Genomic DNA, 113524 nt, shown 5'->3' with positions numbered 1-113524 from the left:
GCGGCCTCGGCGCAGATCCGCAACATGGCGACAATCGGCGGCAATCTCCTGCAGCGCACGCGATGTGCCTATTTCCGCGACCCGGCAAGCTTTCCCGCCTGCAACAAACGCGTTCCGGGCAGCGGCTGCTCCGCCATGGAAGGCGTCAATCGCGGCCATGCGGTTCTCGGCACCAGCAATGCCTGCATTGCAACCTATCCGGGTGATCTCGCCGCTGCGCTCATCGCCTTCGATGCCGTCGTGCATCTTGGCGAGCGCAAGGTTCCCATCGATGATTTCTTCCTCTTGCCCGGCGAAACACCGCACAAGGAACACGCAATGCAGCCCGGCGAGATGATCACTGCGATCACCATCCCGGCCTCGGCTGCCGCGCGGCACTCCACCTATTTGAAGGTGCGTGACCGCCAGTCCTATGAGTTCGCCGCCGCAAGCGCTGCAGTCGGCATCGAGTTCGAGGCGGATCAGGAAACCATTCGCGACATCCGGATCGGTCTCGGCGGCGTGGCGACGAAACCCTGGCGGGCCCGCTCGGTCGAAGACGCCCTTCGCGGCAGGGTCCTTGAGCCGGACACGATCAAGAGTGCCAGCCGTCTCGCTGTCGAGGGCGCCGTTGCCCATGGCGGCAATCACTACAAGATCGAGCTCGCCCCCCGCGTCGTTGAACGCGCCATCCTGAAATCGGGAGCTTTGGCATGACCATTGTCGACACCAGAATAAAACACGGCGACGCCTCAGACGGATTGCTCGGCGGGCGTCTTGCCCGCATCGACGGCCCGGCGAAGATCACCGGCGCTGCCGATTATGCGATGGAACACGCACCGGAGGGCATGGTCTACGCAGTCATCGTGGACAGCACGATCGCTTCCGGCCGCGTCGTCGCTATCGATACGAGCGCAGCCGAGGCCTATCCCGGCGTTCTCATGGTCCTGACACCCGACAACGCCTTGACGATCAAGACCGCCACCGACTGGACCGGAGCACCGCCGCCGGCCGTTCCCTACGAGCCGCTGGCGCGCGAGATCACCTTCGCCGGCCAGCACATCGCTGCTGTCATTGCCGAGACCTTCGAGCAGGCGACCGCTGCCGCAGCGCTCGTCAAGGTTACCTATGAAGAGACCGCACCGATTTCGAGTTTCGATGATCCGCGATCCGGCGAGGGCTATCCGATCGATATGATGACGAAGGAATGGGGCGATGCTGAAGCTGCGCTAGCCATTGCTCCCGTCCGCATAGAGCAGGAATACAAGACACCGCGCGAATACAACGTGCCCATCGAGCCGCACGGCCTGATTGCTCATTGGGAAGGCGATATGCTGACCCTTTGGGAGCCGAGCCAGTGGATCGACGGCATGTCCCGCACCTATGCGGAATGGTTCAGCATTCCATTCGAGAATGTGCGCATGCTGTCGCCCTACATCGGCGGCGGCTTCGGTTCCAAGGCGCTGCCAACGCGCTACGGAGCGGTTGCGGCCATTGCAGCGAGAATGCTCGACCGTCCCGTCAAGCTTGCCATCACGCGGCCGCAGACATTCACCGCTTTCGGCGGTCGGCCCGCGACACGGCAGACCATCGCACTCGGTGCAACCCGCGAAGGCAAATTGCTGTCGATCGTGCACCGCAGTGCCAATGAGACGTCGATGGACGACGTCGCCGTCGAACCATTGGGCTCGGTCACCTCGATCATGTATGCGGTTCCGAACTTTTCGTCGCGCCAGAACATCGTGCCGGTAAATACGGTCAAGCCGGGCGCCTTGCGCGCTCCCGGTGAAAACCCCAGCGCCTTCGGCATCGAATGCGCCATCGACGAACTGGCCTACGAAGTCGGCATCGATCCGCTCGATATCCGTCTGCTCAACTACGCCGAAGAGGATCCGCACGCCAAAAAGCCGTGGTCGACGCGCCGCTTGCGTGAAGCCTATGCCGCGGGCGCTGAAGCTTTCGGCTGGGCGAAACGCAGCCCAAGCGTCCGCTCCATGCGCGAAGGCAAGCAGCTGATCGGTTACGGCGTAGCGGCTGGCACATACCCGGTTCGCCGTACGCCCGGCGAAGCAATGGTCCGGATCCTCAGCAATGGCACCGTCGAGGTCGCCAGCAGCGGCATTGATATGGGTCAGGGCACCTATACGATCCTCGCGCAAACCGCGGCCGAGGCGATCGGCGTGCCGGTCGAGACAGTCGTCGTCAAGCTCGGCGACTCTGCATTGCCGCGCGCCCCGGTTGCCGGTGGTTCCCAGCTTGCCAATCTGATGACCGGCGCCGTGCACGTAGCAGCTCTCGCCGCGCGCGATGAACTGATTGGCCTTGCCATCAACGATCAGAATTCGCCGTTCCGCGACCTGCAGGCCAATACGCTCACCATCGAGGGCGGGCAGATGTCATCACCGCGCGATGCGGGTTCAAGCGTTGCCATCGCCGACGTGATGCGCCGCACAGGTCGAGATCGTATCGAGGCGCTGCGCAACACGCTGCCGGAAAGCTTGCGCAACAAGGATGACCATTTCCGCAACTTCACGACGATCTCGACCATGCTTTCACCCACCGAGGGCGACTACTCGATGCACAGCTGGTGCGTACATTTCGTCGAGGTGCGGGTCGATGTTGATTTCGGCACGGTTCGCGTTTCCCGCATGGTGTCGGCTCTGGATTCGGGCCGGCTCTACAATCCCAAGCTGGCCGAAAGTCAGTGGAAGGGCGGGATCATCATGGGCATCGGTCAGGCCCTTCTCGAGGAAGGCCTTGTCGATCAGCGCAACGGCCACGTGATGAACAACAACCTCGGCGACTACCTCGTTCCGACCAATGCGGATATTCCCGATCTGAAGGTGATTTCGGTCGGCGTCCCGGATACGAACGCTTCGATCCTCGGCGGCAAAGCCGTAGGCGAACTCGCCATTGTCGGTGTCGCGCCGGCCATTGCCAACGCGGTCTACCATGCCACCGGCATACGGGTCCGAGATTTGCCGATCACGCTCGAAAAGCTGATCTAGTATTCCGTCGGTGCTAACAGAAAACCCGGCACGAGTGCCGGGTTTATATCCTTCGAGAGAGACCATCTAAGAATCAGCCAGATGGCCATTTGGGTGGAGTGGCAGGGGTCCCTCAGGCGGCGTCCTGAATGGCCGCCAGCTTCCAGTCCGAGTTGGGCTTGCGCACGAACGTCCAGACCTCGGTCGTCTGTGACGGGTGCTCTTCATCGCCCTTGACCACGCGACCGGTCTGCCTGTCCACCATCGAATCGACGCTCTCGTAGCGCATGGCCGTTGTCGCGTATTGCGCGTCGCCTTCGGCCCAGGCTTCGGCGATATCGGCCTGCAGGAGCTTCACATCGGACACACTGTTGCGCAGCCCGTCCGTCGCATTCTGCCCGAGCTCTTCCGCGAGGTAGGACATGGCTTCCGGCGTGGTAAGATTGCGCAGCGTCGCGTAATCCTCTTTGCCATAGGCCGTCTGCACCTCGGTCAGAAGCTTCTCGAACGTGTCGAGATCATCCTGCTTGAGGCCGATTTCATCCGATGCCGCAGCAAGGCCCGCCGATGCATAGCCCCGACCGTTACCCGCAGGAGCCTGCCCCGCCATATTCTGGTTCGAGGCAGAGCCGATCGTCGGCACGCGCATCGGCGAGACGTTCGACGGCTCTTCATCGTAGGCGTTGCGTCCAAAACCTTGCGTCGGACCGGCTGCCGCCGGCGAAGACTGGCGCGAACGGAAGAAGCGCATGGCCAGCATGACCGCTCCGATCACTAATGCGATCTGCAAAAGCATGCCGAGCATGCCTGCCGCGCCGCCGAAGCCATATCCGAGGAAGGCGCCTAGCAGGCCGCCGAGCAGCAGGCCGCCCAGCAGCGAACGGCCCATGCCGCCGAACAATCCCGGACGTTGCTGCGCCGCCGTCGGCGCCGTAGCGCCCGGCTGGTTTTGCGGCCTCGGCGTCATCGAACGCTCGATCGGCGCAGCCGGTGCTGGTGCCGTGCGTGTTGGCGCAGGTGCCTGGAAGGTGCGTGAGCCGCGGCTGCCGAAACCACCGCCGCCAAAACCGCCGGCACGCCGGGCATCGGCCTCATAGACAGCGCTGAACGATACCGCCAATCCTATGACGAATATCGCGGCAATCCGGCCAAGGCGAGAAAGGTAAAGCGGCATGCAGATGAACTCCTCTATGCGTGTCCTGTGACACTTCGTCCACGCATATGGTGCAGGCCAGCCTTGATTTGAAGGATTAGCGCTAAAATTTCACGATAATGAGTATAACTGGCACGCGACGCGAAGACTTTTTGAAAGTTCTGCCTGAGTCGGCTGGTGTGGTTTTCGAGAACCGGAGCGCAGCACGCTTATTGGTCCGTGAGCATCGGACGCGCAGAAAACAGCGTCAGATGGCCATCGGTACGAAGAAATCGAAGGGTCTCAGATACCGGCGTACCACTCGTACCCTCGATCCTCCCAGAAGCCGCCTTTGCCTCCCGCCAGGTTCTTGAAACTGTCCACGAGCTCGATACCCATGACGTATTTGGCGTGCTTGTAGCCGAGCTGGCGTTCGACACGCAGCCGCAGCGGCGCACCGTGGGCGACTTCGAGGTCCTTGCCGTTCATACCATAAGCAAGGATCGTCTGCGGATGCCAGGCATCGACGAGATCGATGCTTTCATAATAGCGGCCGCTGCCATCGAGCGAAGGTTCGAGATCGTCGGCACAATGGAAAACCGCATAGCGGGCGCCAGGCGCAAGACCGGCCTTTTCCAGCACGAGGCCGAGCGGAACGCCGGTCCACTTGCCAATGGCGCTCCAGCCTTCGACGCAGTCGTGCCGGGTGATCTGGGTGCGTGACGGCATCGCCTTGAGGTCGGCGAGCGAGAGGTTCAGCGGCGTTTTCACCATGCCGTTCACAACGAGCTTCCAGTCGGCGAAATTGTTCTCCGTCATGCGGGCATAGTCCTCGCTGTCGGGCTGTGAGGTGCCATTTGCCTTGAAGACCGGTGACAGATCAGCCTCGGAAAATTCGCGTGCCAGCGTCTGCTGCGACATCAGCAGACGCTGCGCGCCCATGGACAGGGACTCAGCTTTTTGCAGGATGTCGTTGACGGTCGTGCTTTGCACCATCGCATCACAGCCTGTGAGCAGCCCTGTTGCCGCGACACTCGAGCCGATCAGGAAGCGGCGGCGGGTGAGATCGAAGCTCATTTCGACACCTCGTCTTTTTGTTCAAATTTCAGCGCGTAGTAGCCGGTGATCATCGATCGCAGATTGTTCCAGACGCCGGAAACCAGCACCATGACAATGTGGACGATAACGAAGATGACGATGAGCGATGCGCTGATGAAATGGAGGGTACGGGCCGACTGCCGGCCACCGAAGACGTCGAGCAGCCAGGGGAAAATCGCGTTGAAACCGGGCGACATGGTTAGGCCGGTCAGCACCATCAACGGCAGGACGATGAAGACAATGGCCATATAGGTCAGCTTCTGCAGCGAATTATAGTGTCGCGCTTTCTCGCCCTTGGGAAACTTCAGCCGCGCATGGTCCGCTATCTCCTGCACCAGATGGCTAGGCGTCAATTGGTCCTTGGTCGGTACCAGATCGCGGCGGAAATGCCGGCCGATCAGGCCATAGAGCAGATAAACTAGACCATTGATGACGAAGAACCAGGCGAAGAAGAAGTGCCAGCGACGGCCCGTTGCAAGATCCTGATAGCTCGGGATGGTGATCCAGGCAGGGAAAGCACGCGGGCTGAGCTCACCGTCTTCGGTCGAGGCGCCGAGCACACCGGTCGTATTCAGTGAAAGCGAACCGACGCGTGTCACACCCTTGATCGTGTCGCCATCCTCGACAGCGCCGATGGAAATGAACGAAGGATCGGGAAGCGCATCGGCGCCATATTGACCCCAATAGAGATTAGGATGGGCGTTGAAGATTTGCAGGCCGCTCATCAGCAGGAAGCTCAGGCACAAGACATTCAACCAGTGGGTGATGCGCACCGCCACGGAATGACGGTAGAACACAACCTTCTTCGGCTTGGCGGTGTCAGTGACACCTGATGTGACGCTTGCCATTCGGGCCTCCATGGTACTGAAAATTGGTTGAACGTGGTTCACCCTTGACGAGCTTACCGCTTGTAGAACGGCGAACCACGCACAACCCAATCAAATATTAGTTTGTCGTCTTTTTCTTCGGAGCCATTGTGCCCATGGCATCAGGCTTCATCGCATCCTTTTTCGTCATGGAACTTTTCTTCATTGTATCCTTTTTCATCGCCATTGTGTCGCATTCCTTCATCATGGAATCCTTCTTCATGGCGTCTTTTTCCATGCCGGCATGTTTCATGCAGTCAGCCTTGTTCATGGGCTTCATGGCGTCTTCGGCCTGGGCAATGCTGGCTCCAGCAAATGCCGTTGTCAAAGCGAAAGCCGAAAGCGCGATGGTGCGTGTGAGAATGTTCATGGATGTTCTCCTCGGTTTGAATGAGACACGAATGCAAGTGTCTTTGAGTTTCAGATGCCCTTTGACATCCGCGTGATCCTGGGAACACCAGGAATTCCTGATTTATTCGGTAGCGGCGGCGAGTATCGGTCCGCCATGCGGTGTCTGCACGAGAACGGCTGTCCGCAGCCCCGGCTTTGTCGCGGGAAAAGTCACCGTCTTTGGCTTGCCGGTCCAGCTTCCGACTTTGGTGAGGCTATGGACGACGTTTTTATGGGGGAGCGTGTGACCGCTATTCTCGCCGCTTCTGACCGGCACGTTGACGGTCTGGTCATTGTAGGTGACGAGCCAGATATCGGCGTTGCCGCCAGGCGCCTTGCCTTCGCCGATCGTCAAGGATCGGTCGGTTAAATCCAGCGACGGCGCGCCGAGAGTCCCTTGCGTCTTGATAAGCTGGTCCACTTCGGAAATTCTGTTGCCGACGACATCGGCACGGCCGTTGACCACCATTTGCGGCGTGAAAGGACCATTGCGGCCAAGCGGCGTCTCGTAGACTTCCTGGCGGTCCGTATATTCAGGCTTGGCAAAAATGTCCTTCCAGCCGAGACGGTCCCAATAGGTGACGCCAAAGCTCAGGGCTAGAATACCCGGGCGCTTGCTCAGCTCGATCAGATTGGCGTTTGCTGGCGGGCAGGAAGAACAACCCTGGCTGGTGAAGAGCTCGACGACTGTGAGCGGCCGCAAGGTACCGGCATGGGCTCCACCACCCGCACCGAGCACGACCGTTGCGGCGGTCAATGCGCTCAACAGCATAGGAGAGTGCTTTGGCTGAATTCCCATCTTCAACTCCTAAAAACGCGAATGAACGGCCATGTGCCGGTCACATCAGGGAATACGAAGGCTGCAGGAATTGGTTACAGCGATCACGGATTGGTGATCATTCTTTGGTGGAATCCCGTTTCATGGATTGACGTGCCGCCATGTTCCATCTCACTGTAACCTTTATCCCGCATCGCGCGAATAAGGAATGAAACGGAGTGAATCCGGTCGAAACGCGGTTGAAAGAACTGATGCTCGCGAGCCTCGATGGCGATGCGCGGAGCTACGGCATTCTCCTGAATGACCTTGCCAGGCATCTGCGCTTTTATTTCCTGCGCCGGTTGTCGGATGCCCATAAAGGCGACGCCGACGACCTCGTGCAGGAAACCCTGATGTCGTTGCATACACGGCGCGCGACATACGAGACCGACCGGCCCTTTACGGCTTGGCTGCATGCAATCGCGCGTTACAAGCTGATCGACCATTTCAGGCGAAACCGTATTCGCGCCACGGTTCCGCTCGACGATGCGGAGGATCTGTTCGCCGTTGATCAGTCCGGCGCCGCAGCCGATCGCATGGATGTGGAGCGGCTCCTGCAATCGGTGCCGGAAAAAGCGCGGGACCTGATCTACAGGACGAAGATCGAAGGCCAATCGATTGCCGAGGTGGCGCAGAGCACCGGACTTTCGGAGGCTTCCGTCAAGGTGGGGATACACAGAGGAATCAAGGCGATTGCAGCGAAGTTGAAAGGACGGGCAGATGACGACCGATGACCTGATCGCCCGCCTGACCGGCGAGTTGAAACCGGTATCCCGCCTGGCCGTTTTTTGGCGGGTCGCGATCGGGCTTGGCGTCAGCCTCTTTGTCTCGTCCGTTCTCATGTACTTCTGGCTCGGCATGCGGCCCGATATGATGACGGCCGCGGGAACCATGATGTTCTGGACCAAGTTCACCTATACGCTGATACTCGCTGTCGCTGGTACGTGGGCGGTCAAGCGCGTGGCTTATCCGCTCGGAAGCATCCGGGTCAGTCTCGCCGTGATGGCCGCGACGATCGTCGTGATGATCGTCCTTGCCACGGCGAAACTGGCGATGACACCGCCTGATCAACATATGGCGATGATGACGGGCCATACAATTGCCGTTTGTACCCGCAACATCGTCCTTCTATCGCTGCCCTTGCTGGTCGGCGCCTTCTGGGTGCTGCGCGGTCTGGCGCCGACGCGTTTGACCGTTGCGGGTGCTGCGGCAGGTCTTGCCGCCGGCGCTATTGCTTCATTCGTCTATTCGTTCCACTGCGACGAAAGCGCCATGCCGTTTATCGCGGTCTGGTACACGCTCGGCATTCTGATCCCTGGCCTGATCGGCGCGATTGCCGGGCGTTTCGTGCTGAGGTGGTAGCTCTGGCGGAGCTTATTTTGCTACCAGCCATTCATGCTCGACAGCATTATGAAATTTCCACGTACGCTTTGGCCCTGCCATGACGTTGAGATAATAGAGATCGTAGCCGTGGCAGGCAGCGCAGGGGTGATAGCCCTTGGGGACCATCACCACGTCGCCGTCCTCGATGGCCATGGCCTCGTCCAGCGAGCGGTCGTCCGTATAGACCCGCTGAAAGCCAAAGCCCTGGCGGGGGTTGAAGCGGTGATAGTAGGTTTCCTCCAGATAGGACTCTGCGGGAAGGTTGTCCTGATCGTGCTTGTGCGGCGGGTAACTGGATGTATGGCCACCCGGCGTGATCACCTCGACGACCAGGAGCGAATCCGCCGGCTCGTTCTCCGGCAGGATATTGGTGACGTAGCGCGTGTTGGTACCCTTGCCCCGTGTCTCCTGACTGAGACCTTCCGGCGAGATTATCCGCACCGGCAAGCCACCGCCAAGACCCGGCGCCGAACATACGGCGAGTTCGACGTCGGTCTCCGCAGATACCCACCAATCGGACCCCTGTGGCAGATACACCGACCACGGCTTGCCTTCGAAGGGCGACATGCGGTCTCCGAGTAGGCCGAGGTCCTCGCCATTGGCCGTGACTTTGCCCTTGCCCGTCACGAAGACCAGGCAGACTTCCCTGCCTTCCGTTTTTCCGCAAACCGACTGGCCTGCATCCAGCTTGTGCAAATCGAAACCGACATAGCTCCAGCCCGCTGTTTCAGGCGTCACATGAGCCACATGGCCCGGGCCTTGCATTGCCTTCAAAAGCAGTTTCGACATCATTTACTCCTTATCGGTGCCAGCGTCTTCCGGCTTGACAGTTTCCGCCGGCCGAATGGGTTCGGATGCATCGAAGATGATGAAGAATTGCCAGATCCCATAGGCGGCGAAAGCCAAAACGATGATGCCCCAGAACGGCGTACCGGTTGCGAACTCGAAGATCGACCACGCGATACAGAACGCCACCACTGCAACGCGCGTCCACAGCGGCCGAAACCAGGGGTGATTGCTGTCTTTGTTCATGGTGGACCCGCTTTTCAACCCTTGGGAAAACCCTGAGTCTCGACCGCGTAGCCGGCGGCAGTCATGACCCGCATCAGTTCCTTATACCCGACTTGCGCCATCTTGAGCGGTGGATTCTTCTTCGGATCCTGTTCGGCCTCGACCACGAACCAGCCTTCGTAGCCGTAATCGGCAAACTTTTGGACGATTGCACTGAAATTCAGCGAACCGTCACCTGGAACGGTGAAGGCGCCGAGGGCAACCGCGTCGAGGAAGGACTGTCTCGAGCGGTCCAGACCGTCGATCACCGGCATGCGCACATCCTTGACATGCACGTGGTTGATCCGCCGGTGATGATTGTCGATTGCGCGCAGTACATCGCCGCCGGCGAAGGCCAGATGGCCGGCATCCAAAAGGAGCGGAATACCCTCGCCGGAATATTTCATGAAGGCGTCGAGCTCCGGCTCGGTTTCGACGACCGCCGCCATGTGGTGATGATAGGAGAGCGGCATCCCCTGCTGTGCGCACCATTCACCAAACTCGGTGACCTTGCGAGCATAGGCCTTCATTTCCTCGTCGCCGAGTTTTGGTTTGGTAGCCAGGGGCTTGGACCGATCGCCCTGGATCGAGCGGCCGACCTCGCCGTAGACGATACAGGGCGCATTCACGGCCTTGAAGAGGTCGATCATCGGCTGGATGCGGTCCTTGTTCTTCGCCAGGTCCTCGTCAACCAGCGTGCCCGAGAACCAGCCGCCGCACAGCGTAACATCCGCCTCCCGCAGAATCGGCAGCATCACATCCGGATCGTTGGGAAACCGGCGGCCCATTTCCATGCCGGTAAAGCCTGCAGAACGTGATTGGCGGAGGCACTCCTCCAGCGAGACGTCGTCACTGAGCTCCGCGAGATCATCGTTCCACCATGCGATCGGGGACATGCCCAGTTTTGCCTTCACGTCATTCTCCAGTCATTTTGATGCTTGTGTGCGTATTGACATAATCGGTCCGGAGATTCGGATCAGGACGCGGCGAAAAAGGTAGTTTTCGAGAACCGGAGCGGAGCGTACTCAAAAGTACGTGGGTGCCGGATCGCGGAAAGTCCCATGGTGCAGCCCGTCCTCATCCGAACTAAGACCTCAGCTTGATCGCTTCCTCATATTCCTTGCGCTTGGCATTGACCTCGCTGCGCTGGCTGACCTCAGGCACAGCGACATCCCACCAGAATCCGCCCTCCTCGGTGGATATCAGGGGGTCGGTATCGATGACGATGACCGTCGTCCGGTCATTCCCTTTGGCTCGCTCCAAAGCGCTCTCCATGTCGGCAATGGAGCTGACCTTCTCGGATATCGCCCCAAGGCTGCGGGCGTGTGCAGCGAAGTCTATCTCCAGCAAGACCTCGTGCTTGGCGTCCTTCAGGAGATTATTGAAGTTCGCCCCGCCTGTGCCCATTTGCAGCCGGTTGATGCAGCCATAGCCGCGATTGTCGAGGAGCACGATATTGATCTTCTGGCCAAGCATCACCGATGTGGCGATCTCCGAATTCAGCATGAGATAGGAGCCGTCGCCAATCATGACCACGACCTCATCGTCGGGCTTCGCCATCTTGGCACCGAGGCCGCCCGCAATCTCATAACCCATGCAGGAGAACCCGTATTCCGCGTGGTAGGAGCCGGGTGCACCTGCCTGCCAGAGCTTGTGCATTTCACCCGGCAGACCGCCTGCCGCATGCAGGACAGTGGCTTCGCTGCCCATGGTTCGTTGAACGGCACCTATGACCTGCGCGTCGGAAGGCAGCGATACATTTGTCGGGCCTGTGACCTTTGCCGCAGCTCTCTGCCATTCCGCCCTGCCATTTTCGGCTTTCTCGGTCCAACGTTTCGGAGCGCGATAGTTCTTGAGCCCGGCAGCAAGTTCGATCAGGCCCTCCCGTGCGTCACCCACCAGCGGCAAGGCCCGGTGCTTGGCTGCATCGAACGGCTGGATGTTGAGGCCGATAAAGGTCTTCTCGGTATTCTGGAACAATGCCCACGAGCCGGTGGTGAAGTCCTGGAGCCGCGTTCCGACCGCAAGGATGACATCGGCCTCCTGCGCCAGCCTGTTGGCAGCTGACGTCCCGGTGACGCCGACAGCCGCCATGTTGAGAGGGTGCCTGTCGGGCAGCGAAGATTTGCCGCCCTGGGTCTCGCAAACCGGAATCCCGGCCGCCTCGACGAAATCGGCGAGTTCGCGGGAAGCTTCGGAATAGATGACACCGCCGCCGGCGATCACCAGAGGCTTTTCCGCCGAACGCAGCGCGCCGATTGCGGCGGCGAGTTCGCCGACGTCGGGCCGCGGACGTCTCGGGGCCCAAAGCCGCTCCTCGAAGAAACTTTCCGGATAATCATAGGCTTCAGCCTGGACATCCTGGCACAGGGCGAGCGTTACCGGTCCGCATTCGGCAGGGTCGGTGAGCACGGTCATCGTTCGTTGCAGCGCAGGGATGATCTGTTCGGGCCGCGTGATACGGTCGAAATAGCGCGAAACCGGACGGAAGCAGTCATTGGCCGAAACGGTACCATCGCCAAAAGATTCCACCTGCTGCAGCACAGGATCCGGAACACGATTGGCGAAGACATCGCCAGGCAAAAGCAAAAGCGGCAGGCGGTTGACGTGCGCCAGCGCGGCAGCGGTCACCATGTTTGTTGCGCCGGGCCCGACGGAACTCGTCACCGCCATCATGCGTCGGCGAAACGTCGCCTTGGCAAAGGCAATAGCGGCGTGCGCCATCGCCTGTTCGTTATGGGCGCGATAGGTCGGCAGTTCCTCGCGGACCTGATAAAGCGCCTCGCCGAGACCGGCGACATTGCCATGGCCGAAAATGGCCCAGACGCCCGCGAAGACCGGTACTTTCTTGCCGTCGATGACTGTCATCTGCTGGCTCAGAAACCGAGTAAGGGCCTGGGCCATGGTCAGGCGTATTGTCTTCGTCATGTCAGTCTCCTCCCAACGCCACTAAAAGGCTCCTATCCTGCCGCCGGTTACCATCCCGCTGGCGGAGGGGCATTGCCATCTTCCTATGCCGCTTGTTTGTTGCGGCTGGCAAGCCAGGCCTTGGTCAATTTTTCGAAACGATCGGCCATGTCGGCTATGGCAGCATCATCGGAAAGTTTGCCCGAAAGCCAGCCTTCCGCCGCACCCATGAACAATGTCCGGCCGACGGCAAAGCCTTTGACAATGGGCGTTTCTGCCGTTGCGACGAAGGATGCCTCCAGCTCGTCATGCGGCGCTTCCAGCCCAAGCAGCACGACACCGCGACACCAGGGATCATGCTTTTCGATCACAGCCTCGATGTTCTTCCAGGCCATCGCCGAGGCTTGCGGCTCAAGCTTCCACCAGTCCGGTTTGATACCCACCGTATAAAGTTCTTCCAGCGCTCGCGGAATGGTGTTGTCGTCGAGCTTGCCGTGTTTGCCGGCGATGATTTCGATCAGCAGTTCGCGTCCGACCTTGCGCGCCGCTTCGAAAAGCGTGCGCAACTTCTGCTGCTGTTCCAGCTTCAGATCGGCAGGATCGTCCGGATGGTAGAAGCACAGGCATTTGATGCAATGGTCCACCGGCCATTCCGCCAGCTGCGAGCCGATATCCTGCGAAAACTCGAAGCGCAGCGGACGTGACCCGGGTAGTTCCACCGGCCGTCCGAGCCAATTGAAATTATGACGCGCGAACTCGAACATCGCTTCGCGTCCAAACTTCTCGTCAAGCAGCATGCCATAACCGTCACGGCCATCGGCGACCTTCGCCGCCGCCTTCACTGCCAGTTCCTTGAATGCGCGGATCCTGGTTGCATCGGCACCGACCCTTTGCGCGAGATCCTCCAGCTGCACACGATGATCGATGGCAAAGGTCATCATAGACGGTATTTCGCGCCGCCGCGTCGTTGCCCAATGCACATGGTTGATTGCCTCGTCCTTGCGCAGGGCGTGAAATTGGCTGCCGTGCTTGAGGAAATATTGCAGTTCCTCAAAGGTCGGGATCTCGGGTGCGCATAGCAGGCGCGACACCGCAAAGGCACCGCACGCGTTGGCCCATGTCGCGGCTGTCGCCAGCGGTTCGCCGCCAAGCCAGCCGCGCAGGAAGCCTGACATGAAGGCGTCTCCCGCCCCGAGAACGTTGAACACTTCGATCGGGAAGCCCCTGCCGACAATGCCATCCTCGAGATTGTCGGAGATCGCTCCTTCGTAAACGATGCAGCCCATCGGCCCACGCTTCAGAACGATCGTCCCGCTTGAAAGCGCCCGAATGGTTTTCAACGCACTGAGAAGATCCTCCTCACCCGACGCAATCAGCACTTCTTCTTCCGTGCCGACGATCAGGTCGCAATCGGCAAGGACGGTTTTCAGGTGGTTCGATACGGCGTCGGAGGCGATGTAGCGGCTATCACCCTCGCCGTGTCCCGCGAGACCCCACAGATTGGGGCGGTAGTCGATATCGAACACAACCTTCCCGCCCGCTTCCTTCATCAAGCGAATGGCCTTGCGTTGCGCCGCATCGGGCTTTGGCTTGGAGAAATGCGTGCCGGTAACGACGACGGCGCGGGCTGATCGGATGAACTCTGGATCGACATCTCTCTCATCAAGCGCCATATCGGCGCAGTTCTCACGGTAGAATATCAGCGGAAAACTCTTGTCGTTCTCGACCGAGAGGATAACGAGGGCCGACAGTCGCTCCGCATCTGTGATGATTCCATCCGTCGCCACACCTTCGCGTACCATCTGCTCGCGGATATACCGGCCCATCTGTTCGTCGCCGACGCGGGACAACAACGCCGAGCGCAGACCGAGGCGCGCCGTACCGATCGCTATATTGGCAGGGCATCCACCGACCGACTTGGCAAAGGAAGTGATATCCTCGAGCCGGGAGCCTATCTGCTGGCCGTAAAGGTCGACGGACGAGCGGCCGATGGTAATGACATCGAGCGCGTGGCCCGTATCAGCTCTCTCCATGATATCCTCCCGATAGACTGATAAACTCCGGCACGCACAGGCCAGAAATTTTCCTATATGAAATAATAATTCTATCGAATCGTCAATATGGAATGTCTGTTCTTTTTGTCTTTCTCTGCTGCACACCAAACCACACGAAGCCAATCAACCACTTAGCCTATAGTTGAATTGTCACTGATCCGCGCGTGGCCTACTCTCATTCTCGTACATATTTGTACGAATTTCATTGTAGTTGGCACATGCCTGTGCGAATGTGTTTGGCGTAACAATCGAATGACGCGCGATCAATTGCTCCGAGAACTTCGAAAGATTGCGAAGGAACAAGGTATCGCATTCGAGATTTTCTTGGACAAGGGAAAGGGTTCTCACATGCGGGTAAGATTGGGCGAGAAGAAAACCACAATCAAAAGCGGTGAAATGAACCCCGGATATGTGAGGCTCATCCGGAAACAGCTAGGAATTTGAGTACGGCTATGCTCGCCCCAGGAGTATCCATGGACTTTGTCTATAAAGCAAAGCTCGAATCTGATCCGGATGATGGCTTCCTGGTAACATTTCCGGACGTGCCTGAAGCAATCACACACGGCAAGGATCGTAAGGAAGCTCTCGCCAGCGCTGCCGAGGCGTTGGGCCTCGCCCTGCGCGGCTATCTCGCCGATGGACTTCCACTGCCGCGCGCAAAAGCGAGAGGACTCGAGGATGTCGCAGTTCCTGCCGATGACGCGATGAAACTTGCGCTGATCGAAGCGTTCAACGCATCGGGTTTGTCAAAATCTGAACTTGCACGGCGTCTTGGCAAAAATGAAACCGAAGCCAGGCGACTGCTTGATCCTGATCATCCCAGTAAACTTGCGATCATGCAGGCAGCTCTGTCGGAGCTTGGAAAAATCATCGTGATATCGGTTCGCAACGCCGCCTAGAAACTTCGCCGCTTCTCGGCCACGCTGACCGTCAGCGCCATGGCGAGCGCCATTGTCCCGGACAACGAGCGGAAACCGGAGAAATCGCCTTCCGCCGCTTCGAACCATACTTTGGCCGACTGGGCGAGTGGCGAAAACGCACTGTCGGTAATGGCGACGACGGGCACATTGCGTGCTGCCAGCGCAGCCGCATGCTCGATTGTCGCCGAGGCATAGGGCGAAAAGCTGATGGCGATGGCGGCGTCGGTCGGCTTGGCAAAGGACAGGATTTCCGGATCGATGCCGGCTGTCGATTCGATCAACTGGTTACGGATTTTCAGCTTGCCGAAGGCATAGGCCATATAGGCGGTGATCGGATAGGAACGGCGCCGCGCCAGCAAATAGATCGTGTCCGCTCGCGCCAGGATATCTACGGCGCTGGCCAGTACATCCTCTTCGACATTGTGCGAAATCGTCTCGATCGAATGGCTGGCCGCTGTCAGGAATCCGTTGAGGATCACGCGGTTCTTGGAAAGGCCGTGCGTATCGCCGCGCAGCGCCGACAGCCGCTCCTCATAGGAAACCTGCCGCTCGCGCAACCGTTCCCGGAATACCGATTGCAGGCTTGTGAAACCGTCGAAACCAAGATGCTGGGCAAAGCGGATCAACGTCGAGGGCTGAACGCCCGCCGTCTGGGCAATGCTTGCCGCCGTGCCAAAGGCGATCTCGTCAGGATTGCTCAAGGCATAGGCGGCGATCTGCGCCAGGCGCTTCGGCAGCATCTCGCGGCGATCGAGGATCATCGTGCGTAGCGCATCGAAATCTCGCGGTAACGACACTTCATTGTCCATGTTTTCCACCCGCGGAGTTTCCTCGTTGCTGCTCCCGGTCCTGGCAAAATATTTATATCAGGACGGATCAGTTATTCCATTTCCTCCTGTTATAGATTATTTCAATCGACAACTGCAAGCGACGGCCCAAGCTGAATCGTCAGGAGCGAGAGCAATGTTAGGTGTAGGACTGATCGGAACGGGCTTTATGGGCAAATGCCATGCGCTGGCATGGAATTCAGTTCGCGCCGTCTTCGGGGATGTGCCGGCAGTGCGGCTCGTGCATCTCGGCGAAGCCAATACGGAGCTTGCCGTGCGCCGTGCCAACGAATTCGGTTTTCAGAAAGCCTCGGGCGATTGGCGCGCGGTCATCGACGACCCGGCGGTCGATGTGGTCTCCATCACCACCCCCAACCAGTTTCATCCGGAAATGGCGATCGCGGCGCTGAAGGCCGGCAAGCATGTCTGGTGCGAGAAGCCCATGGCGCCGGCATTCGGCGACGCGGAAGCCATGCTCGCCGCGGCGAAACAGTCGGGGAAGGTTGCCGCTCTCGGCTATAATTATATCCAGGGCCCGGCCATCCGGCACATCCGCAAGCTGCTTGCCGAAAAGATCATCGGCGACGTCAACCATCTGCGCATCGAGATGGATGAGGATTTCATGGCCGATCCCGATGCCCTCTTCAACTGGAAGCACGAGGCCACCTCCGGCTATGGCGCGCTCGACGATTTTGCGGTCCATCCCCTGTCCTTGCTGTTCACGCTGTTTGGCCGGGTTTCCCGCGTCATGTGCGATATGTCGAAGCCCTATGCCACCCGCAAGACGGCGAACGGCACGGACCGCGCGGTCGAAACCTATGACAGCGCCAGCGTTCTCATGCATATGGAAAACGGCGTTGCGGGCACCTTGCAGGCCAATCGCTCCGCCTGGGGCCGCAAGGGGCGCATTGCGTTACAGCTATTCGGCTCGAAGGGTTCGATCCTGTTCGATCAGGAACGCGCCAATGAATTCCAGCTTTACGTCACCGCCGACCGACCCACCGAACAGGGCTACCGCACCATTCTTACGGCGCCGCATCATGAGCCGTATGGCCAGTTTATCCCCGCCCCCGGTCATGGCCTCGGCTTCAACGACCTCAAGATCATCGAGTGCCGCGAGTTGATCAAGCGCATCAACGGTGAGCCCGCCCATCTGATCGAATTTGTAGACGGCCTCGAGATAGAACGGACCGTACATGCAATGGCGCGTTCCTATCAAGAACAGCGCTGGGTGGATGTGCGGTAATATGGGGGTAAGAGCGATGCTGCTCTGGCGGCGGCAGCGCTTCGGCTAAGCAGCCAACGTCAAACCCTGATCGTCTTGCCCTCTTTCACCGACCGCACCGCTGCGTCGGCAAGCGCCAGCGCTATCAGCCCGTCTTCGCCGCTCGGCGCCGCCTTCGCGCCCTTCGCAATCGCACTGATAAATGCGGCGATCTCGTTGGCGTAGGCTTCCGTATAGCGTGTCATGAAGAAGTCGTGCAGCGGCGGGCGCGTGTAGCCGCTGCCGTTGGCGATCTCGATCGACACCGGCCGCTGGTTTTCCGCCGCGACCATGCCCTTCGAGCCATGCACTTCGATGCGCTGATCATAGCCATAGGTGGCGCGGCGTGAATTGGAGATCAGACACTGCTTGCCGGACGCCGTCGACAGGATGACGCTGACGCTATCGTAGTCGCCAAGCTCGCCGATCTTTTTATCGACCAGCACCGACGCATGCGCGGTGACCGCAACCGGATCTTCCCCGAGTAGAAACCGCGCCATGTCGAAATCATGGATGGTCATGTCGCGGAATATGCCACCGGAGCGGCTGATATATTCCGCCGGCGGCGCACCCGGGTCGCGCGACGTGATCGTCACCATCTCCACGTCACCGATCTGACCGTCGTCGATTGCCTTGCGTACCGCAGCAAAATGCGGATCGAAGCGGCGATTGAAGCCGACCATCAGCGTCGCGCCGGTTTCCCTGACAACGGCAAGGCATTCTTCGACACGCTTCACATCGAGATCGATCGGCTTCTCGCAAAATATCGCCTTGCCGGCCCGGGCGAAGCGTTCGATCAGGTCCGCATGCGTATCGGTCGGCGTGCAGATGATGACCGCATCGATATCGGATGCCTTCTCGATCTCGTCGATGCTGCGTATCTCGCAGCCATGCGCAGCGGAAAGATCCTTTGCGGCCTGTTCAAAGGCATCGGCGACGGCAACGAGCTTTGCCTCCGGGTTCGATGTAACCGCTTTCGCGTGAACCTTGCCGATACGGCCTGCGCCGAGCAGACCAAAACGTACAGTCATTTCTTACCTCTTGAAAAGAAGCCCGGAAGTATCCCGGGCGTTACAATTTAGTCTTAAAGCTCCTGGAGGCTTTGTGAAAATACATCCGTGTGGTTTCGAGAACCGGAGCAGGTCCATGAGCACCGGAAGCGGAGCAAACCGCATCCGGTGCCCATCAGGGTGGATTTTAAAGCCTCCTAGACCTTGCGCTTCTTCTGGCGGTACACGTCCACGATAACTGCGGCCACGATGATCACGCCTTTGATGATTTCCTGGTAGTAGGCATCGACCCGCAGGAACGTGAAGCCGGAGATCATGATGCCAAGGATGATCGCGCCGATCACTGTGCCGGTAATGCGCCCGACGCCGCCCGCGAGCGAGGTGCCGCCGATGACGGCCGCCGCGATGGCGTCGAGTTCATAGTTGACGCCCATGCCGGCCTGCGCGGTCTGTGCCCGGGCAGCGGTAACGATGCCGGCAAGACCAGCCAGCAATCCGGCGATGGCGTACACTTTGATGAGATGTTTCTCGACATTGATGCCGGAAACCCGTGCCGCCTGCACATTGGCGCCGATGGCGTAGGTGAACTTGCCATAGCGCGTGTAACGCAAGGCGATGTGGAAAACGAGGGCCACGACGAGAAACACGACCACAGGCCAGATGCTCGTACCGATGAAATTGAACTGGTCGGTCAGGCCTGAAACCGGCGAGCCCTTGGTGTACCATTTTGCTATGCCGCGGGCCGAGACCATCATGCCGAGCGTGGCGATGAACGGCGGTATCTTCGTATAGGCGATCAGCCAGCCATTGATGATGCCGGCGAGAAGGCCGATGCCAAGTCCGATGCCGATGGGCACGAAAAACGGCAAGTCCGTCAAGGCGGGATAGACCGGCCGCGCCCAGGTGGAGGCCTGCGCGAAACTCGCAGCAATCATGGCGGTTGCGCCGACGACCGAGCCGGAGGAAAGGTCGATACCGCCGGTGATGATCACCTGCGTCACGCCCACGGCAATGATGCCGATGACGGAGACCTGCAGGATAATGATTCGCAGGCGCTGTACGTTCATCAGGAAACTCTGTCCGGCAAAAATCCAGCCGAGTATTTCGAAAACCAGCGCAATGCCGATCAGCACCAAAAGGATATTGACCTCGGGCGGCATACGCCGGCGGTGCCTGCGCCCGAGTGCCGGTGTTGTTGCCTTGGCCGTCACCTGCTCGCTTGTCATTATAAATTCCTCCAAATATCCCAGGCAGCGCTAAACAACTGTTATGAATTCAGCCTGACGAGTTGGCTGGTGCGGTTTGGAGGACCGGAGCGCAGCGGACGCTAGCACCCGAAGCGCAAAAAACCGCATCAGAGAACCGTCAGGGTGGATTATCAAATGGTTGTTCATTTCGATGCCAGCTCCATCACTTTGACCTGCGTGGCTTCGGCGCGATCGAGAAAACCGGTAACCCGGCCCTCATGCATCACCATGACCCGATCGCTCATGCCGAGTACTTCGGGCATTTCCGACGAGATCATGATTACCGCGACGCCTTGTTTGGCAAGCTGCGATACCAAGCGGTGAATTTCCGCCTTGGCGCCGACATCGATACCGCGTGTCGGTTCGTCGAGAATGAGGATCTTCGGATTGGTCAGAAGCCAACGGCCGATCAACACCTTCTGCTGGTTACCGCCGGAAAGGTTCTCGACCCTTTCCTCCATGTTCGGGGTCTTGACCCGCAACGTATCGCTCATCTTGGCGCATGCCGCCGTAATGCCCTTCTCCTGGACAAACCCGTACTTGACGAAACGGTCCTGCAGCACCGCGATCTGCATATTTTCAAGGACGTCGAGAATAAGCAGGCAGCCCGTTTCCTTGCGGTCTTCGGTAATGAAAGCCATGCCGTGGCTGATGGCCTGCGTCGGCGAAGTCATCCTGACTACCTCGCCTTTGATCTCGATGGTGCCGCTCGTCGCCGGTGTCACACCGAAAATCGTCTCCGCAACGTTCGAGCGGCCGGAACCGACCAGTCCGGCAACGCCGAGTATTTCGCCCGCGCGCACGTCGAACGACACATTGTGGAAAACGTTTTTCAGCGAGAGGTCCTTTACCGAAAGCACCACATCCCCGATCGGCACCTCTTCTTTCGGAAACATCTGCGTGATCTCGCGGCCGACCATCATCTTGATGATGTCGTCGCGCGTCACATCGGTGGAAAGATGCGTACCGATATAGCGCCCGTCGCGAAACACCGAGAACTCGTCGGCGATCTCGAAAAGCTCGTTCATCTTGTGGGTGATATAAACGATGCCGATGCCCTGTTCGCGCAGACTACGGATAATCTCGAACAGATGCGCCACCTCGCGCTCGGTCAGCGCCGACGTCGGCTCGTCCATGATCAGAACATCGGATTCGTACGAAACCGCCTTGGCGATTTCAACCATCTGCCGATTGGCGACGCTCAAGTCCCGAACCTGGCTTTCCGGATCGAGTTTGATGTTCAGCCTCTCAAACAGGTCTGCGGTCATGTCATACATCTTGCCGTGATCGACGAAGCCGAAGCCGTTCTTCGGTTCGCGCCGGATCCAGATATTCTCCGCCACCGTCATGAATGGCATCAGGTTGAGCTCCTGATGAATCATGGCGATACCATTTTCCAGCGCATCGAGGGGCGATTTCAGGCGGATCGGCAGGCCTTTCAGATGAACATCACCCTGATCTGGAATATATATTCCAGCGAGGATCTTCATCAGCGTGGATTTACCGGCGCCGTTCTCGCCCATCAGCGCGTGAACCGTACCGCGCTTGAGCCGGAACTGCACATTGTCGAGCGCCAGAACGCCGGGAAATTCCTTGCGGATGTTTTCGGCGTTCAAGAGATATTCCGATTGCGGTACAGCGCCACTGGCGCGCACCGCCGCCATGGTCGAGGGACTGACTGCCATGATCATCTCCTCCCAGAGGGGCTCGTTTCAATCATACGCCAAACGTTGACGCATTCCCTCCCCCTTGTGGGAGGGTCGGACCGCAGGTCCGGGGCGGGGTCTTTCTTGCAACCAAGAATGAAGGCTCAAAGGCCCCTCCCCGTCGCTCCGCTCAGACCCTCCCCGCGAGGGGAGGGTAAGCTCGGCGTGGTTTGAAACAGAAGTCTTAATTGGACTTCTGATACTTCGACAGGTTCTCCGGCGTCACCAGTTCGAACGGCACATAGACCTTGGTCTCGACCTTTTCGCCCTTGGAGAGCTTCAGCGCCGCATCGACAGCGCCCTTGCCCTGACCGGCAGCGTTCTGGAACACCGTCACGTCGAGGTCGCCGGCAGCCATGGCGGCAAGTGCGTCCTGCGTTGCATCGACACCGCCAACGACGACGCTGTCCATCGAACGTCCGGCAGCTTTCAAGGCCTGGATCGCGCCGATGGCCATTTCATCATTGTTGGAGACGACCGCATCGAATTCGAGACCGGCAGAAAGCCAGTTCGTCATCAGGTCTGACCCTTCGGTGCGTGACCAGTTGGCGGTCTGCTCCTCGACGATCTGCAGGCCTTTGCACTCGTCGGTTGCGATTACATCATGCACGTCCTTGGTGCGCTGGCGGGCTGCCTGGTTGGAGAGCTCGCCCATCATCACGACGATCTTGCCCTTGCCCTTCAGGAGCTTGCAGACTTCCTTGGTTTCCAGCGTGCCGGATTCCACTTCGTTGGAAGCAACGAAAGCCTGCTTCTCCGGCAAGCTGTCGACATTTGCCGGCTCGCGGTTGACATAGACCAAGGGGATGCCAGCATCTGCGGCGATCTTCGACATGGCCGCCGTCGCATCCGTGTCCACGGCGTTGACGATGATCGCGTCGACCTTGGACGCGATGAAATTCTGGATCTGGCTCTGCTGTTTGGCAACGTCGTTCTGCGCATCCTCGATCTGCAGGGTTACGCCATCCAATGTCTTGGCATAGTCCTGCATGCCATTGCGCAAGACGGTCAGGAAGTTATCGTCGAACTTCGCCATTGAGACGCCAATATTCGCGGCCGAAGCCGAACCAGCCATCAATGCTGAAACAGCCACTCCAAGCAAAAACTTTCTCATGTCTTCTCCTCCACAAATGGTGCCCCGGCTGCACCTGTTTTAATCCGGACCATTCATACCCCGATCCTGCCAACCCACCTTGTCCCTGGCTGGCAACATCTTGACATGAAGCGTGCGCGGCCTTTGCGCGCAAATCTTAATCTGAACACCCATTACGGAATATACGGACCGTTATGCCCAGTATCTGAAATATTTATTCCATTTTATGCAGGGAGCGTCAAGCGGGATTTGAGAGCTATAGACCAATTAATGAGTGGCTAAAGGTTGCACTGCTGTGCAGTCTGATCGCGGAACCTTTCGGGACGGCACGCGGTTTACTCCGTAACCGGAGACTGGCATGCGCGTTCAAACATGGATATCCACGGCTGTTATTATCGTCCTGGCGGTCGCTGCATTTCTTTGGTTATACCCGGCCGGGGATCAGACACCTCGCCAGCCTGCTCCGCATGCGCTGGATCAAACCAATTAGAGCAATTCCAGGGTGAGCGGTTTTCTGTCCGGAATTGCGTAAAAAATAAAGAACTCGAGCAATACCGTGATACGAGGAAAAAACGGAATCGCTCGAGTTCAACATACAAAGGATCAAATAGTGAATCGCAATGGCTTGTATCTGATTATTGGAGCGCTTCTCGTCGCTGTTATCGGTCTTGGTATCTACGCTTACCGGGAGGAGACAAAACCCGCGGGGGTCGAACTGAAAATCGGAGAGGGCGGCGTGTCCATCCAGGAGAACTGACCTCCAGGGGCAGGACCATCTGACGGGTTTTGGTCAAACCAATCCGGCTTTGATCGTATCCATGCTGGAGGCCAGCGCTTCGGAAGGGTTCTCCAACGCCTGTACTTCTCGGGCGAACGGCTCGAATGAAAACAGGCCTGTATAGCCCTGATCGATGAGTTCGCGCATCTGGCGGACATTGCCAAGCCGGTCATCCGCATCGACCAGCACCCGGTGTGGATCGCGCATTTCGCCAACCGCAAGATCGGGGTCGGCTACCCCTGAAATATGCACCATGCCCGTCATCGCCGGAAAGAACTCGGGTTCGCCAGCAAGGTGATGATGGAACGTGTCATGCACGAGTTTGAACCGCCCCTGCCCGCCGACTGCCTCGATCGCTTCCACCGCCTCGCGCTTTGAACGCAGCGAACAAATCTCAAAGCCGAGCGGTTCGACCAAGCCCATGAGACCGCGCAGTTCAAGGATAGGCTTCAGTGCCGTCAAGGCGGTGCGCAGGTTTGCCTGACGCTCGCCATCTGTCTGTCCGGAACCATCATTGACCGGGACAAGAACCAGCGCGCTTGCACCCACATCGCGTGCATAGTCGGCAAGCTCGATCGCCTCCCGTTCGCGCTCCGGCGTCCACTGGTTGAAGCGCTGCAGCGCATTGATCGTAGCGATACGAACGCCTGCCGATTCCGCCATTGCCCTGACCTCCGCCGCCGGCGTACCGTCGACGATGGCATTGCCGCCGAGATCGTTGCGGATCTCGACATCGCTAAGGCCGAGCGACTTCGCCATTTGGAAAAATTCGGCCGGTGTCATGTTCGGCGCGGCGATATGGTTGATCGCAAAGACAGGGTGAGAAATCGTGTCGCTCATCGAATGGTACTCCCGGTGGTACTTAATACGGTCTGCACCCGTGGGTCGCTAAGCCCGCAAATTTTGCGCAACCATCTGTCGAAGCCGTCATTCCGTCAATCACCGTTTGGATCAAAAAACTATCATTGCTGATAGATTCCGAGGCGCGAGAAAAAGAAAACGAAGTTTGGAGACCCGGCGGGGCTTTTGCGCAAGAATATCCAAATTGGCGCAAGAACAGGCGAAAATGGAACAAGAATCCTCGATTCCGGCGCAAGAATTTCAACCGGCGCGGGCAATATGGTTGTGGCCGCGTGTAGATGCCGCTCAGATATTCTCTGGAAGGTAGATATCGAATGGCAAAAAGGTCTGACCCGGAGCGTTGGCCGCGCCGCTTTCGATGGCGTGACCCATCAGCTCTGTGAGCTCCCGGCAGAGCCTTGGCAAGGGCGTCGCGATGGCCATGGTGACGATCTTGTCCGCCAGCGCTGCCCGCGATTCCGGGGTGATTTCATTGACGATCATCACCGGCAGCTGTTCCAATTGCGCCTCACGAATCGCGGTGATTGCGCCTTCCATTCCACCGCCTGCCACATAGCAACCGGCGAGATCCGGGTGGCGTCGCAGCAGCTCCGACATCGCCTCATTGGTTATCTGCCGCGTTTCCAGATTGACCATCGTGTCGAGCACGGTGAACTCAGGCGCCTCCTCACGGAAGAAAGCCCGAAAGCCGATCTCGCGCAATTCATGGCCGTGAAACCGATGACTTCCGACGAAAATCGCAACTTTTCCTGGCGCTTTCGCGGCTTTCGTGATCATCCAGGCCGCCGTGCGCCCTACCTTGCGGTTGTTGACGCCGACGTAGCCTTCGCGGATTCCGGCGGCAAAATCTGACAGCAGCGAAAAAACCGGAATATTGTTTGCCTTCAATTCATCGACAGCAGCTGTGATGGACGGGTGGTCCGGCGCGACCAGGCCGATGGAGCGGCAGCGCCCCGCCAGCGATTTCAGCTTGGCGACGATCTCGTCCGGTGCCTGTGATGCGCAAAACTCTATCGCAGGAACGCCGCGGAAATGCGAGGCTTGATTGACAGCATTCTCGATCTGCCGCGCAAACTCCTGGTAGAAATGATGTCCGGGTTTCTGCAAGAGAAAGCCCAGGCGGTATTCAGGCAGTTCCTGCCGCATACGCTGGCGTATCAATCCGGCCGCATGGTATCCGATGCTGTTGGCCGCCTCGTACACCCGCCGCGCCGTTTCCTCGCGCACCGGCAACCGTCCGTTCAGCACCCTGTCGACTGTCGCGACGCCCACCCCGGCCGCGCGCGCCAGATCCGAGATTGTCGGCCTGTTTGCCACCTCATACGCTCCCTGATAGAATCTATCAGAGATTTATACCAATCCCTGATTGAAAATGATAGATTTTTATCATTCCAGATTGAGGCAGGTTGTAGCAGCGCGTATCTTCTTCCGATTGATTGAGGGAGGTCTCACATGCAAGCAGCAGCGCTCACAGTTCCGACAAGGCGTGATTACAGCCTTATCGGCCGTGACTCGCAACTCGCCGTCGAGTCGGGTCTTGCTGCGGCCGAATGGTATCACACCGACATTCCCCGCAAGCAGATGAAAGAGCTGATGAAACGCTCTGATGCCCCGGCAATTCGCGACACGGCGATCTGGCTCGGCAGCATGCTGATTTTCGCCGGCCTTGGCGTTTATTTCTGGGGCAGCTGGCCTTGTGTACCGTTTTTCCTTGCCTATGGCGTTCTTTACGGTTCCGCCTCGGATAGCCGCTGGCATGAATGCGGCCACGGCACGGCGTTCAAGACACGCTGGATGAATGATGTCGTCTATCAGATCGCCTGCTTCATGATCATGCGCAATCCCGTCATTTGGCGCTGGAGCCATACGCGGCACCACACGGACACGGTCATCGTTGGCCGCGATCCTGAAATCGCGGTCATGCGACCGCCAGATTTGTTGCGTGTCGTATTGAATTTCTTCGGTATTCTGGACGTCTGGCACGCTATGAGCGACCTTGTGCGCAATGCGTACGGCACTGTCAGCACCGAGGAAAAGACCTTCATACCCGAGCAGGAACAGCCAAGGGTCGTCCGTATCGCCCGTATCTGGGCCGTGATTTATGTCGCCACGATCGGGCTTTCGGTGTATCTCGGATCGATCCTGCCACTGATGCTGATCGGCCTGCCGCGACTGTACGGAGCTTGGCATCATGTGCTCACTGGCCTTTTGCAGCATGGCGGGCTCGCCGACAATGTGACCGATCACCGTTTGAACAGCCGCACGGTCCTGATGAACCCGGTCAGCCGGTTCATCTACTGGAACATGAACTATCACGTCGAGCACCACATGTTCCCGATGGTGCCGTATCACGCGCTGCCGCAGCTGCACGCCATGATCAAGCATGACTTGCCGGCGGCGAATCCGTCCATCCTGCACGGCTATCGCGAAATGGTGCCGGCATTCCTGCGACAGTTGCGCAACGAAGACTATTTTCTCAAGCGGGAATTGCCGCCGACCGCAAAGCCCTATCGTGAGGAATTCCATAGCGAACCTTTCGCAGCGGCAGCGGAATAACAGTCCACAAATGACCGGGAGGATCGAACGATGAGCAACTGGGTGGAAGCCTGCGCTTCAAACGACATAGACGAAGAAGACGTCATGCGTTTCGACCACGATGGAAAGACCTTTGCAATCTACCGCAGTCCCGACGATGAGTTTTTTGCGACGGATGGTCTGTGCACTCACGAACACATCCACCTGGCAGATGGCCTTGTCATGGATGAGATCATCGAGTGCCCCAAGCACAATGGCCGTTTCAATTACAAGACCGGAGAAGCCAAAGGAGCGCCGGTATGCATCAACCTTAAAACCTACCCGGTCAAAGTCGAGGCAGGTAAAGTGTTGATCCAGATGGGATAATGGCAATGGAACGAGGAATGGTCATCATTGGCGCTGGCGAATGCGGCGTGCGCGCGGCTTTTGCCTTGCGGGAAAACGGCTATGACGGGTCCGTCATCCTGATCGGCACGGAAAAGCACCTCCCCTATGAGCGACCGCCTCTTTCCAAGGAAGCGATGATCTCGGAAGAGCATCCGGCACCGCGCACGATAGCCGCCGAATCCCTGTTTACCGAAAAGAACATCGACTTCGTAGGCAATTCAACGGCGACGTCGATCGACCGGGAGGAAAAGTGCGTGACGCTGGAGAATGGCCGCAGGGTTCCCTATGCGCGTCTTCTGTTTGCGACAGGCGCCGTTCCGCGCCCCCTGCCCCTCGCTGCGGGCAGCAGACATTGCACCACTCTGCGCAGTTTTGAGGATGCGCTTGCCATCCGGGCACGGTTTCAGCCTGGAGCACGCATCGTCATCGTCGGCGGGGGCTTCATCGGACTGGAACTTGCGGCCAGCGCCCGCAAGCGCGGCGCTTCGGTCACTGTGATTGAGGCGCAATGCCGCATCATGATGCGCGGCGTTCCCGAGGAAATCGCCAAGGTCATCGATGCACGCCATCGCGACGAAGGCGTGACCATTCTATGCGATACCGGAATCGTCTCCTTTGCTGACAATGCCGAAAACGTTGCGATCACGCTTTCGACAGGAAACGTCATCATGGCGGACCTCGCCATCATCGGAATCGGGGCGACGCCGGTGACTGCGCTAGCCGAAGCGTCCGCCCTCGAAGTGGCCAACGGCATCGTCGTCAATGATTGGCTGCAGACCAGCGATCCGGATATTTACGCGGCCGGTGACTGTTGTATCTTCCCGCTCGCTCTCTATGGCGGGCGCCGGGTGCGGCTCGAAGCATGGCGCAATGCCCAGGAGCAAGGTGCGCTGGCCGCGCGCAATATGCTCGGTGCACAGGAGCCACATCAATCGGTGCCCTGGTTCTGGTCGGATCAGTATGAACTCGGTCTGCAGGTCGCCGGCCTTTCGGACGAGGGCGTTCGAGTGATCCGGCGCGACCTCCGCGATGGTGCCTTCATTCTGTTCCACCTTGCTGCCGACGGCCGTCTTGTCGCGGCAAGCGGCATTGGACCGGGCAATACGGTAGCGAAGGACATAAGGCTCGCCGAGATGTTGATTGCCCGCGGCGCGACACCGGACTCGAGCCAGCTGGCTACGGCGGACGTCAAACTCAAATCCCTGCTTGCAGCCTAGAGCAAATTTTGGTCCGTTCAGAGTCGTTCTGCCGGAGGCAATTTGATTCAAGGTCGAGGGATTTGGCGAGGCCGATGTGGTTCCATCGGACGAAACAATTGGCTCTGAGCGGGCAAAACCTGCTCTTACTTCAGGCTTCGATCTCGACGTCACCAAGCGGTTTGGAACAGCATGCGAGCACATAGCCCTCGTCGATCTCGTCGTCGAGAATGCCGCCATTGTGATCCATGTCGACCTTGCCGGAAGTTTTCATGACCTTGCAGGTGCCACAGAGCCCTGATTCACACGCCGCAGCGATGCGTATCCCGGCACCGCGCGCGGCCTTCAGAATCGTTTCGCCCAGTGCGCACGGCACCTCCATACCCGACATCGAAAAATTGACCATCGCCGATCTTTCAACGGCCTCTGTCGATATCGCGTCCATCATCGGCAGCACCGGTTCGGCGGCCGGTCCGAAACTCTCCTGGTGATAGTGCGTCATGTCGAAGCCGGAGGCTTCGAGTATGGTGCGCACGTCCCGCATGAAGGGTTCAGGCCCGCAACAGAAGATTGTCCTGTCCTTGAAGTCTGGCGAAAGCAATGGCAACCGCGCCTCTTCAAAACGGCCGCGGATACCGGTCCACACCTGCCCCATCTCATGCTCCTTGATGAGGAAGGCAAGCTTCAGGTTCGGCATGCAGCTTGTCAGATATTCGAGCTCTCTGCGAAAAATGATGTCGCTCGGCCGGCGCGCGCAGGTCACGAAATTGATGTCGCTTTGCGGGGCGCAATCGTGCATCCAGCGCGTCATCGACATCATCGGCGTGATGCCCGACCCCGCCGAGATGAACAAATACTTGTCGCCCGGATGCTTGCGCATGGAGAAATCGCCAAGCGGTCCGAATGCCTTCAACCGCGCACCCGGCGTCAGATGGTCGAGCATCCACCGCGCACCAATACTTCCGACTTGGGCTTTCACCGTCACCGCGATGGTGAATGGCCGCGACGGGCTGGATGACAAGGTAAATGTGCGCAAGACCGATTCCGGCTGCACCGGCAATTCGAACGTCATGAACTGGCCGGGCTCATAGCGAAACCAGTTTTGATTGTCCGATTTGAACGTGAAAGTCTTTACATTGGGCGCTTCCTCGATGACCGACAGGCACTCCAGTAGATGCAGCCGATCATTCCATGGCTGCATCTGATCGAGGTGCGGATAGGTCTGAGGAAGCGTCATATTCATCATGCTACCTTGCTGAGCTTGTTATTGCCGGAAAGCCTTGTTTCCATGGAATTGCTGTACCATTCGAGGAACTGCAGCACGCCACCCTCATGTTCGACGGAGTATGGTCCCGGTTCATAGGCAGGCGAGCGGATGCCGAATGCATTTTCTTCAACGATACGGCGGTCCTGATTGTTGGTCTCAAGCCACACATGGGTCAGTTCTTCGAGATTGTAATCGACGCCCTCAACCGCATCCTTGTGGACGAGCCACTTCGTCGTGACCTCGGTCTCGTTCGGTCCGAGCGGGAGCACGCGGAAAGAAATCGCCTGGTCGCCGAGAACATGGTTCCACGTGGTCGGGTAATGATAGAGCAGCAGCGAGCCGATCTGCTGCGCGTTGACGTCATCACTCAGTTGCCTGCCGACCGCACGCTTGCCACTGATCGTGTAGCTCTCGGCACCGCTGAGCAGCGGCACGCGTGTGGCACGATACTGGCCATCTTCTGCGATACGGAACACGCTTGGGAGGCCAACTGCCTCGCACTTCTCCCAATGCGCGACCATTTCAGGATCCTCTTTGGAGCCCTGGATCCCGGTAGCGCTTGGCGCCTCAGGGAAGGTCTTGCACAGTTCCGGGTGGTTGGCGACGCAGTGGTAGCATTCACGATTGTTTTCCCAGACGAGCTTCCAGTTGCCTTTTTCGACAATCGAACTCTGGAATGCCACCTTGGTCTCGGTCAGGCGATGCGGCGCGAGATAGGGTTCAAGCAGAGCGCGTGTCGGGCCGAAATCGGGAGCAACGGGCGCGAGGCAAATGAAAATGTAGCCGCCGACACTCTCGCAATGCACCGTCTTGAGACTATGCTGGCTGGCGTCAAAATCGTCGCCCATCTGGCGGGCAAACAGCAAGCGGCCATCCAGTTCATAGGTCCATTGATGATATGGGCAGACGAGCTTCGCCGCGGTGCCCCTTTCGGCGGCGCAGACACGCGAGCCGCGATGGCGGCACGAATTGTGGAAAGCGCGGATTTGTTTCTGGCGGTCGCGTACGATGACGACCGGATAGTCGCCAACCTGAACCGTGAAATAGTTGCCCGGCTTGGCCACCTCGCAATCATGGCCGATGAACAGCCAATCGCGATAGAAAATATTCTCCATGTCGAGACGGTAATAATCCGGATCGGAATAGAAGGCCTGTTCGAGGCCGTATCCTGGTTTCCGGTTCCTGAGATTCCGGAGCACTTCGTTACGAATGTCCATGTCGTGTCCTCGCCCTAAAGCTGCAAAGAACTGACTGGTGGTGACGGAGAAGAACGTCCATACAGCCAACGGATGTTGACCGCACAAAAGCATGCTCCTTGATCGCCCACCGCGATCAGTCGGTTTTGTCACTCGAGGCTGGTTTCCGGGCTCTGGAGTTGCCTTGCCTGGCTTCGCGGCGCCTTCCCGGGGTGCACTCCCAGTGGCTGTTTTGCCGCGTTTTCCACTCCACTACCGTTGCGGGGGCAGCGCCGGGCTTTTTGACCGGCTTCCCAATTCTCCGCTTCCCCTAGAAAGCGGCACCTCAAGTGTCTCGATAAGAGCACTCGGCAGAACAAAAGAATAGGCGCGGAAACGACATCGCATTTACGCAAGACGACACGGAAGAAATACCCCCCGAGTCTAGGGGTCAGGACCTGTCACTCTGGTCCTGACCCTAGGCCTTGTACAAATACTGTTTGATCGATTCCGGCTTCATCTCGATTGAGAAACCCGGCAATGACGGCGGCATATAGGCGGCGTTCTGGATATCGCACGGGTCGACGAAATGTTCATGCAGATGGTCGACATATTCGATCACTCTGCCCTCTTTCGTGCCCGATACCGCGACATAGTCGATCATCGACAGATGCTGAACATATTCGCAAAGGCCTACACCGCCTGCATGCGGCCAGACCGGTAGATTATATTTCGCCGCGATCAGCAGTACAGCCAGCACCTCGTTGAGCCCGCCCATGCGGCACGAATCGATCTGCACAACGTCGATGGCACCCTCGGCGATGAACTGCTTGAACATGATGCGGTTCTGGCACATCTCGCCTGTGGCAACCTTTACCGGATGAATTGCCTGTCGGATCTTGCGATGCCCGGCAACATCGTCCGGGCTCGTCGGCTCCTCGATGAAAAACGGCTTGACGAAGGCGAGCCTGTTTACCCAGTCGATCGCCTCGTTGACCTCCCAGACCTGATTGGCATCGATCATGAGGATACGGTCGTCGCCGATCACCTCGCGGGCAATCGTCAAGCGGCGGATGTCATCGTCGAGATCGCGGCCAACCTTCATCTTGATGTGATTGAAACCAGCATCGACGGCCTCCTGGCAAAGGCGACGCAACTTGTCATCGGAATAGCCAAGCCAACCCGCGGAGGTTGTATAGCAAGGATAACCGGTCGCTTTCAGATCAGCGATCCGCTCCTGCTTGCCCTTCTCCGCCTTGCGCAGAATTTCTAGCGCCTCGTCCCGCGTCAGTACGTCGGTCAGATAGCGGAAATCGACGATGCTGACGATCTGTTCCGGAGTCATTTCGCCGACAAGTTGCCAGACGGGTTTCCCGGCTTCCTTGGCCAGAAGATCCCACACGGCATTGACGACAGCACCGGTGGCAAGGTGCATCGCGCCCTTGTCCGGTCCAATCCAGCGCAGCTGGCTGTCGCCTGTGACGAAATGCCAGAAGCGGCCCGGATTTTCCTTGACCCAGTCGAGTTCAAGGCCAATGACAAGGTGCTTCAGCGCCTCGATCGCCATACAGACGATTTCATTGCCGCGCCCGATGGTGAAGGTCAGGCCATGGCCGGCAAGTCCATCGGCATCCGTATCGAGCACAACATAGGCGGCCGAATAGTCCGGATCCGGGTTCATCGCATCCGACCCATCGAGACTTTGCGACGTGGGAAACCGGATATCGAAAACGCGAAGATCGGTAATGCGGGTCATAATACTACTCCCGTGGAGACTTCTAGACAGTCCAGCCACCATCGATGTTGTAAGCTTGACCCGTGGTGTAGGTCGCGCCGGCGAGATAGACGGCAAGGTCAGCGATCTCTTCCGGCAAGCCAAGACGGCCCATCGGCTGGCGCGCAATGAACGCTGCCCGCGTCGCGTCATAATCGCCGCCGGCACGCATGCGCTGTTCCAGCGACGGGCTTTCAACCGTACCCGGGCAGATGGCGTTGCAGCGAATGCCCTGTGTAATATAGTCGGCAGCCACCGCCTTGGTGAGACCGAGGACAGCCGCTTTGGTCACGCCATAGGCAAAACGATTCGGGACACCCTTAACGCTGCTGGCGACAGACGACATATTGACGATCGCGCCATCCTTGCGCTCGATCATACCCGGCAGAACAGCCCTGATCGTTCGGATCATGGCGCGGACATTGAGGTCCAGCGCGAAGTCCAGGTCTGCATCCGGCATTTCGAGAATAGAGCCACCGTGGACGAATCCGGCGCAATTGAACAGCACGTCGATCGCACCCAGTTCGCCGATCACCTGATTGACTTCTTCCGTCTTGAGCACGTCGAGCTTGCGCGGCTTGATCCCCGCCTCTTTCGGCAGCGCATCCAGTAGTTGCTGATTGATATCCGTCGCGTGCACGATTGCACCTTCGCGGGCAAACGCAAGCACCGAGGCGCGGCCAATGCCCTGCCCTGCGGCTGTGATCAAAACCCGCTTGCCTTCAAGCTTACCAGTCATTGCAAAATCTCCAATCGCTTTATGTCGCCTTGCTCTTGCGCTCGGCTATGAGAATATGGTCGGCAGCAAGCACGACCTCGTCACGTTGATTGATCACCTCGCAACGCTCGACGACGCGTCCGCTGCCGGACCGCTTCGGGTCATCATCCTTGGCGCTGATTGTTACGCGTGTGCGGATCGTATCGCCAATGAAAACCGGCCGGACGAAGCGCAGGCGATCATAGCCATAGGAAAACGCCACCGGATTGATCAGGCTTGCGGTGAGCCCGACGCCGATTGAAAAGATCATCGTGCCATGGGCAACGCGCTGACCAAAGGGGGTGGTCTTGGCAAACTCCGCATCCATGTGATGCGGAAAGAAATCGCCCGTATGGCCGGCGTGCACCACGAAATCAGTCTCCGTAATGGTGCGTCCCATCGTGACACGCACATGCCCGAGTTCATAGTCCTCGAAATAAATGGCTTGTTCGGACATTCAGGCCTCCGACTTCTGTGCGAGCGGGGTAGCTGGCGCCGCACTCGATTGATAGGCCGCTTCGACCAGCGCCATTGTATGCCACGCATCCTCGACGGAACTGACGAGTTCCTGGTCCTCGCCGCTGGCGTAGCGCTGGAGGTTGGCCATGCGCCCGACAAATGCGTCCGGAAACCAAGCGCCTTGCAAGGGGACGTTGATCCAGCCGGATCCGCCCTTCGGATAGATCATCAATTCGTCCGGCTCACCTCGCGGATAATCGAGATTGACGCCGAGCTTTACATAGGCTGCCCCTTCGGTCCCACTGACGCGGAATTCGCAGGCTTGGAACTTGCGTCCGAATTTGTGGTCGTGATTGACCGACAGCGAGCATCGGACCTTGTCGCCGTAGTCGAGGATGGCGCTCGTTCGTGTCTGCGCTACCTTGTGGTTGGGATGGCCCAGTGTCTTGGCATGGACACCAAGCGGGTTACCAAGGATCTGCCGGATCAGGTCGATATAGTGAATCGAATGCATGGCGATCTCGACACGCGGCAAGCCGTTCAAGAACGGCCACAGAGACCATGGCGTATCCAAGGCAAGCCATGCATCGAAATCGATCACGTCACCAAGCCAGCCTTGCCGGATCGCGTCCTTGAGTGCGAGCATCATCGGAGCGAAACGCAACTGGAAATTGACCGCTGCGGTGATATTGCGCTCGCGGCAGATGCGAAGGATTTCGGAAGCTTCCGCAAGATCGCTGCCCATCGGTTTCTGAATCAACGCAAAGGAACCCTCCGGCAGGGCCTTCAGTATACCGGCATGACGTGAAGGCGGCGTGGCGAGATCAAAGATCGCGTTTTCCACTGCGGCAGCCTCATCGACTGAGCCATAGGCTGTAACGCCCCATTCATTGGCCAGCTTTTTTGCCTTCGCCTGATCCGGGTCGAACAGCCCGGCGATCGGAAACCCGCCCTTCCTGTAAGCTGGATAGTGCGCATCGCCGACAATGCTGCCCGCGCCGAAGGTCACGATCGGGCGTGGCTTCGCCGGAAGCGGCCAGCTTTGCAGCAAGGTTGCAGGGTCAAAACTCATCATGCGGTCCTTCAATCGAGATGGAACACTTCTTCCATCATCGCCCACCACTCACCTTCAGCCCGCGTTGCGAGCGGTACCTGGCAGGGCATGCACACATCCCACCATTCCTTGTTCTTCGGATTGGCAGCCATTTTTTCCATATCCGCCGCGAAATCTGTTCCGTGATATTCCCACGTGCCGAACAGGATGTTCTCAGGTTCGCGCAGGAAGATCGTATAGTTGCGGATGTTGCAGCTGGAGATCAGCTCGAGGATTTCCGGCCACACTGCTGCATGCAGACGCCTGTACTCAGAAACCTTGCCCTCGTTCAGCCCGATCATCATACCCATGCGTTGCATCATGAGACCCTTATCTCGGTGGTGAATTCGTCGACGCTTCGACCTTTGACCGCATCCCAGTCCCAATCTATACCTATGCCAGGCTCGGATGGTGCAATCGCGTAGCCATTTTCGATGTGCATCTGTGTATGGGTAAGATCATCGAGCTGCGGAATATACTCGACATATTTGCCGTTTTGCACAGCGCAGGTCAGGCTTACATGCAACTCCATCAGGAAATGCGGGCAGACTGGCATGTCGAAGGTCTCTGCCGTATGCGCCACCTTGAGCCATGGCGTAATGCCACCAATGCGGCCGACATCAACCTGCACGATGGAGCAGGCGCGTTTCTGCATGTACTCGCGGAAATGCCGGATCGAGTAGAGCGATTCACCAACGGCAATCGGCGTTTGTGTCGCCGACGAAAGCCGCACGTGGCCGTCAATGTCATCAGCCGGCAGCGGCTCTTCAAGCCATGCAAGATCGATGTCGCGCAGGACCTGAGAGCGGCGAATGGCCTCATCGAGGGAAAACCCCTGATTGGCATCGGTCATGATCTCGAAACCGGAACCAACCGCATCGCGCACCGCCGACAGCCGGTCCAGATCTTCGGAACCATGCGGGCGGCCGATCTTGACCTTGGCGCCCTTGAAGCCCTTCGCTTGCGCTTGTAGTGCGTCGTCGACCAGCGCCTGCTTCTCGATATGCAGCCAGCCGCCTTCGGTAGTATAGAGCGGGCAGCGATCCTTCGCGCCACCTGCCAGCTTCCACAGAGGCAGGCCCTGCTTCTTCGCACGCAAATCCCAGAGCGCTATGTCGACGGCGGCAAGGGCAATCGCCGTGATGGCACCGATGGTCGTCGCATGGGTAGCAAACTCAAGCTCGCGCCAGATCGCTTCGATCTGATCGGCATCCTTGCCGAGGAGACGCGGTGCCAGATGATCGGTAAGCAGGCGCATAACAGAAGAGCCGCCGGTGCCGATCGTGTAGCTGTAACCAGTCCCTACTGCCCCGTCGGTATCGGTGATCGTAACGATGGGCGTTTCCTGACTGACAAAGCTCTGGATCGCATCGGTCCGCAGCACCTTTGGCGGCAAATCCACCATGCGCAATTCAACTTTTTCGATCTTGGCCATAGCACTATCCCCGCAAAGTTTTGCCGGTCTCAGGCGAGAACAGATGGGCCTGCGACAGGTCGAAACTGAATTTTACCACTTCACCAGCTTCGATGGTGCGAGGGTTAAGCATGCGCGACACCCATTCTCGCTCTGCCATGGTGATGAAGAGCAAAGTCTCATTGCCAAGCGGCTCCGTGATCGAAACCGGCAGTTCCATTTCGTGCACGTCTGTCGCCTCGCCGGAATTGATGCCATGCCCGGTCGGGTAGATATCATCAGGGCGCAGGCCGAAAATCACTTTGTCCCCAGCCGCAACCTTGTTGCGGAACTCGGCCGGCAGCGGCAGGGTCTGCCCGCCGGCAAAAATCAACTTTCCACTATCCACAGACGCCTCGTTGAGGTTCATCGGCGGAGAGCCGATAAACCCGGCAACGAACCGCGTCGCCGGCCGCTTGAACACTTCTTCGGGGGTACCGACCTGCTCGATATGACCGTCACGCATAATGACGATACGGTCGGATAGCGTCATCGCCTCAACTTGGTCATGTGTGACATAGATCATCGTCGCCTGCACCCTCGCGTGCAATCGCTTGATCTCGGTACGCACCTGGGTGCGCAATTTTGCATCGAGGTTGGAGAGGGGTTCGTCGAACAGGAATACATCCGGCTTGCGAACGATCGCCCTGCCCATTGCCACGCGCTGGCGCTGACCGCCGGAGAGTTGCGACGGGCGGCGGTCCATATACTTGTCCAGATCGAGGATTGCCGCAGCCTCGTTGACCCGCGTATCGATCTCTGCCTGCGCGACTTTGCCGATCTTGAGCGAGAAGCCCATGTTCTCGCGCACCGTCATATGCGGATAGAGCGCGTAGGACTGAAAGACCATCGAGATGTTGCGCGCACGCGGCGGGAGGTCGTTCACCGGCTTGCCGCCAATTTCAACGACGCCGCCACTGATGTCCTCGAGCCCGGCGATCATGCGCAGTGTCGTGGATTTTCCGCAGCCGGAGGGGCCAACCAGCGCAATGAATTCGCGGTCCTTGACCTCAAGGTCGATGCCATGGACCACATCGACATTGCCATAACTCTTGACGAGCTTTTTGAGTGTTACCGGAGCCATAACAAGTTAACCTTTCACCGCGCCGAACGTCAGTCCGGATACGAGATGTTTCTGAATGATGAACGTCAAAGTGAGCGCCGGGACGATCATCACCACCGCAAGCGCACACATGCCGCGCCAATCGATGGTGAACTCCGATGTATAGTCGAGAAGGCCGACGGGCAGTGTCTTCGAGTTCACTGACCGGGTGATTTGCGATGCCAGCGCATATTCATTCCACGAAGTGAGAAAGGCGAATATACCTGCCGAAGCGATACCAGGCCCGGCTAGTGGAAACTCGACCTGCCAGAACGCCTGCCAGCGCGTGCAGCCATCGATCTGCGCAGCTTCTGCCAGATCCTTCGGCACCTGCCGGAAGAAACCATCGATCAGCCAGATCGTGAATGGGACATTCAAGGCCACATAGATAAGGATCATTGCGAAATGCGTGTCGATGATGCCGACACGAGCGAAGATCATGAACAGCGGCAGCGACAATGCGATCCCTGGCACAGCCCGTGTCAACATGAAGCCGAGGAACACACCCGATTTTCCCTTGAACTTGTAACGGGCAAAAGCATATCCGCCCGCCATGCCGATGATCAGCGCAATGATTGTCGAGGTGATCGAAATGATCAACGAATTGCGGAAATACTCCCACACCGGAATGCCGCCCTGCCCGGCGCCGCCAAACATGGCACGATAGGCGTCGAGCGAGATGTCGCGCGGTATCCACACTGGCGGCTTTGCCATGATCTCGACTGTCGGTCGCAGTGAGCTCAAGACGATCCACAGGCCCGGCAAGCAGATGATCAGCATCGCCAGGAACAGGCCGATAAAATGCGCGACTTTGAGCCAGCGGCGTTTCAGACGATGAGAACTGTTCTTGTCCATCTTACCACTCCGCTCCGATTTGCTGGCGTGCGGCCGCGAGTTTTCGGAAGAAATATACGGTGAACAGGATCGAGAGCAGGATGGAAATATAGGCCATTGCATTGGCAAGACCCATGCGCGCATCGCTATAGGCCGTGCGTCCCACCAGCGTCCACAGGAGTTCCGTCCGCTTCGCCGGACCGCCATCTGTCATGATCTTCACGATGTCATAGGCGCGCGCCACGTCCAGCGAGCGGATCGTCATGGCGATAAAGGCAAAAGGCATCAGGTAGGGCCAGGTCACGTAGCGGAATGTCTGCCAGGGCGTGCAGCCGTCGACCCGCGCCGCCTCGACCGGCTCCTGCGGCATTGCGAGAAGTCCGGCGAGGATCAGGATGGCGAAGACGGAAGTCGAAGACCACACCTCGGCAATGATGATTGAAAACAGCGCCAGATTGCCGTCGATCAGCCAGGGGATGGCGTTCGTGGTCAGCCCCAGCGACTGCAGCGCATTGTTGACGAAACCGATATTGTCGTTGAACAGGAATTTGAACTGGAAGCCGACAAGCACCGGCGAAAACATCATCGGAAACATCATCAATGTGCGCAGGACGCGTTGGCCATGCGTCGCCTTGTTGACCAGCATGGCAAGGCCAAGGCCGAGGAACATCTCGGCATTGAGTGCGATGGTGAGGAGCAGGACCGTACGGCCGAATGCCGCCCAGAACTCGTAGTTGGTCAGGACGCTGACGTAGTTGCGAACGCCTATGAATACCCAGATCGATTCCGGCTTTGTCAGCCTGAATGGCGTGAAGCTCGAATAGAGCGAGAACAGCAATGGCAGCACGATAACGGCGGCAAGGACAATAATGGCAGGCAGCAGCAGAAGCGTTGGCGCCGAAAGTTTGGGAAATTTCATCTGAAATATTGGCCTTCTGGGACTCTGCATTTCCACTTTGGCCCTGCCCGTTGGGGAGGGGTGGCTGCAAAGCAGCCGGAGGGTCTTACCCATTTCTCACGTTATGCTGATCAAAAAGGGCCACAGGGACCTGCGGTGCGGTCCCTCCCCACAAGAGAGAGGGACCGCACCGCTTGCCTTTAAAGCTTGCCGGCATCCTGAAGGATTTCCGTTGCCTTTTTGGCCGCTGTGTCGAGTGCTTCCTTGGATGTCTTGTCACCAAGGATGGCCGATTGCAGTTCCGGATAGACGGCGTTGGAAATCTCGATCCATTCCGCCAACGGCGGAACCGGGAATGCGTTCTTGGCTTCTTCCTGGAAGGCGTTGAGCACCTCGGTCTTGTAAGGGTCGCCCTTGGCCTGCTCGATGTCCCATGCCCAGACCGCCGTGCGTGTCGGCAAAGGACCGGCCTTCGCTTCGAGCTTCTGGCTGTCCTCGTTGGTCAGCCACCAGACGAGCGAGGCCGCAGCGTCCTTATGAGCACAGGCCTCCGTCACCGAGAAACCATGATGACCCGACCAGCCGGTACGCTTGCCGGAGGAACCCGCAGGCGCCACCTTCACGCCGACATTGCCGGCAACCTTCGATGACTTTGGATCGTTGAAGAAACTGGCCCAGCCTGGCCAATCAAGATTGATAGCAATCGAGCCCGATGCAAAACCCTGGCCGAGATCGTCCCAAAGGTAGTTGGTCGTGCCTGCCGGAACAGCTTTCGCTTTATAGAGATTGACGAACCAGTCGAGCGCCTTGACACCGGCCTCGGAGTTGAAGGCCGGCTTGCCGTCCTTGTCGATATACTCACCGCCGTCGGCAATCAGCATTTCATAGAATCGGCCGTTGATCGCCTCTTCCTTGCCGGCGAACTGCGTGCCGTAGAAATCCGGCGCCTTCGTAAAGAAGATGGCCTGATCGCTGACCTGCTGCCATGTGTCAGGCGGTGTCAGATCGTAACCGTACTTTTCCTTGAAGGCCTTCTTGTTGGCCTCATCGGCGTAAATACTCTTCTGATAATACAGCGCGGAAACGTCGAACTGTGCGCGCGGCAGCATGACCAGTTTACCGTCCAGCGTCGACGACTTGATGTTCGTCGGAACGAAGGCAGCGATTTCTTCCGCAGGAAGCAGCTTGTTCAGGTCGGTATAAATATCGGGATATTGCGGAGCGAAGGACGAGTGGTTTGAGCCAACGCACCAGTTGAGGCTGCCTGAGGCAATATCCGACTTGATCTCCTTGTCGAGCTCGAAATGGTTCTTCTTCGACAGGATGTTAACCTTGGCGCCGGTCAGCTTTTCCCACTCGCCGATACGCTCGTAAAGCGGCTCATATTGCTGTCCGCCGATAAGCTTGGCGTCGATCGTTACGCCGTCGAACTTTCCCGGCAGATCTGCGCCAAGTGCAGCCTGCGCGCTGAAAATCGCGACAACGCCAGCCGAAACACTGGCCAACAGATTTTTCATGGTTTCCTCCCGTAATCGAGTGGCCGCTCCCCGGCTCCCGCAATTTGGCAACACCCACATATGAGCGTTTCATTCATATACAAACATTTATGCGCTTGACCGTCAAGCATCGAAACTGCTTTCCTACGAATATCGTCTTCGTATATGAGTAGGGAGCGAGGGGAGACTGGGTCATGATAGAGGACGACGACAGCGATCGTTATCGCGCGCCTGCGCTTGATAAGGGCCTGGACATACTTGAGCTTCTTTCCGGTATCGATGGTGGGCTCACGCAAGCGGAAATCGCCAAATTCCTCGGCCGCAGCCCCAATGAATTCTACCGCATGCTCGATCGCCTCGTGCGCCGCGGTTATGTGACCCGGCTTGAGGGTGATCGCTATTCGTTGACGTTGAAGCTGTTCGGACTTGCCCAGTTGCACGCGCCGGTCCGCCGCCTCGCTTCCTATGCGACACCCCTGATGCGCGAACTCGCGGTGATGTCCAAACAAGCCAATCAGCTCAGCGTTTTCGACCGCGGCGCAGCCGTTGTCGTCGCCCAGCAGGAGGCGCCGGACTATTGGGGCATTTCGATTCGGGTTGGTTCCCATATCAGCCTGTTCAACACAGGTTCCGGTCATGTGCTTCTGGCATTTCGCTCCAATGAAGAGCGCGCCTTGATGATCGCCGAGTACGAGCAGCATGCGGACGATATCGCCCAGCCGCCCGATTTCCGCGAGCGGCTCAACCAGATCCGCGAGCGCGGCTACGAGATCATGCCGAGCGCGCAGACGGCAGGGGTCTTCAACGTTTCAGCACCTGTGCTCGGCCCGGATGGAAGGGCGATTGCCGCGTTGACCTGTCCCTATATTCAGTTGCTGAATATCCCGGATGCACCGGACGTCGATGATGCCTGCAAAATGCTCGTAGCCACGGCCCATAAACTTTCGGAGCTTGCCGGGGCGGACGTCGTCCATTCGAGCGTATCGCGACAGGCGTAGTGGAGGAAAACCCATGACTGCCATGCCATTGATCGACACCCATCTGCACCTCATCGACCAATCGGTGCTGTCTTACCCCTGGTTGTCGGGCACCGAGGCGCTGAATCGCAATTTCCTCTATGAGAAATACGCTCTGCAGGCTCATCGCGTCGGCATCACCCATGCGTTGCACATGGAGGTCGATGTCGCTCCGGCAGACATACAGGCGGAGACGGATTATATTGCATCTCTCGCGAAGCGGAGCGGCAACCTGATTGCCGGTGCCATCTCTTCCTGCCGCCCGGAGGAACATGGCTTCAGGGTGTTCCTGGAGCGCCAACAGATAAATCCCTTGGTAAAGGGCTTCCGCCGCGTGCTGCATGTCATGTCCGACAACCTTTCGGAAGATCCACTTTTCCGCGAAAATATTCAAAAGCTCGGAGGCACGGGGCTTACCTTCGATCTGTGTGTCCTGCCGAGGCAAATCGACAAGGCGGTCGCCCTCGTCGATCTTGCTCCGGACGTGCAGTTCATCCTCGACCATTGCGGCGTCCCGGATATCAAAGCCGGGGCTCTCGACGAATGGCGCGGCAAGATCAGCGACATTGCGAAACGTCCGAATGTCACCGCCAAGATTTCGGGGGTAGTGGCTTATGCGGACGCTGAGACCTGGCGCGTCGAAACGCTGGCGCCCTACGTCAATCACGTCATAGAAAATTTCGGTTGGGATAGGCTCGTATGGGGCAGCGACTGGCCCGTTTGTACCCTAGGTGGAGGCCTCGCCACATGGGCCGCAGCAACCCATGCTCTGCTTTCAGGCTGCAGCAAGGAGGAAAAGACCAAGCTGTTTTCGGGAAATGCCCGCCGGATCTGGAATTTGAACTAGAGCAAATTTTGTCTATTCAAAGCCGTTCTGCCGGAGGGAATTTGGTTTAAGGTCAAGGGATTTGGCGAGGCCGATGCCTTTCCATGGACGAAGCCGAAGCCCGAAGGATTTGGAGCAAATTCGCCCGGCCCACTGGTCGAACCGCATTTCGTTCAAAATGCGGATAATTCGACCAGCGGGTTTGAAAGCTGGTTGGTTTGCAAAGCAAACCAACGGCCGGGTTTCCGGCTGGCGGACAACCACTTTGTCAGGCGGCGTCGGACGATGGAAACACGTCAACCTCGCCACCTTCCGCGTGGATTGTCTCGCCATCCGCGAAACAGAACTGGCTTTGAATAAACAAAACTTGCTCTGTATCCCGTCTGAATAAGCTTGCCTGTCGTATCCTCGCGCTTTACCTGTGAAATCCACGATCAAGCTTGAGATGCGGAGAACCAATGGCAGCGGAAATAGGCGGACCTGACCTGCTAAGTGTAGTTGTGCTGCTTGGGGCGGGCGTCATCGCTGTGCCGCTGTTCAAGCGGCTCGGGCTTGGTTCGGTTCTCGGCTACCTTGCCGCCGGTCTGGTTATAGGCCCGTTTGGCCTCAAGTTCTTCTCCGACCCGCAGACGATTCTGCATGTCGCGGAACTCGGCGTCGTCATGTTCCTCTTCCTGATCGGCCTCGAAATGCAGCCGTCCCGTTTATGGGGACTGCGCAAGAGCATTTTCGGCCTCGGCGCGCTCCAGGTCGGCGTTTGCGCATTGCTCCTGACCGGCCTCGGCATCGCGACAGGGTTTCCGGTTGCGCAGTCGTTCGTAGCGGGGGCCGGTTTCGTCCTGACCTCAACGGCAATCGTCATGCAATTGCTGGAAGAGCGCGGAGAAATCGCCACACCGCAGGGCCAGCGCATGGTTTCGATCCTGCTGTTTGAAGACCTCACCATCGTTCCGCTTCTGGCATTGGTCGCGTTCCTCGCGCCAATGAGCGGCGCAACGGCTGGAGGATTGCACTGGATCAACATTGGCATAGGCATCGGCGCTATTGCCGGCCTCATTCTCGCCGGCAAATACCTGCTCAATCCGTTGTTCGGATTCCTCGCGCAGTCGCGTGCCCGTGAAGTCATGACTGCAGCTGCTCTGCTGGTCGTTCTTGGCGCTGCCCTGATTATGCAGGTCAGCGGTCTTTCCATGGCCATGGGCGCATTTCTCGCTGGTGTACTTCTGTCCGAATCGACCTTCCGGCATCAGCTCGAAGCAGACATCGAACCGTTCCGTGGCATTCTGCTGGGATTGTTCTTTCTGGCCGTGGGCATGTCGCTTGATCTGAGCGTCGTTGCAGCCAACTGGAAGATGGTGCTGTTTTACGTTGTCGCGTTCAAGCTGGTTAAGGGCACCGGGATATATATCGTCGCCCGGCTGCTCAGCTCGTCCAATCGTGAAGCGCTGGAGCGCGCGGTCATCATGGCCCAGGGCGGTGAATTTGCCTTCGTGCTCTACGCCGCTGCCACGGCAGTCGGCATTCTCGACGGGGAAGCCAATGCCATTTTGACCGCGATCATCATCTTCTCGATGGTGCTGACACCGCTTCTCCTTGTTGCCTTGCGATATCTCATGCCCGAGGAAAAACAGGACCTTCAGGAGGTCGACATTGCGGAGGGCCTGACGGGGAATGCCCTCATCATCGGTTTTGGCCGGTTCGGACAGATTTCCTGTCAACCTCTCCTGATACGGGGCGTCGACATCTCCATCATCGACAATGACGTGGAGATGATCCAGGCTGCATCACAGTTCGGATTCAAGGTCTATTATGGTGACGGCACACGCCTCGATATTCTCCACGCGGCTGGCGCAGGCCGTGCTCAGGCCGTGCTGATCTGTGTGGACAAAGCCGAAACAATCCTCACAATCGCCAACCTGATCAAGGCGGAATTTCCGATGGTCCAGATCTATGCGCGGGCTTATGATCGCGGCAATACGATCGAACTCATCAAACTCGGCGTTGATTTCCAGATGCGCGAAACGTTCGAATCCGCATTGATCTTCGGCGAAAATACCTTGATCGGCCTCGGTGTAGACCGGCAGGAGGCCGCCGATATTACGGCAGATGTACGCCGGCGCGACGCCGAGCGTCTTGACCTGCAGCTTGCCGGCGGCATTCGCGCCGGCGCCGATCTAATGAGGGGCAACGCGCCGGTTCCTGGCCCGCTTATCAAGCCGCGGCAGACCGGCCGCGCGCTCAGCGAGGAAACTGCAAGTGTGCTGCCCACCGCCCAAAATGCCGACGCCAACTAGGTCGTGAACTCATAATCTGATGGAAATGCTATGAGGCCATCTTTTCAGATACAAGGAGCAAGGGCGATGGAAATGTTTATCCATTTTCAAGTCCCTTGCGACGCTGTTGCCGGGAAGATGGACCATATCCTCCGGACGCTGATCCGACGGCAAGCTGCAGTGTGGAACCGCTCGGCCGGGGGGAAGGCCCCGCCCTTCGCGCCGTTTCAGGCGCCACTTCTACCAGATTGATGAGTTTACGACCTAAGACGGGGAAACAGTCATGCCTGAGATCGAACAAACGACCATCACCGGCATCGTCAATTTCTGGCGTGAGGCGGGCGAAGACAAGTGGTACGTCAAAGACGAGGAATTCGACGAGATTTGCCGCCAGCGCTTTCTTGAAGATCATTTTGCCGCCGCGCGCCGCGAATATGAGGGCTGGGTCGCAACGCCCGCAGGTGCGCTGGCACTCATGATTCTGCTCGACCAATTCCCACGCAATTTCTTCCGCAGCACCGGGCATATGTATGCGACCGACACCCTCGCCCGCCTTTATGCAGGCCGCGCGTTGGAAAAGGGGCACGACCTGTCATTCGAGCCGAAACTGCGCGCCTTCTTCTATCTGCCGTATATGCATTCGGAAAATGTTGACGACCAGCGCCGTTGTGTGGAGCTCTGCCGTGAAGGCGCACCTGACAATCTTGAATATGCCGACCATCACTACGACATCATCCGCCGCTTCGGCCGCTTCCCGCACCGCAATGCCATCCTTGGCCGCGGTACGACCGAGGAAGAGCAGGCCTTCCTGGATGGCGGCGGATTTTCGGGATAGAGACGGCACGAACCGCCGCCGCCGTCCTCTTGCTTTCGGCTCAGAGGACGAAGAAGTCGGCGGTCGGGTTTCCGTCCACCGCTAACGGCAAATTCTCATCTGCCTCTTGAATGGCAGCCTCCAGACTGTCATTATATACGCATCTGGCACCTTTCAATTTTCACAACGACAGCCAGTCAAACAGGGACTGACCGCGCATCGATGCCGGACGATCAATCTGAAGAGCCTCCAAGTCCGGACTTGCGAAGCATGCTGACCCTGCATGCGCAGTGTCAGCAAAACGTTCCTGTGATTTCCCCATCCCGCCATTTTGCCTGCGCCGCAGCGTCATTCGCTGACGCCGCTGCACGCTGAATCTATTTAAGGACCCGACAGCCCGATGGACTGGACACTGGAATGGATTGCCGACCCCAATGCCTGGATTGGTCTTGCCACGCTTGTCGTGCTGGAGATCGTGCTCGGCATTGACAATCTCGTCTTCATAGCGATCCTTGCCGATAAACTGCCACCTCATCAACGCAACCGTGCGCGGCTTGTCGGCCTGTCGCTGGCTCTGGTCATGCGGCTTTTGCTGCTTGCTTCCATTTCATGGGTTGTCCAGCTGACCACGCCGCTGTTCAGTGTCGCTGGGCTGGGTTTTGCCGGACGCGATATCATCCTTATCCTTGGCGGCGTCTTCCTGCTGTTCAAGGGCACGATGGAGCTGCACGAACGGCTGGAAGGCCATATGTCGGCCAAGGAAAGCAATGTGGCCCACGCGGTGTTCTGGCAGGTCATTGCCCAGATCGTTGTGCTCGATGCCGTCTTCTCGCTCGACAGTGTCATCACAGCGGTGGGTATGGTGAAATATCTCGAGGTCATGATGATCGCCGTGGTCATCGCCGTTGGCGTCATGATGCTGGCATCGAAACCGTTGATGACGTTCGTCAACAAGCATCCGACTGTGGTCATTCTCTGCCTCGGATTCCTGATGATGATCGGCTTCAGCCTGATCGTCGAAGGCTTCGGTTTCCATATCCCCAAGGGCTATCTCTACGCCGCCATCGGCTTCTCTGTGCTTATCGAAGCCGCCAACCAGCTCGGACGCCATAACCGCGAAAAGCGCATCACGACCATGGATCTTCGCGATCGCACCGCGGGCGCGGTCCTGCGGCTGCTCGGCGGCGGTCGCAGCGATGCCCCACACTCTGATACGTTGGATGTTATTGCAGAACAAAGTGCAGCGGGTGATGTCTTTCACCCGGAAGAAAAGGAGATGATCCGCGGCGTGCTCGATCTCGTTGAGCGCCCGGTCCGTTCGATCATGTCGCCGCGCAATGAAGTGGAATGGCTCGATCTCGACGAGACCAACGACGAGCTGCTCGCCGAAATCCGCACCCTCGCCCATAGCCGCGTTGTGCTTGCCCGCGGCCGCGTCGATGAATTCGTCGGCGTTGCGCTTACCAAGGATCTGCTGTTCGCCATTCTCGATGGCGGCAAGATCGATTGGGAAAAGGTCACCCGCCAGCCGCTTATCTTCCATGAAAACGCCAATGTGCTTCGCGTCATGGAACAGTTGCGGGGTTCATCGGTGCAGATGGGCGTGATTCTCGATGAGCACGGCTCGTTCGAAGGGGTGGTCACACCAACAGATATCCTTGAAGCCATCGCCGGTGACTTCCCTGAAGAAGGCGAGGAAAGCCCGATCCTTGAACGTTCGGAAGACGGCAGCATGGTGGTCGACGCCTATATCGACATTCGCCGTCTTGGCGGGCTGATCGATCGTGATCTGGTCGATGAGGGTGACCGCTATACGACGCTCGCCGGCTATATTTTATGGAACCTCGGTCATATACCAGCCGAAGGCGAAAGGCTCACCGTCGACAATCTCGAATACGAGATTGTCGAGATGGATGGCCGCAATATCGGCAAGGTACGAATTTCCCCGGCCCAGACGGCGGCGTTTATCTAAGGCATCGGTTTTTCCACCGCTGGTAGCATCAATGTGGGTCGCCAGTGCTATGCTTCTGGTGATCAACCGGCCACTGATAAGCCTTTGGCGGAAGCTGCTCCAATTCCCTATCGGCTGATGTTCCCGGCTATCCTGCTGTCCCGTTGGGTCGGCGTTCTGGTGTCAGCAATCGTGGTTTCGATGTGGCTCTGCTCATCATAGTCGGCGTGTTGGGCTACGTGCTAAAATCTGCCAGATATCTAGTCAGATAATCGTCTACGCCTTAAGTACTACGACCGATCCACAAATATATTAACCCACCCACAAGTTGCTTGACACCGCTTTTTGCGCAGCGTTTATCCTGTTCTAAAACAAACCGAGAATAAACGCTTTTCGTAACTTAGATTTGTACTTGTCTCCGGCTCACCAGAGTCCGAAAAGGTGTATCGTGTCAAACAGCAATGTATCCCTGCTAGAGAATACTGCTCCGATTGATAACCGGACATTCACAGATCGCCATCCCGTAGTCGAGCAATGTCAATCAGTATGGCGTCAGTTTAACTTGCGCACCCCTCACGTAGCATTCTATCCCGATACGATCATCCCCCACTCCCGTTACCTTCGCGAAGTGTTCTCGGTCGTCGATAGTGATGACATCGATGCGGTTTTACTGACCAATGAAAGGCAATCATTCGGGTTGGAAAAGTTCCGCAGCGCAAGAGACCTGTTTCTCGTGCCGGTTGTGAACGTTTCGGGGAAGCCGAGCGTGGCCGCCGATGTCGATTTTAGCCTGAAGAATCCCAAATCATGGGTGGAAACCGCGAGTTGCATCAGAAAATTCCGGGAGCGCCGAGGCCGGTTGTCGAGCAGATTTCTATCTCCTACGTCTCCAGCCGTGCGAATGATGGCTTATTTGTTCGTTTCCGGGGAAGACCTCACCCCGATCAGGCAGCCGAATTCCCCTTATTATTTCGGATATAAAGGTTTTCCAAATACAGCATCCGCGACAATGGTTGCCGAAGCCCTGGCCAATAAGGGCTGGCTCGAGCGCAGTTTTTTCGACAGGTACCATAAATGTGCCGGATGCCAGTCTCACCGATTGACGGTCAGAGAAGAATGTCCGGCATGCCGGTCGCCGCAGCTATCAGAAGTAGACCTGATCCATCACTACAGCTGTGCGCAATTGAGTCCCGAGGCGGACTTTCGTCGCGGAACGGCGCTCATCTGCCCCAAGTGTAGCAAGCAGCTGCGCCATTACGGTAAGGACTATGACAAGCCGGGACGCATCCAGGTGTGTGCCCAGTGCAAAAATACGACGTCTGAGCCCACCATTGGCTTTCTTTGCCAGGACTGCGGAATGCATGTCGGCGGAGACACAGCCAGCACATCGGACGTGTTCTCCTATTCGCTGTCTCATCAGGCGAATACTCTGCTCGCGGACGACGTTACGAGCGTAGATCGTTTTCCGATCGCTCAACTTCGTTATCTTCCGGAAGAGCTCCAAAAGAAGATTACCCGGCTTTCTTCCTCTGCCGGGGCGGCATCTGATTTCCTCCTGATTGAGTTGCAGTATGGCGGCCGCGAACAAGTGCTTAAAACTCGAGGTGAGGCCGACTTCATTTCAATGCGGAAACTGCTTGCAGACAATCTTCAGGGCATTCTGGGAGATGTCGCATCCCTACATTCGTCTCCTGAGCGGGAGTACATTCTTTTTCTCGGGCGCGACGAAGCCGGTTTTACGGCCTACTTGCAGGAGGCTCTTCACCGTTCCGAATCTGTTCTATCCGATAAACTATACCCCACTTTGCTGGTTCTGTGGGGCACACGCGTAAAAGCGCTGTCGTGAACGACCTCGATTTCGGCCTGTCGTTTCTTCTGGCACAAACGGGCTCGAGTTTAGTTACGGTCTTTTGGTACACGCTGATATTCGATGTTCCGAGATACCTCGTGCCGTTTGTGATAGCCGCGACGAGCTTGCGGCACATGGACAAGGACAACGCTGCTCGTTGCCGTAACCGATCTCCAAGCGTGAGCGTCGTTCTTATTGGCCATAACGAGGCCGATTCCATTGGCGCATGCGTTAATTCCCTGATGGAACAGTCTTTTTTGGATTTTGAAATCGTCATAGTCAGTGACGGCTCAACGGACGGAATGAACAAAGTCGCCAGAGAAATGGTCCGGAAGGGGCTGGGATCCTGTATCCTTTCTACGGGGGTTCGGGGCGGCAAAGCGAGCGGGACCAATCTGGCTTGCGAAATCGCACGCGGTGACATCATCATAAATATTGACTGCGATTGTTCGTTCGACCGATTTGCCATTGAACGTCTCTTGGAACCCTTTGCCGACAGCCGCGTCGGAGCAGCTTGCGGGGATATCGCGCCACGCAACGCCGATGTGAGCCTTGTTTCACAGTTTCAGGAGATCGAATATCTGGAGTCTATTTCCGTCGGTAAGCGGTTCAGCGCAGCGATTGGCCAAATAACATGTGCATCCGGTGCGTTCAGCGCTTTTCGCCGGACCGCTCTCGACGAGGTAGGCGGGCTTGACGTCGGGGGTGGAGAAGACCTCGATGTGACGCTGCGGCTGCGCCGGGCGGGCTGGCACATCGGATATGTTCCGAATGCCGTGTGCTACACGGATGTACCAACGACCTTTTACGCCTACATCAGGCAGCGGCTGCGTTGGGAGCGTGACGCCGTTTGGATCCGCTTCCGCAAGCACCGCCGGCTTCTCAATCCATTCGACCGCAACTTCAGATTTGCGGAAGCGTTTCATCAGTGGGATTTTCTGGCGTTCAGTGTTGCCGGCGCCGTCATCTTCCCAATCTACATATCGTGGCTCGCAATCAACTTCGGCGCGCTTGCCATTCCAGTTCTGATAGCAATGCAAATCGCGCTACTGGTTCTGGATGTCCTTATGCTTGCCCTGGCCTGCTGGACAACAGGCCGCGCCAGTTTCTGGCGTAATCTGTTATTCGTTCCTGGCTACTCCATCTTCATGTCGTACGGGATGCGGTTGGTACGCTTGCTGGCCTATATCGATGAATGGGTTTTTCGCGGCTCGCATCGCGACAACTATACGCCGGAAAAAGTGCGTCACGAGCGTGCGTGGTGAGGTGAACCAATGAAGTATATCCGCAAACGCCCTCGCATAGATAATCTCGACCGGCAACAGAGAAAAGCGTCAGGCCGTCTGAGCAGATCGATATACCTCTTGATACTCGGAGCGCTGGTCGTTTCGCTTGCGAACTATCTTGTCGGAGGAATGTTCATCCTGTCAGCCGACGGCATTGTACTGGCGCAGCGGTACATCGTATCTGCCGGCTATCCGGCAACCGTGGACAAGGTACTGGTCAGCGAGGGCGATAGCGTCACCCAAGGGACGCCGCTCCTCGAGCTCACATCGTTCGACATGGTGAAGGAGATCGCAGAACTCTCGGTACGGACAAGTGAACTCGCGGTACGAGAAGGAGAATTGCAGGGAAAGGTAGCGACGAATACGGCACTATTGCCTCTGGCAGAGCGTTCAGCAAATGAAAGCAACGATGCTATTTTGCGTCTCGATCGGGTTTCGACGCGAGGCCTTGTTCTTGCAAACCGAAGAGATGAGGCGTTGACGGCCAACTACCAGGCCGCGGAGCGCTATGCTCAATTGCGGGCCGAGTCACAAGTCACCGCTAACGAACTCAGGGTTGTAGAAGCGTCGCGACAGGTTGCAGCTGACGCGGTTCACAAAATGAAAGCAATTTATGGAGAGGGTAAGGTAACTGCGGCGGTCACAGGCATTGTGGGTTCAAAAATTCCTGTTCCAGGTCAAGTTGTACGTCTGGGCGATGAAATGCTGCAAATAAACGGGGGGAAGGCCTATCTGTTTGCATATTTGCCGGATGGGTATCTTTTTCCTGTCACCCAAGGCATGAAGGTTCAGGTGAGCGGCGGTAGCGAGCACACGACGGGAACAGTTGAAAAGGTGTTGCCGATCGCCGACGCTCTACCTGCGGAGTTCCAGAATTTGCTGCGGCCACGCGATCGATCTCGTCTGATCCGAATTGCGCTGCCGGACGACCATCCCTTTGCCGTAAGCCAGAAGGTCGTCATCAGAGGATGCGTGTTCGGTTGGTGTTGGGTTCGATAGCACTATTGAAAGGACGTGTTACAAAACGCGTTAGCATGTGACCCGATTGAGTGACGGCCGATCGTCTGGTACCAGCCGCCACCAAGCGTCAGTTAGCTACCGAGAATAGCCTTTTTGAACGTTGCGATATTATGGTGCATCATGTCGATATAGGTTGCTGCACCTTCGTCGGGCTTGGAGAGCGCGTCCGAAAAAAGCGTACCGCCGACGTTCAGCTTGGTTTCACTGGCAATCTGCTCGATCAGCCGCGGATTGGTGATGTTCTCGACGAAGATGGCTGATGCCTTGTCCTCCTTCACCTGTTTGATCAGCGCAACGATATCGGCAGCCGACGCCTCCGAGTCAGTTGAAATTCCCTCGGGGGCAAGGAATTTCAGACCATATTCATGCTGGAAATAGCCGAATGCGTCATGCGACGTGATAATCAGGCGTTTTGACTCCGGGATCGAGGCAATAGCCGCCTTCACTTCCGCCTCCGTGGCGTCGAGCTTCTTCGTATACGCCGCCGCATTGGCCTTGTAGCTGTCGCAGTTGGTTGCGTCCGCCGTGCAGAAGGCGTCAACGATATTTCGAACATAGATCTTGGCATTGCGGATCGACTGGAAGGCGTGCGGGTCGTATGCGCCGTGCTCCTCCGTTGCCGAGGCGTCCCCGGCCGCGTGATCATGATCCTCCTCGGCGCTCTTGATGGGCTCGACGCCCTTCGACAACTCGACGATCGGAGCCTTTGTGGCGCTCGCTTCCACGAGACGCGGCAAGAAACCTTCGAAATGCAAGCCGTTGACCAATACGACATCTGCCCCGGCCACCGCCGCCGCATCGGACGGCTTCGGTTCGTAGACGTGAGCGTCGCCGTCCGGGCCAACCAGCGTCGTCAGTGAAATCTTGTCGCCGCCAACATTTTTGGCAAAGTCGGATATCACTGTGAAGCTGGAGACAACCTTCAGGGCTTCCGCCGAAGCCGGGGAATAACCAGCAATTAGTAATAGTATAACATTCAATCCCGCAACACGTTTAAGAGCCTTCATCATAGCTTTTTCCTTCTGTACTAAGCTGTTCTGTGACGATAGGGGCGCAGCCGGCTGTTGACGATGCCGCGCGTCCCGACGAGGATCGATGCGAGATAGATGGCCCCGGCGGACAGGATGATTGCCGGTCCGGAAGGTACGGAATAGTGGTAAGAGATCAACAGCCCGCCTACGCACGATACACAGCCGATGACGATGGCCAGAGCGCACATCGGCCCGACTCGCGCAGTCCAGAAACGCGCTGCTGCAGCGGGGAGCATCATCAGCCCGACGGCAAGCAAAGTGCCGAGTGCCTGAAACCCGCCAACGAGGTTGATTACGACCAATGCGAGAAAGATGAAGTGCACAGGCGTGCCGATGCGGCTCACCGAGCGCAGGAACAGCGGGTCGAGACACTCCGCCACAAGACCCCGCCAGAAAATCGCGAGTGTGACAACACTGATCGCCGAGATCATGCCGATCAGGCTCAACGCCTCATTGTTGAGCGCGAGGACGGTCCCGAACAGCACATGCATCAGATCGACATTCGATCCGCGCAACGACACGATTAAAACGCCGAGCGCCAGCGATATCAGGTAGAAGGCCGCCATGGAGGCATCTTCCTTCTGGATCGTGAAGCGCGACACCGCGCCTGCGCCAAGTGCGACGATGACACCGGCAACCAGTCCGCCAATGGTCATCGGCACGATCTGCAGCCCGTAAAGCAAAAAACCCACCGCCGCGCCCGGCAGGATGGCATGCGCCATCGCATCGCCGGTCAGACTCATGCGTCGCAGCATCAGGAAAACGCCGACGGGGCAGGAACCGAGCGACAGTGCCAGCGAGCCGACAAGCGCGCGTTGCATGAAACTGTAGTCGACAAAGGGCGCGATCAGATACGCGTACATGGTCAAGCCGCCCTCGGTCCATCGTGATGATCTTCGGCGTCATGGCGATGGACATGCGGATGAGCGTGATCGTGCACATGACTGTGGGCAGCATCATCCTCGCACCACGGCGCGCCCTCTTCCCAAGCTTCGTGAAACTGCCTGGCCCGTAACAAATTGTCAGCACGGAGCGTCTCGCGTGACGCTCCCCAGGCGATCGGTTTGCGCGCCAGAAGCAGGGTCTCCGGGAAATGCTCGCGAACAAGATCGAGATCGTGCACAACGACCATGATCGTCCGGTTCTCGCCGTGCCAGCGCTTGATCAGATCGATCAGATCGCTGACGGTCTTGGCATCGATCGCATTGAATGGCTCATCGAGCAGAATGAGATCCGCATCCTGCACCAGCACCCGCGCGAATAGGGCGCGCTGCAATTGCCCGCCGGACAGCGTGTCGACCGGGCGCTTTTCGAAGCCGGCCAGTCCAACACTCATCAGCGCCTTCGAGACGTTCTCGCGGTCTTCCGCGGTGAATCTGCCAAGGAGGCCACGCTTTGGCCACAAGCCAAGCGAGACAAGATCGATCACTCGAGCCGGGAAAGTCCGGTCGAGTTCGGATTGTTGCGGCAGGTAGGCGATCCGTACCCCTTTTTCGACAACGCACGAACCGGACATCGGCTTGAGAACGCCGACAATTCCCTTCATCAGCGTCGACTTGCCCGATCCATTGGAGCCGACGACCGCCGTCAGCGAGCCACGGCGAACTCCGCCGCTCAGGTGATGAACGGCCGGATGCCTATGATAGCCAAGCGTCAGATCGTTGAAGGTCAGGCAGGGTTCAGTCATCGGACAGTCGCATCTTGGAGTTGAGCATTTCGATATGTGATGTTATTACATTTGTCAACAATGGCGAATTTGGGAACTGGGAAAATTAATGTATCCACTGGCGGAAAAGACAAATCTTTCCTATGTCTCATGGATCAACAAGGAGCCTATAGGGCGATGACTGCTGCGCAAGAGCTGACAAAAAACCAATCGCTGGTTTTCAACGCGTTGGCTCGCGCCGATGGGCCGCTCAGCGCCTATACGATCCTCGATCAATTGCGAAACGATGGCTTCCGCGCGCCGCTGCAGGTCTATCGCGCCCTCGACAAGCTCATGGATTATGGCATGATTCACCGGCTCGAAAGCATCAACGCCTTTGTCGCCTGTGCTCACCCTCACAGCCATAGCCATGGCCACGGGCTGATCGCCTTTGCCATCTGCGAAAAATGCGGTCAGGTCTCGGAATTCTCGGATGATGTCATTACCGGCCGCGTCCGTGAATGGACCAATAGCAGTGGTTTCAAGCAATCAAAGACGACGATTGAAATCCGCGGCATCTGCGCCAATTGCGGCACGGCATAACGCACTACTGTTTCTTATAGGCCTTGAGGAACATATCTACGCCAGATGTTACGGTTTTGCGTATCTGCTCCTCCGATGGTGGATTGTCCATGCATCCGAACAGCCTGCGCCTCAGCATACCCGTTACCATCAGATCCGACAGCTGATAGGTAGCAAGTTCGGTGTCTTCAATATCGAGGTCGCCCGCAGCAACATGTTTGTCCAGAAACGCCCTCAACAGGGCCTGCCCCCGCTTTGGACCATTCTCGTAAAAACTCTGGCTCATCGAGGGCATGCGCTCGGCAACGCTGATGACTATGCGCTGCGCCCGAATGACAACATCGGACGTGACCTTGAGTGACAATGCCGTACCAAAAGCAATCAGCGCGTCACGCAAGTCGTGGCCGTCTTCCAGCGCAGAATAAATGCCGCTGAACAGCTTGTCGCGATAGGCAAAGCAGAGCTCCATGAAAAGCTCTTCCTTGCTATCGAAATAGACATAAATCGTCCCCTTCGATACGCCGGCTTCACGCGTTATGTCATTCATGCTCGCGGCATCGAAACCCATCTGCGAGAAAACGCGGTCGGCTCCTTCAAGGATTTGCTGGCGCTTGGCCGGATCTTGACCAGCTGCCAATCGCCCCTGCCGCTCGTCCACAGGGGCCACCGCTTCCAAGGCAGACGCCTTTATCGATGACACGCGGGACCCCTTCGTAGATGACATTTTAATCTCGTTTCCTCATTTTCGATTCTTTTTCGAACCAATCGGTTCGATGCACTTGATATGCGCCCTCATTTGCGCTATGTCAATGATCGAACCGATTGGTTCTATCACTTTTCAGAGTGAACATCTTTAGAGAGAGCCCCACATGTCAGCGTCGAACGCCAAGAATGAAGCTGAAATCCGTCAGTTTCCAGCCCCGGCTCCTGCTTCAAAAGCGGAAGCACCTGCAAAGCCCGATGCTCCTGTCGTAGAAGCACCGCAGCCCGATGTTGCCGCGCAAGCGCCTGCCAAGCCCAAGCGATCGGCCAAGCGCTTCGTACTGCCCATATTGATTGCCGCCGCAATTGGCGCCGGCAGCTGGTATGGTTATGAATACTGGACCACGGGCCGCTTCATGGTTTCGACCGATGACGCATATATCCAGGGTGACATAACGGCGATTGCGCCGAAAGTCACCGGCTATATCGACAGGATCGATGTGGTTGCCAATCAGCGCGTTAAAGCGGGCGATCCGCTGGTAACGCTGGATAATGGCGACTATAGGATCGCTGAAGAACAGGCCGAGGCCCAGATCGCGACGGAAAAGCTCTCACTCGATCGCATCAATGCGCAGATCGTTGCCGCCAAGGCGTCGCTGCAGCAGGCGCAGGCCGGCAAACTCAACGCGCAAGCCGTCTTGACCAACGCGCAGGCTGGCTCTGTGCGCGCCAAGCAACTCCATGCAACAAGCTTCGCCTCGCAGTCGCAACTTGATGATGCAACAGCGGCTCTTGATCAGGCCAAAGCCAATATAGCCTCCGCCGATGCACAGATTGCCGCCGCTGATGCTAATGTCGGCGTGCTCGAGGCGCAGTACAAGGAAGCCGAAGGTTCCATACGGTCGCTTGAACTCGCCAAGGACAAAGCTGCCCGCGATCTTGGCTTCACCGTTATCCGCGCGCCGGTCGATGGGGTTATCGGCAATCTGGCAGCCAAGACAGGCGACCTCGTCAGCCCCGGCCAGCGCCTAGCCGCACTTGTTCCTGTAAACGCGCTCTATATCGATGCGAACTATAAGGAAACGCAGCTGCGTGACATCGTTGTTGGCCAGAAAGTCCAGGTAACGGTCGATGCCCTTTCCGGCGAAAAATTCGAAGGCACTGTCGCGTCCATTGCGCCGGCCTCGGGCGCTGTCTTCTCGCTGCTCCCGCCGGAAAACGCCACGGGTAACTTCACCAAAGTGGTTCAGCGCGTGCCGGTCCGTATCGCCCTGCCGGCCGACGCCCTGGCAAGCGGCAAGCTTCAGGCGGGCCTGAGCGTGGTCGTCGACGTCGATACCCGCACGACACCCAAGCTGTAATCCGAACTCCTGACGGGTCGAAGTTCATGTCGAAAGCCATCACAATCGGAGGTCCCGGGGCACCTGCTGTTCCGGACGAACATATCGATCCGAAGAAGGCCTTTGCCTTTCTGGCGATGGTGTTCGGCATGTTCATGGCCATTCTCGACATCCAGATCGTCTCGGCATCGCTCGCCGAGATCCAGGCAGGGTTGAGCGCGAGTTCCGACGAGATTTCGTGGGTTCAGACATCCTATCTGATCGCCGAAGTCATCATGATCCCCTTGTCTGGCTTCCTCGGCCGGCTGGTTTCGACGCGCATCCTCTTTTCCGTTTCGGCGGCTGGTTTCACTGCCGCCAGCGTGCTTTGCGCCACGGCAACGAACATCGATCAGATGATCGTCTACCGCGCCATTCAAGGCTTCATCGGCGGGGGCATGATTCCGAGCGTTTTCGCCGCGGCATTCACGATCTTCCCGCCATCAAAACGCTCGATCGTCTCGCCGATGATCGGCCTGGTGGCAACGCTCGCCCCGACCATCGGACCGACTGTCGGTGGTTATTTGAGCAATGCGTTTTCCTGGCACTGGCTCTTCCTCGTCAATGTCATCCCCGGCATTGCCGTGGCGATTGCCGCGTGGAACCTGATCGATTTCGACAAGGGCGATCGCTCGCTGTTGAACAAGTTCGACTGGTGGGGTCTTGCCGCCATGGCAGCCTTTCTTGGCTCGCTTGAATACGTGCTTGAGGAAGGCCCACGCAATGACTGGCTGCAGGACAACGCTGTTTACTATTGCGCCATTGTCATGGTTTTCGGTGGCCTTATCTTCTTCTACCGCGCATTTACGGCGGAGCAGCCGATCGTCGATCTGTTTGCGTTCAAGAACCTTAACTTCGCCTTCGGTTCGGCGTTTTCGTTCGTGCTCGGCATTGGCCTCTATGGCTTGACCTATGTCTATCCGGTCTATCTCGGCCAGGTCAGGGGCTACGATGCCCTGATGATCGGCGAAGCGCTCTTTGTCAGTGGTCTCTGCATGTTCCTGACAGCACCGGTAGCCGGCTTCCTCTCCGGCCGCATGGATCCGCGTATCATGATCATGATAGGTTTCCTTGGCTTTGGCGCCGGCACCTGGACCATGACCCATCTGACGGCGGACTGGGATTTCTACGAATTGCTGATCCCGCAAATCTTCCGTGGTGTATCACTGATGCTGTGCATGGTGCCGATCAACAATCTTGCGCTCGGCACCCTTCCGCCTGCTCGTCTTAAGAATGCCTCTGGCCTGTTCAATTTAATGCGCAACCTCGGCGGTGCGGTGGGCCTCGCGGTCATCAACCAGATTTTGACTGACCGCGGCGCCATGCATTATGCCCGCCTTTCTGAAAGCGTGCATTGGGGCAATCCGGAAGCGGAAGACATGATGGCGACGATGAGCAAGAATTTCGCATCCCACGGGCTTGACGGCAGCGCGACTGCGCTTGCCAAGATTTCTGGCATGGTTCACCTGCAGGCATCGCTGCTCTCGTTCATGGATGTTTTCTACATCCTGACCATATTGTTTGCTTCGCTCGCGGTCTTCGCTGTGATGATGCGCAAGCCGGGCGCTCCGGCTGGAGGCGGTGGTGGCGGTCACTGAGGATGACGCCGCGCGCCGCAGTCGTTGCAAGATTCACCTGGAAACGCTTAGCCCCCTAATCTCTATCGTATTCCTCGACGTTCGATCTTTCGGACGGCGATGTCGCAGCTGACAAAATGCGACAGATAGAATCCGCCGGACTGCCGCGCCTATCTCTATTTTTGTCGCTATCGGGCAAATGGCGGCAGCCGTCGGACCGCCTGCAGATTTACCGTTTGGCTGAATTGCTAAGCCGCCAAAAAAGTGGTTCACTTCCCCTTACTGCTCAGGAAAAGTCTGTTCATCAGCACGTCACGTGTCTGTCATCCAACTGACACGAGACACCTATATCGGGGTTGCTGAACGTCGAAACAGAGCCAATGACGTATCGCTCAATAGGGGTTTTCAAAATGGTTGGTTACTCAAAACGCTTGCTTGCGCTGTCGACAGCTGTGCTGTTCGCGGGCACGACAATTTCATTCGCGGACGCACCGGCCGAGCTGGTTGCTGCTGCAAAGAAAGAGGGCTCACTGACAACGATCGCGCTGCCACATGACTGGTGCGCTTACGGCGATGTCGTAGCTGGTTTCAAGGCCAAGTATGGCCTTGAGGTAAACGAACTCAATCCGGATGCCGGTTCGGGCGACGAGATCGAAGCAATCAAGGCAAACAAGGATAACAAGGGCCCACAGGCCCCTGACGTTATCGATGTTGGCTTTGCTTTCGGTCCATCCGCCAAGAAGGACGGCTTGACGATGCCCTACAAGGTATCGACCTGGGACTCGATCCCGGACAACGTCAAGGATGCCGACGGGCACTGGTATGGCGATTATTATGGTGTTCTCTCGTTCCAGGTAAATACCGATATCGTCAAGACGGTACCGAAGGATTGGGCTGACCTGCTCAAGCCCGAATATGCGAACACCGTTGCGCTCGCAGGTGATCCCCGCGCTTCAAACCAGGCCATTCTCGCCGTTGCGGCTGCCGGTGCATCGACTGGTGCCAAGGCTGGTGCCGACGCTGGGACTGCCGGCTTGAAGTATTTCGCAGACATGAACAAGGCCGGTAATTTTGTGCCGGTCATCGGCAAGTCCGGTACGCTTGCCCAGGGTGCAACCCCGATCATAATCAATTGGGATTATAACGCACTTTCGGGCCGCGACACGCTGAAGGGCAATCCTCCGGTTGAGGTTGTCGTACCCGCCTCCGGCGTTGTGGCCGGTGTTTACGTTCAGGCGATCAGTGCCTTCGCGCCGCATCCAAATGCAGCAAAGCTCTGGATGGAATATCTTTACTCCAATGAAGGTCAGCTGACCTGGCTCAAGGGTTATTGCCACCCGATCCGCTTCAACGATCTTGCCAAGAATAACAAGATCCCGAAGGAACTGCTCGACAAGCTGCCTCCTGCAGCTGCCTATGAAAAGGCGATCTTCCCGACCCTCGATGAACAGGCTGCCGCCAAGGAAGTCATCACCAAGGATTGGGACAAGGTTGTTGGCGCCAACGTGAAGTAAATGCTGATCGATCGGATCCCCGTGGCACTCGCCGCGGGGATTTGGTTCCATCAAAGGCGCATTGCGCGCGATAAATTTGCGACGTGACGCGACAGGCGGCTTCCGGATTGATTGCCTGGCAGTTTTGCCGGCGGCAGCTAAACCTTACCCAAGAATGCGGTAACGAAAACGATGAGTGCGATTTCAGAACCCGGCGCATTGCCTCCGGTCCCCGTCCCGGCAACCGAGCGCAGACGCATGTCGCTCGACTGGCTTGGCGTTATGCCATTCATCATCTTCGCCGTGTTGTTTTTGATCTGGCCGACGATCTATCTCGTCGCAGGTGCCTTTCAAGACAATGAGGGTAACCTCACCCTCGCCAACATCGCCAATCTCTTCCAGCCGTCCATCATGGACGCCTACTGGATATCGATCAAGATTTCGCTCGCCTCGGCGCTGCTTGGTGCATTGATCGGCTTTTGCATTGCGGCCGCAATCACGCTGGGTGGACTTCCAGGCTGGATCCGTTCGCCGTTGATGACGTTTTCCGGCGTGGCATCAAACTTTGCCGGCGTTCCTTTGGCTTTTGCCTTCCTTGCAACCCTTGGACGAACCGGCCTCGTCACCTCGTTCCTGTTCAATGTGTTTGGCTTCAACCTTTACGCCCACGGCTTCAACCTTTTGAGCTTCTGGGGCCTGACGATCACATATCTCTACTTCCAGATCCCCTTGATGATCCTGATCATCACGCCCGCGCTCGATGGCCTCAAGCGGGAATGGAAAGAGGCTGCGCTTATTCTCGGCGCCACCGGCCCGCAATATTGGCGGATGGTCGCCTTCCCTATCCTGTGGCCGGCTTTGCTGGGGACAATCCTTTTGCTTTTCGCAAATTCCTTCGGTGCCATCGCGACAGCCTACGCGCTGACAGGATCGTCTCTCAGCATCGTCCCCATCGTACTCTTCGCGCAAATCCGTGGCGATGTGCTACAGGACCCGCATCTTGGGTATGCACTTGCCTTCGGCATGATTGTCATTACCGGCGTTTCCAACGCGGTGTATATCTGGATGCGCGCCCGCAGCGAAAAGTGGCTAAAATGAAAACGAACCGCATCTGGTCCTGGCTCGCACTCGCCTTCGGCATCATCTACTTTGTCGTACCGCTCCTCGGCACGCTTGAATTCTCTTTGCGCATGCGGCGCGGCACATATTCGCTTGATGCCTATTGGGTGATCCTCAGTGATCCGCGTTTCCAACAAACGTTCGGCTATTCGATCGTCATGGCGATCGCGACGATTATCATCGGTATCGTTCTCGTTGTACCGACGGCTTATTGGGTGCGTCTGCGCTTGCCGTCATGGCGTCCCGTTCTTGAATTCATCACCCTGCTTCCGCTAGTCATTCCGGCCATCGTGGTCGTGTTTGGCTATATCCGTCTCTACAACACCGCTTCGATCCTGCCATTGACCGGTTCGGCTATGGGAACCAATATCCTGCTCGCTTTCGGCTATACGATGCTGGCGCTGCCCTATATGTACCGGGCGGTGGACACGGGCCTGGGCTCGATCGACATCAGAACCTTGACGGAAGCCGCCGAGAGCCTTGGCGCGAGCCGCATCACCATCATGGCAAACATCATCCTTCCTAATGTCCTCGTTGCAGTGCTCTCCGGCGCATTCCTGACATTCGCGATTGTCATCGGTGAATTTACTATGGCGGCTCTGCTCAACAGGCCTGCATTCGGTCCGTTCCTGCAGCTCATCGGGGCGAACCGCGCCTACGAACCTGCGGCTCTCGCCGTTATCGCCTTCGCCATTACCTGGATCTGCATGGGCCTGATTCAGGTCGTTACTCGCTTCAACAAATCACTCGCCGCGACCAAACGCTGAACGGAAGTCATACAATGTCATTCTTAACTATCAGCCATTTGAAAAAAAGCTTCGGCGCCACGACCGTTGTTCATGATTTCAATCTGAGTATCGAGAAAGGCGAATTCATCTCCTTTCTCGGACCCAGCGGCTGCGGGAAAACGACTGTGCTGCGCATGGTAGCCGGCTTTGAAACGCCGACTTCCGGTGTGATCAGCATTGGCGGAAAGGACGTTGTCAATCTGAAGCCGAACCAGCGCAATATCGGCATGGTTTTCCAGGCTTATGCTTTGTTTCCCAACATGACCGTCGCGCAGAATGTTGCCTTTGGCCTCAAGGTCGCAAAGCGGCCACAAGCGGAAATCGACGCGACGGTGCACGAAATGCTGTCGCTGATCAAACTGGACCACCTTGCCGAGCGCTATCCGTACCAGCTTTCGGGCGGTCAGCAACAGCGCGTGGCGCTGGCGCGTGCGCTCGCCACGAAACCGCAAGTCCTGCTGCTCGATGAGCCGCTCTCGGCGCTTGATGCGAAGATCCGCGTATCGTTGCGCGAAGAAATCAGGGCGATCCAGCGCAAACTTGGTATCACCACGATTTTCGTCACCCATGACCAGGAAGAAGCACTGTCGATATCCGACCGCATCGTTGTGATGTATGAGGGCAACGCCGAGCAGGTTGGCGCCCCCTTCGAGATTTACAATCAACCAGCTTCGCGTTTCGTGGCCTCGTTCGTTGGAACACTCAATACGCTCGACGCCATTGTTCGCGATGCAGGGGCAGGCACGATTACGATCGATGGCAAGGATATTGCAATCGACAGGACACGCCTTAACGGCCACAAGACCGGCGACAAGATTTCGCTCGCGGTTCGCCCGGAGGCTGTCAGCCTCGGCGACGCCACGGACAAGCGCGAAACGACACTCGACGGCAAGATCAACAGCGTACATTTTCTCGGATCTGTCATCCGCATTCGGGCCTCGTTAGGCGAGAACACCGTATCGTTCGACACATTCAACAACCCGAGCGCCCCGCCACCGTCTCCGGGCGAGAACGTCAAGGTCAGCCTCGCAGCCAAGGACCTGCTGGTTCTTGGGCATTAAAATCTTCCATGTTTGGATGGAAACAGTTCTGTTTCCAACCAACTATGAAAGGCGCTAGCCACTGCATCATTGATCAACGAAAAAGGGCGCCGGTAAAGCGCCCTTTTTGTTCGATCAGGGCTACAGGAACTACCCTGCGATGGCTTCGTTCAGCAGCTTCAACGCCGCCTTCTTGGTCAGTTTCACCGGATTGCCGCCGGCAGTCGGGTCAACGATAGCCATGTCGGCAATCAGTTCTTTCTGCTTCTTCGTCATGTCAAGGTCGGTGATCAGCCCTGGCAGCGTGTGCGGCACCTTCAGCTCCTTGCGCAGCTTCAGCACAGCCTTGGCGAAACCGTCGAAACCGCCCTTGATCCCAATATAGCTGGCAAGTCTCGCGATGCGCTCCTCCACCGCATCGCGGTTGAAAGCCAGCACATAGGGCATGAACACTGCGTTGGTCATGCCATGATGCGTGTCATAGATCGCGCCGATCGGATGCGACAGGGAATGGATCGCACCAAGACCCTTCTGAAACGCGGTCGCACCCATGGCGGCTGCGCTCATCATATGCGCGCGGGCGGTCAGATCCTTGCCATCGGCATAGGCTTTAGGCAGGTTCTCGAACACCAGCCGAATACCTTCAACGGCAATGCCGTCCGCCATAGGATGATAGCCAGGCGCGCAGTATGCTTCCAGGCAATGTGCGAGAGCATCCATTCCCGTACCCGCCGTTATGAAACCTGGCATGCCCACGGAGAGCTCCGGGTCGGCGATGACGATCGCCGGCAGCAGTTTTGGATGGAAGATCACCTTCTTCGTGTGAGTTTCCTCGTTGGTGATGACTCCGGCGCGGCCGACTTCCGAGCCCGTTCCGGCCGTGGTCGGCACGGCGATGATCGGCGCGATGGCGGCGCTGTTGGCGCGGGTCCACCAGTCACCGACATCCTCGAAATCCCATACCGGGCGCGTCTGACCCGCCTGAAATGCGATCAGCTTGCCGAGATCCAGAGCAGAACCACCACCGAAAGCGATGACGCCATCGTGCTTGCCCTTTTTGAACACCGCAATACCAGCCGTGAGGTTAGACTCGACGGGATTGGGCTTGACTTCAGAGAACACGCCACAAGGCACTTTGGCATCGTCCAGGATTTTCAATGTATTCGCCACTACCGGCAGCTTGGCGAGGCCGGGATCGGTGACGAAAAGCGGGTTTTTGATCCCCGTCGCTTCCAGAACTTCCGGCAATTCCTTGATGCGGCCCGCCCCGAAGCGGACGGTGGTCGGATAGTTCCATTTTGAAATAAGCTGGCTCATGTCATGTCTCTTTTCAGATTGTGGAGGGTCTTTGAGAATTCACACTGATCAGTCAGTTGGCATGGTTTGCGAGAACCCGGGCGAAGCGTACTCAAAGGCACGTGCGCACCGGAAGCGCAGAACATCGCGTCAAACGACATCAGAACGGATCGATCAAAGAACCTCACGCAGGTGATAGGATTTGGGTCTAGTCAAATTGCCATAGCCGATAGCCGACATCGCCGCGCCCTTGCCCGTCTCCTTGACGCCGGTCCAGACCAGCGCCGGGTCGATGTAGTCGCAACGGTTCATGAATACCGTGCCGGTCTCGATGCGATCGCCGATATCGGCCGCGTGATCCGTGTCGGTCGTCCACAGCGAGGCCGTCAGGCCATACTGGCTGTCGTTCATCAGCGCTACGGCCTCCTCGTCGTTGCGTACCTTCATGATGCCGACGATGGGACCAAAGCTCTCCTCGCGCATGACACTCATCTGGTGGTCAACACCGGTCAGCACTTCCGGCGCGAGGTAAGGCGAACCGGCCTTGTCATTGGCCACGCTCATGTTGACATGTGCCGTTGCGCCCTTGCGCAAGGCTTCCGCCTTCTGCTCGCGCACGAGATCGGCAAAGCGCGTCTGCGCCATCGGCCCCATGGTCGTTGCAGCATCCAGCGGATTACCGACGACATATTGCTTCGTCAGATCGATGAACCCGTCGACAAACCGGTCATAGACGTTCTCATGCACATAGATGCGTTCGATGCCGCAACAGCACTGGCCTGAATTGAAGAAGGCACCATCGACGAGATTGGCAACCGCATGGTCGAGGTTGACGTCCGGCAGCACGTAGGCCGGGTCTTTTCCGCCAAGCTCAAGTCCAAGCGTCATGAATGTTCCCGCCGCCGCCTTTTCAATAGCGCGACCACCACCGACGGAGCCGGTAAAGTTCACATGATCGATACGGCCGGAGCCGAGCAGTTTCTCCGTTTGTGCATGGCTGAGAACGATGTTCTGGAAGACGCCCTTCGGCAGGCCCGCCTTGGCAAAGGCCTGGGCAAAGCGCTCGCCGACAAGCAGCGTCTGCGCCGCGTGCTTCAGGATTACGCTGTTGCCTGCCATCAGTGCCGGAATGATCGTGTTGACCGCAGTGAGATAGGGATAATTCCACGGCGCGATGACCATCACCACACCCAGCGGCACGTGCTTGATGTAACGGCGAAAGCCCGGCCTGTCCTTTTCGACGATCGGCGCCAAGGCCTGCTCGGCGATTCTCACCATGTAACGCGTGCGTTCTTCCACACCGCCCTTTTCGCCGCCATATCGTACCGGACGGCCCATCTGCCAAGCAATCTCAGGCACGATTTCGTCATTCATGGCGAGCAATGCATCCAATGCCGCCAGGCACAAGCGCCCCCGTTCTGCGATACTGGTTTGGGCCCAGTCTGCCTGCGCCTGTTTTGCGGATTCAACAGCCGCGTCGATGGCTTTGTCGGTAGCGACAGGACGCTCCGCATAGACGGAGCCGTCGATCGGGGTAATCAATTTCACCGTCTCGGTCATGGCAAAACCTCTGCGTTCTTGATCTTAAAGTCTTCAATACCGTTCGAAGCCGCGATGCAACTCCCAGTCCGTCACGCGGCGGTCGTATTCGAATTGTTCCCACTTTGCCGTGTGGACATAGTGCTCGACCACGTCTTCACCGAGCGCTTCCTTCAGCATTTTTGAGCGACCGAGCGTATCTGTCGCCTCGCGCAGCGTCTTCGGGATTTCCCTCAGGCGCGCCCCGCCATAGGCATCGCCCTGGAAGGGCTTGCCAAGTTCCAGCTTCTCATCGATGCCGGCAAGACCGGAAGCGATCAGCCCGGCAAAGGCGAGATAGGGGTTGAGATCGGCACCGCCGATGCGGCATTCGATACGGATCCCTTTCGTGCCTTCACCGCAGAGCCGGAAACCGGCGGTGCGATTGTCAAGACTCCACACATTCTTGGTCGGGGCGAAGGTGCCCGCCTGGAACCGCTTGTAGGAGTTGATGTAGGGCGCAAGGAAATAGGTGAAGTCATCGGCATATTTCAGCTGCCCGGCCACCCACTGCCGCATCAGCGGCGACATCGTGTATTCCGCCTTCTTGTCGTAGAACAGCGGCGTCTTGCCATCGGCGCTCCACAGGGAGTTGTGGACATGGCTGGAGCTCCCTGCCAGTGAATAGTCGTACTTTGCCATGAAGGTGATCGCCTTGCCCATCTGGGTGGCGATCTCCTTGCAGCCGTTCTTCATGACGACATGTCGGTCGGCCATTTCCAGCGCTTCCGCATAGCGGACATTGATCTCTTCCTGGCCCGGACCCCATTCGCCCTTGGAATTCTCGACGGGAATACCGGCATCGAACAGCCCGTTGCGGATGGCCCGCATGACTGCGTCTTCCTTGGTGGTCATCTGGATCACATAATCCTGGATATAAGGCGACGCCGTATTCATGCCCTTCCAGTGCTTGCCACGGGCGGTCTCATAGGTCTCGTCAAAGAGATAGAATTCGAGCTCGGAGGCAAAGTAGGCGAGATAGCCGCGCTCCTTCAGCCGGGCGAGCTGGCGCTTCAGGATACTGCGCGGCGAATGCGCCAGGTCCTCATGGTGATGGTGATCAAGAATATCGCACAGCACCAGCGCGCATTTTTCCAGCCATGGAATATGCCGGATCGTCGAGAGGTCCGGCTTGATGACGAAATCGCCATAGCCCTGTTTCCAGCTCGCAGCCTTGTAGCCGGGCACCGGTTCCATATCGATATCGTTGGCGAGCAGGTAGTTGCAGCCATGCGTTTCGTCGTGGGCGGACTCGACGAAATACGTAGCGTGGAACCGCTTGCCGATCAGCCGGCCCTGCATATCGACGAAACAGGCAAGAACCGTATCAATCTCGCCATTGTTCACACGGCGCTTTAGATCGTCGAAACTCCAATGTCCGGGCATATTGTTTCCTTTGAAATGTCGCTGCGGGTCAAAATAAAAGGGGCGACCGGCGCCAAACCGGTCGCCCCTTTGCTTGAAATCAGGTTCGTTCGCCGACGGCCTGCTCCGCTGCCTTGATCGCAGCCTGACGTGCAGCGATGATCTCGCCAAGCGGCGGGCCCTGGAACCGGCGTTTCTCGAATGCGAACCATACGATCGCCGTGAGGATGAAGAACCCGACGGTGATGTAGAGCGCCCAGTCGTTAGGAGGCTGGATGCCGATGATAAAGATGAGGATCATCGAAAGGATAGAGAGGATCGCAAACAGCGTGAAGACGCCGCGTCCCATGTTCCATGGCCCCATCTTGTCCCATTTCGGCGTTCCCCAGGCAAGCAGGCCGAGTACGATCGGCACTGTGAACGAGAGGAACAGGAAGATAACCGTGCAGGATACGACGATCGTATAGGCCGAGGTGCCGGCGACAGAAACGACCGACGAGCCCCAGACGAAAAGCACGGATAGAACCGCCGACGTCCAGATGGCGGCGACCGGCGTGCGATACGTCGGGCTCACCTTGGCGAGTGCAGCGGATCCCGGCAGGCCGCCATCACGCGAAAAGGCGAAGATCATGCGCGAGGCTGACGTCACGGTCGCGAGACCGCAAAGCAGCTGCGCAACGAAGACGACGAGATAGACGAATTCCTTGAGCCCGGTCCCGACGCGTTGGTCGAAGGCCCAGAAAAAGACGTTCCAGCCCTGTGCTGCGGCTTCATCCATGTTCGGAATCATCAGGATGAAGGCAGCAAGGAACAGGTAGCCGAAAATCGCTGACCAAACGACCGACATGACCATGGCGCGCGGTACCGAATGTGCTGCCTTGATCGTTTCCTCCGACGTATGGGCCGAAGCGTCATAGCCGGTGATCGTATAGATCGGCAGCAAGAGGCCAAGCGCGAATACCCACCAGTTCGAAACGGCAGGCCATACATTGCCGCCCGCCTCACCGGAGTAGTTATGGAAGGTGAACAGGCGGCTGAAATCCCACGTGTCGGCTGCGAACAGGCACACGACAGCAATGAGAATCGAGCCAAAGAAGATCAGGTAACCGGAAAAATCCGTGAGCTTGGCTGTCAACTTGATGCCGAGATGGTTGATCAATGCCTGAGCGCCGGTGATGATGATCAGGAAGATCGTTTGCGTCATGAGCGTGTTCTCGATGCCAAGGCTCGGACCGAAAGCACCTACGAAGAACGTCCATGTGCCCACATTGATGGCACCGAGAACGGTGATGAGGCCAAGCAGATTAAGCCATGCCGTAACCCAGCCCGTGCCTCGATTGCCGAGGATCGAACCCCAATGATAGAGCCCGCCGGCAGTTGGATAGGCCGAACTGATCTGCGACATGGCGACGGCGAAGGTCAGCGAAACGAAACAACCCACCAGCCAGCCGATGCCGATACCGATACCGCCGGCACCGGAGGTGGCCTGCGCCAGCGAGTTGATGCCGCCGGAAAGAATGCAGATGATTGAGAAAGATACGGCGAAGTTCGAAAAGCGGCTGAGCCGCCGCTCCAGCTCTTGGGCATATCCCATGCTGTGGAGGACCTTTATGTCCTCCGATTTGTCTGTCTCAGTATAGTCTTGCTGTGTCATCACGTTCCCCTATTATTCTGGTAAGTTGCAACGTCAGATACTCGCGAGAGCGTTACTCCGTAGTTTTCTTATGCAGTCCCCTTCTTGGCGAACCCCTTGCTTTCGAACGCGATGGGTTCCACGTTCTCCCTCAGCAGCCTGGAAAGCATGACGCCCCACGCCTGTTCTTCTGATGGTGTGGTGATCAGGTCGTTTCGAATCTCGATCATCACAGCCGGCAATCCAAAGGCAGAAGCGTGTCGCTCCAGTGTGTAATAGACACGGTCTGCTGGTGAATAAGGTTGGTTGATGCCGACATTGAACAGCTTCAATGCCTGCAGCCCGGCAATCAATGGCGCGGCCACCCGATCATCGTCATCATGGATGATGCCGATGTGCCAGGGGCGCTCAATTCCGCGATAGACCGGTGTATAGGAATGCACCGCCACGTAGATCGGATCAGGCAGGCCTTTCGTCGTCCGCTCACCTGCCAGTTTCTCGATGGCGGTGTGATATGGCCCGTGCGAAAGCGTTACACGCCGCAACCTGGCAGCTTCATCCAGATCCACGTTGCCCGGAATCGTCGTCACTTCACTTAACGAGGGCACCAGGTCCGGCGCATCGAGCGGGCGGTTGCAATCGATCATGAGGCGCGACACGCAGGATTCAACCAGTGGCGCGTCGAGATCGCGGCTCATCACCTCGCTAACGCCAAGCGCGCCGGGGTCCCAGGCAATATGTTTCTGCAAGTCGTCCGGATCGAGGCCAAGCGAGCCGAAGCCATCAGGGATGTAGTTGGAGGCATGGTCGCAAAGGATGACAAACCGTGAGCGCCCGTCGGGGTTCGATACCCGGACTGGAGCCCAGTCGTCCGCCACTGTCCGCGGCGTCCTTTGAGAAAGGCGTTGGCCCATCTTGCCCTCTTCGGCAAATGTATCTTACGTTACATTTTCTGTTTTTATTTCCACTCTCGTATGATTTGATACAGAACAGGCAAGATTGTCAAATCCGAAAACCGGATTTCGTGGGGAAACATCGATGACGACCAGCATTTCCGAGCTGATAGCTGAGAGAATCGACGCAATGCCCGCATCGGAACGCAAGGCCGCGCAGACACTGATCGCCAATTATCCATTGATAGGCTTGCGCACTGTGGCCGAGTTTTCGACTCAAGCCGGTGTCAGTTCGCCGACGATTCTCCGTTTTGTTTCCCGCCTTGGCTTCCAGAGCTACCCGGATTTCCAGGGAGCACTGCAGGAGGAACTGGCCGCCCAGGTGCAATCGCCATGGAACCGCGCGAGCACGATCCAGACCGCGAAAGACGGCCCGGTATTCCCTCTCATGGAAGCCGCAATCGAGAATATTCGCGAGACGTTCCAGCATCTCTCGGCACAACAACTGGATGACGTCACCAACGCCATCAGCCGCAGCCGCGCCCGCATCTACCTTCTGGGTGGCCGCTTTACCGATCCGATTGCCAGATACATGGCCGCGCATTTAAAAATCACCAGACCTGGCGTGACCCACCTCACTGGCCAGGAAAGCCACTGGCGCGACCACCTGATCGACATGGGAAAGAAGGATGTCCTCGTCATATTCGATATCCGCCGCTACCAGCAGAGCCTGATCCGCTTCGCCGAAAAGGCGCAGGCACGCGGGGTGGAGATTGTCCTGATAACCGATCAATGGCTTTCGCCCATCGCCCGCTTCGCCCGTCATGTCATCGCCGGTCGCACGGCCGTGCCCTCGCCCTGGGACTCGTCTGCGACGCTGTTCCTTGTGGCCGAGACCTTGATCGCAGAAGTCACGCGCAAACTGGAAAAGAGCGGCGCCGATCGCATCCGAGATATGGAAAAGCTGCGTGATAATTAGATTGTGAACACAACCAGAGCAGGTTTTGTTTAGTCAAAGCCATTGCCGCCGTTGCCCGTTGCTATACAAATGCTCATCCGGACCGAAGCCGTCCCTCGGACCTGAGCATCGAAATAAGCAAGGACTAAAATCATGCAGCAAGCTGACATCGGATTGATCGGCCTTGGCGTCATGGGCGCCAATCTGGCGCTCAATATCGCTGAAAACGGTTATCGAGTCGCGGTTTTCAACAGGACAGTGGCAAAGACTCACGAGTTCTACGAGGAGGCCGGTAGCCTGAAAGGCCAGATTATTCCTTGCGAAACATTGGAAGATCTCGCGAAGAATATCCGCGCACCGCGCCCGATCATCCTGATGGTCAAGGCCGGAGAAGCCGTCGACGAGCAGATTGCCGCGCTGAAGCCGTTCCTTGCAAAGGAAGACATCATCATCGATGCCGGCAATGCCAATTTCCACGATACGGTACGGCGTCTTGCCGAACTCGGACCCAATGATCCGACATTCGTTGGCATGGGCGTTTCCGGCGGCGAAGAAGGCGCGCGGCATGGCCCGTCGATCATGGTCGGGGGAACTCCTGAATCCTATGCCCGCATAGAGCCGGTGCTGACGGCAATTTCCGCGAAGTACCAGGGCGAATCCTGCTCGGCACTTCTCGGCCCTGATGGTGCCGGGCATTTCGTCAAGACCATCCACAACGGCATCGAATATGCTGACATGCAGATGATTGCAGAGGTCTATGGCGTGTTGCGCGACGGCCTCGGCCTCGCTCCTCCTGCCATCGGCAAGATTTTCGAGAAATGGAATGCGGGCCCGCTGAATTCGTACCTCATCGAAATCACTGCCAAGGTCCTGGCTGCAACCGACAAGAAGACTGGACAACCCGCGGTCGACGTCATCCTCGACAGCGCGGGCCAAAAGGGAACCGGGCGCTGGGCTGCCATCGAGGCGCAGATGCTCGGCATTCCGGCAACCGGTATCGAGGCAGCCGTCGCCGCACGATCGATCTCGTCGCTGGTCAAGGAACGCGGTGAAGCGTCAAAAGCCTATTCCGAACTGAAGACGGCCAAGCTCTCAGACGGAAGCGCGGCCTTCATCGACGCGCTGGAAGACGGTTTGCTGGCCGGCAAGATTGCCGCCTATGCTCAGGGCTTCGATGTCATGGCAGGTGCCTCCAAGGAACATGGTTGGGATATACCGCTGGCCACCACCGCCCGTATCTGGCGCGCAGGCTGCATCATCCGCTCGCAATTCCTCGACCAGATCGCCGCTGCCTTTGAAGGCAGCGAGGGTAAAAATCTGCTGCTCGCGCCGGCTTTCGTCGAACGGATGAAAACCGGATCGCAATCCTTGCGCAAGATCGTCGCTGAAGCCGCCCTCGCAGGCCTGCCGACGCCGGCGCTGGCGGCCGCGCTAAGCTATTTTGATAGCTTCCGGCAGGCGCGCGGTACAGCCAACCTCATCCAGGCCCAGCGTGATTTCTTCGGTGCGCACGGCTTCAAACGGATTGGCGAGGAAGGCGATTTTCATGGTCCCTGGTCGGAAGCCGATTAGGTCCCATGTTCAATTGGATTGTCTATGGGACAGCGACAGTGCATCAAGCGAGTGCCGGGTTTAATGACCCTGGCACCCGCCACATCTGTGGGGCATGCAAACGCAACGAGATAGCCAAGCGGACAAAGACGCCCCACTGAAAGGTTAGACATGTCGACCAACACTTACCAACACCGCATACATTCTGCTGAGCGGCCGGGAAATCCGTTGCTTTTCGTATTCCATGGCACCGGCGGTGACGAGAACCAGTTCTTCGACTTCGGCAGACAATTGTTGCCGGAAGCCGGGATTGTCTCACCCCGCGGCGATATCTCCGAGCATGGCGCCGCACGCTTCTTTCGCCGGACGCGCGAAGGCGTTTACGATATGGACGACCTTGCCGCACGCACGAGTGCCATGGCGAAGTTTGTTCGCGCGCACAAAGACAAGGCGAAGCCATCGAAAACGGTGGCACTTGGTTATTCCAACGGAGCAAACATGATCGCCTCCGTCATGCTGTCCCATCCCGAGCTTTTTGATGAAACCGTACTGATGCACCCGCTGGTTCCGTGGACGCCAGCGCCGCAAATCGGCCTCGCCGGCAAGCGCGCTCTGATCACGGCAGGAAGGTTGGACACGATCTGTCCGCCGGTTCTAACGCAGACCCTCGCAGATTATCTGATCGAGCAAGGGGTCGAGACTGATCTCGTCTGGCATTCCGGCGGCCACGAAATCCAGCAAAGCGAAGTCGCCGCCATAGAACGTTTCATTCGCGCTACGGCGTAAATGAAAACCGGCTCGAAAGGGCCGGCTTTTGTCCTATCGCGAAAACCGCAGCGAAACGGGCAATACGCGCGTCGCATGCGATGCGCGGCGGCCCCTTGGGATCAGCAACCCATGGCACCCTTCGAGATGGCCCGGCTTCAGTTCAAGCGCCAGAAAGCGCCGGCGTTCGACCGGGCCCGGCATGGCAAGGTCTGCTGTCTTCGTACCGCTGAAGCCGAAGCGCTCGTAATATTCCGGATCGCCAACCAGAATCACAGCACCATGGCCGAGCCGGGCAGCCTCCGCCGTTGCGTGCCGCATCAATGCCACGCCGATGCCCTTGCCCTTCAGCGAGGGTTCGACCGCAAGCGGTCCAAGCAGCAACGCCCGTACCGGCTTGCCTGCCGCATCATGTCCAGCCTGGATATCCCAAAGCCGCACGGTGCCGACCAGCACACCATTGATCCCGCGCGCGACGAATGCCAATCCCTCGGAGGGCAGCCGGCCGCGGCGCAGCTTTTCCGACGACTTGCGGCGACGTCCCTCACCCATGGCGCGGTCGAGCAAAGCTTCGCGAGCGCGTTCGTCCAGCGCCGTCTCGTTGCAGATGATAAAGGCCTGCGATCCGTCAGGATGCAAGTTGTCTTGGATGTATTCTTTTGCGTTCATTGTCTTGACCAGTCTTGATCATGGGATGCGTCATTGCCGCCCGGCTGGTGCCGGACAGCGGTCCATGACTGGGCTCGCGCCCAATCAGATGACGTATGATCGGAGCGGTTCAAACCCGTTGAAGGCAACCGCCGAGTAGGTCGTGGTATAGGCGCCCGTACCCTCGATCAGCACCTCGTCGCCAATGGTCAGCGATATCGGCAGCGGATAGGGGTTCTTTTCGTACATCACGTCGGCGCTGTCGCAGGTCGGGCCCGCAAGAACGCAAGGCTCGGCAAGGTCGCCATCGCGCGGCGTGGTGATCTGGTAGCGGATCGCCTCGTCCATCGTCTCGGCGAGACCGCCGAACTTGCCGATGTCGAGATAGACCCAGCGCACGTTGTCGTTGGCCGCCTTTTTCGAGACGAGCACGACTTCAGCCTTGATCACGCCGGCATTGCCGACCATGCCGCGGCCCGGCTCGATGATGGTCTCGGGCAGGCGGTTGCCGAAATGCTTGCTCAATGCCTGGAAAATCGCCTGGCCATAGGCCTGGGCGGTTGGCACGTCCTTGAGGTAACGGGTCGGAAAACCGCCGCCCATGTTGACCATCTTCAACGTGATACCTTCCATGGCGAGCTTGTCGAAGACGTACTTCGCATCGCCGAGCGCGCGGTCCCAGGCAGCGAGGTCCGTCTGCTGCGACCCGACGTGGAACGATACGCCGTAGCTGTCGAGGCCAAGCTTCTGGGCAGCAAGAAGAACATCTACGGCCATCGCAGGCACGCAGCCAAACTTGCGCGACAGCGGCCATTCGGCACCGGCGCCATCGGTCAAAACGCGGCAGAATACACGGGAACCGGGAGCAGCGCGGGCTACTTTCTCGACTTCCTCGATGCAATCCACGGCGAAGAGGCGAATCCCGAGCTCGAAAGCGCGCGCGATATCGCGCTCCTTCTTGATCGTATTGCCGAAGGAGATACGGTCAGCCGTCGCCCCGGCGTCAAGCGCCATTTCCGCTTCGGCAACAGAGGCTGTGTCGAAATTGGAACCGAGCGACGCGAGCAGGCGCAGGATTTCCGGCGCAGGATTGGCCTTCACCGCATAGAATATCTTCGATTCCGGCAAAGCCATCTCGAAATTATGATAGTTCTCACGCACCACTTCCAGATCGAGCACCATGCAAGGGCCGTTCGGACGTCGGGTGTTGATGAAGTCGATAATGCGCTGCGTAGCCATGTTAAGCTCCAATTCCACAGCGGCTGGTATGGCCGCTCAAGCAATCGCGATTTCACGGGACGCACCCTGAAAAATCGCTAGGACAAAGTGCATGAATCCGTCCCTCGTGAAGCCAGCCTTTGGAGATGCTGGAACACGCGAATGGTCATGCGGCGATGGATCAACGCTAAAGTCAGCGTCAGTCCGCTTTGTCTGCCTTGGCTTGGATGAACCCATCCGCACTACCGGCAATGAAGGTGTGCCTCTTCAGTAATTCCGGCTTATGGACAGCCGAAAGACACCAGAAAGGCCCGCACCGTCGTTGCTTCAGATGTCCTCAGCTTGGCGGTAGGCCGACAAACTGACTGGAGGGGTTAGTTCCAGGTACCATACCGTTTCCTCACCATAATGAAGATCGGCGGACACCCATGGGCACGTGCGACTTTGGGCAAGGGGCATATAAGAGGAAAGATGTGTCCAATCAATGAAAATAATGCGGCAGCGTAAAATTTTTTATTCATTGAACAACGGGGGATAAATACCATAGAATCATTGAACGATGAGCACAATTCCCCCGCTAAATGCCCTTCTTGATTTACCCATGGTTAACCTTTCGTCGGGCGATGGCCCGCTGAACGGCGAAACACTCGGCGTCAAAGATATATTTGACGTTACCGGCATGCGTACCGGTTGCGGAAATCCGCAGAAATATGGCGAATCACTGCTTGCAACCCGGACCGCCCCCGCAGTTCAAAGCCTGTTCGATGCTGGGGCACACTTCATCGGCAAGACGCAAACAGATGAACTCGCCTTCTCCATGATGGGCCAGAATGTTCATTTTCCCTTCCCCGTGAACCCGCAGGCTCCGGATCGCGTGACCGGTGGCTCGTCTTCGGGTTCCGCCTCGGCGGTAGCGGGCGGTCTAGCCACCATTGCAGTGGGTTCCGACACGGGCGGATCGATCCGTGCTCCGGCGAGCTTCTGCGGTCTGGTAGGGCTTCGCACGTCCCACGGACGCATCTCTCTCGAGGGGACCATGCCGCTCGCCCATTCGTTGGATACGTTCGGCTGGTTCGCCAGGGACATTGCGCTCTATGAAAAAGTCGGCGCCGTTTTGCTTGGGCCGGACACCGCCGAGTTCAAACTCAATCGTCCGATCTTCTTTCCGCTGCTCGAACACCTCCTGCTTGGTGAAGCGGAAGATACGGCCTACCGGAACATGTACGCGATCGTCAGCGGCCATCTCGGCCATGCTCGCTCGGCGCGTCAGCCGACCGCATCCATGGACGATCTCTATTTGTGTTTGCGCCAGGTCCAGGCGTTTGAAGCATGGAGCGAACATGGCGCATGGATTTCGGCGAAGGAGCGCAATCTCGGTCCTGCGGTCAAGGATCGTTTCGATTATGGCTTGACCATCGATCTTGAAACCTATCAGCGGCAAATGACGCGCCGCGATCTGTTCCGCAGCGAGTTCGCCGACCTGTTGAAGGACGACGGCATCATGGTCCTGCCGACAGTCCCGGGTGCAGCGCCGCTCGTGAGCACATCGTTCGAGGATAGCCAGGCCTATCGTGAGCGCTGCGTGCGGCTGTTCTGCCTTTCCGGCCTTTCCGGTTTTCCCCAGATCACCCTGCCGCTCGGCGAAGTGCATGGCGCACCCTTCGGCATTTCGCTGATTGGCCCGAACGGCAGCGACCGTGCCCTGATCAAACTTGGCCGCGCTATTCTTAACAATACCGAAAGAACCTGATGGACACGCTCACCCGCATGCGCGCATTTATCGACGTCGTCGAAGCGGAGGGTTTTTCGGCGGCCGCGCGGAAGATCGGGCGCTCCAAGGCTCTCCTGTCCAAATATGTGCGCGAACTGGAAGATGAACTCGGTGCATTGCTGCTCAACCGCACGACGAGACAGTTTTCCCTGACCGAGGCTGGCCACACCTACTACCAGCGCGCCAGTGAAATCCTGCGCGAGGTCGAGAGTCTGCAGGAAACGGTGCGCGAGTCGAGCAGCGATATCAGAGGCCGCATCAAGATCTCTGCCTCGCGATCCTTTGCTGATGCGGACATCGGCCAATGCCTCATCGATTTCTGCGCCGAGCAGCCCGATATCATTCTCGATGTGCGGCTGGACGACCGCTTTGTCGATCTGGTCGAGGAAGGTTTCGATCTCGCCATACGCATCACCCGCATGCAGGACTCGTCCCTCATCGCCAAGCGGCTCGCCCCCTTTCGGGTCGTCGCCTGCGGCACGCATGAACTGATCGAGCGGGTTGGAAAACCGGAACGGCCGGAGCAGCTATCCTCTCTGCCCTGTATCGTGGACACCAACAATCGCTCCCGCAATACCTGGCAGTTCCAGAAAGAGAATGGGCCGTCGATTTCCGTCCAGCTATCCGGTCCCATGGAAATCAACAGCCCGCTCGCAACCCGCCGCGCGGCGCTCGCCGGGTTGGGCTTTGCCCTGCTACCTGATTTCATTGCTCAGCCAGATATCGAAAGCGGCAGACTTGTCGCAGTGCTTGAAGAATTTGTCATGCATGACGCCGGAATTTATGCGGTCTACCCGCATCGCCGTTATCTGCCGGCAAAGGTAAGAGTTCTGGTCGACTATCTGGCCAAGTGGTTCAAGGACAATCGCCGCGCCTGAGCAATCATGCTGTAATAATATATCGTCCCAATTTCGCCAATTTCGCATAGTCCTCTGCGCCAACCATTAAGGGCAACTCCATGCACCAACGATTCGGGGTTTACATCGGCGCACTGGCGACGGGATTGACCTTCGCCACGCCGGCCTACGTGCACCCGCATGTCTTTGCCGAAGCGCGTCTCGATATCACCATCAAGCCGGACGGCACCGTCGAGAAGCTCGGCCATGTCTGGCGTTTCGACGATCTGTTCTCCAGCACCGTTCTTGTCGAATTCGACAAGAACGGTGATCTGAAACTGGACGACAAGGAACTCGCCGATCTTGCCACCACCATCAACGAGTCAGTCTCCGAGTTCGATTATTTCCAGACGGTACAGCTCAATGGCAAGACAATTGTCATGGCAGCGCCCGACCGTCTGATCGCCGATTTCCAGAACAACCAATTGCTGATCATCTTCGAAAGCAAGCCGAAACAGCCGCTGAAGCTTGGCAAGAAGACAAGCTTCGGCGTCTATGACCCGACATTCTACACCGCCATCGACTATGTGAATGATAGCGACATCCACGTTACCGGCGTTCCCGAGGGCTGCACCCAGAAGGTCGTGCGCCCCGATCCAGATCAGGCGATCGCCCAGAACCAGGCAACGCTGACCGACAGTTTTTTCAACGATCCCACCGGCACCAACATGTCGAAGATATTCGCGACGCGGCTTGAAATTGAATGCCCGGCGAAGAGTTAGGACGAAGATAACATGCGGAAAAAGACCCTGTTCGGCGCACTTGCCCTCGCATTGTTTTTCAGTGGCCATGCGCTGGCGCAGAAAACGTCGCTTGGCATCGGTATGAACGAGGTTGCCATGCAACCGACAGGGCCATTCGCCGAAATCATCCTCTGGATCAACATGCAGCAGCGCAGCTTCTACCTCGCCATGACGCATGCGCTCAAAGGCATGCGCGAAGACCCATGGCAGGCGTGGATCCTCGTTGGCCTGTCATTCCTCTATGGTATTTTGCATGCGGTGGGCCCCGGCCATGGCAAGGCGGTAATTTCGTCCTACATGCTGGCCAATGAAACGACGCTGAAGCGTGGCATCGTCCTCTCTTTCGCATCGTCGATGCTGCAGGCTTTCACTGCGATCTTTATCATCGGTCTCACATTCCTCGTGCTGCGCGGCACGACGGTGTCAATGGACGATGCCACGCATTATATGGAAATGGCGAGCTTCATTCTGATCATCGCCTTCGGCCTGTCGCTGCTATGGCGCAAGGTGCCGGTGCTTTTCCGCCCGCGCGTCGCACACCTGATGCCGGAAAAGATTGTGGTAGGTCACGATCACCATCGCCATCATGATCACGATGATCACGGTCATTCGCACGGCGCCCACAGTCATGATCGCCATGACCACGGCCATCATCACAATCACGCGGCTGGCGAAGTCTGCGAAACCTGCGGCCATTCCCATGCGCCGGACCCGGCGATGATTGCCGGTGATTTCAACTGGAAAACAGCTTGGTCGGCAATTATCGCCGTTGGCCTTCGCCCATGCTCCGGCGCACTGATCGTCCTGACCTTCTCACTCTTGAACGGCCTCATCCTCGGCGGCGTTCTCTCGGTCTTCGCCATGGCGCTTGGCACCTTCATCACCGTCGCCATATTGGCAACGCTGGCTGTCACAGCAAAGAATGTCGCGCTGCGCGTTTCCGGCGCTTCCGCGCTTTCAGGCCGCGTTCAAAACATAATCGAAATTGGCGGCGCACTATTCATCGTGCTGTTTGGCGTCTTGCTACTCACTGCCTCGCTGCAATATTAGAGTCTTTCATGCCCGGATGGGGCTCTAGGGCTGGTCATTCTCATGCTGTTTCCTGGCGCGCAGCCAGAAAACTAAAAAGAACCCCGCAACAAAGACCACGGCAAAAACGCCTGCCGCCAGCGTCGATCGTTCGCCGAGCGCCAACATCAGCGTCGGCATCCAATAGGCGACGAAGCCAAAGCCAAGCATGATACAGGCGGCGGCAATGGCCGCACTACGGGTTTTCGGATCGGTCACGCTTGATTGGCCTTGTGTTCAATGCACTCAGTGCGTTGTAGCCGCGTGGCGGTTTTATGCAAGTGGTACGTCTTTTGCCCCACTTGTGGGGAGGAGGCCGCGCAGCGGCAGAGAGAGGTCTGGCTTACGGCAGGTGATTTGAAAGTTACCCTCCCCGGATCTTCGGTCGTCGCCCCGAACAAGGGAGAGGGTATGGAGAGATTACTTCTGTTAGCTCACCCGACCCGAAACGCGTCCAGCCGCTTGATCTGCGTGCCGTCTGCATCGAAATTATCCGGCGAAAGCCAGGCCTCGTAAGCAACCTTCAGCGCGGGCCATTCACTATCGATGACCGAGTACCACGCCGTGTCTCGGTTCTTGCCCTTCTGCACCATGTGCTGGCGAAAGATGCCTTCGAACTTGAAACCGAACCGCTCTGCAGCCCGCTTTGAAGGCTCGTTGGCATTGTTGCATTTCCACTCATAGCGCCGGTATCCGAGTTCGAACGCATACTTCATGAACAGGTACTGCGCTTCCGTCGCTGCCGCTTTTCGCGAAATCAGCGGTCCCCAATAGATATTGCCGATCTCGATCACACCGAATGCCGGGTCGATGCGCATCAGCGTCTGGCGTCCCGCTACCTTGCCGCTCGCCTTGTCGATCACCGCGAAGAACAGCGGGTCCTTGCTCGCTTCGACCTTTTCCAGCCACGCCCTGAACGTTTCGCGATCCTCCGCCGGATTTTCAAACAGGAACCGGAACCGTTCGCCTGCGTCTGCAACCGACGACGCCTCGTAAAGCCCGTCGCCATGTTTGGCGGCGTCGAGCGGCTCCAGCCGCACGTAGCGGCCCTCGAGCGGTTCGCGCACCGGGAGTGGGCGTGGCGTCCAGTCTTTCAGATCGGTCATGGTGAAATCGGCTCGCTGAAATTGAGAGTATTTGACTTGTTATGCCACTCCGCACACAAAGCAGAAGTTGAAAATTGTATGTGAGACAAGAAAATGCTGCGTACCATTGCTGGTTTCGACCGTATCGGCGAAGAAAATGCCTTTGCCGTCCTCGCCCGGGCTACCGCTCTCGCCGCCGAGGGCAAGGACATCATCAATCTCGGCATCGGTCAGCCGGATTTCAAAACACCCGGTCACATCGTCGAGGCCGCCATCAAGGCGCTGAAGGACGGCCATCATGGCTATACGCCAGCAAACGGCCTGCTCGCCGCCCGCGAAGCGGTGGCGCGCCGCACGCTCACCACGACAGGGATCGAGGTCTCCCCGGAAAATATCATGATCGTTCCCGGCGGCAAGGTCACGATGTTCGCTGCGATTCTCATCTTTGGCGAACCGGGGGCTGAAATCCTCTATCCGGATCCCGGCTTTCCTATCTACCGCTCGATGATCGAATTCACGGGTGCCAAGCCAATCCCTGTACCCATCCGGGAAGAAAACGGTTTTGCCTTCTCGGCGGAGGAGACCCTTGCGTTGATCACGCCTCAGACACGGCTCCTGATCCTGAATTCTCCTGCCAATCCGACCGGCGGCGTCACCCCTAAATCCGAGATCGAAAAGCTGGTGAAAGGTCTCGAAGCCCATCCGCATGTGGCGATCATGTCCGACGAGATCTACGACGTCATGACCTACGATGGCGAGGAGCATTGCTCGCTCCTCAGCTTTCCGGAAATTCGCGACCGGCTAATCATCCTCAATGGCTGGTCGAAGACCTGGGCAATGACCGGCTGGCGCATGGGCTGGTCGATCTGGCCAAATCAGCTCTATGACAAGGTGCGCAAGCTAGCGGTCAACTGCTGGTCCTGCGTCAATGCTCCGAGCCAGTTCGCCGGTATCGCGGCGATCGACGGGCCGCAGGATGATGTGGTCAGGATGTGCGAGGCTTTCGACAAACGCCGGAAGGTCGTTGTCGATGGCCTCAACAGCCTGCCCGGTATCAGCTGCGCCACACCAAAGGGTGCGTTCTATGCCTTTCCCAACGTCAAAGCGACCGGCTGGGCGGCAAAGCAGCTCGCTACGGCGCTACTGGACGAGGCAGGCGTTGCGCTGATCGGCGGACCTGATTTCGGTATTCTCGGCGAAGGCTATATCCGGCTGTCCTACGCGAATTCAGAGGAAAACATCCTCCGCGCCATCGAGCGCATGGAGAAGTTTCTGGCGAAGTAGTCAGCAAGAGATGCGAGCGTTGAACCTATGAAGGCTTCCGACAACAAAAACCCACGCCAATTCTACCACGGAACGCGGGCCGATCTGAAAAAGGGAGACCTCATCTCGGCCGGCTACTCGAGGCGATCGACTGATCGCTCGATGCCGGCCCAGGAGTAGAAGTCCATGGCAAAACACAGGATCTATACGACCAGCTTCGCAAGCGTTTATCCACACTACGTTGCGAAAGCAGAGAAAAAGGGGCGCACAAAAACAGAGGTCGATCAGATCATTTTCTGGCTGACGGGCTACGGCGAGAAAGGGCTACAAACCCAGCTTGAACAAAAAACGGATTTTGAGACGTTTTTTGCCCAAGCTCCCAAACTCAACCCTTCGAGAACCTTGATCAAGGGCGTCGTTTGTGGCGTTAGGGTGGAGGATATCGAAGAGCCGACGATGCGGGAAATCCGTTACCTGGATAAGCTCATCGACGAGCTGGCCCGGGGAAAAGCCATGGATAGAATTCTGCCGGAAATTTGATTGCCGCGGGATAAATTGCGGCTTGACGCGCGAGCGTCGAGGATAGCAGAACTGTTTCCATCCAGGCATGAAAGGCTCTAGATAGATCCCCATCACTATTCCCATCTGCGCCGAACGCCGATCCTTGAGTCGCGCCGTTCGGTCTGAAAGTCATCCATGACAGAGCAAACTACCCGTCGCGCGCCCGTTGTAGTCGCGATCATGGCAAGCATGGCGATGATCGCCATCGAAGCGACGATCGTTTCAACGGCGATGCCGCAAATCGCCGCCCAGTTGGGGCAAATCAATCTCTACTCCTGGGTTTTTTCGTCATTCCTGCTGACCCAGACCGCGACCACCGTGGTATTCGGAAAGCTGGCGGATATTTATGGTCGCAAGCCTGTCATACTTGTCGGCATCGCACTTTTTTTGTTCGCCTCGGTGCTTGCCGGGTTCGCATGGTCGATGCCGTCGATGATCGCTTTCCGGCTGCTGCAGGGTATCGGTGCCGGGGCGATTCAACCCGTCGCCATGACAGTTGTTGCCGATCTTTTTCCTGGCAACCAGCGCGGCAAGGTGCAGGGCTATCTGGCAAGCGTATGGGCTTTGTCGGCCGTTGTCGGACCGCTGCTTGGAAGCATCATCATCCACAACCTTCCCTGGGCATGGATATTCTGGATCAATGTTCCCGTGGGGCTTTTCGCGGCACTGGGGTTCATCCTTTATCTCCACGAGGAAAAGCGGGCCCGGGTCGTCTCCATCGATGTCCTTGGCGCTGCGCTTTTTGCCATTTCCATTTCCTCGCTGATGATTGCTTTAACCGAGATGGAAAGCGCAGTATCCGGTGAAGCCATCGCGGCGCTGTTGATCTTCATGGTCACGCTTGTGGCCTTTATCTGGCAGGAGCGGCGCGCCGAAGCTCCTATGGTTGCCCCAGACCTCTGGCTGAAACGGCCGATTGCCTTCGCAAACCTGGCGGTCTTTTTCGCCAGCATGTCGATAATGGGCCTGACGACCTTCCTGCCAATGTACGTACAAACGGTGCTCAACCGCTCGCCGCTCGTCGCCGGGTTCGCGTTGACGATGCTGCTGTTGGGCTGGCCCCTGGGCGCGACAATCGCCTCCCGGCAGTTTGCGCGACTCGGTCTGCGGCCCCTCATGGTCGCCGGCAGCATTTGCATTCCGGCCGGTACATGCCTGTTCGTCCTGCTTAACCCCTCAAGTTCAGCCGTATTGGCCGGTGCCGGTTCCCTTGTCATGGGCTTCGGCATGGGCCTGCTCAATATCGGCGCATTGATCCTGACACAGGAAAGCGTAAAACCGTATGAGCGCGGCAGCGCCACCGCCTCAAACGTCTTTTCGCGCAACTTGGGCAGCACGCTCGGCGCAGCATTGCTTGGTGCAGTACTGTCTTACGGCCTGGCCCATACCACCAGCGGCCAGTCGATAACGCCGGAGCAGCTACGCGGTCTTTTGAATGGCACGAGTGCCGTCGCCAGTGACGCGGAAGAGATCCGTCTTGCCCTCCAGCACGCTTTGCATGCGACCTTCATTGCGATGCTTCTCATCGCCATGTTGATCATGCCGGCCTGCCTGCTTGTGCCACGTCCCCAAGTGCATCGGGAGACCCAGGAAGCGTGAGCTGCCGCCAGCCCGGACTGCGGCCCGGGTTTCCGAAGCTATGCCGTGGGGACTGTTTTCGCCAGCGACATCACCCTGCGCAGGGCAAGCTGGTAACCTTCGGTTCCACATCCCACGATCACGCCATCCGCGCGCAGTGAAATATAAGAATGGTGCCGGAAACTTTCGCGTTTGTGGATGTTTGAAATGTGAACCTCCACGACGATACCTTCGAAGGTGTTCAAGGCGTCCAGAATCGCGATCGAGGTATGCGTGAACGCCCCAGCATTGATTATAATGCCGGCCGCCGTGCCACGCGCTTCGTGAATCCAGTCGATGATTTCATATTCACGATTGCTCTGGAGAAGCCGTATTGTCCCTCCCAACTCGGTAGCGAGTTCCGCGCATTGTGTTTCAACATCTGCAAGTGTTTCGGACCCATAAATCTCCGGTTGACGCTTTCCGAGCAAATTTAAGTTAGGTCCATTGATGATATAGATGGTTTTCACGGAGTTCTCCTTGGGCCAACAAATCTGGACTATGCGTGAGGCATTCCTGCCGGACGCAAATATTTTCGAAGTGCTGCAATCCGGAAGATGGCGTTTGCGGCTCCATAGCCGCGATAGCCCGTTCGCTGCACAATCTCAAAGAAGAACCCTTCCCCATAGGTCGGGCTGTAGAGCTGGAAATACTCGCCGTTTTCATCACGGTCATAGAGAATATTATGGCTCTTGAGCCGGTCCGTCATGTCCGGGTCGAGGCCGAAACGCGCTTCCAGATCGTCGTAATAATTGGGCGAGATACTAAGTGGTACGAAGCCATTGGCCTTGAGAGCTTCTGCGGTGGCAAAAATATCGTCAGATGTAAAAGCCAGATGCTGAATGCCGGACCCCAACGTCTCCGTTATGAAATGTCCGGCCAGGGTATTTTTGTTCTCAGCTCCGTTAAGCGTGATCCGCAGAGATCCCGCATCGTTTTCCACGACCTGGCTGCGCACGATGCCGGCGGGATCGATAATGTCGACCATAGGTGTCTTGTGGGCCTGCAATATGGACGTGTAGAACAGGAGCCACGTAGGCAGTTCTTCATACCTCATTGTCTGGGCTATATGATCGAAAGTTCGAAGACCTGCCGTCTGGGCGGAATCACCTTCAACCGGGTTGAACTCGATTTCCCAGATCCGGTCGAGTGGCGACTTGTGATCCAGAAAATAGACAATGCCACCGCCAACGCCACGAACGGCCGGCATCTCGATCTCGCCGGTATCAAGCGGCTGTTCGAACCGCTCGGCTCCGAGCGCTATGGCACGCTCGACAACAGCATGTGCGTCGTCGACCATCAGTCCCATGGCATAGGCCGACGTGCCGTGAACCGCGTACGAAGAACTGGCAAAACCTTTCTTTTCGGTGTTGATGACAAGGTTGATATCCCCTTGCCGAAAAACCGATACCTGTTTGGTTTTGTGTTTTGCAACTTCCTTGAAGCCGAGACACGCAATCAGTGCCTGAAGCTGTGGTGCTTCTGCGGTGTCGATCGTAAATTCCACAAAGGCCACGCGTTCCACTGCGCCCCGTGGCGGCATCATAGGGACGGCTGACTTTATTTCTGGCTCAGCACGTTTCACCTGGTCTTCCAGATAGACAAGGGACCGGTGACCATCGACGGCAATTGCTCTTGGGGAACCGCCGCGAAACTGATCGTTGAATATCTCGAGCGACAGATACCCGTCATATCCAGTGGCGGCGACCGCTTTCATGAATTCGAGCACGGGTAGATCGCCCTCGCCTGGCATATTCCGGAAATGCCGGCTCCAATAAAGCAAATCCATATCTATCAGCGGTGCATCGGCCAGCTGAACTATAAAAATCTTCTCCTTGGGGATTGAACGGATCGAATTGACATCGATTTTGCGGGAAAGCGTATGGAAGCTGTCGAGAATAAGGCCGATGTTCGGGTGATCGGCTCGGCGCACGATTTCCCAGGCATCACGGTGATCGTTTATATGGCGACCCCAGGCAAGCGCCTCGTAACCAACCCGCAGCCCGCGTTTTGCTGCTCTCTCCCCCAACTCATGAAAATCGGCCGCAGCACGGTCCAGTCCGCCAATTGCAACCGATGAAACATTCGAGCAAACAAGCACGAGATCGGTGCCCATTTCTTGCATAACATCGAATTTGCGCTCGGCTCGATCGAATGTGCGCGACCGAAGCGGTTCAGGCATGCCTTCGAAATCGCGAAATGGCTGAAAGAGGGTGATTTCCAACCCATGTTCCCGGATCATCTGGCCAACCTGGGCCGGACTTTCATCGAAGGCCAGGAAATCGTTTTCGAAAATTTCCACCCCGTCGAACCCGGCGGCCGCAATCGCCTCAAGCTTTTGTTTCAAATCTCCGCTGAGTGACACTGTTGCAATGGATGTTTTCATCACGAACCTCCTTATCTGTGTCCCCGGATCCTGATCATGCGTTCAGGTGAAAAATCCTGGCCGGTGGAACCTGATACAACCTTGCGCCGAGCTGAGTGGCGTCCGCTCAACGCGCCGAACACGATGGCCGGGCCAAGGGTGATACCAGGTCCCGGATAGGCGCCGCCCATGATCGACTGCAGGTCATTGCCACAGGCATAGAGGCCTTCGATGACCGAACCGTCACGGCGCAGAAGACGCCCATGCTCATCTCCTACCAAACCGGTTGCTGAGCCGATATCACCCGGCCAGAGCCGGATGGCGTAGAAGGGAGGCGTATCCAGCGCGCCAAGGCTCGGATTAGGGCCATGGGTGGGATCGCCATTAGCCCTTTCATAGACCGTCGTGCCCCGCGCGAAATCGGTGTCGACGCCCGTTTTCCCATAGGAATTCATACGCGCCAGGCTGTCTTTGAGACCTTCGGCGTCGATGCCAAGCTTGGTGGCCAACTCCTCGGGCGTTTTTCCTTCGCAAAGGTAACCGTCCGCCAGGTAAGGCCGTATATCGGCACCCCCCGGCCGGATCATGCCCAATCCATATGTCTTCAGCGCACGCGCATCTGCTACCAGATAGACCGGCATGTGGCTGCCCTCACTGTTGACGGCATACATGGCCGAAACAAAGCGGTGATAGCTCGTGCTTTCATTGACGAACCGGCGGCCGTCGCGCCCCACGGAAATGATACCGGGTTTCGATCGATCAAAGACGAAATGCGGAAAGACTGTCATCGAACCGTCCTTGCGGCGGCGACGGGAAACCGGCGCCCAGAAGCACGGCTGCGACGCGGTCTCGCCATGAAAAGCGCCGGCCGCGAAGGCCAGGTCATGCAAAGCGCCGGTGCTACCTGGAGCGGACGGAGAGAATTCCGGGAGCGGATGCGGCAGTTTTTCCGGCCGCATCCGCTTGTGCTGAGCAAATCCGCCGGATGCCAGAATGATGCCGCCTGCGACGTCAATCTGCCGCTCGATGCCTTTCTGCCGCAATCTCACCCCTGTTACACTCAGCCCATTCATGACGAGCGAAGTCGTTTCGGTCTCCGTCAAGATGGTCACGTCGAGTTTCAGGGCCGCCATCAACATCCGCCCGATCAACGCATTGCCCATGACGAGCCTGGTGCCGCGACCATGGCGCATCTTGCCGATATAATAGCGGGCGATCAGTTTCGCCGAATAGGCCGCCGAGGTTGCGGATTTCCCGAGTTTCATCAGATGCGCGATATCATCGCGATCAACCATCATGCCGCCAAGCACAGTGAATTCCGGTATCGGCGGGCGGATCAGCTTCAGGTTGCCGCCAAGCGATGCCGCCTCGAATGGCAATGGCTCCAGCGCCCGCCCGAAACTTGAGGCCCCCTCCAGTTCGTACATGTAATCCGGGTGAAAGGGGCGAGCACGGAATTTTACGTCCGTCTTGTCTTCGAGAGTATCTATGATGCCCGGTCCGGCGGCAAGAAATGCATTGCGTAGCGCCGCCGAACTTTGATTGCCGACGGCACGATCGAGAAACCGCGACGCTTTTTCATAACTGTCGTCTGCGCCGAGCGAAACCGAATGGCGTGTCAGCGGTATCCACGTCGTTCCCGCGGAAAAGGCAGATGTGCCTCCAAGATGCGCGCACCTTTCGACCAAGAGCACCTGCGCGCCTTCAAGCGCGGCGAAAATCGCGGCCGACAGCCCTCCTGCGCCCGCACCGAGGACAGCCACGTCATAGGTTCGACTGCATTCGCTCAATGTCAGGTGCATGCCCTTGCCTCCCGCGTTTTCAAGCGGCGTATAAAATGTCTTCCAGAATTCCGCGGCACAGACGCGTCGTTGCGCGATGCCGCGAAGACTCAGTGATGGGCCAGGATTTCGCCAAGAAACGCCCGTGTGCGCTGATGCTTGGGGGCACGGAAGAAGTTCTCGGGATCGTTCTCTTCGACGATCTCGCCGTCGGCCATGAAAATCACCCGATCGGCTACCTGGCGTGCAAAGCCCATTTCATGAGTCACGCAGATCATCGTCATTCCGTCCCGCGCGAGCGATACCATGGTGTCGAGAACTTCCTTCACCATTTCCGGATCCAGCGCCGAGGTAGGTTCATCGAAAAGCATTGCCTTTGGCTCCATGCACAGCGCCCGGGCGATCGCCACGCGCTGCTGCTGACCGCCGGAAAGCTGCGCCGGGTATTTGTCGGCCTGATCGCCGATGCGAACTCTCTCAAGATATTTGCGGGCCGTGGCTTCAGCTTCGGCCCGCGACAGTTTACGCACGCGCATCGGGGCGAGAATGCAGTTCTCCAAAACCGTCTTGTGGGGAAACAGGTTGAACTGCTGAAACACCATGCCAACCACGCGGCGCACGGCGTCGATGGCTTTTTGGTCGTTATGCAGGCTGTGCCCCGCCACGACGATCTCGCCGCCATGGCTGACTTCCAGCGCATTGATGCAGCGGATCAACGTCGACTTTCCCGACCCGGATGGCCCGCAAAGCACGATCTTTTCACCCTTTGCAACCGTCAGATTGATGTTCTTGAGCGCGTGAAAAGTGCCGTAATATTTTTCGACGTCGCGCATCATTACCATGGGCTGGGCGTCGTTCTGTTGGCGGGACGTGATGGTCTCGTTCGGATGTGTCACGGTTCTGTTCCTTTCTACCTGGAGACGCCGGCTGACATGCGCCGCTCTATGCTTCGACCCCAAAGCGACAGGGGCCAGCACATGGCGAAATACATCGCGCCCACGACTCCAAAGACGAGAAGCGGCCTGTAAATCTGATTGGAGACGATCGATCCCGCGCGGGTCAACTCGATGAAGCCGACAATCGCCGCAAGAGAAGTACCCTTCAGGAGTTGCACCAGGAATCCGACTGTCGCCGGGAGAGAGAGTTTGAACGCCTGCGGCATAATCACGTCGATCATAAGGCTGCGGGTATGAAGGCCGAGTGCCATGGCTGCTTCCGTTTGCCCCCTGGGAACCGCCTGTATTGCGCCGCGCCAGATATCACCGAGGAAGGCCGATGCGTGGGCGGTGAGCGCGATACCGACAGCGGCCCAGGCCGGGAGGTTGAAGCCGAGCAACGGCAGACCGAAATAGGCGACGAACAGCTGCATCAGCAGCGGTGTACCCTGGAAAAGTCCGATCCAGCCGATCGCGATCATGCGGATCCATGTCACCGACGACACCCGCATAAGTGCTACAATGACGCCGAATGCGATCCCGCCAACAAATCCCATGGCTGTCAGGACGAGCGTCCAGGCGAGGCCTTGCAACAGGTAGGCAAACTCTTGCGGTCCCATTTCGTGTCCTCCTCAGCGTTGTGGATAATTGAAGGCGCGGCGGCCTATTTCAGCCAGGAGCCACATCGTGGCCAGCGAGATCACCAGATAGATTCCTGTCAGCGTGAAATAGGTTTCGAAACTGCGGAAGGTTTCCGCCTCGATACGCTGCCCGACGGACGTCAGCTCATAGGCGGAGATCGAGGTGCAAATCGAGGTTGTCAACGTCAGCAGGATGAACTGGCTGGACAGCGACGGATAAATCGCGCGAATGGCGGGCTTCAAAACGATGAAGCGGAAGACTTCACGTTTGTGCAGGCCGAGGGCAAGTCCAGCCTCCGTTTGCCCCGTGGGAATGCTTTCGACGCCGCCACGAATGATTTCTATGGCGTAGGCGCCGCCGTTCAGGCCGAGGGCGAGAATGGCGGTGATGGTGGGGTTGAGCCTGACACCAGCGAGAGGCAGCGCGAAGAAGATGAAGTAGATCTGGACCAGGAACGGCGTGTTGCGGATAACCTCGACAAATGCCGTGACCAGAAAGGACGGCACACGCATCTGGGCTCTGAGGATCGCAACGCCCAGCACACCGATGACTGTAGCAATGGACATGCCGGCGATAGCGAGGAACAGGGTTCCCAACGCCCCAAACGCCAAACTTTGCCACGCATCGGTGACCACGCTGAAATCAAGTGTCATTCTCTACCTCCCTGCATCGCGCCTCAGTCCCAATCGGGTTCCCAATCGAAGCGGGTATAACGTTCGCCACGAGCAAGGCCGTGGATGGCCGCCATATCCTCCGGCGATAGTTCGAAATCGAAAATGTCCCGATTGGCGATAATGTTCTCAAGCTTCGAAGAGCGCGGAATCGCCCCGACATTTTTCTGCTGGATATTCCATCGCAATGTGATCTGGCTCGCCGACTTGCCATATCGGCGGCCAAGTTCATTGAGGAGATCCGACGCAAAGACCTTGCCGCGCGCTATCGGCTGGTAGGCGTTCAGCAGCATGTCGGCCTGGCGCATCCGCGCGAGCAGTTTCTCTTGCGACAGAAATGGATGATATTCGACCTGATTGCAGAACAGCTCCGCCTTGTGCACGTCGAGCGCTTCGTCCAAAAGAGCGACGGTAAAATTGCTGACACCGATCAGCCGGGTCTTTCCCTTTGCCTTCGCGTCGGCAAATGCGGCAAGTGTCTCGCCGAGCGGAATATCCTTGGCGGGCCAGTGAACCAGAAGCAGGTCGACCTGCTCGAAGCCGAGCCTGTCGAGGCTTTCATCGACACGGCGCGCGACGGTTTCCGGCGCCAGCTCATCAAACCAGATCTTGGTCGTGACAAAGAGTTCATTTCTTGGCACGCCACTGGCTCGCACGGCGCGGCCGACTTCCACTTCGTTGCCGTAGCGGATTGCCGTGTCGATCTGGCGATAGCCGAGTTCGATCGCTGTGCGGATCGCGGCCTCGCCTTCCGGGCCCTTCAGCTCGAATGTGCCAAAGCCGAGCACCGGTACCGTTTCGCCTTGAATTGTCTTGGTCATCAGATCGTTCATCGGGCGCTCTCGGCAAATCCGGGTTTCGGGGCATTCAACGAAACCTGCTTGGCCCGTTGCGCCCAAACACCGGCGATGATCCGGCCCACGAGTGACAGGTTTCCCCTCATGCTGCGACCCTGCCCTCAGCCAGCATTTCCGAAAGTGTCACCGTTCGGTCCTCGCGTGCCGCCACGTCGACCGCTAGGGTAGCGGCAAGCGTCGACATGCCGTCGCGGGCGGTGATGAGCGGTTTTGCCTCACCGCCAATGACGGCGACGAAATGGTCGAGCTGGTTCACATAGGTCAGCGATCCATCGCCTGGACGGTGTTCGCGAATCAGCGGATGCTGCCAGTGATCGTTTTCGTTGGCATGGCGCCAGAGATACATGTCTGAGACCGAAAGAGCGGCCTTGCGTCCTGTCAGGAAGAGGCACGGTCCGGGCTGCGTGGGATGATAGAGCGCCTGGCCCGACGTATATTCCCAGGCCCAGGGGCTGACCGCTCCGTCCGAAATCAGGAATGTGCCAAGGACACCGTTGACGAAGCGGATCGAGATACTGGCCGTATCCTCGACCTCGAAGCCGCGCTGCGCCGACGAGGTGAAGGCGCGGATGCTTTCGATCTCGCCGACGAGATACCGTAGCACGTCGATGTCGTGGATCAGGTTGATGAGAAGCACTCCGCCACCAATCTTCCTTCGCCACTCCGTGTTGAAATAATCGTCGGGCTTGTCGAACAGCGTCATGCCGTTGACGGCAACGAGCGGTCCGAGTTCACCCGCGTCGATTGCGCGCTTCGCCGCGCGGATATCGGGGCTGTGGCGGCGCTGATGGCCAACCAGAACCGGGACGCCCGACTGTTCGGAAGCCTCGACGATGCGGGCAGCGGCCGGAAGGCTTTCCGCAATCGGCTTCTCGATCAAACTCGGCACTCCACGCTCGATACAGGCGAGTGCCGCCGGCGCATGGAGTTGGTTCGGCAGCGCTATGATCGCGCCGTCAGGTTTGGCTTCGTCCAGCATAGTGTTGTAGTCGACCCAGTGGGGAACGGACAGGCGGGCGGCCAGCTGCGCCGCTTCCGGCGACGGATCGCAGATCGCCGCAATCTGCGCGGTCGAATGCGATACCAGCAGTTCGGCATGCTCGCGGCCGATGAGGCCGGCACCCATCAGGGCAATGCGTGTCATGTTGTCATCTCCGCTATGGCGCGCAAGGCGAGGCGGTAACCGTATGCACCGAAGCCGGCCATCACAGCCGTCGCAGTCGCCGATACCAGCGACTTGTGATAGATCGCTTCGCGCTGATGTATGTTGGAAATATGCAGCTCGATCTTCGGCCCGGTGAAGGTCTTCAATGCATCTAGGATGGCAATCGACGAAAAGCTGAAACCGGCAGGATTGATGATGATCCCGGCGGCCTCATGACGGGCCGAATGGATCGACTCGATGATTTCACCTTCAAAATTCGACTGCCGAAAATCGATGGTCAGTCCGAGTTCTGTCGCATCGGCCATGCACCAGCTGCGGATATCGGCTAGCGTGGTATGGCCGTATATATCGGGCTCGCGCTCACCCAGAAGGTTGAGATTCGGCCCATTCAGAATGAAAATATTACGCATATCAAGGTCCCTGCAGCTGATCGGGGGCGCGGCTATTTAAGAGCGGCCGCGCACCCGTTTCGTCATGGCTTCAACAAAGATCGTTGCAGGCGCTATTGCACGCTGAACGGAACACCCTCGATCTTTTCAGGGAAGTTCGGCAAATCCTCGCCGAGCCACTTCTTGTTGATGGCCGCCAGGCGGCCGTCAGCGCGGATCTTGTCGATGAACTGGTTGAGCCAGTCGTTGATTTCCTTGTCGCCGAGCTTGGTGGTGACGCCCATCCACTGTTCGTTGAAAACAACCTTCTGCTCGAAATCATTGCCGGGAGCAGCCTTGTCCAGATTGATCTTGTAGGTGGTGTTGCCGCCGATGGCGTCCACCTGTCCGGATACAAGCGCCTGCATATTGGAGCTGTCATCGTCGAAGCGGCGGATGTTCGGAACGTCACCGAGCGCTGCCGTAATCGCCTTGTCCTGCGCTGCGCCGCGCGGCACGCCAATACGAAGGTCCTTGGCGTCCTGAATGGTCGTGATCTTGTTCTTTGCGCTGGACAGAAGAATGATCTTCAACCCGGCATAGGGCTTGGTGAATTGTACCGCCTTGGCGCGATCGGGATACATACCCATGACGGCCATCTGCAGGTCGACCTTGCCGGTCAGAAGGTTCGGAATACGGGCAGCAACGGCGTTGGGTACGAATTCGACCTTCACGCCCATTTCTTCCCCGATGAGATTTGCCACGTCGACATCGTAGCCTATGTTTTTGCCGCTGGCATCGATGGAGCCCCAAGGTGCCTGTTCACCCATGACACCGACGCGGACGACACCGGCTTCCTTGATCTTCTCCAGCGCCTGCGCATGGGCGTTGGATGCGGCGAGCGCCATGGCGACCCCAGTCACCATCGCCAGCGCGGTGGTCCGAAATGAAAAATTACCCAACATGAAAAGTCCTCCTCTTGTTGCCGTTGGTCAAATTTTTTGGAGCGGCAAAACTCCTCTTTAGCCATTTGGCGTTGCCAAAGGCGTCTTTCGAAGCGTCGACCCGCTCGATCTCTAAATGCCTGTTTCGGGCCCGGGGTTCACCTACGTGCCCCACCGCCGCAAGACGATGACCGGGATGATATTGCGATATCTTGCTCCGGATTGGCATCAGGATCTCGCTGCCATTGACCGATAGTGGGAAACAGTATGCGAAATGCCTTCGCGGAGCGGCGTAAAATGCATCGCTCCAAGCAGCGTGCGATTGTCGGTCGAAGCGATGTTTGACGCCATCGGAACGGCCGGCCCGGCGAAATCGATCCTTGCGCCTGGAACTTCGGCCACGATCGCCGCGATCACATCGGGCACATCTTCCGTGGCTCCGCCCAATGAAATCGCGTGGGCGCCTTCAAAAGGCCTGGTTGCCGCTGCGGCAAAGGCGGCCGCCACGTCTGCGACGAAAACCAGATCCTGCGGACCGGAATAGCCGATCGTATAGGCATTGCCTGCAACTGCTTCGCGGCAGGCGATCGTTGGGCCGGCCGTAAGCCCGACTTCGCGGCCGGGGCCATAAACGACCGTAGGGCGCAGACCGATGCTGGCAATGCCGGCATCATGCCAATAGGCGCGCGCGCTGCCCTCACAGGCGAGCTTGAAGGCGCCATATTGCGTAACTGGATAAGGTGCAGCACCGTCATCGGGACCGAACACTGCCGCACTGCTCGCATACGCAACACGCCGGATTCCGTGGGTCTTGGCTGCTTCGAAGACGTTCAGCGTCCCGATCAGATTGACCTTGGCCCCAAGAATGGGATCGTTCTTGCAAGCCGGCGTCAACAAGGCCGCCAGGTGAATGACGGACGAACAATCACGCGCCGCCTCGTTCAGAGCAGCTCCATCGGTGATGTCGCCCTGGAACCATTCGACGCGATCGGCCTGCTCGCCGGCAATCTCCCGCAGAATTCGGCGGTCGGCCGCGCGGTCGAAGATGCGCACGGCATGGCCCTGCGCGCTAAGAGCCTTCAGTATCCAGCCGCCCAGGAAACCCGCACCGCCCGTGACCAGTATCCGCGTCATGAGCGGGCCCTCATGTCTTCTGCCGTGAGGGAAAATGCCGTTTCATAGATATTGCTGACGGGGCCGGTCAAAGCGCCGCTCGCAAGCGCCAGCCGCTCGGCCTCGGGCAAGGCGGAGTGCAGACCTCGGCTGGACGAGCCCTCGATCAGGATCACGGCGTCAAATCCGGTCTCGCGCATTTCCTTGCGCAACTCGGTTTCGCGTGTGCGCACGCTGGAAACTTCGTTGCGGGAAACACCGATGTGAACACTGGAGACGCCCCGGACGGCCAGGATGCCTTCGGCAAGCAACTGCGCCTTTTCCTTCAACTGTTTTTCGGCATCGTCGCCCGCGAGGTCGACGCGGATCGTCGCCATGCTGCCGCCATCGCCATTGCCCGCCGTCGCGATCGTCTCGCAGGCGACGCGCAGAAAATTCTGGAAGCTCGGCGCGATAGTGGCCGTCCAGGGCGTCGGGTTGTTGAGGCGCTCGAGATAGTCGGGGGATCTAAAGGTTTCGAGGCTTTCGCCTGCATAGATCGTACCGAAGGCGTAGCGGGACGCATTGGGCGCATGCAGGCGCTTGCCCGTGGTAAAACCAGGAATGGACAAGCGTTCCGGCATATGTTCGCGCGTATGCCATTCAATGTAGTCCACGACAGCGCCCTCGGCGATGTCATGCCACATCACGAGAAAGGCAGAGCCCTTCAGTCCCATTCTTTTCTCCTCCCAGTCCCCTTGTCCGTTGCTGCTCCCGCTTGACAAGCAGGCCGTTTCCGACCCATGTAGGCTACTAGAATGTTAGTATGTTGCAAATGTCAAGCGCCACTTTTTGGCAAACGGACGTGCAGGGACAAGATTGGGAGGCCAAATGACGGAAAAAGAAACACCACGCGTCGCCATCGTAACGGGAGGAGCAGGCGGTCTCGGATTTCCGATAGCAGCACGTTTGGCGGCAAAGGGCCACAAGGTCGCGCTTTGGGACATTAATCGCGAGAGCGTCGAGGAAGCGGCGGCAAAACTGCCCGGCACGAAAGGTTATGTCGTGGACGTGACGGACGCAGCGGCCGTCGATGCGGCAATGAAAGAAGTCGTGGCCGACATGGGACCGCTTGGCATTCTCGTCACCGGTGCGGGCCATAACGGCCCAGTTGAAAGCTTCACGAAATATCCTTTGGAGGGCTGGCGGTTTGTCATGTCACTCAACCTCGACGCAGTTTTTATCTGCTGTCAGGCAGCGGTCCGCGAAATGCTGAAGACCGGCTACGGCCGCATCGTCAACATTGCGTCGATTGCCGGTAAGGAAGGCAACCCCAATGCGGTGGCCTACTCCGCCTCGAAAGGTGGCGTCATCGCCCTGACCAAATCGGTCGGCAAGGAGCTCGCAACCACCGAGATCCGGGTGAATTGCGTCACGCCTGCGGCAATCGAAACCGAGATGATGAACCAGCTCACGCCGGAATTCCGGGCCTATGTGACTGCGAAAATTCCTGTCGGCCGGCTGGGCCAGGCCGATGAGGTTGCAGCGCTCGTCTCGTGGCTGGCTTCGGAGGAATGTTCGTTCTCCACGGGGGCAGTCTTTGACGTCTCCGGTGGCCGTGCGACCTATTGAGGCCTCACATGTACAAGCAATATCCACTTTCACTCGCCTTCCTCACCGTACAAGGCTGCCCGCCCCTTGAGCATGTGAAGGCGGCGGCAGGGTCCGGCTACGATATGGCCGGGCTGCGCCTGATCGCGCCGCATGGCCTGGACCTCGCCCATCCGATCGTCGGCAACACGTCCCTGATCCGGGAAATCAAAACAACGGCCGCCGATCTCGGGATCTCGTTCTATGACGGTGAGGTGTTCACGCTGTTGCCGCAGACCGATGTCGAAAGCTGGTTGCCCGTCATCGAGGTGGCCGCTGAACTCGGCATGCCCGTGATGCAGATCACCTGCGAAGATCCCGATCTTTCTCGGGCGGGCGACAGGCTGGGCCGGATTGCCGATGCCGCAGCACAGCACGGCATGAAGATGGCCATCGAATTCATGCGGTGGCGCTCCACCGCAACGATCCAGGATGCTGCACGCCTGGCCGCCGCATCGGGACGCGACAATGTGGGGATTCTCCTTGATGCCTTGCACTTGTCGCGGTCCGGTGGAAGTCCTGCCGATGTCGCGGCTTTGTCAGAAGGGCAGGTTCTCTACCTTCAACTCTGCGATGCGCCTGCCCGGCAGCCACCGGACAATGCCGCCTGCATCGCGGAAGCAAGAACCGGGCGCATGTTTCCAGGCGACGGCGGACTGTGGCTGAGCGAGCTGATGTCCATCCTGCCACGTGACATTACCATCAGTGTCGAGACACCCCACAAGGGAGATTCGGCGTTAAGTTTCGTCGAGCGGGCCGACAAGGGCATGGCCGCCACACGCCGTTTTCTTGACGCGCTCGAGAGCTGATGGCAACGGAGTTATTGAAGACTATTGCTTTCGTCGCGGCCTGCGTCATAGAGGACTAGCATTGCTCTGCACGATGGGCGGGTACCGGCGAACATTGGGAGGACCGTAGGAATGGATCAAAGGCCACGATCCTCGCTGGGCGTTCGGGTAACCGAGAGGTTGCGGCGGGCTATTCTCGATGGTGAAATCGAACTGGGCGACGCTTTGTCGGAAGACAAGCTGGCTACCACTCTCGGCGTCAGCAGAAGCCCAGTCAAGGAGGCCTTTGCGACCCTCGAACAGGAGGGATTGCTCGACGTTCGTCCCCAAAGAGGCAGCTTCGTCTTCCTGCCGACGCATGAGGACACGGTAAACCTCTGCGAGTTCCGCAAGATGATTGAAATCGAGGCACTGCGGCTCGCAATGCAGAGCCGGCGCGATGAAACACTCGCGGCCATGCGCACGGCAGCGGAAGACATGAATGCCGCCTGTGAAGCCGGCGACAACCTGAACAGCGCGCGCGCCGACGGGCGCTTCCACGACGTTTCGCTCGAGCATTGCGGAAATCCCTACCTCATCAATGCCTACCGGCTCGTATCGAGCAAAGTAGCCGCACTGCGCTCACACCGCTCGACGCTCCCAACCCGCAAACAGGCGAGTGGCGAACATCTTGCCATCGTCGCAATGCTGGAGGCGGGAGATATGGTAAAGGCCCTCGAATTGCTCAGCACGCACATTCTGATGATGTCGAAGCGATACGGCATAGGGACAGAGCCTGCACGAAGCTCCGGAAGCCGGGCGGCCCGCAGCCCGACCCTGGATCATATCGGGCCGCTTCTCGACTGAGCGGCCACTGCCTTCATCGGCCGCCGCAGCGGTTCCAGCCCCGCCCCGCGTCACCGAAGGCTTCGCAACCATCCGCTGTGACCGCAACCGTGTCCTCCAGTTTTATAAAGCCGAGCCGCGGATGCTGCCAGGTCGTTTCGATCGACAACACCATTCCCGTCTCGAGCGCCAGACCGCGATGCGTCGCTGGATACGGGATTGGACCGTCATCAAGGAGCCGTGGCGCCTCATGGGAAACCAGTCCCATTCCATGCGCAACGAAGCTCATCCGTCCAACGCGCTTGTCTGACAGGAACGGCGCGGTCGCCGCGAAGATATCGTGGCCAATGGCACCGCTGCGTATCGGCCGTCTGGCTGCTTGCTGGATTTCCTCGATGATCGCCAGCGCGTCGTCGAGTTCCGGCGAGGGCCGGCCGAGAATGCCCATACGACAAAGGTCGCCGATATAGCCGCGATAGTTTCCGCCCGAATCGAGCGATACGATATCGCCTTCCTGCAAACGTTGATCCGAAGGGGCACGGTTCAGGCTGTTTCCCGCGGTAATCAGGCAATATTCGAACACCAGGTCGCGTTGCACCTCCTCCCGGCGCAGAATCTCGACGATGTCATGCTTGGTCTGGCCGGGCTCTATCCGGGAAAACGTCGCCACCATGGCGTCGACCACGCGCTCCGATGCCTGCCTGAGATCATCGAGTTCCGCCGAGGTCTTCACCGCCCGCAGCGATTCGAGAATTTCCACACAATCCGAAATGTCCGCATGCGGCAAACCCGCGGGAAGGACCTGAAATGCGTCGGCCGGCAGGAAGCCCAGTTCCACTCCGACTGAGGAGACCGGAATTCCGGAAGCTGCCATCCGTTCGAGGCAATATTGCATCGAATCGACCGATCCCCGTGCCTTCAGATCGAGCGTGCCCGGCCAGAAACGACCGAGATCCCGCTCGTAACCTTCATTGGGATTACCGATATAGGCGGCAAGGTCGGGGCGGCCTTTGGGATAAACCAGGATTGGTAGATAGCGGCTGAGGCCGGTCGCATCCATATAGTCGAACATGAAAAACCGATAGCCGCCAAGCAGATACTGGACATTGTGCTTCGACGACACGAGAAGCACGTCAAGCCCCCTTTCCTGCATCAACCGATCAAGCAATGCCGTATCGAAAGGCGGCATCGCCGCCGTCCGTGAAGCAGTCATCATTCCCTCCATTCTTTCCCGCCCGGGCGACCCGCGGTATGCGGCTTCAACCTGCAGCGCGGGTGGGCCTGGCCGTTCGTCCGGCGTCCAGTTCGTCCATGTACGTCCGGCAGGTTTCCAGTGTCAGCCGGCTCCACTCCGATGGTCCCATGGCCGCAAGCCTGGAATGACTTGGCACCTCGACACTGACAATCAGATTTTCGGGCAGCGCTCCTATGATCCCGGCGACATCGACGCCGCCCTCGCCCGGCAACAGCCGCTCCTGCCGTGCGGTAAACAGCAGTTCCTCCCGGCTCGCGGGAGTCCCTGGTGGCGCATCGCAAATCTGGAAGTAGCTCATGCGGGCGGGATCGATCGCGCGGATGTCGGGGAGCGTTGTCTTGGACCGTGCCACGTGGATAACGTCGATCAGCATCTCGCCGTTCCCTCGCGCGGCCTCGGAGACGATACGGTTGGTCGTGGCCGCATTGTTCAGCGTCGTCCACGGTGTAAATTCCAGATTGATGGTCAGGCCGAATGGCGCAGCAGCGTCGCAAAGCAGTCCGTAGGTTTCGGTCATCCGCGCCTCATCCGGATCGTCGCCAGCGACGACAATCGTTCGCGCACCGACCTTTGCCGACGCTTCCAGCATGGGAAGCCAAAGCTCGACACCCGACACGCCATCAATGCGGGCAATCTCGACATCGAGGATCTTGACGCCTGTGTCGTCGATACGCAGCAGCGTTTCGCGAAGCATGGCCGGATCATCCATCAAGGGAAAGGCTTGACCCCCCGGCATGGTAGGCATCATGCGGATGCCGGCCAGATCGTATCCGGCCCCGGCAGCGAATTCGATCATCTTTGGCGGGCTGGTCTCGAGTGTCATATACGAAAGCGAATACAGCCTGCCCATGCGTTTAATCCCTTGATTGTCGTCCACGAAACGGTTCCAGCGGTTGAATATGCTGCCCGCATGCCACCGCTTCTCGCTATACTGTTGACATACAGTACCTCATTTGACAAGCATCCCGTGAAGCACGGTTTGGAGGTAAGTCCGGGTGATCCTCTACCATCTGGGAAGGGAAGCATGGATTGTCGCAATGGGCCTGCGTTGAGCGGGAAAAGGTCGATGCCGCGAAACCAGGACTGACGAATTGACGGTCTGGCCTGTCGATTCTTTCCGAATTCAGGCCTCCAGCCGCCCACTGGACGCCCGCGGTATTTAGGATACAACAAAACCATGAGCGACCAGGAACACGTGGGCATCAAGGCCAACAAGAACATCAATCCGATGAAGAAAAGCCCGATCAGCCGGCAGCAGTCGCTTGCAGCTATCGTGGCCGATAAGCTTAAGGCGTCGATACTGAATCGCGAACTGTCTCTCGGCGAGGCCCTTTCGGAGGAAAAGATTGCCGCAGCCATGGATGTCAGCCGGACGCCTGTACGCGAGGCGTTGACCATTCTGCAATTGCAGGGACTGATTGTCATCCTGGCCCGTCGTGGCAGCTTCGTCTTCAAGCCGAACCGCGATGAACTTCATTCACTCGTGGAATATCGCCTCCATCTCGAGATATTGGCGGCCGGCTTGGCTGTCGAACGGGCGCCCAAGGCGTTGTACAGCGCGATGATGGATGCGATAGCCGCCATGGAAAAGGCCCGCGCAGCAGACGATGCGCTCGCCTATGCTGAAGCCGATACCCGCTTCCACGATGCCATATTCGAACAGTGCGGCAACCCCCTGTTCGCCGAAGCTTTCGAAATCGCGGCTGGTCGCATCGCGGCCCTTCGTGCCCATCTTTCCGAGCAGCTTGGACTGCATCGGCAGAAAACCTTCGAAGAGCATCAGCAGATGGCAGAGGCGGTCAAACGGCGGGATATCTCGACTTTACGCGAGCTCCTTCAAGGGCATATCCAGGAGATGGAGCCGAACTACGCCAGTGCACTGGAAGTCCTATAGGCGAAGCGGCCTAGCGCTCCGGACGTGTGGTCGGCCAGGAATGGCCTCCCAATCGCCCGGAACCGCTTTCGAAAGGCCTCAAGCGGGTGATGTAACCTTCACATCGGCCACGGTCGCTTCGATATGATCGATGAGATTGTCCGGCAGTTTCAGGCGCCCGGCAAGCAGGTCGAGATAGCCTCGCTCGGCCCGCGTTTTCGGATCGATAGCCAGCCGCGAAGCGGTATAGAGCTCCACCTTCTGCGCATCGGTAACCGCAGCCGCGACCAGTCCGTCCACATCGACAGGAGCGGACAGCTCGTTCTTGAGGAACTCCTGCGTATCGCTATTGATGCCGGAGAGTGACAGTTTCTCGATGATGCGCGTCTTTTCTGCCTCGTCTACCGTGCCATCGGCCCGGGCGGCTGCGATCATTGCGCGCACCAGTACCAGTGCAAACTCATGTTCACCCTGTGGCGCGGTTTCGGGACGGAAGCTTGAATCGTCCGGCGGCGGCGCAAGCTCGCCAGTGGAGGCCTGCGTTGCTTCAGCGGGCGCCTTGCCCGACTGGTAGTTCTGGTAAGCCTTGTAGGCGAGCCCGGCGACAGCAGCGAGACCGCCAAGTTTCAAGGCACCGCCAGCCACCTCACGGCCAGTGCCGGTGCCCAGAAGGATCGCAGCGAGCGCCCCAGTGGCGAGCGGATTGTCCTTGGCAAGTTGCGTCGCCTTGCCGGCCGTATCGCGAACCGATGTTCCAACTCCGGGAATATTGCTTCCCAGGAAATCATCGAGAATCTTCTTCGGATCAAGCATGCGTCTCTCCTCATGGCTGCATGGATGGGCTCCGCTTAGTTAGGACCCGGTTCATGGCATTGCAATGACAGCGGCGCGATTGTAGCAAGTTTGGAGGTAATCGCGCCTTGAGAATTCAGCCTGACGAGGCAGCTGGCGTGGATTGCGAGAACCGGAGCGCAGCGTACATAAAGTGCGTGAGCACCGGAAGCGCAGAAAGCCGCATCAGACGTCTGTGAGGGTGGTCTCTTCAGGAACCTATGTGAGCCTTCTCGCCCCGCTCTCTGGCGAGCCGCACCTGTTTCTGCCGCTCCGCAAAACGGGCGCGATCTTCATCCGTGCGCTCGTGGTAGCAACTCGGACAGGAGACACCCTCCTGAAACAAAGGCGAGAGCTTGTCGTCTGGCGCAATCGGATTGCGGCAGGCGTGGCAAAGTTCCGCCTCCCCCTCGATGAGGCCGTGGCCAACAGATACCCGCTCGTCAAAGACGAAGCATTCGCCCTCCCAGCGGCTTTCCTCCGCTGGTACGTCCTCGAGATATTTGAGTATCCCGCCCTTAAGATGAAACACATCGTTGAAGCCGAGACCTTTGACATAGGCCGTCGCCTTTTCGCAGCGAATACCGCCAGTACAGAACATGGCGATCTTTTTGCCTTCCAACTCCTCGCGGTGGCTCTTCACCCACTGCGGAAACTCGCGAAACGTCTTGGTCTGCGGATCGACAGCGCCTTGAAACGTCCCGATAGCCGTCTCGTAATCGTTGCGCGTGTCGATGACGATCGTATCCGGATCGGAGATCAGCGCATTCCAGTCCGTCGCGGGTACATAGGTCCCAACGCTTTGCAGCGGGTCGATATCATCGACGCCCATGGTGACGATTTCCTTTTTCAATCGCACCTTCATGCGTTTGAAAGGCATCTCGCTCGCGTGGGAATATTTCAGCTCCATCCCGGTAATGGCCGGCTCGGCCTCGAGGAAATCAACGAGCATCTTGATCGCCGCAGACGTTCCGGCGACAGTGCCATTGATACCCTCTGCGGCCAAAAGCAGTGTACCCTTGATCCCTTGCCCGCAGCAAAGCTTCGCCAGCGGCTCCTGCAGCGACTGATAATGATCCAGCCGGGCAAAGCGATAAAGCGCTGCCACCGTAAATGGCATGTTTGAGGTATGGTCTGTCATGATCGCATCCAACTACTGTGCCAGAGCGTCAAATTCAAGAGTTATGCGAGGAGAGAATAAGTGGCACATCCATTATGCCCGACCCGGAAATCCAAGGTAGACAAATGGGATGCACACTACTAAATCGATTGAAGTTCCAGCCAGCGGAGAATTGAAATGACCCAGAAGACCGATCTGCTCTTACCCGTCCTCAAGGGCCAGCCGGTTATTCCGGTCATTCTCATCCAGAATCTTGCCGATGCCGTTCCATTGGCGAGGGCGCTTGCCAAGGGCGGCTTGCCTGCAATCGAGATCACGTTGCGCACCGCTGCAGCTCTCGATGCCATCCGTGCCGTCGCCAATGAAGTGCCGGAGGCCATCGTCGGCGCCGGAACCATTCTCAATGCCCGTCAGTATGACGAAGCCGTCAACGCCGGTTCCCGCTTCATCGTTTCCCCCGGCGCGACCCCGCAGCTCATCGAAGCCGCGCGCGACAGCAAGGTACCTCTACTCCCAGGCGCCATCACGCCAGGCGAGATCATGTCCTTGCGCGAAGAAGGCTATACGATGCTGAAGTTTTTCCCCGCCGAACAGGCTGGCGGCGCGGCCTTTCTGAAATCCCTGTCGTCGCCGCTGGCCGGCACGCTGTTCTGCCCGACTGGAGGCGTCAGCATCGCCAACGCCAAAACCTATCTCAACCTGCCGAATGTCGTCTGCGTGGGTGGATCGTGGGTAGCTCCGGAAGAACTGGTAAAGGCCGGAAAGTGGGACGAGATTACCAAGCTCGCCGCCGAGGCAGTCAAGCTCGCAGGCTGACCCCGCAACAGCAATACAGTTCTCAAGACAAAACCGGCGGCTCCTCAGCAGAGCCGCCGGTTTGTTTTGTTTGTTGTGAGCATTCATGCCTGGATGGAAGGCTCTAGTCTCTCACGATCCGTGCGTCGGGTTGAACCTGGCGATCTGCAGGAATGTAACCGCCTTGCCGGTGAACTTGTTGGCGTTGGCGACAGGCAGGCTCTGCTGGAAGCCCGCCGTATAGACCGTCGTCGGGGCTGTTCGCATTTCTGCATTGCGCAGGACTGCCGGTGTCACTGCCGGGGCTGTAGCCGCGACCTGGTCAGTCGAGAGGGCGCGGTCCGGAACGTCCGAGGAAACCTGGATCGCTTTCGGAGTCTGGCCCTGTGCGGCCTGCTTGCGCGGCTTGGCGCCCTTGGCCGTCGTGATGACGCCACTATTAAGCGCAGCGACCGGGTCGCCGGAGGCCTGAGCGTCGAGCATGCTCCGGCGCAGCGATGGCTGCGTTTCAATCGACGCCATCTGCGTATTCTGCTGTGCAGCCGGTTTCACACGCCCACCGGTTGTTCCCGGCAATGTCGGCATCTCCGGCGTCGGCTGCGAAGCGGAAACAACATTGCCATGCTCGCTGTCGGCCTGCTTGATAATCGCCTGCAGGTCATCATCCGGAGCTGGAATAACCTCTTCGTCGGCGGCCACAGTTGCCTGGATTGCTTTGGCGGCCGGACGCTGGTCGGGCACGAGCGATGCAACCATCATGTCATTACGCTTGGGCTTGTCGAAAGGTACCGGAACGAGCGCGTTGGCCATTTGGGGCTGCGCCGCATCGGCGCTCGCATCGTTGGGATTGGCCGCAATCATCTCACGAATAGCACTGGCGCTATCCTGCGGCTCCGGTCGCGGCATCGGCAAGGCGGCGATAACAGTCGATTGATCTTCAGCGAGCGCGTTGAGCGTTGACGGTTCTTCTGGCGCCGGCGTCGGCGAATAGTCAGGACGGCGCAGCGGTACGGGAACAGCAAACGCCAAGGCCCGGTTGTCTTCCGGCGACGTAGCGAGTGGCGCGTCAGGTCGAGGCGCGGTCAAAGGCGCAGGTGCGCCGCGCACTGGCAGGTCCGGAGCGATCTGCTGCTCGTCGGGTTGAGGCTGGGCACGCGTCGCAACGGCCGGCGCGGTCTCTCCGCCGTCCGCGTCTTCAGCTATCGCGGCTGGCTTGGTCGACAGCGTCTTCGAAGGCTTGGAAGCAGTAGCGACAGCGGTTGTGCTCTCACTGGAATCCTCTTCTTCATCAGCGCCGCCGCCAAAGATCATGCCAAACAGCGTTTTGCCACTGCGGCTCGAACCCGAAGCACTCGCGACCTGAATTGCGGTGCCACCATTGCGCTTGCGCGATTCGTAGGCGGCGACCGCCTGGTCGTAGCCGGGTAATGGCTTGCCATCGGAAGGAATATGCATGGTCTTTCCGTCCGGGAACACGGCCAGCAATTCCCTGCGGCTCATGCGTGGCCAGTGACGGACATTGCCGACATCCGTATGGACGAAAGGAGAGCCGGAGGTCGGATAGTAGCCAACGCCGCCGGCCTGGAATTTCATTGCCGTAACGCGAAGTGTGGAAAGCTTCACACCCGGCAGATACCAGTCCATGGCCTTGCCCAGCATGTGCTGGCTTGTTTTCGCAACACCGCGCGAACGGGAGCGCAGCATGGAATTCGTGGCGGGAGAGCGATAGGCAGATACCACATTGATGTAGTCCCTGCCGCCGACGTTCTGATAAATCTGCCAGACCAGATCGAAGAGGCGGGGGTCCATCTTCGTCGGCTCGTTGCGGCGCCAGTCACGCAGGAACTTGTTGAGTTTGTTCAGACCATCCTGCTGGTATCGGCCATTTCTCTTGAACGTGATCTCGGCACGCTCTTTGGTGTGGATGAAATAAAGCCTGAGAGTTCTCGTCTCGGCGGAAGCCTGTGCGGATGCAAACAACATCGGCACAAAGACCATGAGGAACACAAACCAGCCGGCGCGCATAAAAGAACTCGCCCGCGATCTGTTGTTCTGTGCATGAATCATGTTTGACAATTTCGTCCCCAACCTTGACCGTCTTTTCCAACCCCCGAATAGCTGGATTGTGCGATTTAATGGTTAATGGTCGCTTTACTGAAGAACAAATACGTTGAGAGCATGGCGAAAACGCATATCGAATCCAGTGTTTTGTGACATGGTCAACGGGTTGTTAACAGCAGGATTAAGGCTTTTTTTCAAATGAATCCACCCCTCAAAAGTCTAAAAGTTGCTACAAAGTGGGACAAGCAATACGGAACTGGATCAATTGCCAACCGACTCTTAAGGTTTAGCTCCTTTATCGAGGGTCTCTGATTCGCCCTCCAAACTTCAATATTCTGGTGCCAAAATGCGTTCAAAAAACCACAAATACTCGCTTGATACCGTAGCCACGGCGCCTTCCAAAGCGGGCGGCAATGCTGCCGTGAAAGCCGATCAGGCAGCCCTCGGCCTGCTGCCTGAATGGAACCTTGCCGATCTCTATCCATCCACGGAAAGCAGCGAGCTCAAGGCCGATCTCGAAAAGGCCGGCGAACTCGCCGCCCTATTCGAGAAGCGCTGGAAAGGTAAACTCGGCGCCGAGGCGGCCAAGGCAGAAGGCGGAGAGTTCGCCCAATCGATCCGGGAATTCGAGGCCCTGGAAGAACTTATCGGCAAAATCGTCTCCTTTGCCGGCCTGGTCTATGCCGGCGATACGTCTGATCCCAAACGCGCCAAGCTTTACGGCGATATCCAGCAGAAGATGACCGATGCGAGCACGCATCTGATCTTTTACAGCCTCGAACTCAACCGCATCGATGATGCGATCATTGAAAAAGCCATGTCCGAAAACCCGGCCATCGCCCACTATCGCCCATGGCTGGTGGACCTGCGCAAGGACAAGCCCTACCAGCTCGACGACAGGATCGAGCAGCTTTTTCACGAAAAGTCGATTACCGGACGCGGCGCCTGGAACCGTCTGTTTGACGAAACCATGACGGCGCTACGCTTTGAGGTGAATGGCGAGGAACTGCCGCTCGAGCCGACGTTGAATCTCCTGCAGGACGCAGATGCCTCCTTACGTAAAGCCGGTTTTGAAGCACTGGCCAAGACCTTCAAGGAAAACCTGCGCGTTTTCACGCTCATCACCAATACGCTGGCCAAGGACAAGGAAATCTCCGATCGCTGGCGTGGCTTTGAGGACATCGCCGATAGCCGCCACCTGGCCAATCGCGTCGAGCGCGAGGTAGTCGATGCACTCTCCGAAGCCGTGCAGGCTGCCTATCCGCGCCTGTCGCATCGATATTATGCGCTCAAGGCCAAATGGCTCGGCCTTGAATACCTGAACAATTGGGACCGCAACGCTCCGCTGCCCGAAACGCCGCAGGCGATCATTTCATGGACGGACGCGCGCGAAACCGTGCTTTCCGCCTATAATGGCTTTGCGCCGGAAATGGCTGAAATCGCCAAGGCTTTCTTCGACAAAAACTGGATCGACGCGCCGACCCGACCCGGCAAATCACCAGGCGCCTTCGCCCATCCGACTGTTCCCTCGGTGCATCCCTATGTGCTCCTGAACTATATGGGCAAGCCCCGCGATGTGATGACCCTCGCGCACGAACTTGGCCACGGCGTGCATCAGGTGCTTGCCGGCGATCAGGGCGCGCTCATGGCTTCAACGCCGCTGACTCTTGCCGAAACCGCTTCCGTCTTCGGCGAAATGCTCACTTTCCGCTCGCTGCTTGAAAAGACCCGCGACAAACGCGAGCGCAAGGCCATGCTGGCGCAAAAGGCCGAAGACATGATCAACACGGTCGTACGGCAGATCGCATTCTACCAGTTCGAGCGCCGGGTTCACGCCGAACGCAATAACGGCGAACTGACCTCGGACCGGATCGGCGAGATCTGGCTGGATGTGCAGAAGGAAAGCCTCGGACCAGCGGTACATTTCGGTGCCGGCTACGAAACCTTCTGGACCTATATCCCGCACTTCATCCACTCGCCCTTCTATGTCTATGCCTATGCCTTCGGCGATTGCCTGGTGAACTCGCTCTACGCGGTCTATCAAAACGCCGAAGCTGGATTTCAGCAGAAATATTTCGACATGTTGAAGGCTGGCGGGACCAAGCATCATTCCGAATTGCTGGCGCCCTTCGGCCTCGATGCGACGGATCCCGCCTTCTGGCAAAAGGGCCTTTCCGTCATCGAGGGCATCATCGACGAGCTGGAGGCGATGGACGCCGCATAATGACGACCCCCGCCCCCGTGCACACGCCCTATGATGGCTCGGCGCAACCCTTCACAATAGGGTTGCAGCAGCTCGACCTGAAAGACTGGATCGAGATCGATAACAATCTCCTCGCCCATCTCGCCGAGAAAGAGCGGCTTTTTGCACTCTATGGCAACAGGATTTTTGTGGAAGAACCGGGCACGGAAAATGCCCAGGCGGAAGTGCTGCAACTCCTCGGCGCCCATCTCGTCGAGCACTATCCCGAAATCTATTCCAGCGACGGCGAGAACATCAAGATTGCGGGATGGGACCAACCCGTATCGCTCGGCGGAACGGGTCTTGCCACCCTGCATCGCGCCGCCAGCCTTGTTCAGGAAGACCTTGTTTTGATGCGCAAGGATGAGATCCGCGGCTGGCATCTTGCCGCCGCGTCGTTATCGTTTCCCTCCTCCTGGACGCTTCTGGAAAAGTTCGGCCGTTCCATGGACGATATCCACGCTCCCGTGCCCGATTTTGGCGCAGGCAGCCGCAATGCCGGGCTGATCACCCGCATGTTCGACAATCTGCGCCCGGATCGCTCGGTCCAGCGCATGAACTGGTCGCTGCAGCCCGACGGCAGTCTCTACCATCCGCTCGCCAGTCACCAGAAGGGCGCGCGCTATACCGAAGAGGATATCGCCGCACAAAGTTATGTTCGCGTCGAGCGGCAGACGCTGCGTAAATTACCGCTCTCCGGCGATATTCTTTTCACTATCCGCATTTATCTCGATCCTATAAGTGCCCTGAAGAAACACCCCGAATGCCGTAATTTAGCGGAAGCTTTTGCGCGCCAGCTCGAAGCGCTAAATCCTGCGCAACTGCACTACAAAGGTATTATGACAATCCGCGACCGGCTTATCGACGCGCTGAAACGCCTATAAATCCGCTTTAATTAACAGTAGATCGAAATTTCATCCTAAAAGCGCAATGGGTTGTTTGCGCTTTGTCGTGTCTTTGCTCTATGGTTTCTTTGAAGCGGATTTTAGTCCGCCGCCCTCATTGATGGAGATCAAAATTAGGAGCAACAAAAAAATGGCGAAGGCTCAATGGCCTGTACATGGAGAAATTACCGGTCCGATTGTGATGATTGGTTTCGGGTCCATCGGACGGGGTACCCTGCCCCTCATCGAACGCCACTTCAAATACGATAAATCCCGCCTGATCGTTATCGATCCCAGTGATGCCAACAAGAAACTGCTCGACGAGCGCGGCATCCGCTTCATTCAGGAAGCTGTCACAAAGGAAAATTACAAGACGTTGCTCAAGCCGCTTCTCACCGAAGGCGGCGGACAAGGCTTTTGCGTCAATCTTTCCGTCGACACCTCGTCGGTCGATATTCTGCGCCTGTGCCGCAAAGTCGGCGCGCTCTATATCGACACGGTCATTGAGCCTTGGCCGGGCTTCTATTATGCCAGCGACCTCGATAACGCCGACCGTACCAACTATGCGTTGCGCCAGACGCTGCTCGCGGAAAAGAGGAAGAAGCCTGGCGGTCCGACTGCTGTTTCGTGCTGCGGCGCCAATCCCGGCATGGTCTCATGGTTCGTCAAGCAGGCGGTGCTTGACCTCGCCAGAGACCTGAACGTCGACCACAAGGAGCCCGCCCGCACAGATCGCGAGAGCTGGGCCCGCCTGATGGACAAGGTCGGCGTCAAGGGCATTCATATTGCCGAGCGCGACACGCAGCGCGCCGGCGAGCCCAAGCCTTTTGGCGCTTTCTGGAACACGTGGTCAGTCGAAGGCTTTATTTCCGAAGGTCTGCAACCGGCCGAGCTTGGCTGGGGTACCCACGAAAAGTGGATGCCGAAAAATGCCCGCAAGCAGAAGAAGGGCAACAAGGCCGCGATCTTTCTCGAACAGCCCGGCGCCGATACCCGCATCCGTACCTGGTGCCCGACGGAAGGCGCACAGTTCGGCCTGCTGGTCACGCACAATGAGGCGATCTCGATCGCGGATTTCTTCACGGTGTTGGACAAGAAGGGCAAGGCCGCCTACCGGCCCACATGCCACTACGCCTACCATCCCGCCAATGTCGCGACCCTATCGCTCGACGAAATGTTCGGGGCAGCCGGTCAGCCTCAGGCGATCCAGCACGTACTCGACGAATCCGAGATCGTCGACGGTGCCGATGAACTCGGCGTCCTGCTCTATGGCCACGACAGGAATGCCTACTGGTATGGTTCGCAGCTGACGATCGAGGAAGCTCGCAAGCTTGCTCCCTATCAGAACGCGACAGGCCTGCAGGTCTCGTCCGCGGTCATGGCCGGCATGGTCTGGGCGCTGGAAAATCCCGATGCCGGCATTGTCGAAACCGACGAGATGGATTTCCGCCGCTGCCTTGAAGTCCAGAAACCCTATCTCGGTCCGCTCAAAGGTCACTACACGGACTGGACTCCCCTGGAAAACCGCCCGGGCTTGTTCAAGGAAAATCTCGACCTTGAGGACCCCTGGCAGTTCCGCAACATCCTGGTGCGGTAAGCCGATCAAGTCCCTCCTTCTTCTTGCGGGAGGGACTGCTGCCGAAAATGTAAGCTATTCAGCGGGCGTAGGACGCGCGGTGCGCCGTTTTTCCAGTTCCGCCTGCATGAGCTTCAATTTTGCACGGCGTGGCAGGGATCTTTTGTAGTCCCACTCGCTATAAGCCCACGATCCAACTCCGACAGTCAAGCATATGACAAAAGAGAAAATGGCGTAGGTCAGCACTACTCCAACTCCTTTCTCAGTATCAATCTGCCCAAATTATGAAGTGCAGAAAATAGCACGAACCAAATGCTCGTGGCAAACACCAGTAGTAGGCTGCGATCTACGTCGATCTTCATCATAATGTCCGGGTTGAGGACGATCGCGGCACTCGGACCAAAAAAACCGACAGCGATTGCTACGGTGGACATACGATCTGCAGCGGCAGCTTTATATTTGGCAAGTTCGTTGGCGTGCATCTTTTCCAGACTAATCTCGTCCTTGATCCGCTCTTCCGACATTTTCTGCAGTTGCCCGACCAGTTCATGGTCATTGAACTCATCATTCATCCTGGCCCTCGCGTATCTCGCCACCCTAATCACAAAAAACCACTGACCCTTCGAATTTACAATTAAACTTAGGTCTTGTTTTTGCTTGATTTTCACGGCATTTAAAGAGCGAGATCCATTGGGAGATTGTCTGGATGAAACGCTTTTCGGTTGCCACCGGCACAGCAACACTGGCTCTGATCCTCACCGGCTGCATGAGCGGCGGTGTTCAGGAGGGTGGTCCTGCGCAGACGACGCGTCCTACCGACGCCGTGCAGGGTCAATGGTTCGACACGTCGGGAGTTGCTTTCTCCAATTTCAATAACGGGGCGTTCGAAACGCGCGCCAACGACACCAAGGAAAAGCTGGCCGAAGGCAATTATCGTTTCGCTTCTGCAAATCTGATCGAGATCAACCTCCGTTCGCTCGCCCGTGGCACCCAGTCCAAGGTCAATTGTGCCCTCGTCAACGCCGCCCAACTGAATTGCACTTCATCATCGGGTCAGCAATTCTCATTGACCCGCCGCTCCCCCCAAGTGGGATAAGGCGTGGTCGATCAGGCGCCATTTCTACCAGATTTATGAATTTACGACCTGGAGTACGGCCTAATTTTTTGCATCGCCACGCCGGTTTCGGATGCGGTCGTTCTGTGCTTGTCATATCTTCTTGACGTAGGAAAAATACGGTTGAGATACTCGGCCTCAACTGATCTATGAACATGCGGAGCTTTTCATGTCCAGAATACTCGCCACGATCCTGCTAGCGACCTCAACCCTTGGCATGACAGCGGGCGCGGCGATGGCCGATTACACGCTGAATATCCTGCATATCAACGACCAGCATTCGCGCATCGAGCCGATCAACAAGTATGATTCCACTTGCTCGGCCGAAGAAGAGAGCAAGAACGAGTGTTTCGGCGGCATTGCCCGCGTCAAGGCCAAGATCGACGAGCGTCGCACCGCTCTGACCAAGGATGGTGGCAATGTCATCGTGCTTGATGCGGGCGACGAGTTCCAGGGTTCGCTGTTCTATACGACCTACAAGGGCGATGACACGGCGGAGTTCATGAACGGCATCGGCTTTGACGTGATGGCACTCGGCAATCACGAGTTCGACGATACGCCGGTCACTCTGGCCAAGTTCCTCGACAAGGTCAAAGTGCCGGTTATTTCGAGCAATACGGAAGCTGCTGCGGATTCGCCCATCGCTGGCAAGTACAAGCCCTATATCGTCAAGGAAATCGGCGGTCAGAAGATCGGCGTCATCTCGGCTCTCACCACTGATACGGCGGAAATCTCCAGCCCCGGCCCCAGCATCAAATTTGCCGATGAAATCGAAACTTTGAGAAAACAGGCAGAGGCATTGAAGGCCGAAGGCGTCAACAAGATCATTGCGCTCAACCATGATGGCTATCTGAAAGACAAGGAGATCGCTGCCAAGGTCGATGGCATCGACGTTATTGTCGGCGGCCACAGCCACACGCTTCTGTCCAACACCGATCCGGAAGCGCTAGGCCCCTACCCGACGCTGGTCAAGAATCCTTCGGGCCGCGATGTCCCCATCGTCCAGGCGAAGTCCTATTCGAAATATCTCGGTGAACTCAAAGTGACGTTTGACGATGATGGCAATGTGACGAAGAGCGAGGGCGCGCCGATCCTGCTCGATTCCTCCGTCACACCCGACCCGGCCTTCGTTGCCCGCGTCAAGGAACTTGCCCAACCTCTCGAAGAACTGAAGTCACGCAAAGTAGGCGAATCCACCGGCGTCATGGAAGCGGCGCGCGAGGTTTGTCGCTTCAAGGAATGCAGCATGGGTGACGCTGTCGCCGATGCCATGCTGGACCGCGTCAGGGGACAGGGCGTCACCATCGCCATCATCAACGGCGGCGGTCTGCGCGCGTCCATCGATGCCGGCGACGTCACCATGGGCGAGGTGCTGACGGTGCTGCCATTCCAAAACACGCTCGCGACGTTTCAGATGCGGGGCTCCGATGTCATCGCGGCGCTGGAAAATGGCTTGAGTCAGATCGATCAGGGTGCCGGGCGTTTCCCGCAGGTAGCTGGGTTGAAATATGCGTTCGATGTATCAAAACCGGTAGGCAGCCGCATATCCGGCGTCCAGGTGATGCAGGGCGAAAACTGGCGGCCGATCGATGTCG

106 protein-coding genes and 1 riboswitch (2 of these 107 only partly in view) are annotated in these 113524 nt (G+C 57.9%); of the genes, 46 read left to right on the top strand and 60 right to left on the bottom strand.

The window, feature by feature from the left end; translation table 11 throughout:
- Together J2X72_RS15430 and J2X72_RS15425 are read left to right on the top strand one after the other, a co-directional pair.
- A protein-coding gene (locus tag J2X72_RS15430; RefSeq protein WP_310073260.1) for a xanthine dehydrogenase family protein subunit M crosses the window boundary here: on the top strand, window positions 1–696 show its 3' portion. It extends 288 nt beyond the left edge of the window; the window shows 696 of its 984 coding nt (coding positions 289–984); its start codon lies beyond the left edge, outside the window; its stop codon occupies window positions 694–696.
- The gene (locus J2X72_RS15425; RefSeq protein ID WP_310073258.1) at window positions 693–2987 is read left to right on the top strand and encodes a xanthine dehydrogenase family protein molybdopterin-binding subunit; all 2295 of its coding nucleotides are present in this window, start codon (window positions 693–695) and stop codon (window positions 2985–2987) included. Before J2X72_RS15430 ends, J2X72_RS15425 begins: the two co-directional genes overlap by 4 nt.
- Window positions 2988–3099: 112 nt before the next feature.
- On the opposite strand, the gene J2X72_RS15420 is transcribed toward J2X72_RS15425, so the two are convergent.
- The 5 genes from J2X72_RS15420 to J2X72_RS15400 all read right to left on the bottom strand — a co-directional run bounded on the left by J2X72_RS15420 (window position 3100) and on the right by J2X72_RS15400 (window position 7251).
- The gene (locus tag J2X72_RS15420) at window positions 3100–4140 is read right to left on the bottom strand and encodes a Tim44 domain-containing protein (RefSeq protein WP_210003206.1); all 1041 of its coding nucleotides are present in this window, start codon (window positions 4138–4140) and stop codon (window positions 3100–3102) included.
- Window positions 4141–4401: 261 nt separating this feature from the next.
- Window positions 4402–5175, bottom strand: coding sequence for a molybdopterin-binding protein (locus tag J2X72_RS15415; RefSeq protein ID WP_210003207.1), 774 nt, complete (start codon window positions 5173–5175; stop codon window positions 4402–4404).
- A complete protein-coding gene (locus J2X72_RS15410; RefSeq protein ID WP_310073257.1) occupies window positions 5172–6044 on the bottom strand; it encodes a cytochrome b/b6 domain-containing protein in 873 nt (290 codons plus the stop codon). Before J2X72_RS15410 ends, J2X72_RS15415 begins: the two co-directional genes overlap by 4 nt.
- A 97-nt stretch (window positions 6045–6141) precedes the next feature.
- A complete protein-coding gene (locus J2X72_RS15405; protein ID WP_210003209.1) occupies window positions 6142–6432 on the bottom strand; it encodes a pentapeptide MXKDX repeat protein in 291 nt (96 codons plus the stop codon).
- A gap of 102 nt (window positions 6433–6534) precedes the next feature.
- Complete coding sequence (locus J2X72_RS15400; protein WP_310073256.1) at window positions 6535–7251, bottom strand: DUF1223 domain-containing protein; 717 nt, start codon at window positions 7249–7251, stop codon at window positions 6535–6537.
- Between the two features lie 197 nt (window positions 7252–7448).
- Between J2X72_RS15400 and J2X72_RS15395 the strand changes: the two genes are divergently transcribed.
- Window positions 7449–8003, top strand: coding sequence for a sigma-70 family RNA polymerase sigma factor (locus J2X72_RS15395; protein WP_210003210.1), 555 nt, complete (start codon window positions 7449–7451; stop codon window positions 8001–8003).
- Window positions 7990–8631, top strand: a complete 642-nt coding sequence (locus tag J2X72_RS15390) for an NrsF family protein (protein WP_210003211.1) — start codon at window positions 7990–7992, stop codon at window positions 8629–8631. Before J2X72_RS15395 ends, J2X72_RS15390 begins: the two co-directional genes overlap by 14 nt.
- A 12-nt stretch (window positions 8632–8643) precedes the next feature.
- On the opposite strand, the gene iolB is transcribed toward J2X72_RS15390, so the two are convergent.
- The 5 genes from iolB to iolC all read right to left on the bottom strand — a co-directional run bounded on the left by iolB (window position 8644) and on the right by iolC (window position 14642).
- Entirely contained in the window at window positions 8644–9441 is a 798-nt protein-coding gene (iolB, locus tag J2X72_RS15385) for a 5-deoxy-glucuronate isomerase (protein WP_310073253.1), read from the bottom strand.
- A gap of 3 nt (window positions 9442–9444) precedes the next feature.
- Window positions 9445–9684: a DUF3329 domain-containing protein gene (locus tag J2X72_RS15380; protein ID WP_310073251.1), complete on the bottom strand. Its 240-nt coding sequence runs from the start codon at window positions 9682–9684 to the stop codon at window positions 9445–9447.
- Window positions 9685–9698: 14 nt separating this feature from the next.
- Window positions 9699–10616: a myo-inosose-2 dehydratase gene (iolE, locus tag J2X72_RS15375; protein WP_310073250.1), complete on the bottom strand. Its 918-nt coding sequence runs from the start codon at window positions 10614–10616 to the stop codon at window positions 9699–9701.
- Between the two features lie 172 nt (window positions 10617–10788).
- Entirely contained in the window at window positions 10789–12630 is a 1842-nt protein-coding gene (gene iolD / locus J2X72_RS15370; protein ID WP_310073249.1) for a 3D-(3,5/4)-trihydroxycyclohexane-1,2-dione acylhydrolase (decyclizing), read from the bottom strand.
- 83 nt (window positions 12631–12713) lie between these two features.
- A complete protein-coding gene (gene iolC, locus J2X72_RS15365) occupies window positions 12714–14642 on the bottom strand; it encodes a 5-dehydro-2-deoxygluconokinase (RefSeq protein WP_310073248.1) in 1929 nt (642 codons plus the stop codon).
- Window positions 14643–15136: 494 nt separating this feature from the next.
- Between iolC and J2X72_RS15360 the strand changes: the two genes are divergently transcribed.
- Complete coding sequence (locus J2X72_RS15360) at window positions 15137–15562, top strand: type II toxin-antitoxin system HicB family antitoxin (protein ID WP_310073247.1); 426 nt, start codon at window positions 15137–15139, stop codon at window positions 15560–15562.
- Here the strand turns inward: J2X72_RS15360 and J2X72_RS15355 are convergent.
- On the bottom strand, window positions 15559–16392 hold the full coding sequence (locus tag J2X72_RS15355) for a MurR/RpiR family transcriptional regulator (RefSeq protein ID WP_310073246.1): 834 nt from the start codon (window positions 16390–16392) through the stop codon (window positions 15559–15561). The genes J2X72_RS15360 and J2X72_RS15355 overlap by 4 nt on opposite strands.
- 154 nt (window positions 16393–16546) lie before the next feature.
- Here J2X72_RS15355 and J2X72_RS15350 point away from each other — a divergent pair, with 154 nt between their 5' ends.
- Window positions 16547–17656 carry a Gfo/Idh/MocA family oxidoreductase gene (locus tag J2X72_RS15350; protein ID WP_310073245.1) on the top strand — a complete coding sequence of 370 codons (1110 nt, stop codon included), beginning with the start codon at window positions 16547–16549 and terminating at the stop codon, window positions 17654–17656.
- Window positions 17657–17715: 59 nt separating this feature from the next.
- On the opposite strand, the gene iolG is transcribed toward J2X72_RS15350, so the two are convergent.
- The 4 genes from iolG to J2X72_RS15330 form a co-directional block, all read right to left on the bottom strand.
- Entirely contained in the window at window positions 17716–18705 is a 990-nt protein-coding gene (gene iolG, locus J2X72_RS15345; RefSeq protein WP_310073242.1) for an inositol 2-dehydrogenase, read from the bottom strand.
- 176 nt (window positions 18706–18881) lie between these two features.
- Window positions 18882–19910 (bottom strand): ABC transporter permease, encoded by a 1029-nt coding sequence (locus J2X72_RS15340; protein ID WP_210003220.1) that lies wholly within the window; start codon window positions 19908–19910, stop codon window positions 18882–18884.
- 164 nt (window positions 19911–20074) lie between these two features.
- Window positions 20075–21616: a sugar ABC transporter ATP-binding protein gene (locus J2X72_RS15335; protein ID WP_310073239.1), complete on the bottom strand. Its 1542-nt coding sequence runs from the start codon at window positions 21614–21616 to the stop codon at window positions 20075–20077.
- 205 nt (window positions 21617–21821) lie between these two features.
- The gene (locus J2X72_RS15330) at window positions 21822–22751 is read right to left on the bottom strand and encodes a sugar ABC transporter substrate-binding protein (RefSeq protein ID WP_210003222.1); all 930 of its coding nucleotides are present in this window, start codon (window positions 22749–22751) and stop codon (window positions 21822–21824) included.
- 589 nt (window positions 22752–23340) lie between these two features.
- Between J2X72_RS15330 and J2X72_RS15325 the strand changes: the two genes are divergently transcribed.
- Window positions 23341–23487 carry a hypothetical protein gene (locus J2X72_RS15325; protein ID WP_210003223.1) on the top strand — a complete coding sequence of 49 codons (147 nt, stop codon included), beginning with the start codon at window positions 23341–23343 and terminating at the stop codon, window positions 23485–23487.
- Between the two features lie 33 nt (window positions 23488–23520).
- Here J2X72_RS15325 and J2X72_RS15320 read toward each other — a convergent pair whose 3' ends face one another.
- Together J2X72_RS15320 and J2X72_RS15315 are read right to left on the bottom strand one after the other, a co-directional pair.
- Window positions 23521–24348, bottom strand: a complete 828-nt coding sequence (locus tag J2X72_RS15320; protein WP_310073238.1) for a TIM barrel protein — start codon at window positions 24346–24348, stop codon at window positions 23521–23523.
- 306 nt (window positions 24349–24654) lie between these two features.
- Complete coding sequence (locus J2X72_RS15315; protein ID WP_310073237.1) at window positions 24655–25686, bottom strand: LacI family DNA-binding transcriptional regulator; 1032 nt, start codon at window positions 25684–25686, stop codon at window positions 24655–24657.
- Window positions 25687–25821: 135 nt separating this feature from the next.
- Here J2X72_RS15315 and J2X72_RS15310 point away from each other — a divergent pair, with 135 nt between their 5' ends.
- Genes J2X72_RS15310 through J2X72_RS15300 form a run of 3 tightly spaced genes read left to right on the top strand, consistent with a single transcriptional unit; the run spans window position 25822 to window position 28508 of the window.
- A complete protein-coding gene (locus tag J2X72_RS15310) occupies window positions 25822–26925 on the top strand; it encodes a fatty acid desaturase family protein (RefSeq protein ID WP_310073236.1) in 1104 nt (367 codons plus the stop codon).
- A 30-nt stretch (window positions 26926–26955) separates the two neighbouring features.
- A complete protein-coding gene (locus J2X72_RS15305; RefSeq protein WP_310073235.1) occupies window positions 26956–27270 on the top strand; it encodes a MocE family 2Fe-2S type ferredoxin in 315 nt (104 codons plus the stop codon).
- Window positions 27270–28508: an FAD-dependent oxidoreductase gene (locus tag J2X72_RS15300; protein WP_310073233.1), complete on the top strand. Its 1239-nt coding sequence runs from the start codon at window positions 27270–27272 to the stop codon at window positions 28506–28508. Before J2X72_RS15305 ends, J2X72_RS15300 begins: the two co-directional genes overlap by 1 nt.
- A 130-nt stretch (window positions 28509–28638) precedes the next feature.
- Here J2X72_RS15300 and J2X72_RS15295 read toward each other — a convergent pair whose 3' ends face one another.
- From J2X72_RS15295 to J2X72_RS15240, 12 genes are all read right to left on the bottom strand, one after another.
- Window positions 28639–29730, bottom strand: a complete 1092-nt coding sequence (locus tag J2X72_RS15295) for a hybrid-cluster NAD(P)-dependent oxidoreductase (protein WP_310073615.1) — start codon at window positions 29728–29730, stop codon at window positions 28639–28641.
- The gene (locus tag J2X72_RS15290) at window positions 29730–30971 is read right to left on the bottom strand and encodes an aromatic ring-hydroxylating dioxygenase subunit alpha (protein WP_310073232.1); all 1242 of its coding nucleotides are present in this window, start codon (window positions 30969–30971) and stop codon (window positions 29730–29732) included. The genes J2X72_RS15295 and J2X72_RS15290 overlap by 1 nt, the downstream gene beginning before the upstream one ends.
- A gap of 118 nt (window positions 30972–31089) precedes the next feature.
- Window positions 31090–31293, bottom strand: a riboswitch (cobalamin riboswitch).
- A 114-nt stretch (window positions 31294–31407) separates the two neighbouring features.
- Window positions 31408–32685, bottom strand: a complete 1278-nt coding sequence (locus tag J2X72_RS15285; RefSeq protein WP_310073231.1) for an L-fuconate dehydratase — start codon at window positions 32683–32685, stop codon at window positions 31408–31410.
- Between the two features lie 22 nt (window positions 32686–32707).
- Window positions 32708–33442 (bottom strand): SDR family oxidoreductase, encoded by a 735-nt coding sequence (locus tag J2X72_RS15280; RefSeq protein WP_210003230.1) that lies wholly within the window; start codon window positions 33440–33442, stop codon window positions 32708–32710.
- A gap of 19 nt (window positions 33443–33461) precedes the next feature.
- The gene (locus J2X72_RS15275) at window positions 33462–33917 is read right to left on the bottom strand and encodes a MaoC/PaaZ C-terminal domain-containing protein (RefSeq protein ID WP_310073229.1); all 456 of its coding nucleotides are present in this window, start codon (window positions 33915–33917) and stop codon (window positions 33462–33464) included.
- Window positions 33918–34991 (bottom strand): Gfo/Idh/MocA family oxidoreductase, encoded by a 1074-nt coding sequence (locus J2X72_RS15270; protein ID WP_310073613.1) that lies wholly within the window; start codon window positions 34989–34991, stop codon window positions 33918–33920. It abuts the gene before it with no gap.
- 11 nt (window positions 34992–35002) lie between these two features.
- Window positions 35003–35332: an L-rhamnose mutarotase gene (locus tag J2X72_RS15265; protein ID WP_310073612.1), complete on the bottom strand. Its 330-nt coding sequence runs from the start codon at window positions 35330–35332 to the stop codon at window positions 35003–35005.
- Complete coding sequence (locus J2X72_RS15260; RefSeq protein ID WP_210003231.1) at window positions 35332–36447, bottom strand: mandelate racemase/muconate lactonizing enzyme family protein; 1116 nt, start codon at window positions 36445–36447, stop codon at window positions 35332–35334. The genes J2X72_RS15265 and J2X72_RS15260 overlap by 1 nt, the downstream gene beginning before the upstream one ends.
- Before the next feature lie 4 nt (window positions 36448–36451).
- Window positions 36452–37549: an ABC transporter ATP-binding protein gene (locus J2X72_RS15255; RefSeq protein ID WP_210003232.1), complete on the bottom strand. Its 1098-nt coding sequence runs from the start codon at window positions 37547–37549 to the stop codon at window positions 36452–36454.
- 6 nt (window positions 37550–37555) lie between these two features.
- On the bottom strand, window positions 37556–38422 hold the full coding sequence (locus tag J2X72_RS15250) for a carbohydrate ABC transporter permease (protein WP_210003233.1): 867 nt from the start codon (window positions 38420–38422) through the stop codon (window positions 37556–37558).
- Between the two features lies 1 nt (window position 38423).
- Entirely contained in the window at window positions 38424–39320 is an 897-nt protein-coding gene (locus J2X72_RS15245; RefSeq protein WP_210003234.1) for a carbohydrate ABC transporter permease, read from the bottom strand.
- A gap of 179 nt (window positions 39321–39499) precedes the next feature.
- Entirely contained in the window at window positions 39500–40816 is a 1317-nt protein-coding gene (locus tag J2X72_RS15240; RefSeq protein WP_210003235.1) for a sugar ABC transporter substrate-binding protein, read from the bottom strand.
- A 173-nt stretch (window positions 40817–40989) separates the two neighbouring features.
- Here J2X72_RS15240 and J2X72_RS15235 point away from each other — a divergent pair, with 173 nt between their 5' ends.
- The 9 genes from J2X72_RS15235 to J2X72_RS15195 all read left to right on the top strand — a co-directional run bounded on the left by J2X72_RS15235 (window position 40990) and on the right by J2X72_RS15195 (window position 51809).
- Entirely contained in the window at window positions 40990–41793 is an 804-nt protein-coding gene (locus J2X72_RS15235; RefSeq protein WP_405044724.1) for an IclR family transcriptional regulator, read from the top strand.
- A 13-nt stretch (window positions 41794–41806) separates the two neighbouring features.
- Window positions 41807–42658, top strand: coding sequence for an amidohydrolase (locus tag J2X72_RS15230; RefSeq protein WP_310073227.1), 852 nt, complete (start codon window positions 41807–41809; stop codon window positions 42656–42658).
- Between the two features lie 73 nt (window positions 42659–42731).
- Entirely contained in the window at window positions 42732–43028 is a 297-nt protein-coding gene (locus J2X72_RS15225) for a hypothetical protein (RefSeq protein WP_310073226.1), read from the top strand.
- 67 nt (window positions 43029–43095) lie between these two features.
- A complete protein-coding gene (locus tag J2X72_RS15220; RefSeq protein ID WP_310073225.1) occupies window positions 43096–44931 on the top strand; it encodes a monovalent cation:proton antiporter-2 (CPA2) family protein in 1836 nt (611 codons plus the stop codon).
- Window positions 44932–45193: 262 nt separating this feature from the next.
- Window positions 45194–45745 (top strand): DUF924 family protein, encoded by a 552-nt coding sequence (locus J2X72_RS15215; protein WP_310073224.1) that lies wholly within the window; start codon window positions 45194–45196, stop codon window positions 45743–45745.
- A 379-nt stretch (window positions 45746–46124) separates the two neighbouring features.
- Complete coding sequence (locus J2X72_RS15210) at window positions 46125–47696, top strand: TerC family protein (RefSeq protein WP_310073223.1); 1572 nt, start codon at window positions 46125–46127, stop codon at window positions 47694–47696.
- Window positions 47697–48123: 427 nt separating this feature from the next.
- A complete protein-coding gene (locus tag J2X72_RS15205) occupies window positions 48124–49521 on the top strand; it encodes a hypothetical protein (RefSeq protein WP_310073222.1) in 1398 nt (465 codons plus the stop codon).
- The gene (locus tag J2X72_RS15200; protein WP_310073221.1) at window positions 49518–50789 is read left to right on the top strand and encodes a glycosyltransferase; all 1272 of its coding nucleotides are present in this window, start codon (window positions 49518–49520) and stop codon (window positions 50787–50789) included. Before J2X72_RS15205 ends, J2X72_RS15200 begins: the two co-directional genes overlap by 4 nt.
- 9 nt (window positions 50790–50798) lie before the next feature.
- Entirely contained in the window at window positions 50799–51809 is a 1011-nt protein-coding gene (locus tag J2X72_RS15195; protein WP_310073220.1) for an HlyD family efflux transporter periplasmic adaptor subunit, read from the top strand.
- A 92-nt stretch (window positions 51810–51901) separates the two neighbouring features.
- Here J2X72_RS15195 and aztC read toward each other — a convergent pair whose 3' ends face one another.
- From aztC to aztA, 3 genes are read right to left on the bottom strand one after another with little or no spacing between them, the layout of a single operon-like run.
- Entirely contained in the window at window positions 51902–52840 is a 939-nt protein-coding gene (gene aztC / locus J2X72_RS15190) for a zinc ABC transporter substrate-binding protein AztC (protein ID WP_210003242.1), read from the bottom strand.
- A 17-nt stretch (window positions 52841–52857) separates the two neighbouring features.
- Complete coding sequence (gene aztB, locus J2X72_RS15185) at window positions 52858–53724, bottom strand: zinc ABC transporter permease AztB (protein WP_210003243.1); 867 nt, start codon at window positions 53722–53724, stop codon at window positions 52858–52860.
- 2 nt (window positions 53725–53726) lie between these two features.
- Window positions 53727–54548: a zinc ABC transporter ATP-binding protein AztA gene (aztA, locus tag J2X72_RS15180; protein ID WP_310073219.1), complete on the bottom strand. Its 822-nt coding sequence runs from the start codon at window positions 54546–54548 to the stop codon at window positions 53727–53729.
- 156 nt (window positions 54549–54704) lie between these two features.
- Here aztA and J2X72_RS15175 point away from each other — a divergent pair, with 156 nt between their 5' ends.
- A complete protein-coding gene (locus J2X72_RS15175) occupies window positions 54705–55109 on the top strand; it encodes a Fur family transcriptional regulator (protein ID WP_310073217.1) in 405 nt (134 codons plus the stop codon).
- A gap of 4 nt (window positions 55110–55113) precedes the next feature.
- Here J2X72_RS15175 and J2X72_RS15170 read toward each other — a convergent pair whose 3' ends face one another.
- Window positions 55114–55788, bottom strand: a complete 675-nt coding sequence (locus J2X72_RS15170) for a TetR/AcrR family transcriptional regulator (protein ID WP_310073216.1) — start codon at window positions 55786–55788, stop codon at window positions 55114–55116.
- A 169-nt stretch (window positions 55789–55957) separates the two neighbouring features.
- On the opposite strand from J2X72_RS15170, the gene J2X72_RS15165 reads away from it, so the two are divergent.
- The 6 genes from J2X72_RS15165 (at window position 55958) to J2X72_RS15140 (ending at window position 63207) form a co-directional block, all read left to right on the top strand.
- Window positions 55958–57151, top strand: a complete 1194-nt coding sequence (locus tag J2X72_RS15165; protein ID WP_310073215.1) for an HlyD family secretion protein — start codon at window positions 55958–55960, stop codon at window positions 57149–57151.
- 26 nt (window positions 57152–57177) lie between these two features.
- Window positions 57178–58767: a DHA2 family efflux MFS transporter permease subunit gene (locus tag J2X72_RS15160; protein ID WP_210003248.1), complete on the top strand. Its 1590-nt coding sequence runs from the start codon at window positions 57178–57180 to the stop codon at window positions 58765–58767.
- Window positions 58768–59156: 389 nt separating this feature from the next.
- On the top strand, window positions 59157–60260 hold the full coding sequence (locus J2X72_RS15155) for an ABC transporter substrate-binding protein (RefSeq protein ID WP_310073213.1): 1104 nt from the start codon (window positions 59157–59159) through the stop codon (window positions 60258–60260).
- 171 nt (window positions 60261–60431) lie between these two features.
- Window positions 60432–61337, top strand: a complete 906-nt coding sequence (locus J2X72_RS15150) for an ABC transporter permease subunit (RefSeq protein ID WP_210003250.1) — start codon at window positions 60432–60434, stop codon at window positions 61335–61337.
- Window positions 61334–62125, top strand: coding sequence for an ABC transporter permease (locus J2X72_RS15145; RefSeq protein WP_310073212.1), 792 nt, complete (start codon window positions 61334–61336; stop codon window positions 62123–62125). Before J2X72_RS15150 ends, J2X72_RS15145 begins: the two co-directional genes overlap by 4 nt.
- Window positions 62126–62139: 14 nt before the next feature.
- Window positions 62140–63207 carry an ABC transporter ATP-binding protein gene (locus J2X72_RS15140; RefSeq protein ID WP_310073211.1) on the top strand — a complete coding sequence of 356 codons (1068 nt, stop codon included), beginning with the start codon at window positions 62140–62142 and terminating at the stop codon, window positions 63205–63207.
- 129 nt (window positions 63208–63336) lie between these two features.
- Here the strand turns inward: J2X72_RS15140 and J2X72_RS15135 are convergent, their stop codons facing one another.
- From J2X72_RS15135 to J2X72_RS15115, 5 genes are all read right to left on the bottom strand, one after another.
- The gene (locus J2X72_RS15135) at window positions 63337–64503 is read right to left on the bottom strand and encodes an iron-containing alcohol dehydrogenase (RefSeq protein WP_310073210.1); all 1167 of its coding nucleotides are present in this window, start codon (window positions 64501–64503) and stop codon (window positions 63337–63339) included.
- 153 nt (window positions 64504–64656) lie between these two features.
- Complete coding sequence (locus tag J2X72_RS15130) at window positions 64657–66042, bottom strand: aldehyde dehydrogenase family protein (RefSeq protein ID WP_310073209.1); 1386 nt, start codon at window positions 66040–66042, stop codon at window positions 64657–64659.
- A 33-nt stretch (window positions 66043–66075) separates the two neighbouring features.
- Entirely contained in the window at window positions 66076–67446 is a 1371-nt protein-coding gene (locus J2X72_RS15125; protein WP_210003255.1) for a glutamine synthetase family protein, read from the bottom strand.
- Between the two features lie 79 nt (window positions 67447–67525).
- On the bottom strand, window positions 67526–69079 hold the full coding sequence (locus tag J2X72_RS15120) for an amino acid permease (RefSeq protein ID WP_210003256.1): 1554 nt from the start codon (window positions 69077–69079) through the stop codon (window positions 67526–67528).
- Between the two features lie 68 nt (window positions 69080–69147).
- On the bottom strand, window positions 69148–69972 hold the full coding sequence (locus tag J2X72_RS15115; RefSeq protein WP_310073207.1) for an N-formylglutamate amidohydrolase: 825 nt from the start codon (window positions 69970–69972) through the stop codon (window positions 69148–69150).
- 124 nt (window positions 69973–70096) lie between these two features.
- Between J2X72_RS15115 and J2X72_RS15110 the strand changes: the two genes are divergently transcribed.
- The 3 genes from J2X72_RS15110 (at window position 70097) to J2X72_RS15100 (ending at window position 73246) form a co-directional block, all read left to right on the top strand.
- On the top strand, window positions 70097–70930 hold the full coding sequence (locus J2X72_RS15110; RefSeq protein WP_210003258.1) for a MurR/RpiR family transcriptional regulator: 834 nt from the start codon (window positions 70097–70099) through the stop codon (window positions 70928–70930).
- A gap of 132 nt (window positions 70931–71062) precedes the next feature.
- A complete protein-coding gene (gene gndA / locus J2X72_RS15105; RefSeq protein WP_210003259.1) occupies window positions 71063–72481 on the top strand; it encodes an NADP-dependent phosphogluconate dehydrogenase in 1419 nt (472 codons plus the stop codon).
- A gap of 150 nt (window positions 72482–72631) precedes the next feature.
- Window positions 72632–73246, top strand: coding sequence for an alpha/beta hydrolase (locus tag J2X72_RS15100; RefSeq protein ID WP_310073206.1), 615 nt, complete (start codon window positions 72632–72634; stop codon window positions 73244–73246).
- Window positions 73247–73279: 33 nt separating this feature from the next.
- Here the strand turns inward: J2X72_RS15100 and J2X72_RS15095 are convergent, their stop codons facing one another.
- Window positions 73280–73894 carry an N-acetyltransferase gene (locus J2X72_RS15095; protein WP_310073205.1) on the bottom strand — a complete coding sequence of 205 codons (615 nt, stop codon included), beginning with the start codon at window positions 73892–73894 and terminating at the stop codon, window positions 73280–73282.
- Between the two features lie 84 nt (window positions 73895–73978).
- Window positions 73979–75112, bottom strand: a complete 1134-nt coding sequence (gene odc2, locus J2X72_RS15090; RefSeq protein WP_310073203.1) for an ornithine/lysine decarboxylase — start codon at window positions 75110–75112, stop codon at window positions 73979–73981.
- Between the two features lie 538 nt (window positions 75113–75650).
- Here odc2 and J2X72_RS15085 point away from each other — a divergent pair.
- The 4 genes from J2X72_RS15085 (at window position 75651) to J2X72_RS15070 (ending at window position 79551) form a co-directional block, all read left to right on the top strand.
- Window positions 75651–76841, top strand: coding sequence for an amidase (locus J2X72_RS15085; RefSeq protein WP_310073202.1), 1191 nt, complete (start codon window positions 75651–75653; stop codon window positions 76839–76841).
- On the top strand, window positions 76841–77740 hold the full coding sequence (locus J2X72_RS15080; protein WP_210003264.1) for a LysR family transcriptional regulator: 900 nt from the start codon (window positions 76841–76843) through the stop codon (window positions 77738–77740). Before J2X72_RS15085 ends, J2X72_RS15080 begins: the two co-directional genes overlap by 1 nt.
- Window positions 77741–77820: 80 nt before the next feature.
- Entirely contained in the window at window positions 77821–78480 is a 660-nt protein-coding gene (locus tag J2X72_RS15075; protein WP_310073200.1) for a DUF1007 family protein, read from the top strand.
- A gap of 12 nt (window positions 78481–78492) precedes the next feature.
- A complete protein-coding gene (locus tag J2X72_RS15070; protein WP_310073198.1) occupies window positions 78493–79551 on the top strand; it encodes a nickel/cobalt transporter in 1059 nt (352 codons plus the stop codon).
- A 24-nt stretch (window positions 79552–79575) separates the two neighbouring features.
- On the opposite strand, the gene J2X72_RS15065 is transcribed toward J2X72_RS15070, so the two are convergent.
- Complete coding sequence (locus tag J2X72_RS15065; RefSeq protein WP_310073196.1) at window positions 79576–79788, bottom strand: hypothetical protein; 213 nt, start codon at window positions 79786–79788, stop codon at window positions 79576–79578.
- A 215-nt stretch (window positions 79789–80003) separates the two neighbouring features.
- Window positions 80004–80675 (bottom strand): GNAT family protein, encoded by a 672-nt coding sequence (locus J2X72_RS15060; protein WP_310073194.1) that lies wholly within the window; start codon window positions 80673–80675, stop codon window positions 80004–80006.
- A gap of 93 nt (window positions 80676–80768) precedes the next feature.
- Between J2X72_RS15060 and J2X72_RS15055 the strand changes: the two genes are divergently transcribed.
- From J2X72_RS15055 to J2X72_RS15045, 3 genes are all read left to right on the top strand, one after another.
- Entirely contained in the window at window positions 80769–81938 is a 1170-nt protein-coding gene (locus J2X72_RS15055; RefSeq protein ID WP_210003269.1) for a pyridoxal phosphate-dependent aminotransferase, read from the top strand.
- Between the two features lie 165 nt (window positions 81939–82103).
- Window positions 82104–82457 carry a DUF2200 domain-containing protein gene (locus J2X72_RS15050; protein WP_210003270.1) on the top strand — a complete coding sequence of 118 codons (354 nt, stop codon included), beginning with the start codon at window positions 82104–82106 and terminating at the stop codon, window positions 82455–82457.
- Window positions 82458–82613: 156 nt separating this feature from the next.
- Window positions 82614–84077, top strand: a complete 1464-nt coding sequence (locus J2X72_RS15045; RefSeq protein ID WP_310073191.1) for an MDR family MFS transporter — start codon at window positions 82614–82616, stop codon at window positions 84075–84077.
- Between the two features lie 38 nt (window positions 84078–84115).
- On the opposite strand, the gene aroQ is transcribed toward J2X72_RS15045, so the two are convergent.
- The 12 genes from aroQ to J2X72_RS14985 all read right to left on the bottom strand — a co-directional run bounded on the left by aroQ (window position 84116) and on the right by J2X72_RS14985 (window position 95652).
- Window positions 84116–84565, bottom strand: coding sequence for a type II 3-dehydroquinate dehydratase (gene aroQ, locus J2X72_RS15040; protein ID WP_210003272.1), 450 nt, complete (start codon window positions 84563–84565; stop codon window positions 84116–84118).
- Between the two features lie 29 nt (window positions 84566–84594).
- Complete coding sequence (locus tag J2X72_RS15035; RefSeq protein ID WP_310073188.1) at window positions 84595–86481, bottom strand: TIM barrel protein; 1887 nt, start codon at window positions 86479–86481, stop codon at window positions 84595–84597.
- Window positions 86482–86492: 11 nt separating this feature from the next.
- Window positions 86493–88262, bottom strand: a complete 1770-nt coding sequence (locus tag J2X72_RS15030; protein ID WP_310073186.1) for an FAD-dependent oxidoreductase — start codon at window positions 88260–88262, stop codon at window positions 86493–86495.
- An 89-nt stretch (window positions 88263–88351) separates the two neighbouring features.
- The gene (locus J2X72_RS15025; RefSeq protein WP_310073609.1) at window positions 88352–89074 is read right to left on the bottom strand and encodes an amino acid ABC transporter ATP-binding protein; all 723 of its coding nucleotides are present in this window, start codon (window positions 89072–89074) and stop codon (window positions 88352–88354) included.
- 77 nt (window positions 89075–89151) lie between these two features.
- Complete coding sequence (locus J2X72_RS15020; RefSeq protein ID WP_210003275.1) at window positions 89152–89796, bottom strand: amino acid ABC transporter permease; 645 nt, start codon at window positions 89794–89796, stop codon at window positions 89152–89154.
- A gap of 12 nt (window positions 89797–89808) precedes the next feature.
- Window positions 89809–90471: an amino acid ABC transporter permease gene (locus J2X72_RS15015; protein ID WP_210003276.1), complete on the bottom strand. Its 663-nt coding sequence runs from the start codon at window positions 90469–90471 to the stop codon at window positions 89809–89811.
- 23 nt (window positions 90472–90494) lie between these two features.
- A complete protein-coding gene (locus J2X72_RS15010; protein ID WP_310073182.1) occupies window positions 90495–91322 on the bottom strand; it encodes an aldo/keto reductase in 828 nt (275 codons plus the stop codon).
- A 106-nt stretch (window positions 91323–91428) separates the two neighbouring features.
- On the bottom strand, window positions 91429–92490 hold the full coding sequence (locus J2X72_RS15005; RefSeq protein WP_310073180.1) for a Gfo/Idh/MocA family oxidoreductase: 1062 nt from the start codon (window positions 92488–92490) through the stop codon (window positions 91429–91431).
- A complete protein-coding gene (locus tag J2X72_RS15000) occupies window positions 92487–92921 on the bottom strand; it encodes a type II 3-dehydroquinate dehydratase (protein ID WP_310073178.1) in 435 nt (144 codons plus the stop codon). Before J2X72_RS15000 ends, J2X72_RS15005 begins: the two co-directional genes overlap by 4 nt.
- A gap of 92 nt (window positions 92922–93013) precedes the next feature.
- On the bottom strand, window positions 93014–93844 hold the full coding sequence (locus J2X72_RS14995) for a transporter substrate-binding domain-containing protein (protein ID WP_310073176.1): 831 nt from the start codon (window positions 93842–93844) through the stop codon (window positions 93014–93016).
- Between the two features lie 207 nt (window positions 93845–94051).
- Window positions 94052–94957 carry an NAD-dependent epimerase/dehydratase family protein gene (locus J2X72_RS14990; RefSeq protein WP_310073174.1) on the bottom strand — a complete coding sequence of 302 codons (906 nt, stop codon included), beginning with the start codon at window positions 94955–94957 and terminating at the stop codon, window positions 94052–94054.
- Window positions 94954–95652, bottom strand: coding sequence for a hypothetical protein (locus tag J2X72_RS14985; protein ID WP_310073172.1), 699 nt, complete (start codon window positions 95650–95652; stop codon window positions 94954–94956). Before J2X72_RS14985 ends, J2X72_RS14990 begins: the two co-directional genes overlap by 4 nt.
- 154 nt (window positions 95653–95806) lie before the next feature.
- Between J2X72_RS14985 and J2X72_RS14980 the strand changes: the two genes are divergently transcribed.
- The 3 genes from J2X72_RS14980 to J2X72_RS14970 all read left to right on the top strand — a co-directional run bounded on the left by J2X72_RS14980 (window position 95807) and on the right by J2X72_RS14970 (window position 98199).
- Entirely contained in the window at window positions 95807–96547 is a 741-nt protein-coding gene (locus J2X72_RS14980) for an SDR family NAD(P)-dependent oxidoreductase (RefSeq protein ID WP_210003281.1), read from the top strand.
- An 8-nt stretch (window positions 96548–96555) separates the two neighbouring features.
- A complete protein-coding gene (locus tag J2X72_RS14975; protein ID WP_210003282.1) occupies window positions 96556–97374 on the top strand; it encodes a sugar phosphate isomerase/epimerase in 819 nt (272 codons plus the stop codon).
- A 111-nt stretch (window positions 97375–97485) separates the two neighbouring features.
- Complete coding sequence (locus tag J2X72_RS14970; protein WP_210003283.1) at window positions 97486–98199, top strand: GntR family transcriptional regulator; 714 nt, start codon at window positions 97486–97488, stop codon at window positions 98197–98199.
- Between the two features lie 13 nt (window positions 98200–98212).
- On the opposite strand, the gene J2X72_RS14965 is transcribed toward J2X72_RS14970, so the two are convergent.
- Entirely contained in the window at window positions 98213–99391 is a 1179-nt protein-coding gene (locus J2X72_RS14965) for a Xaa-Pro peptidase family protein (RefSeq protein WP_310073168.1), read from the bottom strand.
- 46 nt (window positions 99392–99437) lie between these two features.
- Complete coding sequence (locus tag J2X72_RS14960; RefSeq protein WP_310073167.1) at window positions 99438–100310, bottom strand: TIM barrel protein; 873 nt, start codon at window positions 100308–100310, stop codon at window positions 99438–99440.
- Between the two features lie 300 nt (window positions 100311–100610).
- On the opposite strand from J2X72_RS14960, the gene J2X72_RS14955 reads away from it, so the two are divergent.
- The gene (locus J2X72_RS14955; RefSeq protein WP_310073165.1) at window positions 100611–101327 is read left to right on the top strand and encodes a GntR family transcriptional regulator; all 717 of its coding nucleotides are present in this window, start codon (window positions 100611–100613) and stop codon (window positions 101325–101327) included.
- Between the two features lie 78 nt (window positions 101328–101405).
- On the opposite strand, the gene J2X72_RS14950 is transcribed toward J2X72_RS14955, so the two are convergent.
- Together J2X72_RS14950 and J2X72_RS14945 are read right to left on the bottom strand one after the other, a co-directional pair.
- Window positions 101406–102119 carry a tellurite resistance TerB family protein gene (locus J2X72_RS14950; RefSeq protein ID WP_310073163.1) on the bottom strand — a complete coding sequence of 238 codons (714 nt, stop codon included), beginning with the start codon at window positions 102117–102119 and terminating at the stop codon, window positions 101406–101408.
- A 229-nt stretch (window positions 102120–102348) separates the two neighbouring features.
- Complete coding sequence (locus tag J2X72_RS14945; RefSeq protein ID WP_310073160.1) at window positions 102349–103278, bottom strand: rhodanese-related sulfurtransferase; 930 nt, start codon at window positions 103276–103278, stop codon at window positions 102349–102351.
- Window positions 103279–103434: 156 nt separating this feature from the next.
- Here J2X72_RS14945 and J2X72_RS14940 point away from each other — a divergent pair, with 156 nt between their 5' ends.
- Entirely contained in the window at window positions 103435–104073 is a 639-nt protein-coding gene (locus J2X72_RS14940) for a 2-dehydro-3-deoxy-phosphogluconate aldolase (RefSeq protein WP_210003288.1), read from the top strand.
- Between the two features lie 111 nt (window positions 104074–104184).
- Here the strand turns inward: J2X72_RS14940 and J2X72_RS14935 are convergent, their stop codons facing one another.
- Window positions 104185–106077, bottom strand: a complete 1893-nt coding sequence (locus J2X72_RS14935) for a DUF882 domain-containing protein (protein WP_310073157.1) — start codon at window positions 106075–106077, stop codon at window positions 104185–104187.
- A 382-nt stretch (window positions 106078–106459) separates the two neighbouring features.
- Here J2X72_RS14935 and J2X72_RS14930 point away from each other — a divergent pair, with 382 nt between their 5' ends.
- The 3 genes from J2X72_RS14930 (at window position 106460) to J2X72_RS14920 (ending at window position 110836) form a co-directional block, all read left to right on the top strand.
- Window positions 106460–108337, top strand: coding sequence for a M3 family oligoendopeptidase (locus J2X72_RS14930; protein WP_310073155.1), 1878 nt, complete (start codon window positions 106460–106462; stop codon window positions 108335–108337).
- Entirely contained in the window at window positions 108337–109239 is a 903-nt protein-coding gene (locus J2X72_RS14925; protein ID WP_310073154.1) for a DUF3445 domain-containing protein, read from the top strand. The genes J2X72_RS14930 and J2X72_RS14925 overlap by 1 nt, the downstream gene beginning before the upstream one ends.
- Before the next feature lie 151 nt (window positions 109240–109390).
- Entirely contained in the window at window positions 109391–110836 is a 1446-nt protein-coding gene (locus J2X72_RS14920; RefSeq protein WP_210003291.1) for a homospermidine synthase, read from the top strand.
- Between the two features lie 224 nt (window positions 110837–111060).
- On the opposite strand, the gene J2X72_RS14915 is transcribed toward J2X72_RS14920, so the two are convergent.
- On the bottom strand, window positions 111061–111387 hold the full coding sequence (locus tag J2X72_RS14915; protein ID WP_310073151.1) for a hypothetical protein: 327 nt from the start codon (window positions 111385–111387) through the stop codon (window positions 111061–111063).
- Window positions 111388–111521: 134 nt separating this feature from the next.
- On the opposite strand from J2X72_RS14915, the gene J2X72_RS14910 reads away from it, so the two are divergent.
- The gene (locus J2X72_RS14910) at window positions 111522–111911 is read left to right on the top strand and encodes a hypothetical protein (RefSeq protein ID WP_210003292.1); all 390 of its coding nucleotides are present in this window, start codon (window positions 111522–111524) and stop codon (window positions 111909–111911) included.
- Window positions 111912–112098: 187 nt separating this feature from the next.
- Window positions 112099–113524, top strand: the 5' portion of a protein-coding gene (locus J2X72_RS14905) for a 5'-nucleotidase C-terminal domain-containing protein (RefSeq protein ID WP_310073149.1). Its footprint extends 452 nt past the window's final position; only the first 1426 of its 1878 coding nucleotides appear in the window; the start codon lies at window positions 112099–112101; the stop codon falls past the right edge of the window.

Origin of the sequence: Phyllobacterium sp. 1468, assembly GCF_031455525.1 — a bacterium.
Lineage (GTDB): Bacteria > Pseudomonadota > Alphaproteobacteria > Rhizobiales > Rhizobiaceae > Phyllobacterium.
The sequence above is the reverse complement of the archived record's forward strand: the minus strand, read 5'-3'. Positions and strand labels throughout refer to the sequence as shown.

Excerpts from the sequence above, each read along its gene's own strand:
- J2X72_RS15150 (WP_210003250.1), top strand. The coding sequence starts at position 60,432 with ATGAGTGCGATTTCAGAACCCGGCGCATTGCCTCCGGTCCCCGTCCCG.
- J2X72_RS15415 (WP_210003207.1), bottom strand. The coding sequence starts at position 5,175 with ATGAGCTTCGATCTCACCCGCCGCCGCTTCCTGATCGGCTCGAGTGTC.
- odc2 (WP_310073203.1), bottom strand. The coding sequence starts at position 75,112 with ATGGCTACGCAGCGCATTATCGACTTCATCAACACCCGACGTCCGAAC.
- J2X72_RS15130 (WP_310073209.1), bottom strand. The coding sequence starts at position 66,042 with ATGACCGAGACGGTGAAATTGATTACCCCGATCGACGGCTCCGTCTAT.
- J2X72_RS15310 (WP_310073236.1), top strand. The coding sequence starts at position 25,822 with ATGCAAGCAGCAGCGCTCACAGTTCCGACAAGGCGTGATTACAGCCTT.
- J2X72_RS14995 (WP_310073176.1), bottom strand. The coding sequence starts at position 93,844 with ATGTTGGGTAATTTTTCATTTCGGACCACCGCGCTGGCGATGGTGACT.
- J2X72_RS15290 (WP_310073232.1), bottom strand. The coding sequence starts at position 30,971 with ATGGACATTCGTAACGAAGTGCTCCGGAATCTCAGGAACCGGAAACCA.
- J2X72_RS15245 (WP_210003234.1), bottom strand. The coding sequence starts at position 39,320 with ATGAAATTTCCCAAACTTTCGGCGCCAACGCTTCTGCTGCTGCCTGCC.
- J2X72_RS15425 (WP_310073258.1), top strand. The coding sequence starts at position 693 with ATGACCATTGTCGACACCAGAATAAAACACGGCGACGCCTCAGACGGA.
- J2X72_RS14925 (WP_310073154.1), top strand. The coding sequence starts at position 108,337 with ATGACGACCCCCGCCCCCGTGCACACGCCCTATGATGGCTCGGCGCAA.
- J2X72_RS14955 (WP_310073165.1), top strand. The coding sequence starts at position 100,611 with ATGAGCGACCAGGAACACGTGGGCATCAAGGCCAACAAGAACATCAAT.
- J2X72_RS15195 (WP_310073220.1), top strand. The coding sequence starts at position 50,799 with ATGAAGTATATCCGCAAACGCCCTCGCATAGATAATCTCGACCGGCAA.
- J2X72_RS14980 (WP_210003281.1), top strand. The coding sequence starts at position 95,807 with ATGACGGAAAAAGAAACACCACGCGTCGCCATCGTAACGGGAGGAGCA.
- J2X72_RS15275 (WP_310073229.1), bottom strand. The coding sequence starts at position 33,917 with ATGTCCGAACAAGCCATTTATTTCGAGGACTATGAACTCGGGCATGTG.
- J2X72_RS15305 (WP_310073235.1), top strand. The coding sequence starts at position 26,956 with ATGAGCAACTGGGTGGAAGCCTGCGCTTCAAACGACATAGACGAAGAA.
- J2X72_RS15355 (WP_310073246.1), bottom strand. The coding sequence starts at position 16,392 with ATGGACAATGAAGTGTCGTTACCGCGAGATTTCGATGCGCTACGCACG.
- J2X72_RS14915 (WP_310073151.1), bottom strand. The coding sequence starts at position 111,387 with ATGAATGATGAGTTCAATGACCATGAACTGGTCGGGCAACTGCAGAAA.
- J2X72_RS15260 (WP_210003231.1), bottom strand. The coding sequence starts at position 36,447 with ATGGCCAAGATCGAAAAAGTTGAATTGCGCATGGTGGATTTGCCGCCA.
- J2X72_RS15280 (WP_210003230.1), bottom strand. The coding sequence starts at position 33,442 with ATGACTGGTAAGCTTGAAGGCAAGCGGGTTTTGATCACAGCCGCAGGG.
- J2X72_RS15075 (WP_310073200.1), top strand. The coding sequence starts at position 77,821 with ATGCACCAACGATTCGGGGTTTACATCGGCGCACTGGCGACGGGATTG.
- J2X72_RS15110 (WP_210003258.1), top strand. The coding sequence starts at position 70,097 with ATGACGACCAGCATTTCCGAGCTGATAGCTGAGAGAATCGACGCAATG.
- J2X72_RS14940 (WP_210003288.1), top strand. The coding sequence starts at position 103,435 with ATGACCCAGAAGACCGATCTGCTCTTACCCGTCCTCAAGGGCCAGCCG.
- gndA (WP_210003259.1), top strand. The coding sequence starts at position 71,063 with ATGCAGCAAGCTGACATCGGATTGATCGGCCTTGGCGTCATGGGCGCC.
- J2X72_RS15400 (WP_310073256.1), bottom strand. The coding sequence starts at position 7,251 with ATGGGAATTCAGCCAAAGCACTCTCCTATGCTGTTGAGCGCATTGACC.
- J2X72_RS15230 (WP_310073227.1), top strand. The coding sequence starts at position 41,807 with ATGACTGCCATGCCATTGATCGACACCCATCTGCACCTCATCGACCAA.
- J2X72_RS15000 (WP_310073178.1), bottom strand. The coding sequence starts at position 92,921 with ATGCGTAATATTTTCATTCTGAATGGGCCGAATCTCAACCTTCTGGGT.
- J2X72_RS15220 (WP_310073225.1), top strand. The coding sequence starts at position 43,096 with ATGGCAGCGGAAATAGGCGGACCTGACCTGCTAAGTGTAGTTGTGCTG.
- J2X72_RS15095 (WP_310073205.1), bottom strand. The coding sequence starts at position 73,894 with ATGAACGCAAAAGAATACATCCAAGACAACTTGCATCCTGACGGATCG.
- J2X72_RS14945 (WP_310073160.1), bottom strand. The coding sequence starts at position 103,278 with ATGACAGACCATACCTCAAACATGCCATTTACGGTGGCAGCGCTTTAT.
- J2X72_RS15300 (WP_310073233.1), top strand. The coding sequence starts at position 27,270 with ATGGCAATGGAACGAGGAATGGTCATCATTGGCGCTGGCGAATGCGGC.
- J2X72_RS15155 (WP_310073213.1), top strand. The coding sequence starts at position 59,157 with ATGGTTGGTTACTCAAAACGCTTGCTTGCGCTGTCGACAGCTGTGCTG.
- J2X72_RS15225 (WP_310073226.1), top strand. The coding sequence starts at position 42,732 with ATGCCTTTCCATGGACGAAGCCGAAGCCCGAAGGATTTGGAGCAAATT.
- J2X72_RS15390 (WP_210003211.1), top strand. The coding sequence starts at position 7,990 with ATGACGACCGATGACCTGATCGCCCGCCTGACCGGCGAGTTGAAACCG.
- J2X72_RS15145 (WP_310073212.1), top strand. The coding sequence starts at position 61,334 with ATGAAAACGAACCGCATCTGGTCCTGGCTCGCACTCGCCTTCGGCATC.
- J2X72_RS15210 (WP_310073223.1), top strand. The coding sequence starts at position 46,125 with ATGGACTGGACACTGGAATGGATTGCCGACCCCAATGCCTGGATTGGT.
- J2X72_RS15005 (WP_310073180.1), bottom strand. The coding sequence starts at position 92,490 with ATGACACGCATTGCCCTGATGGGTGCCGGCCTCATCGGCCGCGAGCAT.
- J2X72_RS15240 (WP_210003235.1), bottom strand. The coding sequence starts at position 40,816 with ATGAAAAATCTGTTGGCCAGTGTTTCGGCTGGCGTTGTCGCGATTTTC.
- iolG (WP_310073242.1), bottom strand. The coding sequence starts at position 18,705 with ATGACTGTACGTTTTGGTCTGCTCGGCGCAGGCCGTATCGGCAAGGTT.
- J2X72_RS15015 (WP_210003276.1), bottom strand. The coding sequence starts at position 90,471 with ATGACACTTGATTTCAGCGTGGTCACCGATGCGTGGCAAAGTTTGGCG.
- J2X72_RS15030 (WP_310073186.1), bottom strand. The coding sequence starts at position 88,262 with ATGCACCTGACATTGAGCGAATGCAGTCGAACCTATGACGTGGCTGTC.
- J2X72_RS15125 (WP_210003255.1), bottom strand. The coding sequence starts at position 67,446 with ATGCCCGGACATTGGAGTTTCGACGATCTAAAGCGCCGTGTGAACAAT.
- J2X72_RS15010 (WP_310073182.1), bottom strand. The coding sequence starts at position 91,322 with ATGAACGATCTGATGACCAAGACAATTCAAGGCGAAACGGTACCGGTG.
- J2X72_RS14990 (WP_310073174.1), bottom strand. The coding sequence starts at position 94,957 with ATGACGCGGATACTGGTCACGGGCGGTGCGGGTTTCCTGGGCGGCTGG.
- J2X72_RS15080 (WP_210003264.1), top strand. The coding sequence starts at position 76,841 with ATGGACACGCTCACCCGCATGCGCGCATTTATCGACGTCGTCGAAGCG.
- J2X72_RS14920 (WP_210003291.1), top strand. The coding sequence starts at position 109,391 with ATGGCGAAGGCTCAATGGCCTGTACATGGAGAAATTACCGGTCCGATT.
- J2X72_RS15160 (WP_210003248.1), top strand. The coding sequence starts at position 57,178 with ATGTCGAAAGCCATCACAATCGGAGGTCCCGGGGCACCTGCTGTTCCG.
- J2X72_RS15120 (WP_210003256.1), bottom strand. The coding sequence starts at position 69,079 with ATGACACAGCAAGACTATACTGAGACAGACAAATCGGAGGACATAAAG.
- aztB (WP_210003243.1), bottom strand. The coding sequence starts at position 53,724 with ATGTACGCGTATCTGATCGCGCCCTTTGTCGACTACAGTTTCATGCAA.
- J2X72_RS15235 (WP_405044724.1), top strand. The coding sequence starts at position 40,990 with ATGATAGAGGACGACGACAGCGATCGTTATCGCGCGCCTGCGCTTGAT.
- J2X72_RS15070 (WP_310073198.1), top strand. The coding sequence starts at position 78,493 with ATGCGGAAAAAGACCCTGTTCGGCGCACTTGCCCTCGCATTGTTTTTC.
- J2X72_RS15295 (WP_310073615.1), bottom strand. The coding sequence starts at position 29,730 with ATGAATATGACGCTTCCTCAGACCTATCCGCACCTCGATCAGATGCAG.
- J2X72_RS15060 (WP_310073194.1), bottom strand. The coding sequence starts at position 80,675 with ATGACCGATCTGAAAGACTGGACGCCACGCCCACTCCCGGTGCGCGAA.
- J2X72_RS15335 (WP_310073239.1), bottom strand. The coding sequence starts at position 21,616 with ATGGCAGTCAGTCCCTCGACCATGGCGGCGGTGCGCGCCAGTGGCGCT.
- J2X72_RS15045 (WP_310073191.1), top strand. The coding sequence starts at position 82,614 with ATGACAGAGCAAACTACCCGTCGCGCGCCCGTTGTAGTCGCGATCATG.
- J2X72_RS15320 (WP_310073238.1), bottom strand. The coding sequence starts at position 24,348 with ATGAGCGACACGATTTCTCACCCTGTCTTTGCGATCAACCATATCGCC.
- iolD (WP_310073249.1), bottom strand. The coding sequence starts at position 12,630 with ATGACGAAGACAATACGCCTGACCATGGCCCAGGCCCTTACTCGGTTT.
- J2X72_RS14965 (WP_310073168.1), bottom strand. The coding sequence starts at position 99,391 with ATGACTGCTTCACGGACGGCGGCGATGCCGCCTTTCGATACGGCATTG.
- J2X72_RS14950 (WP_310073163.1), bottom strand. The coding sequence starts at position 102,119 with ATGCTTGATCCGAAGAAGATTCTCGATGATTTCCTGGGAAGCAATATT.
- J2X72_RS15215 (WP_310073224.1), top strand. The coding sequence starts at position 45,194 with ATGCCTGAGATCGAACAAACGACCATCACCGGCATCGTCAATTTCTGG.
- J2X72_RS15035 (WP_310073188.1), bottom strand. The coding sequence starts at position 86,481 with ATGAAAACATCCATTGCAACAGTGTCACTCAGCGGAGATTTGAAACAA.
- J2X72_RS15405 (WP_210003209.1), bottom strand. The coding sequence starts at position 6,432 with ATGAACATTCTCACACGCACCATCGCGCTTTCGGCTTTCGCTTTGACA.
- J2X72_RS14970 (WP_210003283.1), top strand. The coding sequence starts at position 97,486 with ATGGATCAAAGGCCACGATCCTCGCTGGGCGTTCGGGTAACCGAGAGG.
- J2X72_RS15165 (WP_310073215.1), top strand. The coding sequence starts at position 55,958 with ATGTCAGCGTCGAACGCCAAGAATGAAGCTGAAATCCGTCAGTTTCCA.
- J2X72_RS14930 (WP_310073155.1), top strand. The coding sequence starts at position 106,460 with ATGCGTTCAAAAAACCACAAATACTCGCTTGATACCGTAGCCACGGCG.
- J2X72_RS15100 (WP_310073206.1), top strand. The coding sequence starts at position 72,632 with ATGTCGACCAACACTTACCAACACCGCATACATTCTGCTGAGCGGCCG.
- J2X72_RS14935 (WP_310073157.1), bottom strand. The coding sequence starts at position 106,077 with ATGCGCGCCGGCTGGTTTGTGTTCCTCATGGTCTTTGTGCCGATGTTG.
- J2X72_RS15340 (WP_210003220.1), bottom strand. The coding sequence starts at position 19,910 with ATGACAAGCGAGCAGGTGACGGCCAAGGCAACAACACCGGCACTCGGG.
- iolB (WP_310073253.1), bottom strand. The coding sequence starts at position 9,441 with ATGTCGAAACTGCTTTTGAAGGCAATGCAAGGCCCGGGCCATGTGGCT.
- J2X72_RS15055 (WP_210003269.1), top strand. The coding sequence starts at position 80,769 with ATGCTGCGTACCATTGCTGGTTTCGACCGTATCGGCGAAGAAAATGCC.
- J2X72_RS15085 (WP_310073202.1), top strand. The coding sequence starts at position 75,651 with ATGAGCACAATTCCCCCGCTAAATGCCCTTCTTGATTTACCCATGGTT.
- aztA (WP_310073219.1), bottom strand. The coding sequence starts at position 54,548 with ATGACTGAACCCTGCCTGACCTTCAACGATCTGACGCTTGGCTATCAT.
- aztC (WP_210003242.1), bottom strand. The coding sequence starts at position 52,840 with ATGATGAAGGCTCTTAAACGTGTTGCGGGATTGAATGTTATACTATTA.
- J2X72_RS15255 (WP_210003232.1), bottom strand. The coding sequence starts at position 37,549 with ATGGCTCCGGTAACACTCAAAAAGCTCGTCAAGAGTTATGGCAATGTC.
- J2X72_RS15175 (WP_310073217.1), top strand. The coding sequence starts at position 54,705 with ATGACTGCTGCGCAAGAGCTGACAAAAAACCAATCGCTGGTTTTCAAC.
- J2X72_RS14910 (WP_210003292.1), top strand. The coding sequence starts at position 111,522 with ATGAAACGCTTTTCGGTTGCCACCGGCACAGCAACACTGGCTCTGATC.
- J2X72_RS15140 (WP_310073211.1), top strand. The coding sequence starts at position 62,140 with ATGTCATTCTTAACTATCAGCCATTTGAAAAAAAGCTTCGGCGCCACG.
- J2X72_RS14975 (WP_210003282.1), top strand. The coding sequence starts at position 96,556 with ATGTACAAGCAATATCCACTTTCACTCGCCTTCCTCACCGTACAAGGC.
- J2X72_RS15330 (WP_210003222.1), bottom strand. The coding sequence starts at position 22,751 with ATGAGAAAGTTTTTGCTTGGAGTGGCTGTTTCAGCATTGATGGCTGGT.
- J2X72_RS15410 (WP_310073257.1), bottom strand. The coding sequence starts at position 6,044 with ATGGCAAGCGTCACATCAGGTGTCACTGACACCGCCAAGCCGAAGAAG.
- J2X72_RS15265 (WP_310073612.1), bottom strand. The coding sequence starts at position 35,332 with ATGCAACGCATGGGTATGATGATCGGGCTGAACGAGGGCAAGGTTTCT.
- J2X72_RS15135 (WP_310073210.1), bottom strand. The coding sequence starts at position 64,503 with ATGAGCCAGCTTATTTCAAAATGGAACTATCCGACCACCGTCCGCTTC.
- J2X72_RS15050 (WP_210003270.1), top strand. The coding sequence starts at position 82,104 with ATGGCAAAACACAGGATCTATACGACCAGCTTCGCAAGCGTTTATCCA.
- J2X72_RS15270 (WP_310073613.1), bottom strand. The coding sequence starts at position 34,991 with ATGAGTTTTGACCCTGCAACCTTGCTGCAAAGCTGGCCGCTTCCGGCG.
- J2X72_RS15380 (WP_310073251.1), bottom strand. The coding sequence starts at position 9,684 with ATGAACAAAGACAGCAATCACCCCTGGTTTCGGCCGCTGTGGACGCGC.
- J2X72_RS15350 (WP_310073245.1), top strand. The coding sequence starts at position 16,547 with ATGTTAGGTGTAGGACTGATCGGAACGGGCTTTATGGGCAAATGCCAT.
- J2X72_RS14985 (WP_310073172.1), bottom strand. The coding sequence starts at position 95,652 with ATGGGACTGAAGGGCTCTGCCTTTCTCGTGATGTGGCATGACATCGCC.
- J2X72_RS15250 (WP_210003233.1), bottom strand. The coding sequence starts at position 38,422 with ATGGACAAGAACAGTTCTCATCGTCTGAAACGCCGCTGGCTCAAAGTC.
- iolC (WP_310073248.1), bottom strand. The coding sequence starts at position 14,642 with ATGGAGAGAGCTGATACGGGCCACGCGCTCGATGTCATTACCATCGGC.
- J2X72_RS15025 (WP_310073609.1), bottom strand. The coding sequence starts at position 89,074 with ATGCGCGACGTCGAAAAATATTACGGCACTTTTCACGCGCTCAAGAAC.
- J2X72_RS15360 (WP_310073247.1), top strand. The coding sequence starts at position 15,137 with ATGGACTTTGTCTATAAAGCAAAGCTCGAATCTGATCCGGATGATGGC.
- J2X72_RS15115 (WP_310073207.1), bottom strand. The coding sequence starts at position 69,972 with ATGGGCCAACGCCTTTCTCAAAGGACGCCGCGGACAGTGGCGGACGAC.
- J2X72_RS15285 (WP_310073231.1), bottom strand. The coding sequence starts at position 32,685 with ATGACCCGCATTACCGATCTTCGCGTTTTCGATATCCGGTTTCCCACG.
- J2X72_RS15420 (WP_210003206.1), bottom strand. The coding sequence starts at position 4,140 with ATGCCGCTTTACCTTTCTCGCCTTGGCCGGATTGCCGCGATATTCGTC.
- J2X72_RS15020 (WP_210003275.1), bottom strand. The coding sequence starts at position 89,796 with ATGGGACCGCAAGAGTTTGCCTACCTGTTGCAAGGCCTCGCCTGGACG.